This is a genomic window from Ruegeria sp. A4, assembly GCF_056543025.1.
This window is the reverse complement of the sequence record NZ_JBQGAW010000003.1, coordinates 112794-223345: the sequence shown is the minus strand read 5'-3', so window position 1 is coordinate 223345 and position 110552 is coordinate 112794. Positions and strand designations below refer to the sequence as shown.

General features: G+C 55.5%; 115 protein-coding genes, 3 tRNA genes, 3 pseudogenes and 2 riboswitches (2 of these 123 cut by a window edge). Of the genes and pseudogenes, 67 read left to right on the top strand and 54 right to left on the bottom strand.

The genetic code is table 11. The annotated features are described in order from the left end of the window. The 3 genes in view from ACR0E2_RS12465 to ACR0E2_RS12455 are tightly spaced (each overlapping or abutting the next) and all read left to right on the top strand, a layout consistent with a single transcriptional unit that may run on beyond the window. Window positions 1-666, top strand: partial view of an MFS transporter gene (locus ACR0E2_RS12465; protein ID WP_480446619.1) — the 3' portion only. 558 nt of this gene lie to the left of the window's left edge; 666 of the gene's 1224 nt are visible here — the last part of the coding sequence; its start codon lies beyond the left edge, outside the window; its stop codon occupies window positions 664-666. Further along, window positions 663-1280 carry a DUF3833 domain-containing protein gene (locus ACR0E2_RS12460; protein ID WP_480446618.1) on the top strand — a complete coding sequence of 206 codons (618 nt, stop codon included), beginning with the start codon at window positions 663-665 and terminating at the stop codon, window positions 1278-1280. Before ACR0E2_RS12465 ends, ACR0E2_RS12460 begins: the two co-directional genes overlap by 4 nt. After that, a complete protein-coding gene (locus tag ACR0E2_RS12455; RefSeq protein WP_480446617.1) occupies window positions 1277-1819 on the top strand; it encodes a DUF3833 family protein in 543 nt (180 codons plus the stop codon). The genes ACR0E2_RS12460 and ACR0E2_RS12455 overlap by 4 nt, the downstream gene beginning before the upstream one ends. A gap of 29 nt (window positions 1820-1848) precedes the next feature. Here the strand turns inward: ACR0E2_RS12455 and ACR0E2_RS12450 are convergent, their stop codons facing one another. From ACR0E2_RS12450 to ACR0E2_RS12440, 3 genes are all read right to left on the bottom strand, one after another. Continuing rightward, window positions 1849-2022 (bottom strand): hypothetical protein, encoded by a 174-nt coding sequence (locus tag ACR0E2_RS12450; RefSeq protein ID WP_480446616.1) that lies wholly within the window; start codon window positions 2020-2022, stop codon window positions 1849-1851. A gap of 59 nt (window positions 2023-2081) precedes the next feature. Next, window positions 2082-2333, bottom strand: coding sequence for a hypothetical protein (locus ACR0E2_RS12445; protein ID WP_480446615.1), 252 nt, complete (start codon window positions 2331-2333; stop codon window positions 2082-2084). Between the two features lie 71 nt (window positions 2334-2404). Further along, window positions 2405-2545 carry a hypothetical protein gene (locus ACR0E2_RS12440; RefSeq protein WP_480446614.1) on the bottom strand — a complete coding sequence of 47 codons (141 nt, stop codon included), beginning with the start codon at window positions 2543-2545 and terminating at the stop codon, window positions 2405-2407. A gap of 54 nt (window positions 2546-2599) precedes the next feature. After that, a riboswitch (cobalamin riboswitch) is annotated at window positions 2600-2803 on the top strand. Between the two features lie 121 nt (window positions 2804-2924). On the opposite strand from ACR0E2_RS12440, the gene ACR0E2_RS12435 reads away from it, so the two are divergent. From ACR0E2_RS12435 to ACR0E2_RS12425, 3 genes and pseudogenes are all read left to right on the top strand, one after another. Continuing rightward, window positions 2925-4139: an aromatic ring-hydroxylating oxygenase subunit alpha gene (locus tag ACR0E2_RS12435; RefSeq protein WP_480446715.1), complete on the top strand. Its 1215-nt coding sequence runs from the start codon at window positions 2925-2927 to the stop codon at window positions 4137-4139. A 5-nt stretch (window positions 4140-4144) separates the two neighbouring features. Continuing rightward, complete coding sequence (locus ACR0E2_RS12430) at window positions 4145-5227, top strand: FAD-binding oxidoreductase (RefSeq protein ID WP_480446613.1); 1083 nt, start codon at window positions 4145-4147, stop codon at window positions 5225-5227. 518 nt (window positions 5228-5745) lie between these two features. Then, window positions 5746-5877, top strand: a pseudogene (locus tag ACR0E2_RS12425) (integrase); the annotation flags it as partial. A gap of 37 nt (window positions 5878-5914) precedes the next feature. Here ACR0E2_RS12425 and ACR0E2_RS12420 read toward each other — a convergent pair. Next, the gene (locus ACR0E2_RS12420; protein ID WP_152459490.1) at window positions 5915-6925 is read right to left on the bottom strand and encodes a LacI family DNA-binding transcriptional regulator; all 1011 of its coding nucleotides are present in this window, start codon (window positions 6923-6925) and stop codon (window positions 5915-5917) included. A gap of 212 nt (window positions 6926-7137) precedes the next feature. On the opposite strand from ACR0E2_RS12420, the gene ACR0E2_RS12415 reads away from it, so the two are divergent. The 10 genes from ACR0E2_RS12415 (at window position 7138) to ACR0E2_RS12370 (ending at window position 17401) form a co-directional block, all read left to right on the top strand. Next, window positions 7138-8406: an ABC transporter substrate-binding protein gene (locus tag ACR0E2_RS12415; protein ID WP_480446612.1), complete on the top strand. Its 1269-nt coding sequence runs from the start codon at window positions 7138-7140 to the stop codon at window positions 8404-8406. A gap of 74 nt (window positions 8407-8480) precedes the next feature. After that, window positions 8481-9326, top strand: a complete 846-nt coding sequence (locus ACR0E2_RS12410) for a carbohydrate ABC transporter permease (RefSeq protein WP_152459492.1) — start codon at window positions 8481-8483, stop codon at window positions 9324-9326. Beyond that, window positions 9323-10159 (top strand): carbohydrate ABC transporter permease, encoded by an 837-nt coding sequence (locus tag ACR0E2_RS12405; protein WP_152459493.1) that lies wholly within the window; start codon window positions 9323-9325, stop codon window positions 10157-10159. The genes ACR0E2_RS12410 and ACR0E2_RS12405 overlap by 4 nt, the downstream gene beginning before the upstream one ends. A 23-nt stretch (window positions 10160-10182) precedes the next feature. Further along, window positions 10183-11223, top strand: a complete 1041-nt coding sequence (locus tag ACR0E2_RS12400; RefSeq protein WP_480446611.1) for an ABC transporter ATP-binding protein — start codon at window positions 10183-10185, stop codon at window positions 11221-11223. Window positions 11224-11235: 12 nt separating this feature from the next. Further along, window positions 11236-12513 carry an amylo-alpha-1,6-glucosidase gene (locus ACR0E2_RS12395; protein WP_480446610.1) on the top strand — a complete coding sequence of 426 codons (1278 nt, stop codon included), beginning with the start codon at window positions 11236-11238 and terminating at the stop codon, window positions 12511-12513. Continuing rightward, window positions 12510-13196 carry a D-lyxose/D-mannose family sugar isomerase gene (locus ACR0E2_RS12390; RefSeq protein WP_480446609.1) on the top strand — a complete coding sequence of 229 codons (687 nt, stop codon included), beginning with the start codon at window positions 12510-12512 and terminating at the stop codon, window positions 13194-13196. The genes ACR0E2_RS12395 and ACR0E2_RS12390 overlap by 4 nt, the downstream gene beginning before the upstream one ends. A gap of 280 nt (window positions 13197-13476) precedes the next feature. Then, entirely contained in the window at window positions 13477-14895 is a 1419-nt protein-coding gene (locus ACR0E2_RS12385; RefSeq protein ID WP_480446608.1) for a circularly permuted type 2 ATP-grasp protein, read from the top strand. Window positions 14896-14897: 2 nt separating this feature from the next. Beyond that, entirely contained in the window at window positions 14898-15839 is a 942-nt protein-coding gene (locus ACR0E2_RS12380) for an alpha-E domain-containing protein (protein ID WP_171230007.1), read from the top strand. Window positions 15840-15842: 3 nt separating this feature from the next. Next, the gene (locus ACR0E2_RS12375; protein WP_480446607.1) at window positions 15843-16640 is read left to right on the top strand and encodes a transglutaminase family protein; all 798 of its coding nucleotides are present in this window, start codon (window positions 15843-15845) and stop codon (window positions 16638-16640) included. An 11-nt stretch (window positions 16641-16651) separates the two neighbouring features. Then, entirely contained in the window at window positions 16652-17401 is a 750-nt protein-coding gene (locus ACR0E2_RS12370) for a proteasome-type protease (protein ID WP_480446606.1), read from the top strand. Between the two features lie 266 nt (window positions 17402-17667). Here the strand turns inward: ACR0E2_RS12370 and ACR0E2_RS12365 are convergent, their stop codons facing one another. The 6 genes from ACR0E2_RS12365 to ACR0E2_RS12340 form a co-directional block, all read right to left on the bottom strand. Then, window positions 17668-18675 carry a DUF2955 domain-containing protein gene (locus tag ACR0E2_RS12365; RefSeq protein ID WP_171640269.1) on the bottom strand — a complete coding sequence of 336 codons (1008 nt, stop codon included), beginning with the start codon at window positions 18673-18675 and terminating at the stop codon, window positions 17668-17670. Next, complete coding sequence (locus tag ACR0E2_RS12360; RefSeq protein ID WP_171640271.1) at window positions 18665-19729, bottom strand: HlyD family secretion protein; 1065 nt, start codon at window positions 19727-19729, stop codon at window positions 18665-18667. Before ACR0E2_RS12360 ends, ACR0E2_RS12365 begins: the two co-directional genes overlap by 11 nt. After that, the gene (locus ACR0E2_RS12355; RefSeq protein ID WP_171230012.1) at window positions 19726-20805 is read right to left on the bottom strand and encodes an AI-2E family transporter; all 1080 of its coding nucleotides are present in this window, start codon (window positions 20803-20805) and stop codon (window positions 19726-19728) included. Before ACR0E2_RS12355 ends, ACR0E2_RS12360 begins: the two co-directional genes overlap by 4 nt. Before the next feature lie 176 nt (window positions 20806-20981). Next, window positions 20982-21308 carry a potassium channel family protein gene (locus tag ACR0E2_RS12350; RefSeq protein ID WP_171230013.1) on the bottom strand — a complete coding sequence of 109 codons (327 nt, stop codon included), beginning with the start codon at window positions 21306-21308 and terminating at the stop codon, window positions 20982-20984. Between the two features lie 354 nt (window positions 21309-21662). After that, window positions 21663-23210: an arylsulfatase gene (locus ACR0E2_RS12345; RefSeq protein ID WP_480446605.1), complete on the bottom strand. Its 1548-nt coding sequence runs from the start codon at window positions 23208-23210 to the stop codon at window positions 21663-21665. Window positions 23211-23656: 446 nt separating this feature from the next. Then, window positions 23657-24394: a class I SAM-dependent methyltransferase gene (locus ACR0E2_RS12340; protein WP_480446604.1), complete on the bottom strand. Its 738-nt coding sequence runs from the start codon at window positions 24392-24394 to the stop codon at window positions 23657-23659. A 6-nt stretch (window positions 24395-24400) separates the two neighbouring features. Here ACR0E2_RS12340 and ACR0E2_RS12335 point away from each other — a divergent pair, with 6 nt between their 5' ends. Both ACR0E2_RS12335 and ACR0E2_RS12330 read left to right on the top strand, forming a co-directional pair. Further along, on the top strand, window positions 24401-25300 hold the full coding sequence (locus ACR0E2_RS12335; protein ID WP_480446603.1) for a LysR family transcriptional regulator: 900 nt from the start codon (window positions 24401-24403) through the stop codon (window positions 25298-25300). A gap of 16 nt (window positions 25301-25316) precedes the next feature. After that, on the top strand, window positions 25317-25808 hold the full coding sequence (locus ACR0E2_RS12330; protein ID WP_480446602.1) for a P-loop nucleotide/nucleoside kinase family protein: 492 nt from the start codon (window positions 25317-25319) through the stop codon (window positions 25806-25808). 465 nt (window positions 25809-26273) lie between these two features. On the opposite strand, the gene ACR0E2_RS12325 is transcribed toward ACR0E2_RS12330, so the two are convergent. Next, a complete protein-coding gene (locus tag ACR0E2_RS12325) occupies window positions 26274-26432 on the bottom strand; it encodes a hypothetical protein (RefSeq protein WP_254430193.1) in 159 nt (52 codons plus the stop codon). 19 nt (window positions 26433-26451) lie between these two features. Between ACR0E2_RS12325 and ACR0E2_RS12320 the strand changes: the two genes are divergently transcribed. Both ACR0E2_RS12320 and ACR0E2_RS12315 read left to right on the top strand, forming a co-directional pair. After that, window positions 26452-28302, top strand: a complete 1851-nt coding sequence (locus tag ACR0E2_RS12320) for a bifunctional 2',3'-cyclic-nucleotide 2'-phosphodiesterase/3'-nucleotidase (protein ID WP_254705289.1) — start codon at window positions 26452-26454, stop codon at window positions 28300-28302. Between the two features lie 350 nt (window positions 28303-28652). Then, window positions 28653-30596, top strand: a complete 1944-nt coding sequence (locus ACR0E2_RS12315) for a DUF3604 domain-containing protein (RefSeq protein ID WP_480446601.1) — start codon at window positions 28653-28655, stop codon at window positions 30594-30596. 165 nt (window positions 30597-30761) lie between these two features. Here ACR0E2_RS12315 and gntH (ACR0E2_RS12310) read toward each other — a convergent pair whose 3' ends face one another. Continuing rightward, entirely contained in the window at window positions 30762-31985 is a 1224-nt protein-coding gene (gene gntH / locus ACR0E2_RS12310) for a guanitoxin biosynthesis MBL fold metallo-hydrolase GntH (protein ID WP_480446600.1), read from the bottom strand. 108 nt (window positions 31986-32093) lie between these two features. Further along, complete coding sequence (locus ACR0E2_RS12305) at window positions 32094-32894, bottom strand: outer membrane protein (RefSeq protein WP_480446599.1); 801 nt, start codon at window positions 32892-32894, stop codon at window positions 32094-32096. A 215-nt stretch (window positions 32895-33109) separates the two neighbouring features. Here ACR0E2_RS12305 and ACR0E2_RS12300 point away from each other — a divergent pair, with 215 nt between their 5' ends. Next, window positions 33110-33670 carry a TetR/AcrR family transcriptional regulator gene (locus ACR0E2_RS12300; RefSeq protein WP_480446598.1) on the top strand — a complete coding sequence of 187 codons (561 nt, stop codon included), beginning with the start codon at window positions 33110-33112 and terminating at the stop codon, window positions 33668-33670. Between the two features lie 158 nt (window positions 33671-33828). Here ACR0E2_RS12300 and ACR0E2_RS12295 read toward each other — a convergent pair whose 3' ends face one another. From ACR0E2_RS12295 to ACR0E2_RS12270, 6 genes and pseudogenes are all read right to left on the bottom strand, one after another. After that, window positions 33829-34728 carry a hypothetical protein gene (locus ACR0E2_RS12295; protein WP_480446597.1) on the bottom strand — a complete coding sequence of 300 codons (900 nt, stop codon included), beginning with the start codon at window positions 34726-34728 and terminating at the stop codon, window positions 33829-33831. A gap of 135 nt (window positions 34729-34863) precedes the next feature. Continuing rightward, the gene (locus ACR0E2_RS12290; RefSeq protein WP_254705291.1) at window positions 34864-35691 is read right to left on the bottom strand and encodes a class I SAM-dependent methyltransferase; all 828 of its coding nucleotides are present in this window, start codon (window positions 35689-35691) and stop codon (window positions 34864-34866) included. A 180-nt stretch (window positions 35692-35871) separates the two neighbouring features. Beyond that, window positions 35872-36330, bottom strand: a complete 459-nt coding sequence (locus ACR0E2_RS12285) for a GFA family protein (RefSeq protein ID WP_152456702.1) — start codon at window positions 36328-36330, stop codon at window positions 35872-35874. Window positions 36331-36371: 41 nt separating this feature from the next. Next, entirely contained in the window at window positions 36372-36665 is a 294-nt protein-coding gene (locus ACR0E2_RS12280) for a putative quinol monooxygenase (protein ID WP_152456701.1), read from the bottom strand. 1288 nt (window positions 36666-37953) lie between these two features. Further along, the gene (locus tag ACR0E2_RS12275; protein WP_480446596.1) at window positions 37954-38949 is read right to left on the bottom strand and encodes a thermonuclease family protein; all 996 of its coding nucleotides are present in this window, start codon (window positions 38947-38949) and stop codon (window positions 37954-37956) included. 21 nt (window positions 38950-38970) lie between these two features. Further along, window positions 38971-39309 (bottom strand): annotated as a pseudogene (locus ACR0E2_RS12270) (integrase core domain-containing protein); the annotation flags it as partial. A 39-nt stretch (window positions 39310-39348) separates the two neighbouring features. Here ACR0E2_RS12270 and ACR0E2_RS12265 point away from each other — a divergent pair. The 4 genes from ACR0E2_RS12265 to ACR0E2_RS12250 all read left to right on the top strand — a co-directional run bounded on the left by ACR0E2_RS12265 (window position 39349) and on the right by ACR0E2_RS12250 (window position 40987). After that, window positions 39349-39555, top strand: coding sequence for a transcriptional coactivator p15/PC4 family protein (locus tag ACR0E2_RS12265; RefSeq protein WP_480446595.1), 207 nt, complete (start codon window positions 39349-39351; stop codon window positions 39553-39555). Next, entirely contained in the window at window positions 39556-40080 is a 525-nt protein-coding gene (locus ACR0E2_RS12260) for a hypothetical protein (protein ID WP_480446594.1), read from the top strand. A 149-nt stretch (window positions 40081-40229) separates the two neighbouring features. Beyond that, window positions 40230-40676, top strand: coding sequence for a DUF5681 domain-containing protein (locus ACR0E2_RS12255; RefSeq protein WP_480446593.1), 447 nt, complete (start codon window positions 40230-40232; stop codon window positions 40674-40676). Further along, window positions 40673-40987, top strand: coding sequence for a hypothetical protein (locus tag ACR0E2_RS12250; RefSeq protein WP_480446592.1), 315 nt, complete (start codon window positions 40673-40675; stop codon window positions 40985-40987). The genes ACR0E2_RS12255 and ACR0E2_RS12250 overlap by 4 nt, the downstream gene beginning before the upstream one ends. Window positions 40988-41342: 355 nt before the next feature. Here ACR0E2_RS12250 and ACR0E2_RS12245 read toward each other — a convergent pair whose 3' ends face one another. Then, window positions 41343-42278: a mechanosensitive ion channel family protein gene (locus ACR0E2_RS12245; protein WP_171725980.1), complete on the bottom strand. Its 936-nt coding sequence runs from the start codon at window positions 42276-42278 to the stop codon at window positions 41343-41345. A gap of 61 nt (window positions 42279-42339) precedes the next feature. Continuing rightward, the gene (locus ACR0E2_RS12240; RefSeq protein WP_480446591.1) at window positions 42340-43155 is read right to left on the bottom strand and encodes a response regulator; all 816 of its coding nucleotides are present in this window, start codon (window positions 43153-43155) and stop codon (window positions 42340-42342) included. Window positions 43156-43249: 94 nt separating this feature from the next. Between ACR0E2_RS12240 and ACR0E2_RS12235 the strand changes: the two genes are divergently transcribed. From ACR0E2_RS12235 to ACR0E2_RS12220, 4 genes are read left to right on the top strand one after another with little or no spacing between them, the layout of a single operon-like run. Continuing rightward, window positions 43250-43438 carry a NepR family anti-sigma factor gene (locus ACR0E2_RS12235; protein WP_170452416.1) on the top strand — a complete coding sequence of 63 codons (189 nt, stop codon included), beginning with the start codon at window positions 43250-43252 and terminating at the stop codon, window positions 43436-43438. Beyond that, a complete protein-coding gene (locus ACR0E2_RS12230; RefSeq protein WP_480446590.1) occupies window positions 43431-43976 on the top strand; it encodes an RNA polymerase sigma factor in 546 nt (181 codons plus the stop codon). Before ACR0E2_RS12235 ends, ACR0E2_RS12230 begins: the two co-directional genes overlap by 8 nt. Before the next feature lie 6 nt (window positions 43977-43982). Beyond that, complete coding sequence (locus ACR0E2_RS12225) at window positions 43983-45743, top strand: sensor histidine kinase (RefSeq protein ID WP_480446589.1); 1761 nt, start codon at window positions 43983-43985, stop codon at window positions 45741-45743. Next, complete coding sequence (locus ACR0E2_RS12220; RefSeq protein WP_480446588.1) at window positions 45721-47217, top strand: phospholipase D family protein; 1497 nt, start codon at window positions 45721-45723, stop codon at window positions 47215-47217. Before ACR0E2_RS12225 ends, ACR0E2_RS12220 begins: the two co-directional genes overlap by 23 nt. On the opposite strand, the gene ACR0E2_RS12215 is transcribed toward ACR0E2_RS12220, so the two are convergent. The 4 genes from ACR0E2_RS12215 to ACR0E2_RS12200 are packed head-to-tail and all read right to left on the bottom strand — an operon-like array spanning window position 47214 to window position 49879. Then, on the bottom strand, window positions 47214-48215 hold the full coding sequence (locus tag ACR0E2_RS12215; protein ID WP_480446587.1) for an AI-2E family transporter: 1002 nt from the start codon (window positions 48213-48215) through the stop codon (window positions 47214-47216). The two genes, ACR0E2_RS12220 and ACR0E2_RS12215, sit on opposite strands and share 4 nt — an antisense overlap. Before the next feature lie 9 nt (window positions 48216-48224). Then, window positions 48225-48986, bottom strand: coding sequence for a hypothetical protein (locus ACR0E2_RS12210; protein ID WP_480446586.1), 762 nt, complete (start codon window positions 48984-48986; stop codon window positions 48225-48227). Beyond that, entirely contained in the window at window positions 48979-49377 is a 399-nt protein-coding gene (locus ACR0E2_RS12205; RefSeq protein WP_171116901.1) for a phage holin family protein, read from the bottom strand. The genes ACR0E2_RS12210 and ACR0E2_RS12205 overlap by 8 nt, the downstream gene beginning before the upstream one ends. Continuing rightward, the gene (locus tag ACR0E2_RS12200; protein ID WP_480446585.1) at window positions 49370-49879 is read right to left on the bottom strand and encodes a hypothetical protein; all 510 of its coding nucleotides are present in this window, start codon (window positions 49877-49879) and stop codon (window positions 49370-49372) included. The genes ACR0E2_RS12205 and ACR0E2_RS12200 overlap by 8 nt, the downstream gene beginning before the upstream one ends. Before the next feature lie 212 nt (window positions 49880-50091). Here ACR0E2_RS12200 and ACR0E2_RS12195 point away from each other — a divergent pair, with 212 nt between their 5' ends. The 3 genes from ACR0E2_RS12195 to ACR0E2_RS12185 all read left to right on the top strand — a co-directional run bounded on the left by ACR0E2_RS12195 (window position 50092) and on the right by ACR0E2_RS12185 (window position 51729). After that, complete coding sequence (locus ACR0E2_RS12195) at window positions 50092-50289, top strand: CsbD family protein (RefSeq protein WP_093961665.1); 198 nt, start codon at window positions 50092-50094, stop codon at window positions 50287-50289. 95 nt (window positions 50290-50384) lie between these two features. Beyond that, on the top strand, window positions 50385-51005 hold the full coding sequence (locus ACR0E2_RS12190; protein ID WP_480446584.1) for a PRC-barrel domain-containing protein: 621 nt from the start codon (window positions 50385-50387) through the stop codon (window positions 51003-51005). A 154-nt stretch (window positions 51006-51159) separates the two neighbouring features. Then, window positions 51160-51729 (top strand): PRC-barrel domain-containing protein, encoded by a 570-nt coding sequence (locus ACR0E2_RS12185; protein ID WP_480446583.1) that lies wholly within the window; start codon window positions 51160-51162, stop codon window positions 51727-51729. A gap of 87 nt (window positions 51730-51816) precedes the next feature. On the opposite strand, the gene ACR0E2_RS12180 is transcribed toward ACR0E2_RS12185, so the two are convergent. Beyond that, window positions 51817-52566 (bottom strand): Crp/Fnr family transcriptional regulator, encoded by a 750-nt coding sequence (locus ACR0E2_RS12180; RefSeq protein WP_171172678.1) that lies wholly within the window; start codon window positions 52564-52566, stop codon window positions 51817-51819. 63 nt (window positions 52567-52629) lie between these two features. Between ACR0E2_RS12180 and ACR0E2_RS12175 the strand changes: the two genes are divergently transcribed. Beyond that, entirely contained in the window at window positions 52630-53028 is a 399-nt protein-coding gene (locus ACR0E2_RS12175) for a hypothetical protein (RefSeq protein WP_480446582.1), read from the top strand. 93 nt (window positions 53029-53121) lie between these two features. Here ACR0E2_RS12175 and ACR0E2_RS12170 read toward each other — a convergent pair whose 3' ends face one another. Beyond that, entirely contained in the window at window positions 53122-53313 is a 192-nt protein-coding gene (locus tag ACR0E2_RS12170; RefSeq protein ID WP_171172676.1) for a PLDc N-terminal domain-containing protein, read from the bottom strand. 188 nt (window positions 53314-53501) lie between these two features. On the opposite strand from ACR0E2_RS12170, the gene ACR0E2_RS12165 reads away from it, so the two are divergent. Further along, window positions 53502-54356, top strand: coding sequence for a formate/nitrite transporter family protein (locus ACR0E2_RS12165; protein WP_480446581.1), 855 nt, complete (start codon window positions 53502-53504; stop codon window positions 54354-54356). Window positions 54357-54522: 166 nt separating this feature from the next. On the opposite strand, the gene ACR0E2_RS12160 is transcribed toward ACR0E2_RS12165, so the two are convergent. Then, window positions 54523-54807 (bottom strand): hypothetical protein, encoded by a 285-nt coding sequence (locus ACR0E2_RS12160; protein ID WP_480446580.1) that lies wholly within the window; start codon window positions 54805-54807, stop codon window positions 54523-54525. A 123-nt stretch (window positions 54808-54930) separates the two neighbouring features. Here ACR0E2_RS12160 and ACR0E2_RS12155 point away from each other — a divergent pair, with 123 nt between their 5' ends. The 10 genes from ACR0E2_RS12155 (at window position 54931) to ACR0E2_RS12110 (ending at window position 63281) form a co-directional block, all read left to right on the top strand. Next, window positions 54931-55092, top strand: coding sequence for a DUF1328 domain-containing protein (locus ACR0E2_RS12155; RefSeq protein ID WP_093961673.1), 162 nt, complete (start codon window positions 54931-54933; stop codon window positions 55090-55092). Between the two features lie 51 nt (window positions 55093-55143). Continuing rightward, on the top strand, window positions 55144-56769 hold the full coding sequence (locus ACR0E2_RS12150; RefSeq protein WP_480446579.1) for an acetolactate synthase large subunit: 1626 nt from the start codon (window positions 55144-55146) through the stop codon (window positions 56767-56769). Between the two features lie 69 nt (window positions 56770-56838). Beyond that, on the top strand, window positions 56839-57339 hold the full coding sequence (locus tag ACR0E2_RS12145; protein WP_480446578.1) for a Dps family protein: 501 nt from the start codon (window positions 56839-56841) through the stop codon (window positions 57337-57339). 124 nt (window positions 57340-57463) lie between these two features. Then, complete coding sequence (locus ACR0E2_RS12140) at window positions 57464-57838, top strand: YidH family protein (RefSeq protein WP_480446577.1); 375 nt, start codon at window positions 57464-57466, stop codon at window positions 57836-57838. A 649-nt stretch (window positions 57839-58487) separates the two neighbouring features. Then, entirely contained in the window at window positions 58488-59672 is a 1185-nt protein-coding gene (locus tag ACR0E2_RS12135; RefSeq protein WP_480446576.1) for a tyrosine-type recombinase/integrase, read from the top strand. A gap of 113 nt (window positions 59673-59785) precedes the next feature. After that, a complete protein-coding gene (locus tag ACR0E2_RS12130) occupies window positions 59786-60454 on the top strand; it encodes a hypothetical protein (protein ID WP_480446575.1) in 669 nt (222 codons plus the stop codon). A 103-nt stretch (window positions 60455-60557) separates the two neighbouring features. Further along, window positions 60558-60782 (top strand): helix-turn-helix transcriptional regulator, encoded by a 225-nt coding sequence (locus ACR0E2_RS12125; protein WP_171616510.1) that lies wholly within the window; start codon window positions 60558-60560, stop codon window positions 60780-60782. Between the two features lie 132 nt (window positions 60783-60914). Beyond that, window positions 60915-61139 (top strand): hypothetical protein, encoded by a 225-nt coding sequence (locus tag ACR0E2_RS12120; protein WP_480446574.1) that lies wholly within the window; start codon window positions 60915-60917, stop codon window positions 61137-61139. 182 nt (window positions 61140-61321) lie between these two features. Further along, entirely contained in the window at window positions 61322-62473 is a 1152-nt protein-coding gene (locus ACR0E2_RS12115; protein ID WP_480446573.1) for a hypothetical protein, read from the top strand. Between the two features lie 256 nt (window positions 62474-62729). Beyond that, window positions 62730-63281, top strand: coding sequence for a lysozyme inhibitor LprI family protein (locus ACR0E2_RS12110; RefSeq protein WP_480446572.1), 552 nt, complete (start codon window positions 62730-62732; stop codon window positions 63279-63281). Window positions 63282-63528: 247 nt separating this feature from the next. Here the strand turns inward: ACR0E2_RS12110 and ACR0E2_RS12105 are convergent, their stop codons facing one another. Continuing rightward, window positions 63529-65991: a DUF4062 domain-containing protein gene (locus ACR0E2_RS12105; protein WP_480446571.1), complete on the bottom strand. Its 2463-nt coding sequence runs from the start codon at window positions 65989-65991 to the stop codon at window positions 63529-63531. A 405-nt stretch (window positions 65992-66396) separates the two neighbouring features. Next, window positions 66397-66472: transfer RNA gene (locus tag ACR0E2_RS12100), tRNA-Lys, on the bottom strand. A 210-nt stretch (window positions 66473-66682) separates the two neighbouring features. On the opposite strand from ACR0E2_RS12100, the gene dapF reads away from it, so the two are divergent. Together dapF and mtaB are read left to right on the top strand one after the other, a co-directional pair. After that, on the top strand, window positions 66683-67525 hold the full coding sequence (gene dapF, locus ACR0E2_RS12095; protein WP_480446570.1) for a diaminopimelate epimerase: 843 nt from the start codon (window positions 66683-66685) through the stop codon (window positions 67523-67525). Next, complete coding sequence (gene mtaB, locus ACR0E2_RS12090; RefSeq protein ID WP_480446569.1) at window positions 67522-68778, top strand: tRNA (N(6)-L-threonylcarbamoyladenosine(37)-C(2))-methylthiotransferase MtaB; 1257 nt, start codon at window positions 67522-67524, stop codon at window positions 68776-68778. The genes dapF and mtaB overlap by 4 nt, the downstream gene beginning before the upstream one ends. A 145-nt stretch (window positions 68779-68923) precedes the next feature. Here mtaB and ACR0E2_RS12085 read toward each other — a convergent pair whose 3' ends face one another. The 3 genes from ACR0E2_RS12085 to petA are packed head-to-tail and all read right to left on the bottom strand — an operon-like array spanning window position 68924 to window position 71664. Beyond that, complete coding sequence (locus ACR0E2_RS12085; protein WP_152459511.1) at window positions 68924-69715, bottom strand: cytochrome c1; 792 nt, start codon at window positions 69713-69715, stop codon at window positions 68924-68926. A 17-nt stretch (window positions 69716-69732) separates the two neighbouring features. Beyond that, a complete protein-coding gene (gene petB, locus ACR0E2_RS12080) occupies window positions 69733-71064 on the bottom strand; it encodes a cytochrome b (RefSeq protein ID WP_480446568.1) in 1332 nt (443 codons plus the stop codon). 15 nt (window positions 71065-71079) lie between these two features. After that, window positions 71080-71664 (bottom strand): ubiquinol-cytochrome c reductase iron-sulfur subunit, encoded by a 585-nt coding sequence (gene petA / locus ACR0E2_RS12075; RefSeq protein WP_152459513.1) that lies wholly within the window; start codon window positions 71662-71664, stop codon window positions 71080-71082. A 461-nt stretch (window positions 71665-72125) separates the two neighbouring features. Between petA and ACR0E2_RS12070 the strand changes: the two genes are divergently transcribed. Further along, entirely contained in the window at window positions 72126-72572 is a 447-nt protein-coding gene (locus ACR0E2_RS12070) for a c-type cytochrome (RefSeq protein ID WP_480446567.1), read from the top strand. Window positions 72573-72591: 19 nt separating this feature from the next. Here ACR0E2_RS12070 and ACR0E2_RS12065 read toward each other — a convergent pair whose 3' ends face one another. Further along, window positions 72592-73203, bottom strand: coding sequence for an FMN-binding negative transcriptional regulator (locus ACR0E2_RS12065; protein ID WP_224858081.1), 612 nt, complete (start codon window positions 73201-73203; stop codon window positions 72592-72594). Window positions 73204-73257: 54 nt separating this feature from the next. Further along, window positions 73258-73457: riboswitch (FMN riboswitch) on the top strand. A gap of 119 nt (window positions 73458-73576) precedes the next feature. Here ACR0E2_RS12065 and ACR0E2_RS12060 point away from each other — a divergent pair. The 5 genes from ACR0E2_RS12060 (at window position 73577) to cobO (ending at window position 77520) form a co-directional block, all read left to right on the top strand. Further along, a complete protein-coding gene (locus tag ACR0E2_RS12060; RefSeq protein ID WP_480446566.1) occupies window positions 73577-74017 on the top strand; it encodes a 6,7-dimethyl-8-ribityllumazine synthase in 441 nt (146 codons plus the stop codon). A 119-nt stretch (window positions 74018-74136) separates the two neighbouring features. Further along, window positions 74137-75237 (top strand): chorismate synthase, encoded by a 1101-nt coding sequence (gene aroC, locus ACR0E2_RS12055; protein ID WP_480446565.1) that lies wholly within the window; start codon window positions 74137-74139, stop codon window positions 75235-75237. Then, window positions 75221-75883 carry an HD domain-containing protein gene (locus ACR0E2_RS12050; protein WP_371814431.1) on the top strand — a complete coding sequence of 221 codons (663 nt, stop codon included), beginning with the start codon at window positions 75221-75223 and terminating at the stop codon, window positions 75881-75883. The genes aroC and ACR0E2_RS12050 overlap by 17 nt, the downstream gene beginning before the upstream one ends. A gap of 45 nt (window positions 75884-75928) precedes the next feature. After that, complete coding sequence (locus ACR0E2_RS12045; RefSeq protein WP_171364143.1) at window positions 75929-76864, top strand: DMT family transporter; 936 nt, start codon at window positions 75929-75931, stop codon at window positions 76862-76864. 56 nt (window positions 76865-76920) lie between these two features. Next, the gene (gene cobO / locus ACR0E2_RS12040; RefSeq protein ID WP_480446564.1) at window positions 76921-77520 is read left to right on the top strand and encodes a cob(I)yrinic acid a,c-diamide adenosyltransferase; all 600 of its coding nucleotides are present in this window, start codon (window positions 76921-76923) and stop codon (window positions 77518-77520) included. A gap of 71 nt (window positions 77521-77591) precedes the next feature. Here cobO and arsB read toward each other — a convergent pair whose 3' ends face one another. The 4 genes from arsB to ACR0E2_RS12020 are packed head-to-tail and all read right to left on the bottom strand — an operon-like array spanning window position 77592 to window position 81695. After that, the gene (gene arsB / locus ACR0E2_RS12035) at window positions 77592-78614 is read right to left on the bottom strand and encodes an ACR3 family arsenite efflux transporter (protein ID WP_480446563.1); all 1023 of its coding nucleotides are present in this window, start codon (window positions 78612-78614) and stop codon (window positions 77592-77594) included. Next, window positions 78611-79876 (bottom strand): organoarsenical effux MFS transporter ArsJ, encoded by a 1266-nt coding sequence (arsJ, locus tag ACR0E2_RS12030; protein WP_480446562.1) that lies wholly within the window; start codon window positions 79874-79876, stop codon window positions 78611-78613. Before arsJ ends, arsB begins: the two co-directional genes overlap by 4 nt. Further along, the gene (locus ACR0E2_RS12025; protein ID WP_480446561.1) at window positions 79873-80871 is read right to left on the bottom strand and encodes an ArsJ-associated glyceraldehyde-3-phosphate dehydrogenase; all 999 of its coding nucleotides are present in this window, start codon (window positions 80869-80871) and stop codon (window positions 79873-79875) included. Before ACR0E2_RS12025 ends, arsJ begins: the two co-directional genes overlap by 4 nt. Next, entirely contained in the window at window positions 80868-81695 is an 828-nt protein-coding gene (locus tag ACR0E2_RS12020; protein ID WP_480446560.1) for an arsenate reductase/protein-tyrosine-phosphatase family protein, read from the bottom strand. Before ACR0E2_RS12020 ends, ACR0E2_RS12025 begins: the two co-directional genes overlap by 4 nt. Before the next feature lie 235 nt (window positions 81696-81930). On the opposite strand from ACR0E2_RS12020, the gene ACR0E2_RS12015 reads away from it, so the two are divergent. Next, a tRNA-Thr gene (locus tag ACR0E2_RS12015) sits at window positions 81931-82006 on the top strand. Between the two features lie 231 nt (window positions 82007-82237). Next, on the top strand, window positions 82238-83911 hold the full coding sequence (locus tag ACR0E2_RS12010) for an alkaline phosphatase family protein (RefSeq protein ID WP_480446559.1): 1674 nt from the start codon (window positions 82238-82240) through the stop codon (window positions 83909-83911). Window positions 83912-84163: 252 nt separating this feature from the next. On the opposite strand, the gene ACR0E2_RS12005 is transcribed toward ACR0E2_RS12010, so the two are convergent. The 3 genes from ACR0E2_RS12005 to gntH (ACR0E2_RS11995) all read right to left on the bottom strand — a co-directional run bounded on the left by ACR0E2_RS12005 (window position 84164) and on the right by gntH (ACR0E2_RS11995) (window position 88442). Continuing rightward, window positions 84164-85279, bottom strand: coding sequence for a HupE/UreJ family protein (locus ACR0E2_RS12005; protein ID WP_480446558.1), 1116 nt, complete (start codon window positions 85277-85279; stop codon window positions 84164-84166). Window positions 85280-85439: 160 nt separating this feature from the next. Further along, window positions 85440-87206 carry a hypothetical protein gene (locus tag ACR0E2_RS12000; RefSeq protein WP_480446557.1) on the bottom strand — a complete coding sequence of 589 codons (1767 nt, stop codon included), beginning with the start codon at window positions 87204-87206 and terminating at the stop codon, window positions 85440-85442. A gap of 54 nt (window positions 87207-87260) precedes the next feature. After that, on the bottom strand, window positions 87261-88442 hold the full coding sequence (gntH, locus tag ACR0E2_RS11995) for a guanitoxin biosynthesis MBL fold metallo-hydrolase GntH (protein ID WP_480446556.1): 1182 nt from the start codon (window positions 88440-88442) through the stop codon (window positions 87261-87263). A gap of 199 nt (window positions 88443-88641) precedes the next feature. On the opposite strand from gntH (ACR0E2_RS11995), the gene ACR0E2_RS11990 reads away from it, so the two are divergent. Beyond that, window positions 88642-89151, top strand: coding sequence for a TetR/AcrR family transcriptional regulator (locus ACR0E2_RS11990; protein ID WP_171230081.1), 510 nt, complete (start codon window positions 88642-88644; stop codon window positions 89149-89151). A 144-nt stretch (window positions 89152-89295) separates the two neighbouring features. Further along, a pseudogene (locus ACR0E2_RS11985) lies at window positions 89296-89925 on the top strand (IS5 family transposase); the annotation flags it as partial. On the opposite strand, the gene ACR0E2_RS11980 reads toward ACR0E2_RS11985, so the two are convergent. From ACR0E2_RS11980 to ACR0E2_RS11960, 5 genes are all read right to left on the bottom strand, one after another. After that, window positions 89860-90507: a hypothetical protein gene (locus tag ACR0E2_RS11980; RefSeq protein WP_480446719.1), complete on the bottom strand. Its 648-nt coding sequence runs from the start codon at window positions 90505-90507 to the stop codon at window positions 89860-89862. The pseudogene ACR0E2_RS11985 and the gene ACR0E2_RS11980 overlap by 66 nt on opposite strands. Before the next feature lie 240 nt (window positions 90508-90747). Further along, the gene (locus ACR0E2_RS11975; RefSeq protein WP_480446555.1) at window positions 90748-91299 is read right to left on the bottom strand and encodes a recombinase family protein; all 552 of its coding nucleotides are present in this window, start codon (window positions 91297-91299) and stop codon (window positions 90748-90750) included. Window positions 91300-91442: 143 nt separating this feature from the next. Continuing rightward, window positions 91443-91601: a hypothetical protein gene (locus tag ACR0E2_RS11970; RefSeq protein WP_480446554.1), complete on the bottom strand. Its 159-nt coding sequence runs from the start codon at window positions 91599-91601 to the stop codon at window positions 91443-91445. A gap of 243 nt (window positions 91602-91844) precedes the next feature. After that, a complete protein-coding gene (locus tag ACR0E2_RS11965; RefSeq protein ID WP_480446553.1) occupies window positions 91845-93167 on the bottom strand; it encodes a tyrosine-type recombinase/integrase in 1323 nt (440 codons plus the stop codon). 156 nt (window positions 93168-93323) lie between these two features. Next, window positions 93324-93400, bottom strand: a tRNA-Arg gene (locus ACR0E2_RS11960). Window positions 93401-93514: 114 nt separating this feature from the next. On the opposite strand from ACR0E2_RS11960, the gene ACR0E2_RS11955 reads away from it, so the two are divergent. Together ACR0E2_RS11955 and ACR0E2_RS11950 are read left to right on the top strand one after the other, a co-directional pair. After that, window positions 93515-94540, top strand: a complete 1026-nt coding sequence (locus tag ACR0E2_RS11955; RefSeq protein WP_480446552.1) for a LacI family DNA-binding transcriptional regulator — start codon at window positions 93515-93517, stop codon at window positions 94538-94540. After that, window positions 94537-95757, top strand: a complete 1221-nt coding sequence (locus ACR0E2_RS11950) for a winged helix-turn-helix domain-containing protein (protein WP_480446551.1) — start codon at window positions 94537-94539, stop codon at window positions 95755-95757. Before ACR0E2_RS11955 ends, ACR0E2_RS11950 begins: the two co-directional genes overlap by 4 nt. Window positions 95758-95760: 3 nt before the next feature. On the opposite strand, the gene ACR0E2_RS11945 is transcribed toward ACR0E2_RS11950, so the two are convergent. Beyond that, complete coding sequence (locus ACR0E2_RS11945; protein WP_480446550.1) at window positions 95761-96459, bottom strand: fumarylacetoacetate hydrolase family protein; 699 nt, start codon at window positions 96457-96459, stop codon at window positions 95761-95763. Between the two features lie 608 nt (window positions 96460-97067). Continuing rightward, a complete protein-coding gene (gene hpaR / locus ACR0E2_RS11940; protein ID WP_170345758.1) occupies window positions 97068-97502 on the bottom strand; it encodes a homoprotocatechuate degradation operon regulator HpaR in 435 nt (144 codons plus the stop codon). Window positions 97503-97734: 232 nt separating this feature from the next. Here hpaR and ACR0E2_RS11935 point away from each other — a divergent pair, with 232 nt between their 5' ends. Continuing rightward, complete coding sequence (locus ACR0E2_RS11935; protein ID WP_480446549.1) at window positions 97735-98505, top strand: HpcH/HpaI aldolase family protein; 771 nt, start codon at window positions 97735-97737, stop codon at window positions 98503-98505. Window positions 98506-98509: 4 nt separating this feature from the next. On the opposite strand, the gene ACR0E2_RS11930 is transcribed toward ACR0E2_RS11935, so the two are convergent. Then, on the bottom strand, window positions 98510-99652 hold the full coding sequence (locus ACR0E2_RS11930) for a DUF3095 domain-containing protein (protein WP_480446548.1): 1143 nt from the start codon (window positions 99650-99652) through the stop codon (window positions 98510-98512). A gap of 141 nt (window positions 99653-99793) precedes the next feature. Here ACR0E2_RS11930 and ACR0E2_RS11925 point away from each other — a divergent pair, with 141 nt between their 5' ends. From ACR0E2_RS11925 to ACR0E2_RS11910, 4 genes are all read left to right on the top strand, one after another. After that, window positions 99794-100966: an MFS transporter gene (locus ACR0E2_RS11925; protein ID WP_480446547.1), complete on the top strand. Its 1173-nt coding sequence runs from the start codon at window positions 99794-99796 to the stop codon at window positions 100964-100966. A gap of 19 nt (window positions 100967-100985) precedes the next feature. Beyond that, entirely contained in the window at window positions 100986-102041 is a 1056-nt protein-coding gene (locus tag ACR0E2_RS11920) for a glycosyltransferase family 4 protein (RefSeq protein WP_480446546.1), read from the top strand. A 95-nt stretch (window positions 102042-102136) separates the two neighbouring features. Continuing rightward, entirely contained in the window at window positions 102137-103159 is a 1023-nt protein-coding gene (locus tag ACR0E2_RS11915; protein WP_480446545.1) for an aspartate-semialdehyde dehydrogenase, read from the top strand. 150 nt (window positions 103160-103309) lie between these two features. Further along, on the top strand, window positions 103310-104236 hold the full coding sequence (locus ACR0E2_RS11910) for a DMT family transporter (RefSeq protein ID WP_480446544.1): 927 nt from the start codon (window positions 103310-103312) through the stop codon (window positions 104234-104236). Window positions 104237-104292: 56 nt separating this feature from the next. Here the strand turns inward: ACR0E2_RS11910 and ACR0E2_RS11905 are convergent, their stop codons facing one another. After that, a complete protein-coding gene (locus ACR0E2_RS11905; protein WP_480446543.1) occupies window positions 104293-104544 on the bottom strand; it encodes a hypothetical protein in 252 nt (83 codons plus the stop codon). Between the two features lie 136 nt (window positions 104545-104680). On the opposite strand from ACR0E2_RS11905, the gene ACR0E2_RS11900 reads away from it, so the two are divergent. Further along, entirely contained in the window at window positions 104681-105418 is a 738-nt protein-coding gene (locus tag ACR0E2_RS11900; protein ID WP_480446542.1) for an endonuclease/exonuclease/phosphatase family protein, read from the top strand. A gap of 47 nt (window positions 105419-105465) precedes the next feature. On the opposite strand, the gene ACR0E2_RS11895 is transcribed toward ACR0E2_RS11900, so the two are convergent. Together ACR0E2_RS11895 and ACR0E2_RS11890 are read right to left on the bottom strand one after the other, a co-directional pair. Continuing rightward, window positions 105466-106002, bottom strand: a complete 537-nt coding sequence (locus ACR0E2_RS11895; protein WP_171116813.1) for an SRPBCC family protein — start codon at window positions 106000-106002, stop codon at window positions 105466-105468. Between the two features lie 98 nt (window positions 106003-106100). Continuing rightward, window positions 106101-106751 (bottom strand): carbonic anhydrase, encoded by a 651-nt coding sequence (locus tag ACR0E2_RS11890; RefSeq protein WP_152459543.1) that lies wholly within the window; start codon window positions 106749-106751, stop codon window positions 106101-106103. Between the two features lie 144 nt (window positions 106752-106895). On the opposite strand from ACR0E2_RS11890, the gene ACR0E2_RS11885 reads away from it, so the two are divergent. From ACR0E2_RS11885 to ACR0E2_RS11875, 3 genes are all read left to right on the top strand, one after another. Next, entirely contained in the window at window positions 106896-107285 is a 390-nt protein-coding gene (locus ACR0E2_RS11885) for a hypothetical protein (RefSeq protein WP_171230088.1), read from the top strand. A 63-nt stretch (window positions 107286-107348) separates the two neighbouring features. Next, the gene (locus ACR0E2_RS11880; protein ID WP_480446541.1) at window positions 107349-108731 is read left to right on the top strand and encodes a leucyl aminopeptidase family protein; all 1383 of its coding nucleotides are present in this window, start codon (window positions 107349-107351) and stop codon (window positions 108729-108731) included. Next, complete coding sequence (locus ACR0E2_RS11875) at window positions 108728-109465, top strand: C40 family peptidase (RefSeq protein WP_480446540.1); 738 nt, start codon at window positions 108728-108730, stop codon at window positions 109463-109465. Before ACR0E2_RS11880 ends, ACR0E2_RS11875 begins: the two co-directional genes overlap by 4 nt. On the opposite strand, the gene ACR0E2_RS11870 is transcribed toward ACR0E2_RS11875, so the two are convergent. Together ACR0E2_RS11870 and ACR0E2_RS11865 are read right to left on the bottom strand one after the other, a co-directional pair. Beyond that, window positions 109462-109812 (bottom strand): DUF2794 domain-containing protein, encoded by a 351-nt coding sequence (locus tag ACR0E2_RS11870; RefSeq protein WP_224858629.1) that lies wholly within the window; start codon window positions 109810-109812, stop codon window positions 109462-109464. The two genes, ACR0E2_RS11875 and ACR0E2_RS11870, sit on opposite strands and share 4 nt — an antisense overlap. Window positions 109813-109885: 73 nt before the next feature. After that, a protein-coding gene (locus ACR0E2_RS11865; protein WP_480446539.1) for an ABC transporter permease crosses the window boundary here: on the bottom strand, window positions 109886-110552 show its final stretch. 998 nt of this gene lie beyond the right edge of the window; only the last 667 of its 1665 coding nucleotides appear in the window; the start codon falls outside the window, past its right edge — the gene reads right to left on this strand; it ends in the stop codon at window positions 109886-109888.

The window sequence follows — 110552 nt, the reverse complement described above, 5'->3', positions numbered from 1 at the left end:
CCGATCTGGCGTCGCAGACCGATCACCGGCTCAGGCCTGTCCTTTGCAGGTCTGGGTCAGGCCGGTGGCTTGCGCCTTCTTGCGCTGGCTTTGGTCAACAGCCTCCCGGTTGCCATAACCTCCACCCTGTTTCTGTTTTTTGTGGAAGACCGGCTGCAACTGCCGGGCAAGGCAGGTCCTTTGTTGATCCTGTTCTTCCTGAGCGCAGGCGCGAGCGTCCCGCTCTGGGCAAAGCTCAGTAACAGAATTGGCCCGAAACAGACTCTGATCATCGCCATGCCCCTCTCAATCGCCGGCTTTATTGGCGCTGCCACACTGAGTGCAGGAAACCTTGCGGGGTTTGCAATGATCTGTCTCGCCTCGGGCGCGGCGCTGGGCGCGGATATGGTCGTATTGCCGGCCATGTTCTCGGTCGTGCTTACACGGGCCGGGCTGAACGCATCAGCCGCGTTTGGCATCTGGTCCTTCGCTGGCAAACTGGGCCTCGCCCTGGCTGCCTTTTTCACTCTGCCGCTGCTGGAACGCAGCGGTTTCACCCCCGGTCAAACCAATTCCGCACAGGCACTGGAAACACTCAATCTTGCCTACGCGGTGCTGCCCTGCATCCTGAAAGTCGGAGCGTTCGGGATGGTGTTGACCCTGCCCACCGAGGTCACAAGCAAATGAACGCTTTCACAATCATCCTTCTGGTCCTTCTGACCGCTGTCTTCATCCGTGCAAGGCTGCTGAGCTTTCGCGCGCAATCGCCGTCCGATTACAGTGGCACTGGGCCAGATTTTTCCCTGAAAAAGCACCTGAACGGAGAGATCTTGTCCGAGGGCCTGATCTATGGCCCCAACGGCAAAATGTCGAACAGCTTTGTCGCGCGCATGTCCGGCGAATGGCAAGGCAACTCGGGCACGCTGACCGAATACTTCACCTATTCCAACGGAAAACAGATGACCCGCAAATGGTACCTGACGCTGGGAACCGGCAACACGTTCACGGCAATAGCGGATGATATCGTGGGCGAAGGTCGGGGCATCATCTCGGGGTCCACGGTGAAACTGACCTATCGTATCATTCTGCCAGATGACGCTGGTGGACACACACTGGATGTCACCGATTGGATGTATCTGACAGAAACCGGCGTCATCATGAATCGGTCCGAGATGCGCAAGTTTGGCGTCAAGGTCGCGGAACTGATCGCCACAATGCGTCCAAGCCCCAGTTCGAAACCGATTCATCCAAGTGGGTCAAACGGGTATGACGCGACTTCGGAAAGGAAGCCGTTGCAATGATCACCTTTCGCTCTTTCATCGCCTGCGTCGCCATCGCAAGCCTTGCACTTCTGGCGGCCTGCTCCAGCAAACCGAAGGTACCCAAAACGTTTCTGTCGGACCGACAGTTGAACCTCGAGGAATTTTTCGAAGGCAAAACAGTGGCCTACGGTCAGTTTCAGGATGTTTTGGGAAATATCCCCCGCAGATTCACGGTTGATATCGACGGGACATGGGACGGCGAAACCCTGACACTGGTCGAAGACTTCGTCTACGACGATGGCGCGACGGAACAACGCATCTGGACATTGACCAAAACCGGAGAGGATGCGTGGACCGGTACGGCTCCTGGCGTACTGGGTACCGCCAGCGGGATTGAACGCGGGGATACGTTCAACTGGAAATACAAGATCGACCTGCCGATCAAGGACGGGACCATGCGTGTCAAATTCGACGACTGGATGTGGCTGCTGGATGACGACCGTCTGCTGAACCGCGCCTATGTCTCACGCTATGGCGTCCGTCTGGGTGAAGTCATCCTGTTCTTCGAGAAGAAATAGGGCTGCCAGGCCCGGTTTCATCACAAAAGTCAGTAGAAAATAAACTCGTCCACCAATGCTGTCGTCGATCCCTTGACCTCACCGGCCGTGTTCGCCCTTGGCCCGTCCGGGGCTGCACCCTCGGCGCGTTCGCAGCCGTCGACCTTCAAGCGCGCGCGTTCTATCTGCCCCCAGAGGAAAAACAGGCCATCTCGTTTTCCCATGAGGCGCGAAGGAACTGTTGTCCGCAAAACACCTGTTTTCGGTTTTGGCATCTGCTCTCTTACTGCCTCCGGTGTTTTCCACCATTTTCGGAAAACGTAATGGTTTTTCCCGAAAAAGACAATTTTTTATGGACAAAATGAGGTTTTCTACCGGCCGTTGACAGGATGGACTGGCAACTCTCGCATGACGGATATTGGCCTTTTTCACCTGCCCCATTGAAAGCCAGCACTATCCCGAACGGATCAACTTCACCTAAAAGGGTTTGCTGCAAACCTCCTTCATTTGGCCTGACACTCTCTTTTCCAGCCATGCTCAGGCGACGCCCAGCGTTTCGTTTCTGATCAGAGCAGCCGGGCCTTCGCCGTCGCGGTTGGGGGACAATTAGGCGGCGCCGATGTCAGACGTGGCCGCATCCATCGCAAGGCCATCGGCCACCGCAAAACGCCATGCCGGCGGGCCTGCCACGCCCCTGTGCCAAGGACTGTGATCCCGGCGCCGTCCACGCTGCCGGAAAATTTCCATGTCTGTTTTGAAACCGGAAATGTCGCAAGCATTTCAGCGCCCAAGCGGGTAAAAAGTAGGCTGCCATCGTGAGGTGCCGCTGTTTGATTCTCAGACAGCGGAGAATTGGGAAGCCGGTGGAATTCCGGCACTGCCCCCGCAACGGTAAGGAAGGTCAGGTTCGACAATCAACCACTGGGACGAGGATCCCGGGAAGGTGTCGCAACCGGGTGCAAGCCCCTTTCAAGTCCGGAAACCAGCCTCTCAGATATGTCAAACCGCGGGTGGCGGTGGGGGCACGGATTTCGGACGTGGTGCTCGCGCGCCTCCGGACGGTTCCTCCCTGTCACCTGCCCAAGCAATGCCGCGGGGCGCGGCAGGAGAGCCAGAAGTGAACAACATGCAAAGCCTGTTGGCGCGTCGAAACCCGGGTTACGCTCTGGAGCAGGCGTTTTACACCGATCCCGAGATTTTTCAGACCGACCTTGAAACCATCCACTACCGCGACTGGCTATTTGCCATTCCGGCGTGTGAGCTGGTGAAGTCGGGCGATTATGTCACCTATAATGTAGGCGCCTACCGCGTGATCATCGTACGGGGTGCAGACAATCAGATCCGCGCCTTTCACAATACTTGTCGCCACCGTGGATCGATCATTTGCAAGGCCGCAAAGGGTAATGCGCCCAAGCTGGTATGCCCCTATCACCAATGGACCTATGAGCTGGACGGCTCTTTGCTGTGGGCCCGCGACATGGGGCCGGACTTTGATCCCAAACAGCATGGTCTGAAGACTGTCCATTGCCGCGAGCTTGCCGGGTTGGTCTATATCTGTCTGGCGGATGAGGCTCCGGATTTCGACGTGTTCGCCAATATCGCCCGCCCGTATCTTGAGCCGCATGATCTGGGGAATGCCAAGGTCGCCTTTGAAAGCTCGATCATCGAGAACGGCAACTGGAAACTGGTCTGGGAAAACAATCGCGAATGCTATCACTGCGGCGGAAACCACCCTGCGCTGTGCCGGACCTTCCCTGATGATCCGGGTGTGACGGGGATCGAAGGTGGCGAAACCCCAGCCTATATGCAAGCCCATTTCGACAGGTGCCAGGCTGCGGGTATGCCATCGCAGTTCTATCTGCACGAGGACGGCCAATATAGACTGGCGCGGATGCCACTGAAAGAAGGGGCCGAGAGCTATACGATGGACGGGAAATCCGCCGTGCGCCGTTGGTTGGGCCGGTCGCCCTTTGCGGATGCGGGATCGCTTTTGAAGTTCCACTATCCGACCACGTGGAACCACTTTCTTGCCGATCACTCGATTGTTTTCCGCGTCACGCCGATCGGCCCGACAGAGACCGAGGTCACGACCAAATGGCTGGTCAACAAGGATGCGGTTGAAGGCGTTGACTATGACGTGAAACGCCTGACCGAAGTCTGGGTCGCCACGAATGACGAAGATCGACAGGTGGTCGAGGACAACCAGCAGGGCATCAACAGCCCGGCCTATGTGCCCGGCCCATATTCAGCCATTCAGGAATCCGGTGTGCTGCAATTCGTGGATTGGTATTGCAACACAGTGTCGGCCCGCCTGGCCCCTGACTCAATGGCGGCGGAGTAAGTCTGATGAAAGACCTGAACACGCTTTCATCAGCCGTCTGGCAGGATGGAGAGATGCTGGAATGTGTCTCGGTCGTGCCCGAGATGCCGAACACTGCCAGCTTTTCGTTCCGTGCCCCCTCGGGGGCGCAGTTCGCCTATCACCCCGGTCAGTTCCTGACGCTCGAGATTCCGGCGCCCGACCAGCCCGGAGGCGTTGTGCATCGCACCTACACGATCTCATCGTCGCCGTCGCGGCCGCGGTCGATCACCATCACCGCCAAAGCGCAACCCGACAGTATCGGCACGCGCTGGATGCTTGACAATCTTCAACCCGGCATGCGGATCAAGGCCATTGGGCCTGCGGGCCTGTTCACCAACGCGTTGAGCGATGCGCGCAAGTTCCTGTTTATCTCGGCTGGCTCAGGCATCACACCGATGATGTCGATGACCACCTGCATGTGGGACGAAGGCCGCGATCTGGACGTTGTCTTCATCAACTGCGCCAAAAGGCCATCCGAGATCATCTTCCGCCAGCGCTTGGAACAGATGGCCAGCCGCACGGATGGTTTGGACCTGAAATTCGTGGTGGAAGAGCCGGACCGCTACCGCCCATGGACGGGATATCAGGGTCAGTTCAACCAATTGATGCTGGGGCTGATGGCGCCGGATTACCTTGAGCGCGAAGTCTATTGCTGCGGTCCTGAGCCCTTCATGCAAGCGGTACGCGACGCGCTGGCCGGTCTTGGTTTTGATATGAACAACTACCATCAGGAAAGCTTCGGCGCGCCGGTGGAAACCGAGGCGGATCAGCCCGAGTTGGATGACGTTGTTCTGGACGACGACAGCAGCGCCGAGATCCTGTTCGCGACCTCGGGCGTGACGGCCAAGGTTGCCGAGACCGACACGGTGCTTGCCGCCGCCCGCTCGGTTGGCCTGAACATTCCGTCAGGCTGTACCTTCGGCGTGTGCGGGACCTGCAAGGTCAAGAAAACTGCCGGAGAGGTCCATATGGTCCACAACGGAGGGATCTCGGAAGACGACATCGACGCGGGGTACATTCTGGCCTGCTGCTCGAACCCGATCGGCAAGGTTAAAGTCGAGGTTTAGGTGCTTCGCATCCCGATCAAAGCCGCAGCGTGGCTGACACCCGCTGCGGTTTTCGGCGCGGTTTTTCTGCCCGTTGCAGAACGCGGGCCAGATCGGGTCGCCGGATGTCCGGCGCTTTCGGGGCTTTCCCGCCATCTCACAGACGCGGCGCGAGCATCTGCCTTTGTCTTCGCCGGCCATTATGCTGTTATCGAAAACGCGAGAAGAGAGAGCCCCACAATGCCCGTGGTTGTTCCCCGCGGCCGTTCCTGAGCACCCTTACAAGGGTTTGAAGAAGTTCTGGCGGTCAGTCAAATGACCGCACATCTGGAAAAACAACGAAAACATGATCACAGGCACGCGCCTCGCAGACGACCCCTTGCGGCAATAAGCTCAAGCTGACGACTTCATCGTCCGCAGACCGGTTGATCAATCATGGCAGTGGATAATGTGTTCGTCGGCGCGGTGTCGAAGCTTGGGCCCGGAGCCAATACGCTAAGCTTGTCCGAGAGTAGGTTTAAGCGATTGGATGAGCGTCATCAAGCCAGAGAACCCATTCACCCAGACGCACCAAAGCGGCGTTGGTTCAGTTGATCTATCAGAAAACGGGTACTTTGCGTGTTGTCCAACTGTTGCTTGGCCATAGCAAGACGGACAGTACAGTGCGTTACCCGGAATGGACGCGCAACAGCAGCCAAGACGTCCATTTTATTGGTCAGAGGCTGCCCCTGATGTTCCTCGAATTGTCAGGGTTGCAGAATACTCGAAATGACGAACTGGCATTTCAGGTGTTCGCATGCGGTCCAGAAGGATCTCGGCCAATCGCGTACCCAATTTTTTTGGGTTGATCGCCATTGTTGTGAGGCCAGGCGTCGAGACGGCGGCATCTTCGATATCGTCGAAGCCTACTACTGAAAAGTCACGCCCGGGTTTCAAGTTGGATTGGATCAAGCCAAAGCATGCCCCAAGTGCAACAACATCGCCATTGCAAACAACGCCTGTTACCTCAGGGTGTCGCTGACGAAGTGCGGTGATTGCTTCAACACCAGAGCGTTTGGTTTCTTCGCATGGCCAGATAACCGGATGCACGCCGCCCAATTTCTCCAAGGCACTCAGGTAACCGGCGATGCGCTCTTCGCGCACAGACGTTTGTTCGGTTCCGCCTAAGTAGGCGATGTGCCTGTGCCCCAAGTCAATCAAGTGTTGTGTGGCCTGCACGAGGGCCTCTTTGTTTAGAACACCAACGTGATCCAGAGACTGAGACACCTTTCGCATGAATGTGACAGCAGGAACACCGTGAGCATCCAGAAGCCCCATGGCGTCCCCGCTGGTGTTGAGTGCCGGAACCCAGATCAGACCACGTCGACCAAATCTGATGCAGGCTTCCAGAAGGCGGTCCTGGCGTTGAAGGTCTCCTTGAGCATCGAGGACCGAAACCATAAAGCCCTCGGCCTCCAGCAGGTTAACAGCGCCGCTAACGACCTCTGCGTTGAACGGGTTTGCCAACTTGTTAAGGATAAAGCCGATTTCGCGATTGTCGCCCGATCGCATTGTGGCCGCAGCGTGATTTGGAACGTATCGAAGCCGCTTAGCCGCGCTCAAAACTTTTTGACGCGTTTTTTCTGAAATTCGACCTGTGTCGCGCAAGACCTGACTAACAGTTGGAACTGACACGCCAGCTTCTTTGGCAACGCTGGATAGGGTGGGTTTCTTCGCCATGGATGAGTTTTTTCAGGTATAACGTTTTGTCTATTTTGCAGTCGAAATCGAATACTTCAAGTAAAATATGGAAAAATAAACGGGCTATCCGACTTGACTCATGATAAAACGATATATCATAGTGCCAACATTCGCCATAGACTGATCCAAGATTGTCGGCGAGGGAGGGAGGTTGCCAGATTTTGGCCAGCCTCAGACAAACGGAGGAAAACATGTCCATTCAATCGAAACTTGCGGGTGCCGTATCAGGTTTGGCTATTCTTGTTGGCGCAGCTGCCGTACAAGCCGAAACTCTGTTCTGGTCGACCCAAGCCCGTCCTGCTGAAGAGGCGCAAGCCATGCGGGCCGAGGTGCTTGGTGGATTTGATGGCGAAGTTGATTACCAGCCAAACGAAGATGGCCCTTGGTTGACCCGGCTCCAAGCCGAGTTGCAGGCGGGCTCGGGTAGTATTGATCTGCTGGGGTCTTTGCACGGCAACTTCTCGGCAATGAACCCTGATGATCTGATGGATCTCAGCGATCTGGGTGTGATGTCGGCGTCGGACACTTTCAACGATCTGGCTAAGCTGGGAACGGACAGCCTGCAATACATGCCGTGGATGCAAGCGAGCTATATCATGGCCGCCAACAAGGAAGCGCTGCAATACCTGCCAGAAGGTGCAGACATTAACGCGCTGACCTATGACCAGTTGATCGCATGGACAGCCAATGTCGAACAAGCGACTGGTCAGAAGAAATTCGGTTTTCCGGCTGGGCCCAAAGGGTTGAAACACCGTTTTTTCCAAGGCTATCTTTACCCCTCCTACACTAACGGTGTCGTGCGAACGTTTGCTTCGCCCGAGGCTGTGACCGCATGGGAGAAGTTCAAAGAGCTTTGGAGCCATACGAACCCTGCATCAACCAACTTCTCGTTTATGCAGGAACAGCTATTGAACGGAGATGCGTGGATCGTCTTCGATCACACCTCACGCCTGGCGCAGGCATTCAATGAACGCCCCGATGATTTCGTCGCCTTACCGGCGCCCGCAGGTCCGACCGGCCGTGGCTTCATGCCTGTTCTGGCAGGTGTTGCCATCCCGCGCACCGCGCCGGATGCAGAAGGTGCCAAAGCTCTAGTAACTTATCTGATGCAGCCAGAGACGCAGATCGCAACTCTGAGAGCCACTAACTTCTTCCCTGTAGTTGACGTCGAGTTGCCAGACGATTTGCCGCCTTCGGTAAAAGCTGCCGGTGAAGCCGTTGCCAAGATGAGCGGTTCGGCAGATGCCAATCCTGGATTGTTGCCCGCAGGTCTGGGCAGCATGGGTGGTGATTTCAATCGTGTCTACGTAGATACGTTTGAACGCATTGTTCTGGCTGGCCAGCCCATCGAGCAAGTCTTGAATGATCAGAAGAAACAGCTTGAAAAAATCATGACCGAAACCGGCGCGCCCTGCTGGGCACCTGATGCGCCTTCGGAAGGCGCGTGCCCGGTCGAGTAAGACCTTCCAACGGTCGGGCCACTGAAATAGCGGCCCGGCTCCCCAGCATTTTCCCAACTTGAAGGAGCGGTCCGATGGAAGCGCGGCTATTGCCATACCTTCTGATCCTCCCGGTGACTCTGTTTCTCTGCCTGTTCTTTCTTTACCCGTTTGCGTTGGTGGCGCAGCAGGCTTTTGGAACCGAGAGCGGTTTCTCACTGGATAATTTTCGCGAGGTTGTGAACTACTGGAAGTTCCCGATTTCAATGAAGAACACTTTTCTTCTGGCAGCGGCTGTGGTGCCGATCCAGTTGGCCCTTTCGCTTCTGATGGCCACAATGGTCACGAAGATGCAAAGGGGTCGCGATCTGGTTCTGTACATTTGGACCATCCCGCTGGGCATTTCGGACCTTGCAGCTGGTATCATCTGGTTGGCTATCTTCGAGCAGTCAGGCTTCCTGAATTCGATGATGGTGGGATTGGGTGTCACTGACCAACCTGTGAGTTTGCTGAGCTATCAGACCCCCTGGATTGTATTCCTTGCGATTATGCTGGCCGAGATTTGGCGCGCGACCGCGATTATGCTTGTGATCCTTGTGGCGGGCATCGGTCTGATCCCCAAGGAATACTACGAGGCTGCGGATGTGTTTGGAGCCTCGCGCTGGAAGCAATTCACGCGGATCACCCTGCCCCTTTTGCGCCCGTCCCTGCAAACGGCACTGGTCCTGCGCGTCATCCTTGCCTTTGAGGTTTTTGCCGTGGTCGCCGCCCTTGGGGGCACGATTTTCCCGGTGCTTATGGGCGAGATCTACGCCTATCAGTTTGATCTGCAAAATGGCGGTGCAGCAGCAGCACTCGCGATCATCGTTCTGATTATCTCGATCGTCTTCACTCTGATCATTATGCGCGCCTTGCGCGTCCCGAAAGGAGCCACGATATGACGGCTGTTGCAGACGTAGTTGCCCCCGACGCGCGTAAGGCGGGCAAAGGGCTTTACCGGGCCGGGGTTATCCTGCTGTGCGCCTGGGTGATCGTCCCGCTCTACCTATTGTTTGTGAACACGATGTCCTCACCGGATACTGTGAACAGCTTCCCCAAGAGCTTCCTCCCGGAATTTGACATGGGATCCTTGGAATTCTTTGCGGGGTTCCAGGGAATGCTGGCGGCACTGTGGAATTCAGTTGTGGTTGCTTTGATGACGATGGTGATGTCCATCGCGATCGGAGCCCCGGCTGGGTATGCCCTGTCACGGTTCGACTTCCGGGGGAAGGAACTGTTCCGCCTGTTGATCCTGCTGACACGGGCTTTCCCACTGCCACTGCTGGCGTTGCCTCTGGCGGTTCTCTTTATCCGCACGGGTCTGGATGACACAGCCTTCGGTCTGGCCCTTGTCCACACCACACTGGCAATCCCCTTTGCGGTGCTCATAACCTTTTCGCTATTCTCAGGTATTCCGCTTGAGCTGGAAGAAGCGGCCTGGACATTGGGCTGCACGCGTCTGACCGCCTTTACCAAGGTGATCCTGCCGTTGGTCCTCCCGGGGATCACGGCCTCGGCTATCTTTGCCTTCGTGATCTCGTGGAACGAGGTTTTCGCGGCCGCCGTTCTGACCATCGAAAACCGGACGCTTCCCGCGTTCCTGTTGCAGACCCTGGGCGAAGCACCGCTGCATCTGAAATTTGCAGGCGGGTTCATTCTCGTGGTGCCTGCACTGATATTCATCTTCGCCGTGCGCAAATATCTCTTTGCCATGTGGGGTATTGCCAACCGCTGAGCGGTGGCTGAAAGGAAACTGTTATGGCTGAAATACAGATCAAAAACATCGCCAAGAACTTTGGGTCCTACCAGGCTCTGTACGACATCAACCTGACCATCTCGGATCAGGAATTCATGGTGCTTTTGGGTGCTTCGGGCTGCGGCAAGTCCACGCTTTTGCGTATCATTGCCGGGCTCGAGACAGCGACCACCGGCGAGGTCTGGATCGGTGGTCGCCGGGTGGATCACCTGTCGCCAAAGGATCGCGGTATCTCGATGGTGTTCCAGAATTACGCGGTGTTCCCGCATCTGACGGTGTTCGAAAATATCGGCTTTGGTCTGCGGATGCAGAAACTGCCCGATGAGGAAGTCAAACGTCGGGTCGAACGCACCGCTGGGTTGATGCATATCGAGCAGCTTCTGAAGCGCTATTCGGGCGAGCTTTCGGGGGGTCAGCGCCAACGGGTCGCCGTTGCCCGTGCGTTGGCGATGGAACCGGATGTGATCCTGATGGACGAGCCGCTGTCTAACCTTGACGCATTGTTGCGGATGGAGATGCGGGCCGAGCTGAAGGGTGTTCTGGCTGAAAGTAAAACCACAGCAATCTACGTGACCCACGATCAGGTCGAAGCTATGTCCATGGCTGACCGGATCAGCGTCATGCATCAGGGCAAAATAGTTCAGGCCGCCTCGCCTATCGAGGTGTACCGGGATCCTGCGGCCGAGTTTGTGGCCGGCTTTATCGGCAATCCGCCAATGAACTTCCTTCCTGCCGAAGCAGCGGGTTCCGGGCGTTGGAATGTGGCAGGGCAAAACATTGACGGGCCGGCAAACGGCAAAGAGCTGAAATGGGCGATTCGACCGGAAGATCTGCGCATTGCAGATCAGGGTTTCGGAGCGCGGGCCAAAGTTGTGGAGCCTCTGGGCGCGCACTTGCTGGTGACTTGCGATGTGGACGGGCACCAATTCCGCGCTGTGCTGGATAGTGAGCTCGACGTGAAACCCGGTGACGTACTCACCTTGGCGCCGCAAGAGGGTCGCGGACGCTGGTTTGACCCCAAAACAACTCTGGCCGTTGCGTAAAGGAGAACCACGATGAGCCAAGTGCTGATCGATCAGGCCTGCAAAGTAATGGAAGGCAACGACCGTGGCAGTTATACCGTGCCTACCCACGGTCTCTATCCCTTTCAGTGGAACTGGGATAGCGCATTGTCTGCGTTAGGCTTTTCGCATTTCGACATGGACAGGGCTTGGGTCGAGGTCGAGACCCTAATGGCCCATCAGTGGGAAGACGGTATGGTGCCCCATATCGTATTTCACGAACCCGATGATGGGTATTTCCCCGGTCCTGACGTCTGGCAAACCGGCCAAGCTGTGCCGACGACCGGTATCACCCAGCCGGCGGTTGCGGGTCTTGCCCTGCGCAAACTCTATAATCGCGCCGAAGACAAAGCCGCCGCCCGGACGCGGCTTGCTGAACTTCTGCCCAAGGTCCACGCATGGCATCAGTGGTTTTACCGCAACCGCGATCCAGAAAACACCGGGCTGGTGGCAATCATTCACCCGTGGGAATCCGGGCGAGACAACTCGGTGGACTGGGACGAAGGGCTGGATGCTGTACCGACTGAGGGCATAGCACCGTTCACGCGACGCGATACAACACATGCCAATCCCGATCATCGCCCGACAGATGATCAGTACCAAAGGTATATCTGGTTGGTGGAACACTTCCGCGGATTGCGATGGGATAACACAAAACTACATGACGCCTCGCCTTTCCGATTGGTTGACCCGGGGTTCAATGCCATCCTTATTCGGTCTTGCGACGATGTTGCGGAATTAGCGGAGATTTTGGGTATTCCTGCCATGGCCTCTGAAGCGCGCGAAATGGCCACCAAGGGCCGTGAAGCGTTGGAAAGCTTATGGAATGCAAATCTTGGACAATACACGTGTTACAACCGCGCTGCCGGGATTCTGCAAGACACGCCAACGGTCGGCGGGTTACTTGCGGCAATTGCTCAGGTGCCTCCCGAGCGTGCCGAAGCCCTGGTGCGAAGGATCGCCTTGCTGTCCGAGCGATGCGATTATCTGGTGCCAAGCCACGACCCGGCGGATGACGCCTTTGACAGTAAACGCTATTGGCGTGGACCGACATGGCTGGTCGTGAACTATATGATTGCCGAAGGGCTGATCCAATCAGGACAGCAAGCAATGGCACAACGTATCCTTGCTGGCAGCTTGCGCCTCATTGAGAAAAGCGGCTTTGCGGAATACTATGATCCCATCAGCGGTGAACCGTGTGGGGGTGGAGATTTCACTTGGACAGCGGCAATGGTGATTGAAATTCTCAAGATTCAAAAAGTGCCCGCATGAAACGTTCGCGCATCAACGAGATTATGGCGCAAGCAAATGAGCTAATTCGCTCTCACGGTTTCACATTGCCGCCGTTTGCCTATTGGACGCCAGAAGAATTTAAGGCTCGTGAAAGCGATGCCCGTCACGTGATCGACGCGCGTTGCGGTTGGGATATCACTGATTACGGCGACGGCGATTTTGATCGGATGGGCCTGTTTCTTTTCACCCTGCGCAACGGTCTGCAGAGCGACTTGGCAAAAGGCGGCGGCATGTGTTACGCTGAGAAGCTGTTGATTTCACGGCAGGATCAGCTTTCGCCGATGCACACGCATGTTCTGAAGGCAGAAGATATCATCAACCGTGGTGGCGCGACCCTAGTGATCGAGCTTTTCGGCTCGGATGATACCGGTGGTTTTGCAGAGGATCGCGGCGGCGTAGTCTGGCTGGATGGTATCCGCCGCGATTACGGCCCGGGCGAGAAACTGCGCCTGGCCCCTGGTGAAAGCGTCACCCTTCGCCCTGGTGATTGGCACGCGTTTTGGGGCGAAGGTGGCGATGTGCTGATCGGCGAGGTCTCGACCGTCAATGACGACGAGACCGACAATGTTTTTCGCGACCCAATTGGCCGATTTGCCGAGGTTCAGGAGGACGTCGCGCCAACACATCTTCTGGTCAGCGATTACTCAAAATGGCTAGGCTGATTGATGAAGCCATTGGAGGAGTTCGTGGCGTCTTGGCGCGAACTTAACGCTCTCTATCCGAGTTTGGCCGGTCACCCTTTACCGAAAATTGGCAATATCTATCGGCTTCATTTGCCCGTTCGCTGCGTTGTGCTTCAACAGCTGGAAACGCGAACAACGCCACGGTTTTAGGATCACCACGATATTCAATTCGCCTGAAAATTAGACGTTACTTACGACGACAGTATCAAATCGAGCCTGAACGACTTGAAAATTCTGATTTGAGCGTGAAACTTAACACATGAGTGAGTATTTTGATGAAATGTTCAACGGCGATGGATCACTCAGAGGTCCATATGAAGAGATCGGCCGCTGGTTCAATGCTGAAGACGTATCACGGCTGAGGGCGAAACAGCGTGAAGCCGAAGAAGTTTTTAGGCTGACGGGCATCACCTTTAATGTTTACGGCAAAGCAGAGGCAGAAGAACGACTGATACCGTTTGATATCGTGCCACGTGTCATTTCGGCACGAGAGTGGCAGCGGCTGGAACGAGGTATCGAACAGCGAGTTCGGGCAATCAACGCGTTTCTTCATGACATATACCACCGTCAGGAAATTGTTCGCGCTGGCCGTGTGCCAGCTGAGATGATCGCCGCAAACGAAGCGTTCCTGCCGCAGATGTTGGGCATCACGCCACCTGGTAAGGTCTATACGCACATAGTCGGTGTTGATTTGGTGCGAACCGGGCCGGACGAGTTTTTTGTGCTGGAAGACAATGCGCGTACGCCGTCCGGTGTGAGCTATATGCTCGAGAACCGGGAAACGATGCTCAAAATGTTCCCGGAACTGTTTAGCGCCACAAATGTCCGGAATGTTTCCGATTACCCGCGTAGTTTAAGACGGTCCTTGGCTGCATGCGCGCCAGCTTGCGCCGAGGGAGAGGCCACTGTCGCCGTGTTGACGCCTGGCATCTACAATTCAGCCTACTACGAGCACGCCTTCTTGGCAGATCAGATGGCCGTGGAATTGGTCGAAGGTCACGACCTGCGGGTTGTAAACGGGCGTGTCTGCATGCGCACCACCAGAGGTTATAAACCCATTGACGTTCTCTATCGCAGAGTGGATGACGACTTTCTGGACCCGTTGAATTTCAACCCCGAAAGCGCATTGGGCGTGCCGGGTATTCTGGACGTTTATCGCGCTGGCGGTATCACGATTGCGAACGCCCCGGGAACAGGCATAGCCGATGACAAGGCGATCTATTCATACATGCCTGAAATCGTTGAATTCTACACGGGTGAAAAGCCCCTGCTTCAAAATGTTCCCACGTGGCGTTGCAGCGATCCCGAATCTCTGTCCTACGTACTGGACAATCTTTCCGACCTTGTTGTGAAAGAAGTGCACGGGTCTGGCGGCTACGGGATGTTGATCGGCCCGACCGCCAGCAAGAAAGAGATTTCAGCTTTCCGCGACAAGCTCAAAGCGCGGCCAGCGAACTATATTGCTCAGCCGACACTGTCGCTTTCAACCGTTCCGATCTTCGCGCGCTCGGGGCTGGCCCCCAGACATGTCGATCTGCGGCCTTTCGTATTAGTGTCGCCTGAGGGGATCAAGATCACTCCCGGCGGCCTGACCCGCGTGGCACTTAAAAAGGGGTCATTGGTCGTAAACTCGAGTCAGGGCGGTGGAACCAAAGACACCTGGGTTCTGGAGGACTGACCATGCTGGGAAAAACTGCTGGTGGGTTGTTTTGGATGTCCCGCTACCTGGAACGAGCGGAAAACACGGCCAGGCTGCTTGAAACAGGTCAGCGGATGGCGTTGACCCGCACCAAGAATTCGACCGAAGAATGGGGTTCTGTTCTGAAAACGGCCGGCGTTCTGGATGGGTACCACGCCAAATACGATGATGTTTCGAAAGACAACGCGGTGGATTGGATGATGCGTGATGCGGATAATCCATCCTCGATCAAATCAGTCATCAAGCAGGCAAGAGACAATGCGCGTCTTGTTCGAACCGCACTGACACACGATGTTTGGAGCGCAGTAAACTCTACCTGGATGCAGATTGATGATGTCATGAAGCGCCGCGTGAATGAGCGGGACCTGCCTGCGACGCTGGAGCTTATTCGCCAACAGGCGGCCCTGGTTCGTGGCGCTACATTGGGCACGATGCTACGCAATGACATTTTCGACTTCACCCGCATTGGTACGTTCGTCGAACGAGCCGACAATACCGGACGCATTCTGGACGTGAAATACTACGTTCTTCTGCCCACAGCTTTCTCAGTTGGCTCATCACTGGACAACATCCAATGGGAAAGCATTCTCCGTTCCGTCGGCGCTGGCGGAGGATATCGAATGACCCACGGTGAGAAAACCCAGCCGTCTGATATCGCACAGTTTTTGATCTTGGATCAGCGAATGCCGCGCAGCCTTCACTTTTGCTGCAGAAAAATTCAAGAAAACCTTTCTTACCTAAAGAAAGACTATGGCTTTGCCGGGCCTTCCTGCGAGGCCTCGAATGGCCTCTACGAGAAATACCTGGATCAAAAAATCTCTGAAATCTTCGAAATCGGTCTGCATGAGTACATTCAGGATTTTCTGACAGATCTCGGCAGCTTAAGTCGACAGATCGAGGTTGATTACAGGTTCTACGAGTAGCCAATGAAACTGCACATTCGACACGAGACACGATACGATTTCGATGCACCCGTTCCCTTCGGGCTGCAACAGCTGAGAAAGACACCAAAGTCATTTCGCAACCAGAACATTGTAAGTTGGAGCACCCAAATCACTGGCGGGCGCAAAGAACTGACTTTTGAAGACTACCACCGCAACACCGTGGAATTGATCAGTTTCGACGTAAACACCCAAAGCATCTTGTTGATTTCAGAAGGCGTTGTAGAAGTGGAAGACACACATGGCGTCCTCGGGCGTCACGAAGGGTCGACTCCATTGTGGCTATTCAAAAGGAGCACCCCGCAGACAACGCCGGGGAAAGGGGTTGCCGAAGTGATAGGCGCGTTGCCCAAAGGCGAACCGCTGGAAAAGATGCATGCCCTTTCCGAAAGCATTCGCACTCAGGTCGTGTACGAGATTGGAAGTTCGCACCCGGGCTGGAGCGCAGAAGACGCGCTCGAATCCGGGTGCGGCGTGTGTCAGGACCACGCGCATATTTTCATTGCCTGCGCGCGACAGATTGGAGTTCCTGCACGCTATGTATCGGGTTACCTGATGATGAACGAAACGGAACTACAGGACGCGACCCATGCCTGGGCCGAGGTGCACTTGGACGGGCTTGGGTGGGTTGGGTTCGACGTTTCAAACGGGATTTCACCTGACGATCGATACGTACGCGTCGCGACCGGTCTGGACTATTCCCAAGCTGCCCCAGTAATAGGGAACAGAATTGGGGCAGCGGGTGAGCAATTGACAGTGCAGTTGCAGGTCGCACAGCAATAACGGAGAATTTGATGACCTATGCTGTGGGTATGCGGCTGAATCGCGGGTTGGTGTTCATGTCCGACACGCGCACGAATGCAGGCGTCGATAATGTTTCGACCTTCAACAAGATGTTAAATTGGACAGTTGATGGCGATCGGTCGATCACTATCCTAACGGCCGGAAACCTTGCGACTACTCAGGCCACCATAAGCCTTCTGGAAGAGCGGACCAAAGCGCCAGAAGATCGCTCGCCGTCCATACTGGAAGCACCGACAATGTTCCAAGTCGCGCAACTGGTCGCGGCTACGTTGAATGACGTCATACAGGAGCATTCCCAATCCGGTCAGCAAGCCGACAGCGCCTTTCATGCGACACTCATCTTAGGTGGCCAGATCAAAGGCGGCCCGTCTCGCCTGTTTCTGATCTACCCCGAAGGCAACTTTATCGAGGCTGGCGCTGACACTCCGTTCTTTCAGATTGGAGAGACGAAATACGGTCGTCCAATTCTGGTGCGCGCTTATGATCCGGAGATGAGCTTTGCGGAAACTGTGAAACTCCTGCTTGTCAGCTTCGACTCCACGATCAAGGCCAATCTATCTGTCGGAGCTCCGCTTGACCTTCTTCTTTACGATGAAGACAGTCTTGAAGGCGGCACACGGTCCAGATTCGAACCCGACGATCAGTACTTTCGCACCATTTCCGAGGTGTGGGGCGACGCGTTGAAATCGGCCTTGTCCAAGCTTCCAGAATACAAACCAGAGCGAAAGCCAAACGATTGAGCGTCCGCTTTGTCCGCATCGCCGACTTTCGCTGAGCTTTGCTTGAGTGTCTACTTGGCGGGCTAGGCAGACGATGGTTTATTCGATCGCACCCGTGTTTCTGCCCGCAATAAAAGCGCGCCGTGTTTGCCAAATTCGGAAGAACAGCGTTGAATCTGAAAGGGATTAACCTGAGTTGTCGACGCGCGCTTGGATAGTAACACTGATTTCGAAGCACATTGTTCTTGTTGCTGGAGTGGACGCCTGAAAGCTTTACTTCAGGCAACTCATGAAGCTTGCATTTCCCTCTCCGGCCAGAACTCGTCCACTATGACATAAGCGACAATCACGAAGAAAGCGGCCCCTGCAACTTGCAAAACGCGCGTGATACTTTTGACGTCAGCTTCATCCGAAAACGGTGCAACCGACCCACCGTAAACAATCAGAACCGTTGTCAACGCCGAACCGGCTGCTGCCGCGAGTGCGGCCTGAGACTTCCCAAGCGCTCCCAGGGTGAAGCAGAAAAACAGACATAATAAAATGGGCGTCAGAATAACCGGTGCGATCACGTTCACCTCGTAACAAATGATCGACACCGCTGCCCCAAGCAGGTTTGCCGTAAGCATAGCTTTGGCGACGGCTTTTCCCATCGACGGCATGGCGGCCAGTTGCTGGCTCAAAAGAGCGACAAAGAACAGAACCAGCAAAGCAGATGCCCCGGACACAAAAAACACCATGGCAAATGGAAGCGTCACAAGCGACATTCTGACGATCCGCCGGTACCGGTCAAAATCTGGTGGCGCGTCGGCTTTCTTTTGGGCGACTGTTTGAGGTTCCGCTGGGATCATCACAAACATCAGCGTGGATACGAAACCTGCAAATAGCAGGTTAATCGGTATCCAAAATACAAGCACAAGCGCCAGATCCTGCGATTGCAAAACGAGGTTCGGGATCATCAACGCCCCCATGAGTGCTATGACACCGGGTAGAACTCCGGCCCCTGAAACTGACCACATGAAGGACAGGATGATCCCGATGGCAACCAGAATAAGGAATACCACGGGATAGGGAGCGAAAACGGACGACAACAGGAATGAGATGAACATCAATCCTATAGAGAAAACAAACAGCTTTGCGAATGCCGCCAACGGCAGCGCGGTGGGCGCTTGTAGGAACAGCGCGGTGAAAACTGCTCCCACAACCGCCAAAGGCCACCCAAGAAACAAGCCCAAGGCGAAAACGCCGGTCACACCCAGCGCAAGCCGGATAACGGATTTTCGATCCTCAATAGGCATAGGATAGTATTGAGACCAAACGGATATAGGTCCGGCCGACCACATTCAGCAGGGAATTGTCGCTCAAATACATGATCACGTCGGCCTGCCCGTTGAGTTGGAAGCGCAGTTCGTCTTCGGCGTTTCCGGCCTCGTATCCCGGCAGCACGATCCGAACGGGAAACCGTTCTGGTTCGCGCAGAAACCCCTTGGTACTTGGCGGGCTGGCCAACTGGCCAGGTTCATCGCCACCGCTCAAGGATACAGCCGCGCTGAAGCTCTCAATGACACCCGGGATAATTTGACCGGGGTGCATATCCAACACGACATCAACAGGAGAACCCACCCCAGCCCGGCCTAGGTTGTTTTCCGTAAAATACGCCTCTATCCATATGTCGGTTGCATCCAGGAACGTCAAAAGGTCCTGACCGGACCGTGCATACGTACCCGGGGCGATCAACAGATTGGATATGACACCCGTCGCCGGAGCACGCAGTTCAGTCCATTCCAGGTTTAGCTCTGCATCCGCCAAGGCAGCTAACGCGCGCTGAATTTTTGGATTTTCGATCCCGTCGTCACCCAGCCTCTGCTTTGCTTTTTCAAGATCCGCTTTGGCGTTCTCGTAATTTGCCTCGGACTCTGCCAGTTGACCTCGGGCATCGTCGGCTTTTGAGACGGCGATCAATCCCTTTCTTTCCAGCGCAAAAACACGCTCTGTTTGAATGCGTATTGTGTCCAGATCGCTCTGGGCCCGCGCCAGTTTGGCTTGCGCGGCTCTTACCTCTGCCGAGGATGCACCCACCTCCTGCGTTGCCGCTTCCAGATCAGCTTCCGCCTTGTTGCGTTGAATTTCGTAGGGCCTGGGGTCGATCCGAACCAGAATATCACCTGCCGAGACGATCTGTCCGTTTTCGACAAGAACTTCGGTCACTGTACCCGTGACCTGTGGAACGATCTGGGTCGCAATGGCCTTTACTCTGGCATTCCCGGTAAACGGCGTTTTTCGGTCAGCGACAAGATACCAGACAAGAAAAACAAGAATGACGGCCAAAGTGGTCCAAATCGTCTTTCTCATTTCGTGGCTCCTTCAGCCGCGCTTTCAGCTTCTGCAGGGGCGTCGATCCAGACCTTGAAAAGCTCATAAAACACGGCAAACAGAACAGGTCCCATAAAAATGCCGATCAAGCCATAGGCCATCATGCCGCCAAGAACACCAATGAGTATGACCAGCATTGGTGTTTCGAGGCCTTTTGAGATGAATACAGGCCTTAGGAAGCTGTCCATTATCGCAACGGGAATAGCCAGTATTGTGAAGATCAACGCGGCACCGCCGGACATGGTGCTCCAAGCGTAAATAATCACTGGCAAAAGAACCAAGCCGGGCCCGATCTGGATAATCGAGAGGATCAAACAGATAAACGCCAGCGTGGCGGCCGAGCCAATTCCGAACAGCGCCAACAATATCCAAACCACGACCGCCTGAATCGCAGCCACGCCAATCACACCTTTTGTCACGTTGCGGATCGTAGCGCCGGCAAGTGTAACGAACTCACCGCCACGGGGCGCAAAGACACGGTTGGCAAAGCGCTGCAGGCCTTGCACCAGACTTGGACCAGGGCTGAACAAAGCCCCCATGATCAAGACGGACAGGGCCAACGCCAAGAGCCCAAGCCCGATGCTTAGCACCTTTCCGAACAGTGATTTGGTGATCTCAAGAATCTGCGCGCCGTATTTGGCAAGCGCGCCGTCAAGGTTTCGTTCAAACAAGCCCCAGACTTCAGCAATTTTGTTTCCGACCAGCGGCAGCTCCTTTAAGCCATCGGGTGCCGGTGGGACTTTTAGCTCGCCGTTGTCAGCTTGTTCTGCAAATCCAGACCCAAGTTCGGCTGCTCCGGATACCGCTGTCGCGACCGGCCCCAAGGTCAGAACGAGGCCCAACAACACCAGTATCGTCGTCGCAAGCTTCTTTCTTCCGCCCAACCTGGACTGCAGCCAATCGAAAACCGGATAGAGTGCGACGCACAGGATCGTCGCCCAGATGACCACGCTTGCCAGCGGGGCGACCATTACCAAAGCGCTGTAAAGGAATAGCCCGAGAAACAGCAATCTAATCGCGAGATCGACAATCTTCGCGTCCTGAGTCTTTTCCATACCATCCCTCCAACATTTGTTTGTTCAAACTTTACACTCAAAAAAATTAATATGTATATTTAAAATACCAAAAAACCTGCAACCATTTGAAGTATATCGCAAATCCGGATTTCAGAGGGGCTGTTCGGTCGACGAATTGCCTGCGTATGAAATCGCAGTGGCTCGGCGGGGCAAAACTAGTTGTCCTCTTGCTTGTCGTCCTGGGACAGGATTGTATCTGCCACCGTAGTCGCTGCGGTCACGAAGATACCGAGCCCAACGATGATGTAAAAAATTGTAAATATTTTCCCTGCCGCTGTTTCAGGAGAAAAGTCACCGAACCCAACGGTCGAAATTGTCACAACAGAAAAATAGATAGAGTCAAGCCAGCTCCAACCTTCGACATAACGGTAAAACACCGACGCCCACAGGATCATGCCAGCTGTGAATGCTAGAAGGCCCTTCACCCTGCCGTCTTTAAAGGCGACGCCTATACCTCGCGTAATTCTCGTTAGTGAATTCATAACGTAAGAATACCAAGGGATTTATACATACATAGAATTTTTTGAATTTTCTTGCATTTTTCCAAAACCCTGTTGCGCTCCCACCGTGGGTGTCGGGCAGGAATGTTAACCAATTTCTCGCTCAATCGCTTTGGGATTACTCAAGTCAATTCTGTTTTTAATCACCCGGCAAAGTCGGCAATGGGCTCGGCAGAGTCATGCGGTGCACTCGGCGTGAACGACTGCTTCGCGGACAAAGCCGCCGTTCATTCTCTCCCTTGGACTGCGCCAATTTTCAGTCCAAGGGGATGATTTGCGCGTTTAAATTCGACAGAACGTTGTCTTTGAATTCAAGCTCACTGGCTTTCGTCAGAGCTATTGATTGCCGGCACGACTGGTGAGTTCCTCCATAACGTTGTCGAGGTTAAAGCTGCCGGGTTTTTGCCTTGGCGGAAACTCCTCGAAGCTTTGCAACCACTGCCCAACGTAGGCGGCAGCAGGAGCTATCGCGAACATATGTTCAAGGAACCAGCGCTGGTAACCCATAGCGTTCTCTTCCTCGGCTCTCTCGAACGGATCACTCCGTAAGTTTGAAAGCATCGGTGCGCGCAACACCTCGAAAGGTGAGAGCCAAACATCAAGTCCATGTGCGTTCTGTTTTAGGAATGTCACCTTGTACTGTTCATAGCGCAAGGCGGCTACGCTGCCATCGTCAGTCCAATAAATGAATTCACTGCGTGGCCAATCATCAGTTTCACCTGAGAGCGACGGAAGTAGATTGTAGCCGTCCAGATGTGCCTTGTATTGGCGACCGATCGCTTCAACGCCACCATCAAGTAGCCTTTCTTTGATGTCTGGCTCGCCGACAGAAGCCATAATGGTTGGCAACATGTCCGCATGTGAAGCTACGCCATTGATCTTCGATCCCGGCTCGATGACGCCCGGCCACTTGATGACAGTCGGGACACGATAGCCACCTTCCCATTGCGTGTTTTTCTCGCCGCGGAAAGGGGTAGTACCACCGTCCGGCCACGTGAAGGTCTCGGCTCCGTTGTCTGTTGAATACATTACGACAGTGTTTTCGGTGATCCCAAGCTCCTCAAGTTTATCAAGTAGTACACCGACGTGCCCATCATGCTCGACCATGCCGTCAGGATAAACACCAAGTCCCGTCACTCCGTCGGAGTCTTCCTTAAGATGCGTAAAAATGTGCATGCGAGTGGAATTCCACCAAAGGAAGAAAGGCTTGTCCTGTTCAACAGCTCTATCCATGAAGTCCAACGCACTTGCCGTGACTTCTTCGTCAACGGTTTCCATGCGTTTTTTTGTAAGCGGCCCGGTATCCTCGATCGAGCCATCTGCGGTCGATTTGATCACCCCGCGCGGGCCGAAATTCTCCCTAAAGGATTCATCCTTGGGATAATCTGGATTTTCAGGCTCTTCTTCTGCGTTGAGGTGGTAGAGATTCCCGAAAAATTCATCGAAACCGTGATTGGTGGGGAGGTGCTCGTCACGGTCACCTAGATGGTTTTTGCCAAACTGGCCTGTCATATACCCGTGGTTTTTGAGTAGTCCAGCGATGGTGGGGTCTTCCACGGGCATGCCCTCAGGTGCGCCAGGAAGGCCGACCTTCGTCAAACCCGTACGAATGGGAGATTGTCCAGTTATGAAAGCCGCTCGTCCTGCAGTACAGGACTGCTCTCCGTACCAGTCAGTAAATAGCGCGCCTTCTTTGGCTATACGGTCGATGTTGGGTGTCTGATAACCCATCATGCCATGGTTGTAGGCACTAATATTCCAAAACCCAATGTCATCTCCCCAAATAATCAGGAAGTTCATAGGAGGTTCATCTTGTGCGTAAACGGCCGTAGCGGTTGCGGCAAATAATGCCGCTACTATGGTGGATTTTGTTTTGTACTTCATATTCGTCCTCCCAAAATTTCTTGTTATCACCGAATAACCTACCACAAGTTCGAAGTTTTTTGTTGGGACCCTTGTGGTTTCCAGGATTTCAGGCGGAAATGCGCAAGTTAATTAAAAAAATCCTGTCGACTTAAATGGCTTTACTAAACGAACTGACCGATACCTTTTTCCAGCGCTTCAAACACGTAATTGGTCACGACTGAATTCGCCGCATTTCGGAACCACGCCAAAGCGTTTGCTGGACCACTTTTTCTTCTGCTTCGGAATCGATGCTGACATTCGCCTGAATATCGCGAGCGATCGCTATGCGGACAATGCTGCCACTCGCAGTCGCATTATTAAATCGGAAACAGACCTTTGTAACATCCGATCACTTGTGAACAGTTTATATAAAACACTGGGATGCAAAGATCATTTCAAAGGACGAAGCTGTACGAACTGGAGCTTCATGATTTTTGCGCGACAATATAACGACTCTGGAGCATCGAGGCTTGATCAGAAGTATAAAGAACTTTAAAGCCTGCGGACGCAATTTTCCTCGTAAGTACCGATCCAGACACGAAGTTCACAAATGGGGCTTTCCCAAAAGCCTGCATGATTGGGATTGCGATCCGACTGATCATCGCAAACTTGAAACCACCGCTCTCAGGCGCGCAGACGGTTTTGGATATGAAAAGCCCACCCGGTTTTGTCAGCGCAGCAATGTGCTCGAGCGCTTGGTCCAAATCGGGCAGAAGATGAAGCAAGTTATGCGCCAAGACGGCATCGTAAGAGCCTTCGTCAAGACTGTGCTCAAGAACGTCGGCCACCTTGAAAGTGACATTCTCCAGCCCTTCTTTATCAAGCTTCTCATCGGCAATTTCGATCATGCCCGGAGCGAGATCCGTGGCAGTGACATGGGCGACATTCGGTGCAAGCAGCAGCGCAGTTGAACCCGTCCCGCACCCGATTTCGAGTACGCTGTCCTCCGCTTTCAGGTACGACTTGGTACGTTCCAGTGTTTTCAGGTACCCTTCCATGTTGCGGATTGGGTCTGCCGCATATTTTCGCGAGATTTTGCTCCAGAACGCGGCATCCTTAGACAAAGCAGCCATTTCAATACTCTCTAACAAGGTTGTCGCCGTATCCTGTAATACCAAACATTCATTTATGGAATTGCCCCAATTTGCAGAAGTGTTATGCATAAATGCATGAACTGGAAAGCCATCAATTTCGACTGGAATCAGGTGCGGTCCTTTCTTGCCACCGCCGAAGAAGGCTCGTTTTCAGCAGCGGCGCGCGTTCTTGAGCAAACTCAACCCACTGTCGGCCGTCAAGTTGCTGCGCTGGAAACGGCGCTTGGCATCACCTTGTTTGAAAGAGTCGGAAAGTCGCTTAATTTGACGACCGCTGGCGCCGAGCTTTTGTTGCATGTCAGAGAAATGGCGGATGTGGCAAACAGGATTTCTCTTACCGCAACAAGTCAGTCGCAAGCTGTTGAAGGGCAAGTCAGGATTACTGCGTCCGATGTGATGTCTGCCTATCAACTGCCGCCTATCCTGAAAAAGATCCGACTTGCGGCACCGCGACTGGAGATAGACATCGTTGCTGCAAATGACATACGCGACATACAGCGACGTGAGGCTGATATTGCCATCCGACATGTACGTCCGACGCAGCCGGATCTGACGGCAAAGCTTGTCGCCGAGGCCACGGCACATTTCTACGCGGCACCTTCGTACCTTGATCAGGTTGGACGGCCAAAAAATGAATGCGAACTCGCTAAGTTGGACTTTGTCGGATTTGGTGACATTGACACGATGATCGGCTTTCTCGATCCGGCGGGCATAAATGTCACCCGAAAAAGCTTCAGGATTGGCTCACAAAGCGGGATTGTATCCTGGGAACTGGTGCGCCAAGGTTTTGGCATAAGTGTAATGTCGGATGATGTGGCTGCCTTAACACCAGGAGTGGAGCGCGTGCTTCCCGACCGCGAGCCGTTTAAGTTCCCGATTTGGCTGGCGACGCACTCCGAGCTACATACCGCTCGAAGGATCAGGTTGGTGTTTGATCAACTGGCAGACCAACTTAGCGCAGGGACCATCAGGTAATCCGGGAGTTCGCTCTATGTCACAGGCTATTCCAACGCTCCACTTGTTATGCGGCAAAGTTGCTTCTGGAAAATCAACTCTGGCAGCGAGACTTGCAAAAAGAGACGGGGCCGTGCTCATTTCAGAAGATGAATGGCTTAGCGCGCTGTTTGGGGATCAAATGAAGTCCTTGCAGGATTATGTAGACTGCGCTTTGAAACTGCGACTGGTCATGGGTCCTCACGTGGCTGCTCTGCTGAAGGCTGGCGTTTCGGTCGTTCTCGATTTTCCAGCGAACACAATTGAAAACAGGGCCTGGATGCGCGACCTGCTGGAAGACACTGCTGCGCAGCACCACCTTCACTTTTTGGATGTGTCAGATGAGGTTTGTCTGCACCGGCTGCACAAGCGCAACAGAGAAGGCGCGCATGCATTTGCAGCGACGGAAGATCAATATCGGCGTATTGCGCGGTATTTCGTGCCACCATCACCCGAAGAGGGTTTTAGCATCATAACTCACCGTCAGTAGCACCAGACTTTCGAAATATCGCGGCGGAGCTAAGTGTTTTTCGGCCGCCTGCTCCGAGTCGACGATTGGCCAGATGTTTACAGTCAGCTTTCACTGGGCCTCAGGTACGGAGATTGCGTGACAACAAAAGATGTATCCCGTTGCGTCCTTCTTTAGTCATGGCGACGGCAACGCGGGCAGCGTCGTTCACGTCGATTATCGGTAGTGTACGTCGCTGGCGGGCATGGGCAACACATCGGCAAATGCCGGCTCCAACAACCATCTCCAGAATAGTTTTGCGCCGACAATACAGCACGGGTGATGGGAAAAGGCACTGATTATTCTTCACATACGTTGTCAAACCAGTCCCGGCTTGGTTTCACCTGATCCAATCATTCAGCGACTTCACGGATCTGGCGCATGGCCTCGTCCATACCCCCTGAAATAAGTCTGCAAAATGTGTTAGAAGACACTGTCATAAGATCGTTATGCAATACCGGCAACTATTCTCATTGCCAGCCAACTCGAAAGGTGACCCATGTCTTTTTCCAACCGCTCGTCAATTTCGCGTCGCCAATTTCTTGCAACAACAGCCGGTGCAGCGGCCATCACCTTGCATCCTTTTTCAGTTTTGGCATCCAACATTCAAGCGCATCTGCGCATCATGGAAACAACGGACATCCATGTTCATGTGTTCCCCTATGACTACTATGCCGACAAACCCCGTGACACAGTGGGCTTGTCCCGTACGGCCTCAATCATCAACGAAATTCGTGCTGAGGCGACAAATTCGATCTTGGTCGACAACGGTGACTTTCTTCAAGGGAACCCAATGGGCGACTACATCGCCTATGAGCGTGGCATGAAAGAAGGGGACGCGCACCCCATCATCAACGCTTTCAACACGGTTGGCTATGATGCTGCAACTCTGGGCAATCACGAATTCAACTACGGGCTGGATTTCCTGGAAAAATCACTCGCGGGCGCAGAGTTCCCGGTCGTTTTGGCCAATGTTGCAAAGGCACAAGGCGCAACTCCGCGCGACGACAAAACGCTGATTAAACCATATACAATTATCGACCGTGAAATCGAAATGGGTGATGGGACCAAGCACTCAATCAAAATCGGTGTCATAGGTTTTACGCCGCCGCAGATCATGAACTGGGACCGAAAGCATCTGGAAGGCAATGTTCAGGCCCGCGATATTGTTGAAACCGCGCGGGCATACGTGCCAGAGATGAAGGAACAAGGATGTGACCTAATCATCGCCCTTTCACATTCTGGGATCGGCGACGCCAATCATGTGGACGGTATGGAAAACGCCTCAGTCGTTTTGGCGGGTGTTGACGGAATCGACGCTCTGGTCACGGGGCACAATCACCTTGTCTTTCCCTCGCCGACATTTGCGGACCGACCCGGCATTGACGTCGAAAAGGGCACCCTGATGGGTAAACCTGCTGTTATGGGCGGCTTCTGGGGCTCACATCTTGGGTTGTTGGACCTGCTGCTGGAACGGGAAGGAAATGAGTGGCGCGTGGTTACTACCACGTCCGAGGCCCGCGCGATTTCCAAACGCAATGAAGACCGCTCAATCACCGCTTTGGTCGGAGACGATCAGAAGGTTCTCGACTCGGTTGCGAAGGATCACGACGAAACGCTCGCCTATGTCCGTCGAGCCGTTGGCAAAACATCTGCCCCGTTGCACAGCTATTTTGCATTGGTTGCTGATGATCCGTCTGTACAGATCGTTTCGATCGCACAGAAATGGTATGTCGAAGAAATGCTGAAAGGCACCGAGCACGAAGGATTGCCGATCCTGTCAGCGGCGGCGCCGTTCAAGGCGGGTGGTCGCGGGGGCCCGGACTATTACACCGACGTCCCGGTCGGGGATGTTGCTATCAAAAATGTGGCTGATCTGTATCTCTATCCCAACACAGTGCGCGCGGTGCGAGTGAACGGTGTTCAACTGCGTGGTTGGCTGGAGCGTTCGGCCGGTATGTTCAACCAGATCGAGCGAGGCTCAGAGGATGCGGTTCTTCTGAATCCAGAGTTTCCATCCTACAATTTCGATGTGATGGATGGCGTAACATACCAGATCGACCTGTCGCAGCCGTCGCGCTTTGGGCCAAAGGGGGAAGAGGTGAATCCCGATGCGGCCCGAATTGTGAACTTGTCCTTCCAAGGCGAACCGGTCACCGATGACATGGAGTTCATCATCGCCACAAACAATTATCGTGCATCGGGTGGCGGTTCATTCCCCGGCGCATTGGGTGATACAATCGTGTTCGAAGCCCCGGACACTAATCGCGACGTTATCGTGCGCTATATTGTCGAACAGGGAACGATCAACCCAAAAGCGGACGGCAACTGGTCATTTGCTCCTTTAGAGAACACGACCGTGCTATTCGAGACCGGCCCTAAGGCCCGAGACTACATCGCCGATGTCAAAGGCGTTTTAATCGAAGACGCCGGAGATGGTGCAGATGGCTTCGCGGCATTCCGCATCAAGCTCTAGTGCAATCGCATGTGCGTACTTTGAGGAAGTCGGAAGTCAACGAAAGCAGCTACCATCAGGCTTAAGCTGAACGCCCGCATGCGACTTTCAAAGGCTATCAGCAGTTAGAAATGAACGTTTGATCTGGGCTCGGAGCAGTCCTCGTTGCGCAGTGCATCAGTGAAGGATCTGCGGACAAAGCCGCTGTTTGTTTCCGCAGTAAACGAGACTAAGACGCGGCGAGGGATTTGGGTAGTTACACACCAATTCAACCAAGTACAGACGCTCTTCGCGGAAACAAAAACGAGGTTGACAGCAAGCATATGAGAATGGTCGCATGAGCTATAATCTGATTTGCAGGGAATATAGCCATGAAAGTTCCTTTCAGTGCGACCTTATTCTTTTGTCTCTGTTTGTCCTCGACCTCTGCTTGGGCACAGGAAACCGCCGAGGGTGGACAAGTTGGTGAAATGACCATCTCGGGGGCCGACATGCATGCCCCTGCATCAGATGCGTTTTCGCCTTATGCAGGACGCGACTTTCCAACTAGACCTCTTTGGGGCGACACCCACTTGCATACATCGCTCTCACTCGACGCGCGTGCGTTTGGTGTACTTCTTTCGCCTTCAGACGCGTTTCGGTTTGCGCGTGGAGAAGAAGTAACTACTTCTCACGGCCTGCGGGCGAAGCTGTCTCGCCCGCTGGATTGGCTCGTTGTTTCAGACCATTCAGACGCGATGGGCGCGATGAACGAGATCGTCGCGGGGAACGCAACTTTGATGGGCGACCCAACGTTACGTGACTGGAACGACAGGTTGAACCAAGGAGGGAATGTTGCCCTTGGAGCGACAATGGAGGTTATCGAGACTTTCGCTGGAATTACCGGTGAAGCTTTGCCGGAGGCGATTGCTGACCGTCGTTTCGTACAGTCAGTTTGGGATGACTTTACGGAAACTGCGGATGCTTATGATCAACCGGGATCGTTTACCGCGTTTATCGGCTACGAATGGACCTCGACGGAAGGTGGCAACAACTTGCACCGCAATGTCATCTATAGGGACGACAGGATTCGGGCGCGGCAAATGTTGCCGTTTACGACTGCCGAGACATTCAATCCGGAAGATCTGTGGGATTGGATGGAAAGATACGAAGAAACGACAGGCGGGCGCGTCCTTGCATTGGCGCACAACGGAAATGTTTCCAATGGCTTGATGTTTCCTGTCGAGACAAACCCCGATACCGGCGAACCGCTCACAGGAGATTACGCGGAAAGACGCGCCAAATGGGAGCCACTGTACGAGATCACTCAGATCAAAGGCGACGGCGAGGCCCACCCGTTTCTGAGCCCAAATGACGAGTTTGCAGATTACGAAACATGGGACGTCGCAAACCTTGGCCCTGTCCCAAAAGAAGACTGGATGTTGCAGTACGAGTATGCTCGCGAGGCTTTAAAAAATGGCCTGAAGCTCGAGGCGCAGCTTGGGACCAACCCTTACAAGTTCGGTGTCGTGGGATCCACAGACAGTCACACGGCTTTGGCGACGGCCCAGGAAGATAACTTTTTTGGTAAGCACTCGGGCGTGGAACCTGAGCCTGGGCGCTGGCAGCATGTTGTCGGCGAGTTTGAAGCGACCAAAATTCTGGGCTGGCAGATGGCTGCCTCTGGTTATGCGGCCGTTTGGGCCGAGGAAAACACACGAGCATCTATTTTCGACGCGATGGAACGCAAGGAAGTATATGGTACAACAGGTAGTCGGATCACGGTACGTTTCTTCGGGGGATGGGATTTCCAAGAAAACGACGCTCAATCGCGGCTTCCTGCGAAGATTGGTTATGACAAAGGCGTACCCATGGGGGCAGATCTACCGGAAGCGCCCGGTGATGCCTTAGCGCCAAATTTTCTCGTCGCTGCACTCAAGGATCCGTACTCGGGTAATCTGGATCGTATTCAGATAGTCAAGGGCTGGGTAACAGAAGACGGTGAGACACAAGAAAAGGTTTTTGATGTCGTCTGGTCCGGCGATCGGGATATCGGTGCGGAAGGCAAGCTGCCGCCTGTCGGCAACACCGTGGACGTCGAAACCGGTACGTTCACGAACTCAATCGGATCGCCAGAATTGATAACCGTCTGGTCTGATCCCGAATTTGATCCGGAACAAAAGGCTTTTTACTACGCGCGCGTGCTGGAAATCCCCACGCCGCGATGGACGGTTTACGAAGCTATTAGGTTCGGCGACGAACTACCCGAAGAAGTACCGACATCCACACAAGAACGGGCTTATACTTCGCCCATTTGGTACACTCCGGAGGGATAGCACCTCACCAAAAACGCGCTCATGTTTCAGGGCGAAAATGGGTTCATTGTAGTCGTTCGCCCAAATTCATTGAACGTCTACTTTACGGACAAAGCAGACGTTAAATTTGAATTCAGAGCCTGTTTTGGATGATGCACTCGAGCCGACAACGGGATACACTATCGACTATTCTCCACCGATGCCATTCGGCGGAAGCACAGCATTGCTACCATAGATTGAATTAGTTTCATCCCAAATCTGCTTAAGCAAGTCTTCCATAAAAAGGTCACCCGACTTGGTAAACTCTGAAAGCTTTTCTCGGGGTTCATCCTCAGCGACTTTGGGTCGAGTTGGCGGTGAAGGCCAGATCTCCTCATCAACGACCGCCATTCGTACTTTAATGTCGTCCTTCGTAACGTTGAAGACCATATAATCTTGCGCCAAAGCGAGCGGCCCATCGTAGACTTTGCGGATTTCTTCGATTTGTTCTGGTAGAGTGTCGTGGTCGTTAAAGAAATGATACGCAACTGCAATACGCGGCTCTGTCATTGCCATGAGCTTGCCAAATTGACTTGGTGAAGTGTGCAGCAGTGTCCCAAGCAAAAGCGCAAACTCCGGGCCGTAGTTTTGCTTTTCAATTAATGTCTTTGGTGGCGCAAAACTTTCATGCACTGAAATATCGACATCCTTGGTATATTCAACCCACCAAGTAGTTGGGGAGGTATCGCTAGAATATGCGAACTTCATGTCGTTCCACTCAAGTATAAAACTTACGGCACCATCAATCGCATGGACCGCGGGTATCGTACGGATAACGACGTCGTTTTCGTCGTAAATTACCTCGTTGACCCCTTTATAGTCGAACTCGTTGACCTCAATCTGAAGTCCTCGATCATCAAGTTTTCCAATGACCGACGCAACCTCCCATGCATACATTTTCTGCATGTGTTCCATCGATGCCTTCGTGCCAAGTTCTGGCGTTCTACCGCTTGGCCCCCAAACTCTTAAGGGAAAGGTTCGGTTAGCTTTAAGTCCACTGATCCAGAGTGAGGGCAAGTCAGCCATATGGTCCAGATGGAGGTGTCCGAGAAATACTTTATCGAGGTAGTCATAGGGAATCTTCATCGCCGATATCCTACTCATCGATTGCGCACCGATATCGAATAGAAATTTGTCACCATTTCCAAGCTCGACTAACCAGCAGGCTGCCGCCTGCTTTGGTCGAACTGTCGGCATCCCTGTGCCGCAGGCAGTAACACGCATTTCATCCGGCGCTAGTGCCTCTGTTCCCGGGTAATAAACGTCGTGTTCTGGCAGCGGCTCGGTGGGCGACACCTGCGCCCAACCCGAAACACTCCCGGCCAAAAGAACAAGCACAGAAATAGTGGTTCCAATGAATCCTTCTCTCATTTCTAGACCCTCCCCTAAAAGTTATCGATGTTCGTTCGGTTTGAACGCAATGCCCTGTGTTTGGAAACATCCATCTACATGTTCCCGAATTGGGTACGCATCCACAGCTCAGAATCTGAACTTGACGCCAAGAACCGGCCCGTGCTGTTCGACGTCATATTCGAACGCCCCTGTTGAAAGCGTGTCGCTGTAGTCCATGCTGAAGTAACGCCATCCAATGAACAGCGAAGTTGTCTCCCATGGACGCCAATCTACACCAACATTGGCTCCGACTTGCAGGTCGTTACCGCCTGCGCCAAAGCCGCCAAGTTCCAGGGATGCAATTGCGGTCCACCGCTCGTTAAGCACCCAAGTGCCGCGTGCGCCGACTACGGGTTCCCACCAGCCTTCATCGCCGCCCAATACCGGTATTGGTGCCGGAGATGTCACCGTTATCTCTTGGCGCAAAGAGTTGTAACGCACACCTGCTTGCAGATCGATAGCGTAGCGCTGCCCGTTACCCCCGATAGCGTCAACGGCCTTGTACGCCGCAAGTAAACCCAGCCATTCCTGTCGAATATCAGCGCTGAACGGAGCGCTTCCAGGCGTGGGCAAACTGCCGTCGGCTTCAAGTGACACATAGTTGGCATCTATTATGAAACCCCAATCGCCGCGCCAGGCTTCGTATCGACCGGCGGCGGCGAAATCGAGGAGCTCCAGCGCGTCGCCAAAATCCAGGTCAAGTGGGACTGTCACTCCTGCAACCGTCGAGTCCCCGCTGGTTCTTGCTGGTAGGAACGCATAGACCGAAAGTGTATGGCGCCATTCTGTTTCGCTTTGTCCGGCAAGCGGAATTGGTTCTGCGAGAGCAGTCGCCGGTACTAGGCCTAGCGCAATAGTTGCTATCAAGCTTGAAAGATCATTTTTCATGGTCCACTGCTTCCTTTCGCTTCGCGTATCCTGCACCCGTAGATCTTATTTGGCCCACGAGAGCCCTTTCGCTGGTTATTTCGAATTGCGCGCGAACCAGCCGCTCCCACGACGTTCAAATAGCAGAGGCTACGTGCTTTTGTACGCTGACGTCTATACAAACTAAACGGTGCCGTATAGTTGTTCTGTATAACACCATGCGTTACGTGTTGTACATGACCCAGATCAAAAGAGAACGTCGCGTTAGCAAAGAAGACTGGTTACGTGCCGCGTTGGACTTGTTGAAACGCAGTGGGATCGAAGCTGTTCGCGTAGAAAAGCTTGCCGCGGAGCTTAATGTATCGAAGAGCGGCTTCTACTATCACTTTGGTAGCAGGGACGGTTTGCACAATGCTTTGCTTAACTACTGGCTAGAGCTTGACCAAGAACCCATTGAAGATACCAAAACGCTAGTTGAGCAATCACCGGAAAGTCGACTTGCGTTTGTTTATGAACATGTAGACCGAGCTCAACTCGTCCAATTGGATACAGCTATCAGGCAATGGGCATATCAAAGCCCTAAGGTTCGTCGAGTTTGGCGCCGGCAGATGAAACACAGGCTAGCTGTCATTCGTCAGCTTTTTTCTGAGATAGGGTTTGCTGGTGACGAACTCGAAATGAGAACTCGTCTGTTTCTCGGCTACCAAGTCAGTGAGCGAGAGCTGTTCCCCGATCTGACCGCAATAAACCGAAAGAAACTCCGTGATCTGCGGCTAAAGCTCCTATCGAAGCCATGAAAGCTGCTTCCTCCAAGCAGTCTTGAACGACCGCTCAGGGCTCGTTGCAGCCGTTCGCTGCACTTGGGATGAACGCCCACTATGCGAACAAAGTAGACGCGTGAACTCAGCCGCGAGAAAACTCCGCACACAACTGGCAAACTGGCTCAATGCTGTGGTCAGAACCTGACTCTGAACGCCAGCCCAACCAATGGCGCTGTTTCATAGCTCTGACGACTAATTTCCAATCCATTCGCATCATCTAGCGTCAGGCGGCCGTCAAATTCTGCGCCAGCAAAGACACTTAATGAAACCCCAGGGTTCGGGTTATACCCAACAGAAAGAACTACAGGGATACTTTTATCCTCACCCACCCCATTCGGGGCAAGGCCATCCCCATCCAACCTGAATCGAATTTTTTCCGATCGCGCGGTCAACGAAATGTCCAAGGCGTCATTCAACGCGTAACTCAGTGTCAGTCCGGGACCTTGCGTCGCTCCGACACCAGAGCCAGTATTCAAGTTCCAGCGATCGTTTATGTCCCAGTCGATCAGCAGGGCTGGAAAAAAATCTGTACCGCTTTCGTCAAATTGAGAAAACGCGCCAAAGGCCGGACCTATCGTCAAGCGCTCGCTCAGTTGCCAAGCAATTCCTGCAAAAATACCATGGGTTCTTCCTTCAGATGAGGAGGCCCCGCTTTGATAGTCCCATCTGATCTGTGGCGACACAAAAACTGTTGCTGTATCACTCACTCGAAGCCGCACAGGAACAGCGACGCGGAGGTCACGGATGTTTTCCCATGGCTGGTTGTTCGATTGGCTGAAGCGATAATCCAGTTTGCCAAAGCTGGTGGAAAGCCCAACTGAATTTCCTCCGTCCAGATTGTATAGTGCGGTCGCACGAAGAAATGTTCGACTTGCAGAGAACTCGCCACCGCCGCTCAAATCCGCATCCCCTTGAAATGCGGCAAGCCCATCAACTTGATACGCCCAACCTAGCCGCGGCTGTGCAGCCAACGGAAACGCTGTGAAACATAGGGAAATAGTTCCAAAGCAACACGTTAGAATAAGGTTTTTCATATGACGTTTCCTGAGTGACGCTGGTTCCCTTTCGGGTTGCCACTCCTGAACCAGCGGTTCAAGTGCTTTCAAGTCTGTTATGCGGACAAAGCTGCTGATCGAAGAGCGTGCGTAATCGTCAAAGGTTCGAAAAAGTTAGCGGCGAACGGCTGATATGATGACAGACGGGGCCGGGACAAGAAAACCGCCATTGTGCATGTTGCCTAAAGAGCGAGTGCGTTCCGCCAGATCAGAGCGAATTGAATCTCGTTTCATAGCAGGTTGCGATCTTAATAGTGACGCCGCGCGAACGGCACCCTGGTCAAATGCATCAAACAAGTCCTCAGGGTGTTGTACGTGCAATTCAGAAGGCACATCGAACAACTGAAACTCTGCAAATCCCGCTTGAGTGACCATAGGCTCAGCAGAAGAACGGTCGGCAAGCATATGGGCATCCGGTCCTAAAGGCAGTTCTACAGACGGATCGCCCAGTCGCCCAACCGCATCGAACAACCAACCGAAAGCACCATCTGATCCTTTCCCCTTCCAGATTGAAAACGCGATTCGCCCTCCTGGTCTCAAAACCCTTGCCGCCTCCGCCAAACCGCGTTCAGGATCGGGAAAGTGCGGGACACCAAAACCAATAGTGACGGCGTCAAAGCTGCTATCAGCAAAGTCCATTGACATCGCATCTCCTTGAATGAAGGAAGCGTCTGGCACAGCTGATTGAGCAAGAGATATCATAACTCCCGAGAAGTCGAGCCCCGTTACGGATGCCCCTCTTGCCGACAGTTCTGCAGCAACAACACCATGCCCGGTGCATAAATCAAGAACCGTTGACTTGGGTCCTGCGGAAACCGCATCCGAGAGCCTCTGCGCAACAAGGCGCGTGGCTTGGTGAAATCCATCTGCATAACCTTTGGCGATAGCTGGATTGGCCCAGCCTTCGCGCTCCATCTTTTCAAAATCACTTAGGCCGTTCATGCACCCTCCAAGCCGGGCCAGAGTAGCATCAACGTTTTTTTACACCAACAGAAGCGTTCTTTGCGCCAAATGGTAGCCTCGCTAAAGCGTCCGCACTGATCTCGATGGCTGCGTTCGCCATAGTTTTGCGAACGACCGAAATACGGACAAAGCTGCCATTCGGCTCGAGCGACTGGCCCGTCAGGATAGAGCTATCTCCAAACGGTCCAACGCATTGGGCGGCCACACCTCATCGAATTTGTAAAATTCCTCAAAGATAGGAATGTCTTTGCTGAGTGGCACCCAGGCCTGCTTGCTGTTGGTGAAAATCTGTACATCCGGAGGACATTGATCCGGGTTGTTCAATGTTCCGACGCGCACGTACCTTAGCTTGCCAAGGCGGATCATGTAGCTGCTAAAAACGGCGACGCCACAATCTCTACAGCGCGTAATGATCTGACCTTTCCCGCTTGGAGTAGAGAGCTCATGTTCAGTGATTGGCCCCTCAAACTGCACGCGATCTGCCTCAATGATGGCGTTCAAGACGTAGGCCGCTCCGGTTTGTCGCTGACATTCGCCGCAGTGGCAGCAATGCACGAACATGGGTGGTGACGTCATTTGATACGTTACGGCTCCGCAACCGCATTTCCCCTTGATCATTGTTTCCCCCTAATTGCTTCTTTGCATTCAAGCCATCGCTCTTATTGAACCAGTTCATAATGCTTGATCGAACGCGACTCGACCAATTCGGCTTCCGCCGGATCGATATGCGGGCTCTGGTAGTTATCGCCGACAAAAGCCTTTAGTGACTCCAGGTTTTCCCAAATCATCACAAAGCTGAACTCTCGCGGTGTGTCAGCACGTGCGGCACCAGGAAACACTTGAACGATGCCCTTGGTACCTCTCATCAAGGGGATAGCTGTTTCATGGAAGAACTTGCTGAACTCTTCCTCTTTGCCCGGCCGTGTCACGACCTGAAAAATACGCATGATCATTCATCCGACCTCCGTAAAGTACGGTTCCTGAATGTATGAGCGCCTCTGGTTCCGCGACCATATCATTTCGTTCCGAGATTGTCTGCTTTGGGCTCGTTGTAGTCATCTGACCAATTCTGTTGGATGATTTCTTTCTGCCAAATTGCCGTCGTCGCGTGACCGCAACCACGCCGGTGATTCAGTCGGCGAATCTATTCTCAAAGACCAGATCACGCATTGTCACGACCCTTCGGTCACAACTACCCTATACCACTTCCTGATTTTCAATGACTTAACAACCATGAGAGTCACGTCTTCCCAGTGTCCGACTAGATGCTTTTGGTCTTCTGACACTCAGATTAATCGCCGGAAGCGGGACAGAGTGCCGGCACTCTTGCTACTGATTTACACTGGATGTCGCCTCAGCGATATTTTGACGCTGCGCTGGGGCTATGTAACGTCGCACCATCTGGAACTGCAGGGCAGCAAGACCGGAAGCCGCGGCATTCCTCTACCGAGGGAAGCCTATGACATCCTGATGGAATTGCCTCGTCAACCGGGGAATCCATGTATAAAATTAAGCGCTTCTGACAGTGGACTGCGAAATGACCTGTAGAAATCGTGGCGGCACATACGCAAGACGGCGGGCTTGGAACATTTCCGCATTTACACCCCCATTTGAACCTTCTGATACGTCTCAGAGCCGCGTGTGACGTGTTGAGTTACGAGCGCTCAAAGATCGTTGGCAGATCAGGACGTGGTCCCAGTTCGATGCCTTGTTCGGCGATGCCATTGCCGAGGCTTTAAAGAAGGTACGATACTGCGAGCCTGATCTTGACGATGGAAACCACGCGCGGTGGTCTAACCATACAATGTAGGGCTTGGTTGCTGGATCATCCGAGGATGACCTACTGGAAATGCGCAGCCACATCGACACCACAAGCGTAAAGCGCGCGCATCGCTATCAGCATATTAGGTTGATAACGACGCAATTGGCAGGTCTTGGAGTTACATTGGCCGCACTTGAAGGCATTCAGGAAAATGAGCTTAGTGATTCTATCGACAGTGTTAGAGCCAAGCTCGCAGAGAGCATTAAGGCGGATCCTCAGCAAGCCGCAAAGAAACTGCATGAAGCCAAGAGTAGGTATCGGTTTACTGCGTAAACCACTGACGGTCGGCCGCATTCGTTTGTGCCGTGTCCATTTGGGCAGTTTGAGTCCTATGCAGCGGTCGCCAAGACAACAGGATGCTGCGAGTGCATTCGACAGCATCGAGCCCAATTTCCGACTAAGAATCCGAGTCGTTTCGTTCACCGCTTCTTCGGATTTCGTTGATCGTATTCAAACTGTTCCCAGAGATACATCTTCCCTGTCTGACGCGCATTAGCCAGCCACAGCCTTTTGCGCACACCCGGAACCTCCAAATGCTTGTATTTACCTTCAGAAAATTTAGGCCAATCGATTGCCAATCCCATTTTTACAAGTTCAGCTGATAAATCTCGACCATCAGGTAAAGTACAACGCGCAACGGTACGGCCGTAATGATCCACGTCGGTTACTACCGCCTTTACATCGTGACCTTTGCAAAGTTTCACCATCGCCCACTTTGCCTTCTGCCCAAAAGGATGATCGATTTCGGGTGCATCAATACCGAACAATCGTATCTGCGTTTTTTTGATGACGATTGTATCGCCATCCGTAACCCATGCTTTCCCTTGCAAAACTATTCTTACCGGTAAATGATCTGCAGTTTTTACATCAAATGGTGTGGGTTGCCGTCTTGAAGACTGCGTAAAAACCTTTGGCTTTTCGGGAGTTTGGCGACACTGAGCGGAGTTCCCGAATTTAGCCCTGCTATTTGAGCGAGGCGCAAAGCGAAATGCCAAAAAAACGAGGCCAAAAAGGATTAAAGGGGCCAATACTGCCACGTCTTCCAATTCGGTTGTACTGAACAGAAAATCAAATTGATGCGTAGCTATTTCCGATGTTGCTTGATCGGCGCGCAATTTGGGCCGCAAAGAGCTGGTGAGAGGTGGAAGGGAATTGGACATGTCGGTCACGATGAAACTCAAGCAAAAAGGCTTTGGGCTAAAATAGAGAGTATGACCGACGAGCACTTTTGATTTTATGCCATTTTTCTTCGTGTATTTGACTTTATTGGCGAGTGGGTTGTGCCGAGGCTTGACAACGCCCCAATGAGCAACACCCAAGCTGCCGGACAGCAGAAACGTTCGGAACTTAAAATGGGCGCTCAGCACAAACAGCAGTTCCGTTGGATAAGTTGTGGATAGCCTGAGCAGCCTCATCTGACTGGTCCAAATTGATTGTTAGTGCATCGTCGGCCTGCGATCCATTGGTATGATGGTTTCGGGCGCTGGCGGGCGATAGCCCAGTGCACTGTGGGGCCGCTTTGTGTTGTAGTATCTCCTCCATTGTTCGATCAGAATTTGAGCTTCGCGCAGGCTGTAGAAGATCTCACCGTTGAGCAACTCGTCCCTTAACCTGCCGTTGAAGCTTTCACAGTGTCCGTTCTCCCAAGGGCTGCCAGGTTCGATGTAAGCCGTCTTGGCGCCAACGGCGGCGATCCAGCCTTGGACAGCCTGGGCGACAAATTCCGGTCCATTGTCAGAACGTATGAAACTCGGCGCACCGCGAAGTATGAACAGACCCGTCGTCGCAACGCTGTACTCCGGGGAGGGCCGCTAATGGCCCTCATCACCCAGATCCCCAAGAACAGCCACGAGGAATACCGTGTCAGCCGGAATGACTTTCAGGGGCATGACCTCATCAATATCCGCGTGTTCTTCACCTCAAAAGACGGAGAGATGCTACCGGGCAAGCAAGGCGTCGCCTTCAAGGCGGAGTTGCTGCCGGAGTTCATAGACGCGCTCAACAAGGCGGAGGCGGCTTAGATGGGGCGCGACAAGAGAAACGAAAAGCGCGTCGAGCATTGGACCAAGCTTGTTCGCAACATGATGGAGGAGCCCGCCTGGCGGGCCCTCTCGTCCACCGCGCAGGCCTTGTATCCATGGCTTAGGCTGGAATGGCACGGAGCGGCCAACAATAACAACGGCAGGATTTGCTTGAGCGTCAGACAAGCCGCTGACCGGTTAGGCGTGTCGTACAACACAGCCGCCAAAGGGTTTCGTGAATTACAGGCGAAGGGCTTCATCGCCGTGACGCGTCCGCCCAAACTCGGCACCAGTGGCGTCGCATCATCTCCGCTGTTTGAACTGACCGAAATTTCGCTACCGACCGCACACAGGGAGGCAGGTCGCAGATTGTACAAGCAGTGGTCTGAAGGGGCAGATTTCCCGGTCGTAAAAGCTCCAGTTCACAATCCGACTGGCAAGGGCGGAAAAACAAAACCCTGTCTTAATAACTGCGACGAGACCGTCGTAGATTTTGCGACGAGAATGACGGAGGCGACGCAATAAATGCGACGGGCCGTATCAATATTTGCGACGAAAACGCCCGATTTCGGCAAGTCCCCCGTCGCAATATTTAAGACATCCTTAATCTACCAGGGGGTCTGGGGGAAACGGACACCTTCAACACTAACAATCTAACAAGCGAGGCATGAGCAATGACGGATGAACCCGACCGAAAAAACGGAACCAATACGGACGAACGAAACCCGGATGGGACCTTTGCGACTGGTAATCCCGGCAAGCCCAGAGGAACCCGAAACCGGGTCACTCGGGCAGTAGAGGAACTGCTTGAGGGGCAATCGGAGGCAATCACGCAAAAAGCGGTTGAGTTGGCGCTTGAGGGTGACAGCACGGCCCTCCGTCTTTGTCTGGAGCGGATTGCGCCCACCAGAAAGGACGCACCGGTCAGTTTTGACCTTCCCCCCATCAGATCCGCTGCCGACGCCTCAGAGGCCGCACAGGCGGTGCTACAAGCCGTTTCTCAGGGTGACGTGACACCTTTGGAGGGAGCGACGGTCATGGGGCTTATTGAGCAATACAGGCGGGTTCTGGAAACGACGGAACTAGAGAAACGAATAGCAGCTTTGGAGGCTTCAAAATGAGTGTTCGTAGCAGGGTGGAAAAACTGGAAAAGGACGCAGGAAACCAGTTCAAAGTCGTCGTCACTCAGGGCGAGTTCTTTGACAAGCACGGGAACCCAATTTCGACCGAAAATGGCTGGCCCCCCAGTCTAAGAGAGGACGTTCATCGTGCCATAGTGAGCGTTTCGGATTCAGAGGAAACTGTCACTTTGCAACGGAGACAAGACGAGTCGGGCGCTGAGTTTATGCGTCGCTTCGACCAGACAGGCATCGAGATAGGTAAGAAGGTTGGCGCGACCGTTAGCCTGCCCTGGGATGCCAAGTGGACTTAATTGCATGTTTGAGCTTCGAGCCAGCCGGAGTCTGAGCGTGAAAAGACTGATTAGGATCATATTGACCAGCTCTTGGCCTACCAAGACAGGTACTGCCGCTCAGGTTCTAGCCCAAGGATTACTATTCGTGACAATCTCCTCTGGCTTGTGTCTCTTCGTTGCCATGCTGATCTTCGGTTTTCCCAAGCATAATGGCGGACCACTTCATTGGGGGAGGATCAGGCCAACTCATTTTGGCGTTTCAGTCGCGGCAATCATTTTGGCGACTCAGGCCGATGACCGCACCTCCGTTGCTCAAACCCCTAATTTTGCCTGAAGAGTGCTGGCTTCAGGCACCTGGGGTCAACAGTCAAGGTTACTCTGCCGCGATCGCTTTTTCTCGCTGAGTCTTTTCGCCTTCAATCAACAGAGTGCGGGTCGGAAACGGAATATTGATATCGGCTTCGTCCAACGCCTCTTTGACTTTGCGCTTCATGTCCGCCTGGTATTGGAAGTAGTCCGAAGACTTGCACCACACGCGGACAAGAAAATCGACGCTGCTGCTGCCTAGATTGTTCACCTGGATGAACGGTTCGGGGTCAGCCAACGAACGGGCGTCCGACATGATCGTCTCGCGAATGACGCGCTCGGCCTCCGCCAAGTTGACGCCGTATCCAACGCCGAACGTCCACTCGGCACGACGGGTCTCGTAAACGGAATAGTTCTTGATGGTGTTTCCCCACACCTCGGCGTTGGGAACGATAACCTTGACGTTTCCCATATCGGCAATTTCGGTGTAGTTCAGAGTGATGTCTTTAACGGTTCCGAGCACGCCATTCACGTCGACGAAATCGCCGATCTTGAGCGGCCTGAACAGGATGATCATCACGCCGGCTGCAACGTTGGACAATGTGCCTTGCAACGCAAGACCAATGGCCAAACCGGCGGCACCGATCAGCGCAATGATCGACGTCGTCTGCACCCCGAACGTGTTCAGAATGAACAGCCCGGTAAACGCCAGGATCGTATAGCGCGCCAGATTGCCAAGAAAGTTGAACAACGTATCGTCCAGGCGTTCCGATTTTTCACCGACGCCCCGGATCTTCCGGCTGACATATCTTGAAATCACAAGCCCGAGAACAAGAAGGATCAGCGCGGCAATCGTGTTCGCGACGAGGCCAAGAAGGGCCTCGAGCGTCAACAGGTCGCTCAGCGATTTCCCGTCATACAGCTCGGCATTCAGAACTTGCGACAGTTCGGCCCAAACGGTGTTCGTCACGGTCTCTGCGGTCTGTGCAATCTCGTTTTCCATGGGGTTCCTCGTCGTGTCTAATCGCCTGAGTTTTCGTGTCTTGCAGCGCGGCCCTGCCGCGTCAGACCTCGATCACGGCGCTAGAGGCAAAGAACATGGCCTGGCTGACGGCCGATTTGACCTGTTCTTCGGTGTAGGGTTTGGAAATCAAAAAGGCCGGTTCGGGCCCTTTGCCCGTCAGAAGGCGCTCGGGGAATGCGGTAATGAAAATGACGGGACAATCGCCGTGCTGGGCAATGATGCGGTTCACTGCATCGATTCCACTGGATTTGTCCGCCAGTTGGATGTCCGACAGGATCAGGTCGAACGGCTCGCGCTCGGCCAGTTCGATGGCGGCCGTCTCGGTGCGTGCGACCCCTGTGACCCGGTGGCCCTGGTCGGTCACCATAGTTTCAAGATCCATCGCGATGATTGCCTCGTCTTCGATGATCAAAATGCGCCCAGAAGTGTGGCGGGCCATTTCCTCGTAGGCGATATCGATTAGCTTCTGAGCCTCGGCGGGTTCTATCTGCATGATTGTGGCGATATCGCTGACCGAGAACTCTTCGACCGTGCGCAGCAGCAAGGCCTCGCGCGTGTTCGGCGTAAGGCGTGCCAGCTGGGCGTGGGCGCGCGTTTGGATGTCAGAGCTGTGGCCATCTGCGTCAACAGGCATTCCCGATGTTGACCAGATGCTGTGAAACACACGAAACAGCGCGACCCGCGGCGCGAGATCGGCATCGAACTGGGCGGGATCTGCAAGGATCGCTTCAAGCGATGCTGCGGCGTAGGCGTCGCCACTGTCCTGTGAGCCGGTGAGGGCACGGGCATAACGGCGCAGAAACGGCAAGAGCGGGCCAATTTGATCTGCGACGGAAACTCCGGTCAGCTCGGTCATCTATGTTTTCCTCATTTTTTTCTCTAAACTCGGGAACCAAACGCATACTGGGGCGTTATGGTTCCAGCAAAAGTAAAAAATTTTTGATGATGCCATGACAAAACCACAGCCCAGCCGAAGCCATCGGCAAGAAATAGAGCAAAGGATCGACGAAAACCTCAAGCGGGCTTTCGATGAGGTAGCCAACGAACCGGTTCCGGATCGGTTCGTCGATCTTCTTGAAAAACTGCGCAATCAGACCAGTGTTCCCAAAAGCGGTGACACGGGAGGCTCGGATGGTTGATCCCCGAGAAGAGCTTGTCGAACATATTGGCGCGATGCGTGCCTTTGCGATCAGCTTGTGCCGAAACGGGGCCACGGCCGATGACATCGTGCAGGACGCATTGATAAAGGCATGGAGCAATATCGACTCGTTTCAGGAAGGCACCAACATGCGGGCTTGGTTGTTCACCATCGTCCGGAACACCTATTTTTCGCTGCACCGCAAGCGCAAGCGCGAGGTCGAGGATGTGGATGGCGCGATGGCCGAAAGCCTGTCGCAAAAGCCCGACCATGACGGACGGCTGGCGTTGAAGGATTTTGCTGTTGCATTTGACCAACTGACGGATGAACAGCGCGAAGCATTGGTGCTGGTCGGTGCACAGGGATTTTCCTATGAGGAAGCAGCCGAGATGTGCGGCGTCGCTCTTGGTACGATCAAAAGCCGGGTGAACCGTGCCCGCGCGCAACTGGCCGAACTGATGGATTTGGAAGATGACGAACCCATCGAATTGACCGATGCGGTGACGGTGGCGATCGTTCAGACGCAACCGGCGGCCTGACGATCGATGGATGCGGAACCGCGCAGCCTGACCGTCTATCTTGCCGCGCTGGTCACCTTGGCGCTTTTGCCTTTGGGGCTGATTGCGGTATTGCAGACACGCGCTGTGATTACCGAGGCCGACGAAAGATCTCGGGCCTCGGTTTTGGCGCGCACCATCGAAGCTGCCACCCGGGAACGGGAGCTTCTGCAGAAAGCTGTTGGTGCCAGTTCGGGACTTACCGCCGCGCTTTCGGCTGGAGGTATGGACAAAGCCGCTTGCTCGGGCCTTATGCGCAGGTTCGTCGAACGACAGCCCGAGTTTGTATTTGCCGGGTTTATACAGCCGAACGGTGTTATGGCTTGCTCAACCGTCGAACGGACCATCGAATTGTCGGACGCGCCCGGTTTCGGGCAGATCTCGGAAAATCCGCAGCTTACTTTTTCTGTCAGTCGTGCCGGGGCGGCGACAGGGCAATCAGTGATCATCGTAACCCAGCCGGTCATGAACAAGACCGAGCTTATGGGGTTCGTCTCCATCTCGATACCTCATGCGCTGGCGCGCACGCCCTTGGATGTTGGCAACATTGGTAGTGACGTGGTCATCGCCCTGTTCGACGCGACCGGAGAAGTGCTGTCATCAAATGTGGGCTTGGATGAGGTCAAACCATTCCTACCGCCCGCGAAAGAAAACCTGTTGGTTCTGTCCAGTTCCGGTAAAACATTTTCGGCTAAAACGGCCGACGGAGAGGATCGGGTTTTTGCAGTTGCCAGCATCATTCCGGGCGAAGTCGCCGTGATTGGCAGTTGGCCACGCGAGGCGGCGCTGGCCTCAGTCGGTGCAGGCAGCACTGCTTTGACCATTGCTTTTCCGATCCTGATGTGGGTGACCGGTCTGGGAGTTGCCTTGTGGGGCCTGCATCGATTGGTGATCCGGCATCTCGACAGCTTGCGTTCGGCCGTGCGTCGTTTCGCGTTGGGCGAGCGCGACCCAATTGAAAGCCTCGCAGGCGCCCCGCAGGAGTTTCAGCAAATACAGACTGCATTCAACCGCATGGTCTTGTTGATCCGCGAGGCTGAGGCGCAGCACGAACGCGACCTTGTCGAAAAAACGCTGTTGTTGCGCGAGGTACACCATCGCGTCAAAAACAATCTTCAACTGATCGCTTCGATCATGAACATGCATTTGCGCAAGGCCGAAACCACCGAGGCCCGGCGCTTGCTGGAACAGTTGCAGCGTCGGGTTCGCGGCCTGGCCATGGTGCACCAGAGCTTGAACCAGAACTCGCAGATGACGACGATCAACACCGAGGCACTGATCGGACATTTGGTCGCCGAACTGGCGCATCGACCGCCAATTCTGGGTCAGGTGGTCGAGGTTGACTGCCGGATCGCGCCTGTCGAACTGGGGCAGGATCAGGCAGTCACGCTGTCGATGCTGGTGGCCGAGGCGCTGACGAACGCGGTCAAATACGTAGGCGTTCCGCAGGACGGACCGCCGACAATTTCGGTGGAATTGACCCGACCCGAGGAGAGCAACCTGCATCTGAAAATCTCCAACACGCGCGGGCAGACGGACGACGGTGCGGATCTGTTTCACAGCGGCGGGATCGGTCAGCGGCTGATGCAGGCCTTCCTCCGCCAATTGGACGGTTCCGAAACCATAACCGAGACATCATCGCATTATGTGTATGAGGTGACGTTCGAAATCGCTGAATTAGAAGGGGATAGCGAACCACAGACCATTGCGGATGAGAGAGGCGGTGATGCCCGTGCCGCAGCAGAATGACTTTGAGGTCCTGATCACGGCCGAGCAAGCCTGGCCCGCCTTGGAAAAAGCGGTTCTGAAGGCCCGGCACCAGATCAAGGCAAGTTTTCGGATATTCGATTTCATGACACGGCTGCGCAGCGACGAGGCGCGCCAGATTGGGGAAACCTGGTTTGACCTGATCGAGCATGTCATTCGCAAGGGTGTAACGTTTCATTTGGTCATCAGCGATTTCGATCCGATCTTCGCGACCGAGTTGCACGAGCTGAGCTGGCGCACGAAACGGCAGGCGGTTGCGCTGGCGGAAATCCTGGGTCCAGAAATCGCCTCGCGCTTGACCGTTCGCGTGTCCATGCACCCGGCGCAGGCTGGCGCATTGCCGTGGGCCGCGCTGTTGCCGGCGGTTCTTCGGAAAAAGGCGCAGCGGATTCAGGAGCTGTCCCGCGAACGACGCGAACGGCAGGCAGTACGGCTGGGGTCGGACACGTTACCCCGGCTTCACACCGTGTCGCACCATCAGAAAGTCGCAGTGATCGACAATGAGATCTGCTACCTCGGCGGATTGGACTTGAACGAAAGGCGCTTTGACACACCGGATCACGATCGTCTGGCCAAAAACACCTGGTCAGACGTTCAATTGCTGGTCCGCGGACCCGAGGCCGCCGAGGCCGCGCGCCATATCGACCGGTTCGAACATGAAATCGCAACCGGACAACCGGTCCCACAGGCAACCCACCTGCGCCGCACCCTGTCCAGCCCGCGCCGGTTTGCATTCTGGCGGCTGTCGCCAAAGACCATCGCGCATGAGATCGAGGATGCGCACATAGCCGCCTTTCAAGCCGCGCGGCAACTTCTGCACATCGAGACCCAGTATTTCAGATCAACCCGGCTGGCCGAGGCCTTGGCTGACGCGGGCCATTCCAAGCAGGATCTGAAACTGGTACTTGTTTTACCAGCCTTGCCCGAGGAAGTGGCCTTTGGCGGCCATGACGGATTGGACGCGCAATACGGGTTGGACCTGCAGGCCAAATGCTTGGAGATCATTCAGCAGGGGTTCCAAGACCGGGTTTCGGTGTCGACCCCGGTCCAACCGATTCCGGCCAGTGGGGCCGATGCCAGCGCTGAAGTTCTGAGCGGGTCTCCGATCATTCACGTTCACAACAAAGTTCTGGTGGTGGATGACCATCATGCTTTGGTCGGGTCCGCCAACCTGAACGGACGGTCTTTGCGGTGGGACACAGAAGTCGCCCTTCGGGTCACCGACCGGCAGCGGGTCGCAGTTCTGCGGCAGGCCCTGGTGGATCATTGGTGGTTCTCGGATGATCTGAGCAAACCGATCGAGCCCGATGCCATGTTCGCGTGGTGGGGGCGAGAGGTACAGGCCAACGGCGTGCGGCGCCCCGAAGCGCGCAGCGGCTTCCTGGTTCCGCATGACGCCGACGTTGCGCGCGACATGCGGCAACCGCTTCCGGGGGTAACTGAAAACATCGTTTAGGTGGGCGCGACCGGGCTCATGACCTTGGGGTGCAACAATACGCCGAACCACAGCAGGATCGGGAGTGCGACGATGGCGCCGACCGGCCCCCACAGCCAAAGCCCAAAGATGATGGCAATGAACACGACCAACGGGTTCACCTGCAGACGTTGGCCGACGAAGGCGGGTGTTACGAATTGTGCTTCAGAAAGATTGATCGCCAGGAAAACCAGGGGGGGCAACAGGGCCGCGGCTCCACCGAACTGGGTTAAACCGGCGATCAGAAGGCCGGTCAGGATCATCAGCGGACCGAGATACAGCACATAGTTCAGAAGGCCGGCGGCCAGCCCCCAGATCACGGCGTCATTGATGCCGATCAGCCCCAAGGCCACAGCCGTTACCGTCCCGAGGCCGATATTGACCAACGTCACGGCAGCGAAATAGCGATAGACCGCGCGGTCGGCCAGATACAGCCGCTCCGTCAACGGGCCGGCTGCGGCATAGAGCTCGGGTCGGGTCAAAACGAAAAAGAACAGCGTGCCGATGAAAATCAGGATCTTTGATCCGAAATTGGGCGCCAGCCACAAGGCATCCATCACTGACGGAAGGGCGGACTCCGTTTCCGCTGCCCCATCGGCGCCGACGGTTTCTTCGATCTCGCGCCCAAGCGTTTCGATACCCCGAATGAACTCGGACATTGCGGCGACCCAAGAGCGCAACTCGCGTTTGATGGCGGGCAACTGTTCGACCAGCGTGGACAGCAACGGTTCAAGCAGAAGGAACGCCGCGACGATGACGGTGCTGGTCACGAACAGCAGTGCCGAAGCGGATATCACACGCGGGCAACCAACCCCCTCAAGCTTGTCGGCGAGTGGGGCGACCACGACCCCCAGAACCAACGCGAAGGTGATCGGCGCGACGATCGACCGGGCTAGGTACAAAGCGGTGATGATGGCGATCCCGGTCAGGATCGCCAGCATCGCACGCAAGGCCGATGGAGAGCTGAAAGCAGTGGGCATGGGCGCGCTTCACTGACTGCGCAAAGCGTCGGAGGCCCGATCAGCGGCCTCATCCAGCCGTGCGTTGGCCGCGGCATGCAGCTTGTCCAGTTCTTCGTTCAAAACCCGTTGGGCCTGTCGCATCAGCTGATCGCGCCGATGGCCCAGCAACTCGTCCTCTTTGCGGGTGTTGGGCAGCAGAGCGCCAGCCAGAATACCTACGCCCAGCGCTAATGCTCCGGCCGCCAGCGGCTGATCATGAACGAAGGTTTGCGAGGCCTTCGCCGCCTTCCGCGCACGCTTCTCGACCGCTTGCTGCGCACCGATTGCGGCCTTGCGCGCTTCGATCACACGGGCACGGGCCTGGGGTGAGAGCTTGTCCAGACCACGATCCAAGGCGGCGGACAGCACGCTGGCAGATTGGCTGTGTTCAGTCATTCCGGTCATCTCCTGTTTCATGCGGCTGTCGGCGTCGGCGACACGCCGATCAAAGCCGTCGAAGGCCTGCTGCGGAGGTACGGCCTGGCGCGGGGATTGGGTGCTTTTTGAGCCAGACCCTGGACCCGCAACCCAAAGGGCTGCTCCTGCACCGAGCAGAGCAAAGGCGGCCGGGTTTTTTTGAGCCGCGGACCAGAGTTGCGCACCGATCTGCCCGCCATAGGCTTCGAGCGTCGATTTCGCCTCGTCTGCCAGGCGCGGCGGTGCCAGCGTATCCGACAGAGCATTAAGCGAGCGTGCAAGAGCGCTGCGTTCGTATGCGATCTGCGTTTCAAGAGGTGTCAGGTCAGACATGGGTCGACTCCTTCATCGCTTCGATGTCGCGCTGCAGGTTTTTCATGGCTTGCTCGGGGACCAGCGCGGTGGCGGACAAGCGGGACCGGCCAAAAAGCGCCAGGCACCCAGCAACCAGTGCCAAGCCCGCGCCAACGAGCAACGAGGCCATACCCACCGAAAAACCATTGGCGGCGATATACGCGACCAAGGATGTCGCCATGAGGTTCAGTGCGATCATCAAAAGGATCAGAGCAACGCCAAGGCAGGCCAGCCCTAAGCCCGCTCGCGTCAGGTTTCGGGACAACTCCTCTTTGGCAAGCTTTACCTCAGCCTGAAGCAAACCCGACAGATGTTTGAGCGCGTTTGCCAAAAGCCCCGGTGCAGATCGCAGATCGTTGGGGTTATGCATCGCGGCCACCATTCATTCGCGCCAACGCGCTGGTGTGGCCCGAGGTATCGACCGAGGTACCATGCAGCAGCGACGGATCAATATCCCAAGGATCTGCACGAAAAGATGCGGATTGGGCCGCGCCCGTATTGCGCGCGCTCAGGAAACGGGCTGCAGCAAACCCGGCCAAGGCAGCCGATCCGACGAACAACAGCGGGTTTTCGCGGGCGAAATCAGACACCTTTCGGCTCATACTGGCCAAGTCGGCAGAGCGGACTTGCCCAGCCACAGCTTCCATGTTGTCCGCAATCCTCGACAAGACCTGATGCTGTACCGATTGGTCGGGAAATGCATCGGCAGCTGCGTCGGCTGCATGAGCGGCGCTCTCAACCTCCTGCGCTGCGCTGTCCTTCAGGGATTCGGCCCGGGCCGAGACCTCGGCGGTCACGGTGTCCTTGACCTTGCCGGTCAGATCCTGGGCATGGGCTTTTGCTTTCTCCGTGGTCTCGGTTCGACGTGGCATGGTTCGATCTCCTGTGTTGAGGTCTCGGTCCTTCAACGCATGGAAGACGAGATTGTTCCCAAGACCAGTTCGAACGCCACGGTGGACCCAGTTCGGTATCTGTTCGATCCCCCCTTTTTGCCGACCAATGAAGAAATATCGCCGGTGCCCGGAACCAGTTCGAGTTTGGTGCGTTTCACTGACAGCGACGAAGCAATCGAAAGGAATTTACGATGAACTGGGACCAAATTCTTGGACGCTGGACCGAATTCAAAGGCAAGCTGATCGAGCGTTTCGGCGATTTGACCGATGATGAGATCGAGCAAGCCCGCGGCGATCGCGAGCAACTGGAAGGCATCATCCAAAAGAAATACGGAGATTCGAAAGAAGACGTTCGGGAAATCGTGGATCGCCTGATGAAGGACATGTAGCCCAAAGGTGGATGCGCACATCGCGTGGGGTGGCATCAAATCGATGGCGCCCCACAGACTCTCAAGACCGATCCCAACAGGTAATCTCCGAGACTATGAAACTGTCTGACCTCATCAACACGCCCGTTGTCCCATCTGGAACCGACCACGCAATTGGTCGCGTTTCCGATATCGCCATTCGCGCTGGGCAGACCGAGTTGGAGTACGTCTTAGTCAATCTGAGCGTGGCCGGAGGGAATGACCCGGTGGCGTTCACCGCCGATTCGCTCGAATTTGGTGCAAGCGAGGTAGTGTGCACGTTATCCCATCACCAAGTGAATCATCTTCGACAGAGCGAAGGAGGCGAAGACCCCCTCGCAGTAGACATTAAAGGCCTGCCGCCCCTGGTCGTAGGGCCGTTCGGCAACGCGATTGCGCCGGTTGTGATGGGGGCGATCCTGAATGACGCTCTCCGCCAACGCCCCCAGCCCACGCCACCCGGAAGCAACTTCCGATGGTTTGCGAAGTTGCAGGGCAACCCCGTGTTTGACGCGACTGGTGAGTTGGGAAGGTTTATGGATATTGAGCTAGACCCAAACACCAAGGCTCTGCGATTTCTCTTGATCGACGGGCGACCAGATATCCTGAGTTTTCCGTTCGCTGAGTTACGCAATATTCCCGACGATGAACACTACATGGTTCTGTCCAGATCTTCCGATCCGCTGCACCCGGTCTGAGGGTCTGGCCACGGCTTGTCATACCGCGCAGATGCGCGGTTTTTTGTTTTAAAAACAGATATTTTTGCATTTTTCTGGGAACAAGTTCCGGCGTCATTCGTTTGTTCAACAAGACCGCGGGAAACGCGGTCAGAACAGACCAAAGGAGTGAGCTATGAAACGTTTTCTGACCACAACTTCGATCGTTCTGGTGATGTCGGCATCGGCCTATGCAGAGAGCTCGAATGTCGAAGAAGTCGGCAAGAACCTGGAAGAGGCAGCCGAGGCAGCCGGTGATGCGCTGTCCAATACCGCGCAGGATATCAAGAACGCTGCGCAGAACACGGCGGAAGACGTCGACCAGGCAGCCGAAGCAACCGGTGAGTACATCAGCGAAAAAGCCGGACAGATGGCTGATGCGGTTGATCCAACCACCATCGACATCGAGGGTTATGTCCCCGTTGCCCAGGGCACTATCCCGGCCGAAGATCTGACCGGCATGCGCGTCTATGACGTCTCGCAAGAGTGGATCGGCGAGATCGAAGAGGTCGTCGTCGACATGGACGGATCGGTCGATGGGGCCGTGATCGGCGTTGGCGGGTTCCTCGGCTTGGGGGAAAAGGATGTTCTGATCGATTTCTCGCGCGTGTCGCTGATGCGTGAAGTCAATGGTGACAACACCTATGCCTTCGTTCACGCTGACAAAGAGATGCTGAAGGGTATGCCGGCCTACGAAGGGTCGTAAAACGGCTCCTCAGTCGCAAAGCATGTGATCAAGCCGCCGGCCGATTTTTCGGTCGGCGGTTCTTTAATTCCTGTCCATCCGCCACGTTTAGATCAGCGGGCGCGGAACGGCTTCGGTGATTTCGACCAAGCCAAGCTCGGCTAGACCCTCAAGATCGTTAATCTGCAGCACATTGTTGGACCACTCGGCCAGACCGAGATCCTTCAGCCGACGCAGGGTCTTGTTCGTGTGAACCAGCGACAAGCCCAACGCATCCGCAAGATCCTGCTGCCGGTAGGGCAGCGGACACTGCAAGCCTTTGGCCAATCCGACAGCCTGCGACCTTGTGTAGAAGCGGTGCAGGCTCCACGCGATCTTCTCGATCGCGCCGCGCTGGCCGACGGTTGTCAGGGCGTCGCCCAGAAAATGCTCTTCGACCGCGGCCAGGAATGTCAGGTCAAAGGCGCGATCAGGCTGGTTCTGATATAACTCGAACAGCCGCGAGCGATTGAAAACGCACAGCCGCATCGCGGTTGTCGCTTCGACCGAGTGCCGCATCTCGCCCATGACGCCAGCCTGCAGCCCGACGAGATCGCCTGGAAGCACAAAGCCTATGACCTGCCTACGACCGTTTTCCAGCGTTTTGTAGCGAACGCCCATCCCGCTCAGGACCGTGAACAGATGCGCGGATTTCGCGCCCTCGATGAACAGTTGTGTTCCGGGTTCGGCCTGCATCTCGCCGGTTTTGAAACCCTGCATGAATCGCAGGTCGTCTTCCGAAAACGGCAGGAAGACGTCCATCTGCCTCAGCGGACAGTCAGCACATGCGATCAGAGAAATTTTTCGTTGCTGTGTCATAGTTTATTGCGGCGCTGCGGGATTGCCCTACGGTGGCATCGAACAGATTTTAGGATGGTATTTATGGAAGCCTCTTCCCGCAGCGTAGCAGATGTTTTGATTGTTACGGAAAACTTTATCGAAGCAGCGGACATCAGTGACGCCATCCCCGGAGTTTCGACCGATCGCATTGTCCATATCCGCGAGCTGCACGCGGGTGGGCATTTCTGGCAGGACCCCGAATTCGCCCCGGCCTTGAGCGTTCTGAGCTATCGCAGAAGTGAGACGTCATTTGACGCCGTCGCGCGGCTGTTGGCCGAGCGCGGCAGTGCACTGTTGCTGTTGGACCCGTCCCCCGAGGTGCAAGCGCAATTTGAATGTGCGGCACTGATACGGCCTTTTACTGCCGCAGATCTTGCCCGCAAGATCGCAGCCATTGATTTCAGTGGGAACGGCTTGAAGATCGGCGCTGATCCTGGGTGAACTGGCACAAGGCCCATTTCACCATCTATACAATTGACTCAAAAAAAGCGCGGCCGATGCCGCGCTTTTTTGTACCGACAATTTCCGCGCTGATCAGATCGCGCTGCGCGCTGCCTTCGGGCCAAAGATCAGCCAGCAGATGAAGCCGACGACCGGAAGCAACAGAACGAAAAGGACCCACAGGATTTTTGCACCGGTCGTCGCAGACGAGCCGATGATCGAAATAATGGCCCAGATCGACAAAACCAGGACGATCAGACCGCCAATGCCATATACTTCCACCATACCGAAGTTCCTTTCGAATTACTTGTCGTTGTTCCTACAAGGTCACAACGCGATAGGTGGCTAAAAGTTCCCGACAAAGATCTGGGTGTGATCCCAGTTCTCGCACGAGGCTTGAGGATTTTTTACGCCTGATGGAACCAAAACGACCGGCAGAACGTTGGGCTTGAAGGTCGATACAAGGGGTCAAAATGTTCAATACACACAACGCGCCGCGAGACGATCTTGTCGAGAAAGAGAGTGAGCGCGAAGCGGTCGAAGAAGCGTCCGGGCTGTCTCCGCGCCTGATATTCGAGACCATCCGCCAAAACGGTGAGGAGGAACTGGACCGCCCGACCAAAGCGTTGTTCTGGTCCGGGATTGCCGCTGGAGTGCTGATCAGCTTTTCGGTGCTGGGCGAAGCGATATTGCGGGCACATCTGCCCGAAACCAGCGGGCGCTTTCTGATCGAGAACCTGGGCTATTCCCTCGGCTTTGTCCTGGTCATCTTGGGGCGGATGCAGTTGTTTACCGAAAACACGATTACGACTGTCGTTCCAGCCATGATAAATCCGTCCGTTGCCTGCTTCACCAATACCGCCAGGCTGTGGGCAATCGTACTGGGTGCTAATGTGCTGGGGGCGTTTGCGATATCTGCCTTCCTGATCCACACGCCAGTGTTGTCACCTCAGCTCGTCTCGGTCATCAACGACCTGAGTCATCACGCCACCGGCATGGGCGCCTGGGATGGCTTTTTGCGCGGAATACCGGCGGGAATCCTGATTGCGGCGATCGTTTGGATGCTGCCATCGGCGCAGAACAACGAGGTGCTGGTCATCGTAATCTTCACTTGGATGATTGCGGCCGGTGACTTTACCCACGTCGTTGCCGGTTCGGTAGAAATGGCGGTTCTGATGCTTCAGGTGCAGTTGCCAGTAGGCGCAGCCGTTTTCAGCTTTTTCCTGCCCGTCCTCGCCGGCAACATCATCGGAGGAACTGCTGTCTTCACGATGCTGGCATACGCCCAGATCAAACCCGAAATAGAAGAAGACCCAAAGCGCGGTTGAGGCGCTTTGGGTCTTTGGGATGGCAGGTTGGCTGGCGTGGCAGTGACGAATAGAGGTGTCAGCGATTCCTGATGAAAAACCAGATCAGTAGACCGGCCAAACCCAAGCCGAGCATGGCCGGCAATACGTATTCGATACCCATATCGGTCGCGGTGTACCGCGTGTTCTAACCGCGGTCCGCCTTGCGCAACGCGAGGCCCAGCAGGACACCCACGCCCAACGCTCCGACCATAGCCAGACCCGGGTTCTCGCGCACAAATGCGGCACTTTTCTCGGATGTCTGTGTCAGCTGCTTTTGCGCCTCGTCGCGCGCCGTTTTCAACGTGTCGCGCGTTGCGGTTACGCCATCTTCCAAGGCTGATTTGGCCTCCTTGGCCACTTCGTCGATCCGCGCCGCCATTTCCGCATGCGGAGTGTCCTGAGGGGCCTTTTTCGCCGTTTTCTGTGTCATGTCAGATCTCCTTTCATCGACCCAACGCGGGCGCTCGCCAAAGGTTCCACCAAAATGATCCGGAACCAATCTGGGGTTCCAAGCGTTGACCCGCCAGTAGTCACAGAAATGAAAGGAAATCCCATGTTGTCCTGGGCGCTGATCTTTTTCGCACTTGCAATCGTTGCTGGCATCTTCGGGTTTGGCGGCATCGCGTCGGCCTCGGCCGGTATCGCACAGATCCTTTTCGTGATCTTTCTGGTCCTGTTCATCGGTTCGCTAATCTTGCGGCTGATCCGTGGGTAAGCCCCCGCGCATCCGCACTCCCTGAAACAGTACCCCGAGGTTCAAAGCCCTATGAAAGATGCCGTCCATACCCAAACCGCTGCCGAATTGCTGATTGCCTGCCTGGAAGCCAACGGCGTGACCTGTGCATTCGGTGTTCCGGGTGAGGAAACAACCGATCTGATCGCCGCATTCGACAAGTCGAGCATCGACTTCGTCCTGTGCCGGCACGAGCAGTCGGCGGCGTTCATGGCATCGGTTCACGGTCGATTGACGGGGAACCCGGCGGTATGCCTCTCGACACTTGGACCTGGAGCGACCAATCTTGTCACCGGTGTGGCGGATGCCACGCTTGACCATGTGCCGCTGATCGCCCTCACGGGGCAGGGTGCGCGGTCCAGGCTGGGCCGCGAAAGCCATCAGATCATCGATCTCGAAGCGCTTTTCGCGCCAGTCACCAAGTTGAGCCGAACGCTGATGGTCGCGGATGAAATCCCCCAAGTCGTGGCCGAGGCCGTGCGATTGAGCAAGCTCGACAAACCCGGAGCCGTCCATCTTTCCCTGCCCGAGGATCTGGCCGAGGTCCCGATTCTGGCCGAACCTTTCGTGGCGCCGCCGCCAGCCGAGGTGCGACCGGCGGCAGATGCGGTCATCCGTTCCGCGCGCCTGCTGGCTGATGCGAAAAAGCCCTTGATCCTTGCAGGACACGGGGTGATCCGATCCGGCACCGCAAGCGACGTTCGGGAACTTGCGGAAAGCCTGTCGGCCCCGGTCGTCACGACGTTCATGGCCAAAGGCGTTCTGCCTCCGGGACACCCGCTCTCGCTGCATTCGATCGGTCAGCCGGGCAAAGAATTGGCATCAGAAGCCTTCGACCTGTGCGACCTGATCATTGCCATCGGGTTTGACCCGGTTGAATATCCACCCTCGAACATCTCGATCGGCGGTAAGAAGCCGGTTCTCGAGATCTCGGATGTGGCCTCGACTGTTGATGTGGACTGGCCGGTAAAGGCCGCTCTGACCGGGGACCTTCCGCACTGCATTGACGTTCTGGCCAAGGCCTCGGCCGAACGTCCCGCGCAAAGCTGGTTCAAAGGTCTCCAGCGGAGGATTGACGCCTCGCTGGAAGGTGTAGCAACAGCTTCCGATGCCGCCTGTGTCGCGCCGTCGAACATTTGTCAGGCGATTTCCGAAACGCTTCGCGAAAGCGACGTTCTGTTGTCTGGCGTGGGCCTGCACAAACTTTGGGTCGCCAGCAAGGTTCAAGCACGCCGAGCGGGGCAAATCATCATTCCGAACGGCTTGGCCGGTATGGGCCTTGCGCTGCCTGGAGCGATCGAGGCTGCCCGTCTGTTGGACGAGGGTCGGGTGATCGCCGTTTGCGGTGATGGGGACTTCCTGATGAATGTTCAGGAGATGGAGACGGCGGCCCGGTTGTGCGTGCCCGTGACTGTTCTGGTCTGGGAAGACAACGGCTATGGTCTGATCGACGAAAAACAGCCTGGTGCGCGCGAGTTTTGCTTCGGCAACCCCGATTGGGAGTCTCTGGCCCGATCCTTTGGCTGGATCTACCAAGATATCGAAAGTCTCGGCAATCTTGCTCCTGCGCTGCAGGCGGCGGCTGACGTCGCCATTCCAACCCTGCTGCGGGTGTCGGTCGACTATTCGGCTGATGGCGGGATGCCCACCGTCAACTGATTTTTCCGCCGAAAGTGGAACCAAATCCGGTTTTGGGCGTTTCTTCCCCAGTAGAAAAAAGGAGTTGTCATGACCGACGCATTGAACGTTGTCCCGAACGAAAACCCCGTTTCCACTGGCGTGCGCGACACCGCGCCTTTGGCCAAAGGTCTGGCTGATGTTCTGGCCGACACCTACCGGCTGACCTTCAAGACACATGCGTATCACTGGAACGTGGAAGGCCCTCTGTTCTATTCGATCCACAAGCTGACCGAAGAACAGTACGAAAACATGTTCGCCGCCGCTGATGAGATCGCGGAACGCATCCGCGCGCTGGGACACCTGGCGCCCTCGCGCATGTCCGACATCCTGGATTTCTCGGCCATCAAGGATCGCGAAGGGGACCTGTCCGCCGCCGACATGATCGAAGATCTGGCTGCTGATCACGAGCGGGTGGCGCACCGCCTGCACACCCTGACCGAGCTTGCAGGAAGCCGCAAAGACGTCGTGACTGAAGATCTGGCGACCGAACGTTCGGCATTTCATGAGCAGGCAGCTTGGATGCTGCGGGCGATCTCGAAATCAAGCTGACGCGGTGACCGGGCGCGTGTGTCGTTTTGCGACCCAACTGTGCGCGTTTAAGGTCTTGGGCAGGCTTGCCGAAAAACCGGCAAGCCTGCACATTCCGATCTGGTGACTAGTCCAAAGGGCGGCAATGTCTGAAAAAAACACGAAAAGCCAAAACTTGGCCGAGGAGCGGACCGACTGGGCCGAAGACCGCACCATTTTGGCAAATGAGCGCACATTTGCGGGATGGATGAGAACCGGAATGGCATGCGTGGCCATCGCCCTTGGCCTTAAGGCCGTATTTTCCGCCGTCGAACCCGAGTGGCTGGCGAAGGCTGCAGCCACCCTTTTTGTGTTGATCTCGCTGCTAATCTACTGTGGAGCGTGGATGAACGCCCGCCGCGTGTATTCCCGATTGGAAGCGCACAGCGCCCAACCGGCATCTCGCTTCCACTTGCAATTGGTTGTTGGAAGCCTGTCCCTCGGATCAATCGCATGTTGCCTTGTGTTGTGGCTTGTCTAAGCGGGCTTGCGCCGACATCGCCTTCCAGCCAGTCAAGACCGGACTCCTGAATCTCGTGTCGATCGCGGACTAGGCGTCGTACAGGGCTCTGAGCTGACATTCCAACGACATGACGCATGTTGACTTGTGTGTCGAGGCCCGGAACGAGGCCATCATTGCACATAGCCCGCCCGCGCAAATCAATAAACACTCGCCGATGAAAGCTGGTCAGCGTTTTTGACGAAAGATGATGCAGACGCACCTCCTTTGAAGAAATGCTTAAAAAACCTGACATCAGCTAGGCTGGCTACGGGTTTGAACTAGGGTTAGAAATCAGCGGAATTTGTCCCCCATAAGTCCCCCATTCAAAGCAGATGTTCTTGCTGAGCAAGTAGCAACACAATCGCTACAGCGCATAACACATTATTTTAACTTAGAAAAAAGTGGTAAGCCGTGCAGGATTCGAACCTGCGACCCACTGATTAAAAGAACGGCCAGAGCCATTTCGCTGTATTTCTCCGGATTTCGCCACATTGACAAAAATGAAGCGAAAACAATTATTTACGTTGACCTTCGTTGCGCCTTGAATTCATGAATTACTCCAGAATTCGCCGCCAATTGCTTCCGTATAGCTTCCGGAAGCAGGCCGGAAGCAAGGAGTGTTCTGGATATGTTCAAATTGACCAAACGCGCAGTTGAGGGGCTTGCCGTTGAGGCAAAGGACTACCTTGTCTGGGATCGGGTCATGCGCGGTTTTGGGCTGCGGGTCTATCCGTCCGGCAAAAAGACCTATCTGGTTCAGTACCGAGCCGGTCGCCGGACGCGACGGATCACTATCGGCCAGCATGGCGTTCTGACGGCTGAGGAAGCACGGACACATGCCAAGCAGCTTCTGGGCGACGTTGCGCGCGGATCAGACCCATCTGCCGAAAAGCAGGCCAAGCGGCGCGCACCGACCGTTGCCGGGCTGTGTGACCGGTTCCTTGAGGAATATGTCGACCAGCATTGTAAGCCGACCACAGCCCGCGATTATCACAGCGTCATTCGCCGATTCATCCGGCCCAAACTTGGACCTATCCCAATTGCCGAAGTAACCCGTGCCGACGTGGTGGCTTTTCATCACGGTTTGCGCGAGACACCGTATCAAGCCAACCGGGCGGCGGCGATGTTGTCGAAGCTGTTTAATCTGGCCGAGGATTGGGGATTGCGGCAACCCGGATCGAACCCCGCCCGTCGGATCAAGAAATTCCGCGAAGAAGAAAAGAAACGCTATCTGTCAGACGCGGAACAGATACGGCTTGGCGAAGTGCTGGCCGAGGCGCTGGAAGACGGCACAGAGACCGTCTACGTGGTGTCGGCCCTGCTACTGCTGATTTACACCGGATGCCGCCTCAGCGAGATTCTGACCCTGCGCTGGGACTATGTAACGTCGCACCATCTGGAATTGCCGGACAGCAAGACCGGACGCCGCCGCATTCCCCTGCCAAGGGAAGCCTATGACATCCTGATGGAATTGCCCCGGCAACCGGGGAACCCCTATGTAATATTAGGGGAGTCAGATGATGGCCCATTGAACAACCTGCAAAAGCCGTGGCGGCGCATACGTAAGACGGCAGGGTTGGAGGATGTCCGCATTCACGACCTGCGACATACATATGCCTCGGTCGCCATGAAAGACGGGATCGATCCGTTCACTCTCAAAGAGATTATGGGTCACAAGAACCTGACCACAACACTGCGCTATGCTCACCTAGCGGATGATGCTGTTCAGCGCGCTGCTGGGTCTGTCGCCGCAAGATTGGCACGCGCGGTTCGCAAGGATGTACGGGCCGCCCCTCTGAGGGTTGTTCAATAACGTTACCTTACATAGGGACAATGGCAAAGAATTGGGCGCCCTACATATAGGTTACGTTACATAGGGCACCACACAGCAACCATAAGATTGATATCAATACAGGCTCCGGACAAATGCTGGATAACCAGAACAAAAAACTTGAATTAGACTTCGAACACATGTGGAGCCAGATGCAACTCCCTTTGCCTGTCGCGGAAGGGTTTGCTGCCGACATTGAATGGATTGCACAGCACTACCGCCCCAACGATCGTCGGATGTCACAACTTCCTGCGAAAGAGCGTAAGGCGATTTACAGCAAGCTCGACAAGACCATCGGCTCTCTGCTGGCTCAGCTTTCAAACCTGCCTCCGTCCATTCAATGGGAAATTGAAGAGGTAGGAATGGCGAATGAGCCGGAAGACTATTTTGAGAACGCCATTGGTGCTGACCACGAAGGGCTGGACTACGGAGAGTATTTGATTGACGTCCTGAAAGGGAAACTCCCCGAGATAGCGTTCCTGATCCAAGAAGGGCTGGACCATCACAAACGCCCACGCGCCCGCCCTAAACAAAACGAAAGCTTGGAAGATACAATCCAACAGCTTGCAAAAGTGTTCCAACACTACACCGGACGCAATCCAGTGAAGACCTATCGCTATGACGAACTGGACGAAGAACAACCTTACAAGAGCGACTTCTTTAGTTTCATGTATGCGTTTTTCTGGATCGATCAGAATCACAAATTCCCGACGTCCCACACCCTCGGAAACGCGACGTTGCGCGTGTTTGGCCTTAAAAAATAGGGGATGTCATAAATGGACAAATTTTGAGCCATATATGACATTAGATTGAGACGGACCTACGCTGCATATTGGCTGCAATGAAACGATATGCAGCGAGGCTACAATGCAAGCACAGATTGACCCTGACTACTTCGACCGGCTCATCGACGAGAAAGAAGCCGCCAACTATCTCTGTTATTCCGTACGCGCATTACAGAATTGGCGCGTTCGAGGCGGTGGGCCTATGTTTGTAAAGGTCTCTGGTCGGTCTGTCCGTTACACGCGCAGTGACTTGCAAAAATGGATCGCTGAAAAGCGCGTCGCCAATACCAGCGCCGCACCTTCCTGACATTTGAGTTTTGCCCGTTCAGAGTTGGCAGCGCTGAGCGGGATTTGGGGCCGGATGGCTCTCAGGGGCGCGGGGTGTCGCCACCCCGCGCCTTTTCTGTATCTGCCAAATGGTTCAAACTAGGAGCTCACCATGACACAGCAACCAGCCTTCAAATTCAAAATCGGACTTATTACCGCAACGATCTGGGACAACGACGGTTTCTTTTCCGTCGATGTTTCCCGGTCCTACAAGAACGGGGAAGGTGACTGGCGCACCACCAGCGCGTTTTCTCACAATGACCTTCTGAACGTCGCCAAATGCGTTGAACGTGCAGAGAACTGGATTTCGCGCAAGCAGGCAGCAGCCAGCCAATGATTTCCGCCGGGCGTCCAGCCCGGCCCCAAAACAATAGCTGCCCCGCCGGAGGCACTATCGAAGGGCGCTTTAGCGCCCGCCCCTTTTCCCAACCTCAACCAAATCGCGCGGCATTCGCCGAAGGAGGGGGGTGATTGTAGCACCCCCCTCTGGAAATACCGGAACCCAAGGAGAGCCCAAAAATGCAAGTTGTTCATCGTGGATTCGACACTATCGCACTTTCGATTCAGGCGAATATCTCTCAAGATTTGTTCGACTTGCTGAACACTGAACGGGAAAGAGCCGAAGAAGAGCGGCACCCCGTTCCTTTCAGCTACGGCGGCGCAGACTTTGACTTGTTGCCCCATGGTGGCAACGGGTATCGCTTTATCCTCAAAGGTGGGCCTTTGGATGTGCATTGGTCCTTTAAGAAACCAAATGCGCGCGACCCTTGGGGTATTCGGATATCGGTCGGTTCAACTCTTCTAGCGACACAAGGGCTCGGATATGCTCGATCCTACATAGACAAGACCCTAACTAGACTAGGAATCCGCTTTGAGTCGCATCAGGTCAGTATCAGCCGTGCGGATTTCTGCGTCGATATCCTCGCGCCGGAGTTCGAACTTGTTCCCGAAAACTTCGTCATTCACAGCCACACCAACCGCGCTGACTATCTTACCGCTCAAGATGACATGCGCAGCAACGGTAAATCTGGTCACTTCACATCTGTCACGGTTGGCAAAATGCCGGGACGGCAGGTCATCATCTATGACAAACGTCGCGAAGTGATTCATAAGAAAAAGCCGATCTGGTGGGATATCTGGAACACCAACCTTGATCGGGAAGGTTTACCCCCATTAGACTCTTCTGATGCGTCTCAGAGCCGTGTTTGGCGGATTGAGATACGCGCGGGGAAAGACTTGCTCAAGGATCGTTGGCAGATCAGGACGTGGCCTCAGTTCGACGCTATGTTCGGTGATGTCATTTCCGAGGCCTTGCAGAAGATACGCTACTGTGAGCCTGATCCTGATGACAGCAATCGCGCCCGGTGGTCCAATCATGAAATTTGGGACTTGGTTTCCGGATCGTCGGAGGACGACTTGCAGGAAATGCGCAGCCACATCGATGCGACCAACATTAAGCACGTACACCGAAACGAGCAGATACGTCTGATAATGACACAGATTACGGGCCTTGGAATCACGCTGGCCGCGCTGGAAAATACTCAAGAAAGTGATTTGAGTGATTTCATGGAAAAAGTTGGAGGCAGGCTCGCAGACAACATAAATACTGATCCTGAGCGCGCCGCAAACAAGCTGAATGAAGCCAAGAACCGTTACCGGTTTTTTGCGTAAACCACTGACAAATATTCACCTCTTTTGTGACGTATCCATTTGGGCAGTTTGAACCCCCTAACGGAACCTTCGCCTCCACGTTTTACTTTTCTTACGCAGAGAGCCGTGATGCGGGTGGAGCGGGTACGCGCCTCGCATCGATCAACCACAAGAAGTGCTTGACGGCAGAGTCCCGTCCGACCATTTTCCCATCAAACAGCAACCCACGTGGGGAATGCTGGGTCAATCTCAAGCGACAAATTGTAAGGAAACACATATGCTTAAACGGATACTGGCTATTGGGTTTACGATTATGGGAACCGGTGCGCATGCCTATGACTCGGAGGCAGCCGTCGCCGAATACGACAAATCCTATCTTAAGGTTGAGGAGTGTTTTGAAAGCGATTCAATTAATCGCGAAGCATGTGTCATATCGGGCATTCAAGAGTGCGTGAAAGACTTGGAGGAAGTTCTCGAAAGCAAAGGTCTCTACATACCTGGAGGAGCCGCAGTGTCCCCTCACGAGTATTGTAACTACATCGGTTTGGAACGAGCGGACGAACATCTGAACGCTGTTTATCAACGCATAATGAATCAAGGACCACTGGGTTCTCAGGACGAAGCGGGGATAGACGAGGAAGGGGTAGCCGATCTGCGCGCTGCTCAGCGCCTCTGGCTTCAGTTCGCGAATAAAATGTGTTCCGAAGACAATATTGTCGGTTGGCATAAGGGGGGCTCGGGCTGGAGCGCGGTATTGGCTGAATGCACCACGCGCCTTTCAATCCAGCAAGCTGAAAACTTGGATCGCTTCTTTACCATTGGTAACTAAGGTTGGCGGTCCATGAGTGGGTTTAATTAGATCCCGAACACTGAGGCTTATTCCTTAGGCATGTAGCGAAGAACTAGCCGCCGAATGTGCCTGCAGCATCGGCGGCAGCTTCGAGCCCATAGCGGCCGTTAGTCATGCCGACTATCTCGTTCTTGCAACAGGCCACGAAACGCGTAAACCGGACGTTTGAATGGAGTTTCAAAGATCGCGGTTATCTTGCTCGAAACGCTTGAAACGCTTACCTAAATTAGCGGCGAGCTAACTCCTGTGACGCAATAGACTTGACTGTATCGCGAGGCATGCTTGCACCTAAGTCCAGCCAATGAATACTATTGTAGTATCGATAGCCATCATGTTCGGTGTAGAGTTTAAGGAGGGATTTAAGGCGTGCCTTTGAAAGGAATTGTGCGCACTTTAGCGCCACAACGGCACGACATTCATCGTCGTCGTGGTCAAGCAACTTAAGAAGAAAATCATCGTTCATTGAGGTTATGTCTTTCTTCTTAAGTTGCTTCAACAACTCTCGACGTAACAACAGCTCCATATCCTCCGCTAGAAGATCCGCAAGGCGATCCTTTCCAATCGAAAGCATCGCAGCTGCTTTACGTGGGATTGCTTTTGGGGAACCAATGGAGAAAAGGCTAAGGGTTGGCGGTTGATACTCATTAATTGCCTTAACACGGGCCAGGTCAGACCAGTCGCCGAATTTGCCTAAGAACTCTATTGCGGACTCCGACATATTTACTTCGTGAACGTCCAAAACACGCCGAACTAGCTCTAGGTCTTGTTTTTGCTTGATGCCGCACAGAGCCTCCAACGCAGCTGTCACAAGGCGCTTACGAAGGAAAGGGATAAGCTTTTTTGATCCTTTGAAAGTTTCATTTTCGCCGCCTAGAATTTCTTCAAGCTTGCTTAGGCGCGCATCAAAGTAGTGCTCATACCCATCTTGCAAATCCTGGCGCATCGCTTGTTTCATCTTGGTTGGGTGTTCGCGAAACAGAACCAAGGCGACTTCGTCGTCGAATATTCCGCTTTCATCGTAGTTCTTCCGCAGTTCTCGGAAGTCCTTGTTTGCGAGAATAGCTAGTTTGTACCGGTCCAGATGCTCGTTGTCCGTTTCTGTGTCTAAGAAGAGCGATCCAAGCCCTTGTTTCTTTTTCGTTATTGAGAGAGCTTTCTTTGCCAAACTATCTTCTAATGGGAAGCCTGCATCATGCAGCGCAAGTGCTGCGTAGTACCTGACGGTGTAGTCCGGATCGCTTAGGAGTGTTCCCGCTAGCTCCTTTTGTAGAGCATTACGATCATGCAGTGTGGCTGTTGCTCGCTGACGTATGGTTCCCGAGGGTGATCCCGCGCACTGAATCAAAAATTCCGTGGTCAAAGAGGTGGGATTTTTGAACAACTCGTCCGCCGTTTTTTCATCGACTTCGTCTACGGCTAATTCGAGTGCCCGAGATAATGCCTTGTTGACACCGGATCTAGCTTCAAGCTTGATAATGAAGTCACCAAGCTTTGCTTGATGCTGAAACGTGCTGTTGTGATACAGTTCTTCAAGCAACGGGATGTCGTCTCGTGTGGCATGGTTTTCTAGGTACCCGAGCGCTTCTGCAAATACGTCGTGATTAGCATCTTCGCTCAGCCAACGTTTGATGACAGCTTTTCGACCAAAGGCTTTCCCAGTTTCAGGAAGCTCCACGCCCAATAGAGAAATCAACCGAATCGTATTCGCTTGTTTTGCCTCGTCGGCGATTGTTGCCCTGAAAACTAAGGTGTCTCGACCATTGAACTCTTCAAAATAGCGCGCAACCCAATACCACAACGGTATGTTTTGGCTGCTAAATCCCGCGATCCCGCAGTCTAGTAAGCCTCGGACCTCCTCTGGACCGAGCTTTAGGCTACTTCGATACCTAAAGAGGAGGTTCGCATCGTGGGCACCCAATATTATCTCGTCGTTGCCGGTCCGGTGAAGTGTTGACGCCACAAGCCGCAAGCGCGCAGCTTCGACCGCACTGGTTTCTTCCCAACCAGCATGCCGTTGCGCGATGTTTTCAAGGAAGAGTCTGGCGGGTTCCGAAAAAAGGTGGTTTTTTTGGCTATCTTCCTCAGGCATAGACTTAGCTGGGGCCTGTGGTGTTTCCGTTTTGGCTTTGCGTGTTGATTTGGCTTGTCGTTTTTCGAACTCCGCCCATCCGATTGAGCTCAGTCTTGCTCGAATTAACGTTTCAAACGCAGCCTCATCGGGATATTCTTTGTAGAGTGCATCTTTTTTTGAGAAGCAATCTTCCTTGAACTCTAAGACACGCTGTAACGAGACGCCTGGATCGCGCAACCTATCAGGCGGTATCGCTTTGAAGTACACCGTCATATTTTGCATTTTGCCGGACTTCACATGCTCCTTGGCCCGCTCAAACTCTTCTTCAAATCCCGAAGTGAAGCGAGAGTCGCCGGTTGCTGTTGGCGAGCCCCAATGATCGAACATTACGCCGATAAAGTACTCACACCGATCCAAATCTTGGTTGATCAGAGTCTGGGGGCGACCGCGCCCAGGTAGTGTTTCTTCCCATCCAACTGGATCTATCATGCAGCCCCAGTGACGAGAATGATCTCTATTTAACTCGTCAACAACATCGCGAAATGTTGAGCGCTCCCTTTCAAGACCACTTGGGGAACCGATGAAAACTGGTATTAATTGGATATTGCCGTCCGACACGTCAACTCTGCTCTGAAATTTGGGTTATCGCTAAGAATATTATGTGTTTCCAAAGGTTAAGGTGCAAAGCGATGTTTGCAAAGATCAGTTTTAGGCTTTTGACCGCATTTCCAACGTAGTCATACCATTACAGAGGCTGGTCTCGGCGCATTACTGCAATTGATGATAACCAGTGCCGTAGCTGCAGCGAAAGTCCGCAAGGTGGCCGACCTGCTCAAGTCCTGCTTGAGTTTGTCCGGGGCATTGCACACCCGTGTCCAAAAGCTTCCGCCGCGCGATACCATTGTGATCCAATAAGCACACTTCAGTCTTTGTCACAGTGCTTCCGTATTGCTTCCGGTAGGCCGCACGTCACGAAGCGCACTCTGCACGGCCTCGTGTAAGTAATTATTTTTACTGAAAAAGTGGTGAGCCGTGCAGGATTCGAACCTGCGACCCACTGATTAAAAGTCAGTTGCTCTACCAACTGAGCTAACGGCCCACTCTTTTGTTGGATCTGTTGATCCGTGGCGCTCTTTACGGCAATTCCCCGACCGGGTTCAAGCCCTTATTTTGCGCCTCGTTTCGCCGTGACAACTTGTGTTTCCGGCAACCCGATAGGCGGCCTAATTAGGCAGGTGGCGCTGGAGGGTCAACCCCTTTTTTGAGGAATCTTCGCGACAGGGTGGATTCATGTTCGGACCGACGTTATATGCCCGCCATGCAACAGAGACTCGACACCGGACTGCCCTTCATAAAGATGCACGGGCTGGGCAATGACTTTGTCATTGTTGACGCACGCGCGCAGGATGCCCCGATCACGCCGGCGCTGGCCCGGGGAATCGGGCATCGGCAATTTGGTGTGGGATTCGATCAGTTGGCCGTTATCGAAAAAGGTGAAGCCGACGCGCATCTGGTGTTCTACAATTCCGATGGATCAACCTCGGCCGCCTGCGGCAACGCCACCCGCTGTATTGCACGATTGCTTATGGATGAGACGGGTCGCTCTGCCCTGAAGCTCACCACGGAACGTGGAACCCTTCATGCGCGGGATGCCGGCGATGGGCTTACCTCAGTCAACATGGGGCACCCGCAGCTGGACTGGCGCGAAGTTCCTCTGGCAGAAGAGATGGACACGCTGGAATTGCCAATCGAAGGCACCCCGACGGCAACGGGAATGGGAAACCCGCATTGCACATTCTTCGTTGAAAACGCCGAAGCGATCCCGTTGGCAGAATTCGGCGCGCGTTACGAATACCACCCGCTTTATCCCGAACGCACTAATGTCCAGGTGGCCCAGGTCATTGGCCCGGATCACATCCGTATGCGCGTCTGGGAGCGCGGAGTAGGCATCACTTTGGCATCTGGGTCTTCATCCTGTGCAACAACCGTGGCTGCCGCGCGACGGGGGCTGACCGGGCGCAAGGTGCGGATTGATTTGGATGGTGGCACGCTTTGGGTCGACTGGCGCGACGATGGTGTCTGGATGACCGGCCCGACATGTCACGTTTTCTCTGGCACTCTGACGCCTGAATTTCTGAGGTCGCTGGGATGAACCCGCCCAAGTTCACCACGTTGGGCTGCCGCCTGAACGCCTATGAAACCGAGGCGATGAAAGAGCTGTCGCAACAGGCCGGTCTGACAGACGCTGTGGTGGTGAATACATGCGCAGTGACGGCTGAGGCCGTGCGCAAGGCCCGGCAGGAAATCCGCAAGCTACGGCGCGAGAATCCGAATGCCCGTCTGATCGTCACAGGCTGTGCCGCCCAGACCGAGCCCGAAACCTTTGCCCGGATGGACGAGGTCGATGCGGTCATCGGCAACACTGAAAAGATGCGCCCCGAGACCTGGCAAGGCATGGCTGCCGATTTCATCGGCCAGACCGAGGCGGTGCAGGTGGATGACATCATGTCGGTCACCGAAACGGCCGGCCATCTGATCGACGGGTTCGGCACCCGCTCGCGCGCCTATGTGCAGGTTCAGAACGGCTGTGACCACCGCTGTACCTTCTGCATCATTCCCTATGGCCGGGGCAACTCACGCAGCGTCCCGGCCGGTGTGGTGGTGGATCAGATCAAGCGGCTTGTCGACAAGGGGTATAACGAGGTCGTGCTGACCGGGGTCGATCTGACATCCTGGGGTGCCGACCTGCCCGCAAGCCCCAAGCTGGGCGATCTTGTGATGCGCATCCTCAAGCTGGTGCCGGATTTGCCACGCCTGCGCATCAGTTCGATCGATTCGATCGAGGTTGATGAGAATCTGATGCAGGCCATCGCAACCGAACCGCGCCTGATGCCGCACCTGCACCTGTCGCTTCAGCACGGCGACGATCTGATTCTAAAGCGCATGAAACGCCGCCATCTACGCGACGACGCCATCCGCTTTACCCAAGAGGCACGCAAGCTGCGCCCTGAGATCACTTTTGGCGCGGATATCATCGCAGGCTTCCCGACCGAGTCCGAAGCGCATTTCGAAAACTCGCTGAAGCTGATCACCGACTGCGACCTGACCTGGCTGCATGTCTTCCCCTATTCCAAGCGAGAAGGAACACCGGCAGCCCGCATACCGCAGCAGGTGAATGGAACGGTCATCAAGGATCGCGCCGCCCGCCTGCGCGCGGTAGGCGACGCTCAGGTCACAAAGCACTTGTCGCAGCAAATCGGCAAGACCCATCACATCCTGATGGAAAACGCCCATATGGGCCGGACCGAACAGTTCACCGAGGTTTCGTTCAAAGCACCTCAACCCGAAGGCCAGATCGTACGCGCTGCTATAACCGGGCAGACCGTGACCCAACTCACGGCCTGATTACCTTCATCAGGCAAGAAAGACCCCGGTGAAGAACTGGCTAATGGCCAAGAAGGGGGGCAAGGGCCCGTGACCCGTTCTGGTAACAAAAACCCCCGCAACCGGATGGCGCGGGGGTTTCAATTTATGCTTACTGAAAAGGGTCTCAGTCTTCTTTACGAAGTTTACCCTTATGCGGAGCCCACAGGCGCTTGTTGACCAGATAGAGAAGCACCGACAGAACGGTCAGGAAAATCACGCCAACAAAGCCAGCGTTCTTGCGCTCCATCATCTTCGGCTCGGCTGCCCACATCAGGAACGCCGAGACGTCCTCTGACATGTGTTCGACAGAGTTCGAGTGCCCGTCAGCAAACTCGACCTGTTCATCCGCCAGCGGCGGTGCCATCGAAATCCAGCCACCGGGGAAGGCCTTGTTTTCGTAAAGGACAGTTCCTGCCTCTTCCTTCTCTTCACCAGTATAGCCGTCCAGCAGTGAGGCGATGTACTCGGCTCCGCCCATGCCTTTGACCAGCTGATTGATGCCCAAACCGTAAGGTCCGTGGAAGCCCGCGCGGGCCTTGGCCATCAGGCTCAGGTCCGGTGCGCCGACACCGTTGTTGGCCGGGAAGTGGTCAGTCGGAATCGCCGGGCGGAAATCGTCCAGCTCGGGATCGAACACTTCGAAGTTGTCAGCCGCATAGGCGATGACTTCTTCTTCCGAATAGCCCAGCGCTTCCAGATCGCGCAGAGGCACGTATTGCAGACCGTGGCAGGCTGCGCAGACCTCGGTATAGATCTGAAGGCCGCGCTGCAGCTGATGCTGGTCCCAGGTACCGAAGGGTCCTTCGAACGAGAAGTCAAAGTCTTCGATATGCTGCTCACCCCCACCTGCTGCAATGGATGCAACAGGGGTCAGGGCCAAGGCAAACGCGGCGCCGATTGCAAGTTTCTTGAACATGTTTCCGGTCCCTCTTCTTACTCGGCCGGCGTGGCTTTGGCGTCAGCCTTGCCATAATGCGCGTTGAAGTCTTCTTCGATGGTCTCGGGCTGTGCCAGAGGCTTCTCGATCACTCCGAGGATCGGCAGGATCACGAAGAAATAGGCGAACCAGTAGGCGGACGCGATCAGCGAGAAGGTCGCATAGGGCTCTTCCGCGGGCATCGCACCCAGCCACATCAGGGCAAAGAAGTCGATGACCAGCAGGTAGAACCACCATTTGAACATCGGACGGTACTTACCCGAACGCACGTTAGACGTGTCCAGCCAGGGCGCCAGCGCCATGGCCAGGATCGCGCCGAACATCGCAAGAACACCGAAGAACTTGGCATCGATGATACCGCCGGTGATGAAGCTTGCGAATTGAACGACCCAGACCTCACCGGTGAACGCACGCAGGATCGCGTAGAACGGCAGGAAGTACCATTCGGGAACGATGTGTGCAGGTGTCACCAGAGGGTTGGCTTCGATGTAGTTGTCCGGGTGGCCCAGATAGTTCGGCATAAAGCCCACGACGGCCCAGAACACGACCAGGATCACGGCCAGCGCGAAGAGATCCTTGATCACGAAATACGGCCAGAACGGCAGCGTGTCTTTCTCGGCCTCGGCTTTCGAACCGCGACGCACTTCAACACCTGTCGGGTTGTTGTTGCCGGTGGTGTGGAAGGCCCAGATATGCACCACAACCAATGCCGCAATGATAAACGGCAGCAGATAGTGCAACGAGAAGAATCGGTTCAGCGTGGCGTTGTCCACGGCGGGCCCGCCCAGCAACCAAGTCTGAAGCGCGTCACCAACAAACGGGATCGCACCAAACAGGCCGGTGATCACGGTCGCACCCCAGAAGGACATCTGACCCCAGGGCAGAACATAGCCCATGAAGGCGGTGCCCATCATCATCAGGTAGATCAGCATACCAATGATCCACGTGATTTCACGCGGGGCTTTGTACGAGCCATAATACAGGCCACGGAACATGTGGATGTAAACCGCCACAAAGAACAGCGATGCGCCATTCATGTGCAGATAGCGGATAAAGTAACCGCCATTCACGTTGCGCATGATGTGCTCGATGCTGGCAAAGGCCAGATCAACATGCGGGGTATAGTGCATCACCAAAACGATACCGGTGATGATTTGCAGCGCCAGGCAGAATGCCAGAACGATGCCCCAGATCCACCACCAGTTCAGGTTCTTGGGGGTCGGGATCATAAGGGTATCGTACAGCAGGCCAACAATCGGCAGACGGCTGTTCAGCCACTTCTCACCGTTTGTCTTCGGCTCGTAATGATCGTGGGGAATTCCGGACATAAGTTTGGGTCTCCCTTAGCCGAGTTTGATTGTGCTGTTGTCCACCCATTCTGCGGGCGGGACAGGCAGGTTCTCAGGCGCGGGGCCTTTACGGATACGACCGGCGAGGTCGTAGTGCGAACCGTGGCACGGGCAAAACCAGCCACCGAAGTCGCCGGCATCCCCCAAAGGCACACAGCCGAGGTGCGTACAAACGCCCATCTGAACGATCCAGGCACCCGGCGCTTCGCCTTCCGGTGACGGCATGACGCGGTTTGCGTCAGTCGCAGGCGCATCTGCGCTCAGGTTGAAATTGCGCGCAAGCGGATCTGGCAGCGCATCAACACCTTCGGCGTCCTGTTCCTGTGCTTCCTGAATCTCGGCACCGGTGCGGTGACGGACAAAAACGGGTTTTCCCAGCCATTTTACCGTCAGTTGCGTGCCCGGCTCGACGCCGCTCACATCCACACGGATCGAGGACAGCGCCTGAACGTCTGCCGACGGGTTCATTTGGTTGATCAGTGGCCATACGGCTGCACCCGTTGCAACGACACCTGCGCCGCCAGCGACGTAGTACAGGAAATCTCTGCGGGTGCCTTCGTGGTCTTCTGCGTGGGACACGAGGTTATCTCCGATTATCTGGCGCCCGAGGACGGGCAAATAGCTCGCGCACCGCACGAATGCGGTGTCTTAACCGCGCTTACTATCGGGGAGAATAGTGTTCGTCCAGCGTTCATAAACGCGCAATACGCCGCATGTGTCCCTTCGTGCACGTGACGAGGGGCTTTTTTTGGTGATTCTCGTCCGCAACTTTGCCTGCGGCTTCGAATCAAGTGGGGTTGATTCGAACCTCGAACTCCGTTTTGCAGGCGAAATCCAGCCCGATTCTGACCATCAGTCGGCCAGTCATTTGAGAGCCTATTCTTGACAATCAGCATCACGAAGCAACGATTGTCTGCTGAGTAAATCATATTCGCCAAATAGATGAATTAAATCGAAAATTGAGCGCAATTACACAGTTGCACTTTTTTCGTGAATACCGGACAGCGCAAAAACGCGCGAACTCCTGCAAGGAGAACCCTATGTCAAAAATCACCTTGGCCACTGCGATATTCACATTGGCCCTGTCCTCGCAAACACTTTCGGCAGGTGATCCAGCGAAAGGCGAGGCGATGTACAACCGCTGTTCATCGTGTCATGCGATCATCAAGGACGGCGAAGTACTGGTCAAAGGCGGAATCACCGGCCCGAATCTCTATGGCGTCGTCGGACGTGTCGCCGGGTCCGAAAAAGACTATCGCTATGGCAGCGAGCGCCTGCCGGTCGGCATGTTCACCGATGACATGATCCGCGCCGGCGAAGAGGGTCTGATCTGGACCGAAGAAAACATCGCCGCCTATTCCAAAGACCCCATCGGTTTCATCAAAGAGTATCTGGATGACGAAACCGCCCGCCCGAACATGAGCGTCAAGCTCAGGAAAGGCGCGGAAGATATCGCCGCCTATCTGGCAACTTTCAGTTCCGAGTAATCCTTTTTCCCGGTGCTGGTTACGCCTTGTGCATCAAGGCGGCCAGCTGACCGGTTTCACTGCCAAATCCGCCGGGCACTTTGTCGGCGGCAGCGATTCTTGCCTCCTCCGGCTTGTTCTGGCCCAGTTTCCAGGTGCCCTGGATATCCTCTACCTGCATCCGGCATGGTACGATCATCCGCATCATTCTGGCCAACGCGTCATCAGACATTTTCCCGGTGACCCATGGCGCCTTGGGCAGCAGTCGATCTTCAAAGAATGCGGTTTGTCGGTCCAGCAAATCACGCAGCTCGTCCTGCGGGCGCAGTTCAAGCCGTCCGGTCAGGTGCACGGCGACATAGTTCCACGTCGGAACCTGATCGGCGACACCGTACCAGTCGGGCGAGACATAGCCATCAGGCCCCTGCACCGCGATCCTGACCTCTTTCGGCCCGTGCAGCATACGGACAATGGGGTTTGATCGCACCAGATGAAGATCGACCACCGCACCGTCCTCTGACAGCAGAAAGGGCACGTGACTGATCAATGGCGCGCCGTCGCCGGAAATCGCCAGAACGCCAAAAGCCCGGTCACGGGCGAATTCAATATGACGCGCACGATCCTCGGCGCGGAAGGCTGGATTTGGGTGCATGGGCGACCTCCTGCCAAATCTCTTGCAGATGGGGTTGGTTCTTGGCAAGGTCTGCCTCGTTCTCAGGGCGGGGTGGAATTCCCCACCGGCGGTATGCGGGCCATGACCCGCAAGCCCGCGAGCGGCTCTGCCGTGTCCACGATCCGAACGGCAGAGGCCGGTATTCGGACAAAGTGTGGAACCACGAAAGAGTGTCAGCAGATCTGGTGAGAGGCCAGAGCCGACGGTCAAAGTCCGGATGGAAGAGAACGTGCAAGCCGTGCCGGTGAACCGGCGCGCCTGCTCGTGATCGCCTTGGGTGACGTGTCATGCCGGGCTGGCAGCGAAGGTTTTCGCAACCGCCAGCAGGCCACCGAACTGAAAGGAGATCACGATGACACACACCCGCTATGCTTTTGTCAAAGCCAACTGGCATTCCGACATCGTCGACCGCGCGCTGGACGGATTTCTTGAACTGATCCCGGCCGATCAGGTCGATGTTTTCGATGTTCCCGGCGCGTTCGAGATGCCGCTGCTGGCCCGCGATCTGGCCCAAACCGGCCGCTACGTCGCTGTCGCCTGCGCCGCATTTGTCGTGGATGGCGGTATTTACCGGCACGATTTCGTGGCGCAGGCCGTTGTCGATGGGTTGATGCGCGCGGGCATGGATACCGGCGTACCGGTCCTGTCCGTTTCCCTGACGCCGCACCAGTATCAGGAAACCGATCACCACAACGCCATCTACCGCGCGCATTTTGTTGATAAAGGCCGCGAAGCCGCACAAGCTGCGCTGAAAATCACAGCGACCCGAACGGCGCTGATGCAGGCCGCCTGATCTTCATCTTTTCAAAAATACTCATTCGCGCCACCGCAAGGTGGCGCCCACCAATTCGCAAATCCCCTTGAGGCTCAAGGCGCTCCCCGCTAATCACGACGCTCAAAGGAGCACGCCCCATGTCGATGAACAGTTTTGGCCATCTATTCCGCGTCACCACCTGGGGTGAAAGCCATGGACCCGCCTTGGGTGCCACCGTTGACGGCTGTCCGCCGGGTGTCACCATCGACGAGACCATGATCCAGCACTGGCTGGACAAGCGCAAACCGGGGCAGAACAAGTTCACCACCCAGCGGCGCGAACCCGATCAGGTGAAAATCCTGTCCGGTGTGTTCGAAGGGCAAACCACCGGAACGCCTGTGCAGCTGATGATCGAAAACACCGATCAGCGCTCGAAAGACTATGGCGATATCATGGACAAGTTCCGCCCGGGCCATGCCGATATCACATATTGGCAGAAATACGGGATCCGGGATTATCGCGGCGGCGGGCGGAGTTCTGCACGCGAAACAGCCGCGCGTGTGGCTGCGGGTGGATTGGCGCGTGAGGCGATCAAACAGATCGCACCCAACGTGCAGATCACCGGGTACATGACCCAGATCGGGCCGCACAAGATCGAGCGCGACAATTTCGACTGGTCCCAGATCGAACAGAACCCGTTCTGGACACCGGATGCGCAAGCCGCCGAGACGTGGGCCACCTATCTGGACGATCTGCGCAAGTCCGGCAACTCGGTTGGCGCAATTGTCGAAGTTGTGGCGCGCGGCGTGCCCGCAGGGCTTGGCGCGCCGGTTTACGCCAAGTTAGACACTGATCTAGCTGCTGCGATGATGTCGATCAACGCGGTCAAAGGCGTCGAAATCGGCGAAGGCATGGCCGCGGCTGAACTGACGGGCGAGGCCAATGCCGACGAAATATTCATGGGGCAGAACGGACCTCAATACAGCTCGAACCATGCGGGCGGGATTCTGGGCGGCATTTCTACCGGGCAGGACATCGTCGTGCGCTTTGCGGTCAAGCCGACCTCGTCGATTCTGACCACACGCAAAACCATCACCAAATCAGGCGAAGAGACCGAGATCATCACCAAGGGCCGTCACGACCCTTGTGTTGGTATTCGCGCGGTCCCGGTAGGAGAGGCGATGATGGCCTGCGTGATCCTCGACCACCTGCTGTTGCATCGCGGCCAGATCGGAGAGAACCGTGGACGGATCGGCTGATCTACGCACCCGCCTGCGGGCTGTGGTCGCACATCGCATGGAAACGGATCCGGCCCATGATTTGGCCCATCTGGATCGTGTTTGGACCAACGCCCGGGCCATCGCTGATGATCAAACCGATATGTCCGTGCTGCTGGCCGCAAGTTATCTGCACGATCTTGTGAATCTGCCCAAGGACGATCCCGACCGGCATCTTGCCTCGCGCAGATCCGCAGCTGAATCAGAGCCTATTCTTAAAGAAATCGGGTTTGAGGCCGATCAGGTCCGTGCGATTCAGCACGCGATCGAAGCCCATAGTTTTTCGGCCGATATCCCCCCTGAGACGATCGAGGCACGCATTCTGCGTGATGCGGACCGCCTTGACGCCCTGGGCGCCATCGGTATCGCCCGCAACTTTTCCGTTTCCGGAGCCTTGGGGCGTACTCTTTACCATCCTGCGGACCCTTTTGCCCAAGCCCGGCCACTGGATGACCTTCATTTCTCGCTCGACCACTGGAAGGTGAAACTGCTGCGCCTGCCAGGTGACATGTTGACCGAGACCGGAAGGCGGATTGCAGAACAACGCACCGCGCGCATGATCCGCTTTCTTGAAGAATTCGCCGAAGAGATCGGCTGTTCCTTGCCGCAATCCTGGGCGAATTGCTGAATCCTCCCGTTGATCTTTGCCCGTCAAAGACGCAGGTTCGCGCCGATGACAAAACCCTTAACTTCGCATCGACCTCTGCTTGCCGTAACGCTGAAGCTGTGCGCCTTGTTCCTGTTCACGTCGATGTCCGCGCTGGTCAAAGCACTTTCAGATGAATTCCCGCCGGGCCAATTGGTGTTTTTTCGGTCCCTGTTCGCAATCCCCGTGATCATTCTTTGGCTCATCGCGCGGGGGGAGTTGTCGAAAGGCTTTGTGGTCAAGAAACCCATGGGCCATTTCTGGCGCGGTGTTCTGGGAACAAGCGCCATGGGTCTTACCTTTACCGGCCTCAGCCTGTTGCCCCTGCCGGAAGTCACTGCCATCGGCTATGCGACACCGATCTTCACCCTGATTCTGGCCGCCGTCATGCTGGGCGAACGGATTCGGCTTATCCGTATCGGCGCTGTGGCTTTGGGTCTGCTGGGCGTCCTGATCATGATCTGGCCACGTCTTGGCACCACCGAGATGGAGGTCGCCGCCACCATCGGCGCGGTTTGCGTGCTGGGCGCAACCCTCGCCCGTGCCTTCGTTCAGATCCATATCCGGCAATTGGTCAAGGTCGATCACCCCGCGGCCATCGTGTTCTATTTCTCGATGACCGCGACGCTTCTGTCCGCTCTGACAGCATTCTGGGGATGGACGATGCCCACCTGGAATCAGGCTCTGATCATGGTCATGATGGGCCTGATCGGCGGCGTCGCGCAGATTTTGGTCACATCTTCCTATCGGTTTGGCCAGGCCTCGATGCTGGCACCTTATGATTACGCGACCATGCTGTTTGCGATTGTGATTGGCTATGTCTGGTTCGACGAACTGCCAACGCTTGCAATCCTGATTGGGGCCGCTTTGGTCATCGCAGGCAATGTCGTTGTGATCTGGCGCGAACACCAGTTGGGGCTCGAGCGGGGCAAGGCCCGGTCGGTCACAGACCCCAAAGCGTGACTTTACCTTTTGTAATCTTCCCCTAGGTTGGGCCGGACAATCAAAGAGGTTCTCCCATGAGCGACGCGCAGGATCACAAGGAAAAGATGCAGCAGGTGCAAGCCAAGCACCGCAAGAAAGTGTCCGAGGCAGTGGATCCCGGCCGCGGTCTGGTTCTGATCAACACAGGCAAGGGCAAGGGCAAGTCATCCGCCGCTTTTGGCGTGGTTATCCGCGCGCTGGGCTGGGGCCAGAAGGTCGCCGTGGTGCAGTTCATCAAGGGTAAGTGGAAAACAGGCGAACGCCGCTTCTTTGAGGAACGCGATCTGGTGACATGGCACACGATGGGCGAAGGTTTCACCTGGGACACGCAGGATCGCGAACGCGATATTGCAGCTGCCAATGCCGCCTTCGACAAGGCCTGCGCCCTGATGTCCAGCGGCGAATACGATCTGGTTGTGCTGGACGAGATCAACATCGCCCTGCGTTACGAATACCTGTCGGTCGAACAGGTCATCGAAGGTTTGAACGCGCGCTCGGAAAAGACCAGCGTATTCCTGACTGGCCGCGACGCGCCGAACGGGCTGCGTGACTATGCTGATCTGGTCACGGAAATGACCGAGGAGAAACACCCGTTCCAAGCGGGCATCAAAGCACAGCGCGGTGTGGATTTCTGAAGCAGCGTTGCTGCAAGGCTGGCGGTGCATGGCCGCCAGTTCCGATTATCGCCCTGCCGCGTTGACCGATTCTATAATGTCGCAGGTTCCGGGAAACGCTGGCGTGTTCGGTTGGCGAAAGCCACAAGCGACAGCATTACCGGTACTTCGACCAGGACCCCCACAACCGTCGCCAGCGCCGCGCCGGAATGAAGACCGAACAAGCTGATTGCGACGGCAACGGCCAGCTCGAAAAAGTTCGATGTCCCGATCATGGCACAGGGCGCTGCGATCCGGTGGGGAACCTTCAGCGCATAAGCGGCGCCATAGGCAATGGCAAAAATACCATAGCTTTGGATCAGAATGGGAACGGCGATCAGAACGATGACCGTCGGTTTCGCCAGAATGGTCTGACCTTGCAGGCCGAACAGGATGACCACGGTTGCAATCAATCCCATGACGGACCACGGTTTCACCCGCGAAGAAAAGGCTTCTATCGCCTGTTTAGAGCCTAATCTGCGGCGGGTGATCAACCCGGCGACAAGCGGCAGCGCCACATAAAGGACCGTGGCCAAAACCAAAGTCTGCCACGGCACTTCGATGTCGGCAACACCCAGCAAAAAGGCCACGATCGGCGCGAATGCCACGACCATGATCAGATCATTGACGGAAACCTGAACCAGCGTGTACGTCGCGTCGCCTCTGGTTAGCTGCGACCACACGAACACCATGGCGGTGCAAGGGGCGGCCCCCAGCAGGATCAGACCGGCAGTGTATTGCGCCGCATCTTCGGGCGCGATCCAGGGTGCGAAGACATAGTCGAAAAACAGGACGGCCAGCAGTGCCATGGTGAAAGGCTTTATCAGCCAGTTCACCACCAGCGTCACAATCAGACCACGTGGCTGGCGGGCGACTCCGGCGACTGCACCGAAATCGACGTTGACCATCATCGGGTAAACCATTGCCCAGATCAGCACCGCTACCACCAGATTGACGCTGGCGACTTCGGCGCTTGCCAACAGCTGCACCAGCCCCGGCGCGGCCAGCCCGATCAGGACGCCACCGATCATCGCAAGTGCAACCCAGATCGTGAGATATCGTTCAAAAATGCTCATGACAGCGCCTCAGCCGTTTGACCCGTAAGTTTGCCAGAGGTCAGCGCGGCAAGCCCGACCATCACGGCCGCTGTGCCCAGCACCATGGGCAGCCCCCCGACCTGATAGGTCAGGCCAGACAAGACGGTGCCGGCCAACCGCCCCGTCGCGTTTGCCATGTAATAAAAGCCGACATCCATCGTCACACGCTCGGACCGGGTGAAGGCAAGAATCAGATAGGAATGCAGCGATGAGTTGACCGCGAAGATCGCACCAAAGACCAAAAGCCCGGCGACCAGCGTCAGGGTCAGCCAGGTCTCGGGCCCATTTGACAGCAAAACTGCCAGTGTCAGAGCCGCAGGAACACAGAACAGGATCGCCGCCCAGTTGCGTGCGGCACGGATCAGATCACCTTCGGTTCGATCTGACGCACGAAGAATCCTTGGCGCGTTGGCTTGCACGGCGCCATAGAGGATGATCCACACCGCCATGAATGTTCCGATCATGAAGAACGCGGCCCGCTTGCCCTCTTCGGTGCCATCTGAAAGAACAGCATAGAAATAGATCGGGATGCCGACCACGAACCAGACGTCCCGCGCGCCGAACAGGAAGACACGCGCCGCGGACAACCAGTTCACATTCGCGGATTTTGAAAAAACCTCAGAGAACTTTGCGCCCTTGCGCCCCTTCGGCAGGCCCGCTGGCATGAACAGCATCACTGCGACCAGGATCACCGCCAGAGCGGCGGCCATGGCAAGCACTGCCGGAATGAAGCCCAGTGTTGCAAGCGTGGCGGCACCCAACAGGAATCCCAGCCCTTTGACCGCGTTTTTCGAACCCGTCAGAACCGCAACCCATCGAAACAACGCACCTCCTTCGGAGGGAGCCAGCAATTTGACCGCCGATTTCGAAGACATCTTGGCCAGATCCTTGGCCACTCCGCTGGCCCCTTGCACGATCATGACAAAAGTGACCGAAGCCGCGACCGTCCAGTTTGGGTCAAGCTGCGTCATGGCGAGCAACGCGACAATCTGCACCCCCAGTCCTGCATAGAGGGTCGAGGTCAACCCGAACCGTGCGGCGATCCAACCGGCGGACAGGTTGGTGACAATCCCGGCGATTTCATAGAGCACAAACAGATAGGCAAGCTGCACCGGCGAGAAGCCCAGGGTGTGAAAGTGCAACAGCACCAACATCCTGAGCGCCCCGTCAGTCAGCATGAAGGCCCAATAGGCAGCCGTGACCGCGACATAGGCCGACAGTCCTTCGGGGCGTTGCGTCACAATGATGCCCCGACCATCAGCGCGACATCCACCAGCCGATGCGCATAGCCCATCTCGTTGTCGTACCACGCATAGATTTTCACCTGCGTCCCGTTCACAACCATGGTCGAGGGCGCATCGACGATCGAAGAGCGTTCGTCATTGGTGTAATCGGTGGACACCAGCGGGCGCGTCTCATAGCCCAGAATGCCCTTCAGTTCGCCCTCGGCAGCGGCTTTGAAGAAGGCGTTGACCTCTTCAACCGTGGTTTCACGCTCAACCTCGAACACGCAATCGGTCAGCGAGGCGTTCAGCAACGGCACCCGAACCGCATGGCCGTTCAGACGACCTTTGAGTTCCGGATAGATCAGAGTGATGGCCGTGGCCGACCCGGTCGTGGTCGGGATCAAAGAGTTCAGGGCCGAGCGTGCGCGCCTGAGATCCTTGGCAGGCCGATCCACGATTGTCTGCGTATTGGTTACGTCGTGAATCGTCGTCATCGATCCATGGCGGATGCCCAGGTTTTCGTGAATGACCTTCACGACAGGCGCAAGACAGTTTGTCGTGCACGAGGCCGCCGTCACGATCTTATGCGCCGCGGGGTCGTAGGTTCCGTCATTCACACCCATGACGATATTGGCCGTCGACCCGTCCTTGACCGGAGCAGAGACAACAACCTTCTTCACCCCAGCGTCAAAATACGGTGCCAGCTTCGCTTCGGTCTTGAACACGCCGGTGCAGTCGATCACCACATCAACACCATCCAGCGGCAACGCGCTCAGGTCTTTTGTGCCAACGAACGGCAGGCGGGTACCGTTGACCGTGATGCTGTCTGCATCATGGTCGAATTCCGCGTCCCAGCGCCCATGGACTGTGTCGAACTCCAGCAGATGCGCATGCATCTCGGGATCACCGACGGCATCGTTGATCCAGGCTATCTTTGCGCCTTTTTCAAGCAAGGGCTTCAGGGCCAGTTTTCCCATACGGCCAAGGCCGTTCAGTGCGTAGGTGGTCATTTCGTTTCCTCGGTAGGCGTGCGCCCGATTTCATCAACGGCGGATTGCAATGCGATCCGGTCAAGGCTTTCGACCGGCAATGACCAAAAGGCCTGAATCCGACGCTTCAGTGCGCCGTAGGCGGTTTGAAAGGCCAGGCTTTTCTCGGCGTCGGTACCTTCGGCCTTGACCGGATCTTCCACGCCCCAATGGCCACTTATCGGTTGACCCTCCCAAGCCGGGCATTCCTCGTTGGCGGCCTGATTGCAGACAGTAAAGACAAAATCCATGACGGGCGCGTCCGGCGCCGAAAACTCGGACAGATTCTTCGGCCGCAGGACCGAGATATCGTGCCCCTTGTCGCGCAGAACCTGCACAGCAAAGGGATTGAGTTCTGAACTGGGCCGCGTCCCGGCTGAATAAACGTTGAACCGGTCGCCGCCGATTTGTCGCAGCAAGGATTCGGCAAAAATCGAACGGGCTGAGTTGCCGGAACAAATGAACAGCACATTGAACTTTCGGTTCGTCGCGGTGTCTTTGGGAAAGGGCATGCAGATATCCGGGCGGCCACGGCAGCAATCCAAGATCAGGAAATCGAGCATTTGCTGCACAGTTTTCATTTCAATCGAATAGAGCAGAGACGTCCCGGATCGTTCCTGTTTCACCAGTCCCGACCGCTGCAAAGCATTCAAGTAGTTCGACATGGTACTGGGTTTGATATCCAGCTCCGCCGCCAGCTCGCCCGCGGGAACCCTGTCAGGAAACCGTCGCATCAACATGCGAAACACGGTGATGCGCTGCGGGTGGCCAAGGATGGTCAATTGATCGGTTATATGTTCTATCATATTTCATGAATTATTGAAATATAGACGGTGAGTCAATTTCATTCCACGTCGTCACAAAAAATTCACGGATCAGAGCGCCAATTTGAAAGATTGGCCGCAGGCTTTCGGTTCACAACTCAAGGCCCGGCCGTGCTGAGCAACGCCAAAACGGTGGCAACCGGGCTTGCAGGCGCCAGGCTGACAGTTTAAACGAAGCTTCGCATTAGGTCATAATGTGTTCGGTATGACCTACGGTGCCGCTGTAGCTCAGCTGGTAGAGCACGTCATTCGTAATGATGGGGTCGGGGGTTCGAGTCCCTTCAGCGGCACCAGATTTCATCGAAATCGTAAGGGAAATACTTCTGCTAAGAAAGAATTGTTCTTACTATGTTCTTGTGCCGGGATATGTTTTACGCGGTTAAAACGGACATCCGCACGCTCTATAGCGAATGATCGCTTCGAGCCCATAGCGGATGTTTGAAAGGGCATCTTAATTGCCCCTCAGTGGCCGGTGGATGCAGATTCTGGTATTCAGAGCACTAGTTTGTCCTAGGAGGTCATAAATGCAGCGATCACTGGCGTTAGTCTCAACTCTCCTTCTATCAATTTCCACGACGGCAGCCAGTGCGACGGAAGACATCAGGCTTGTTGTACAAATTACAGTTGATGGACTACGCGGAGACTTGATCTCTCGCTATCAGGCCGCCTTCGGGGGATCAGGCTTCAATAGACTGATTGAAAACGGCGTCTGGTACACCGATGCTCATCATCGTCACGCCAACACCGAAACCATCGTTGGTCACGCGACCCTCGCTACTGGCGCCCATCCTTCCGAACATGGAATGATTGGTAATGCCTGGTTCAACAGGGCTGAAGAGCGATTGGGTTACAATATTGAAGATCCGGACTACCCGATGTTGCCAGTCCCTGGCTTCGGTGGAAACGTTGATCAAGTCGACCCGACGCAAGCCGCCGCTGCGACGTCGGGACGTTCTCCCGTTAACTTGTTGGCGACGACTTTCGGAGATGAACTGGTAAAAGCCAATGTTGGGCGATCAAAAGTTTTTTCCGTATCTGGTAAAGACCGTTCAGCGGTTGCAATGGCGGGACACTCTGGAAAGGCTTTTTGGTTGTCGACGGCCACAGGAGCGTTTGAAACAAGTGAATTTTACTACGACGCGTATCCTGATTGGGTTCTCGATTGGAACTCTAAGCGCCCCGCAGATGCGAAGATCGAAAGTGAGTGGTGGCCGGAGTGTTCAGACGCACCTTACATAATGGAAAGAATTGAACGCTCCTTCGTAACGAACCTTGGCACGTTCGGTCGCACTTTCCCGCATTTCTATGGGAAGCCGGACGACGGTCTATACTACACACAGGTCTTGTTGTCGCCGCATGGCGACCGGATCACGGCTGACTTTGCAAAAACTATAGTCAAAGAGGAAGGGCTTGGTGATGACGAATGGCCAGACTACCTCAGCGTCAGTTTTTCTGGCGTTGACGCAACCAACCATTTCTTTGGACCATCCAGTCTGGAGAATGAAGAAATGGTACGCTGTTTGGATGAGACACTGGCCGATTTCATTGAGTTCATGGATCGAGAGGTAGGACGCGCGAATGTGCTTTACGTGCTTTCCGCCGATCATGGCATGCCGGAGGCGCCAGAGGAGATGGCCGAAGCTGGTCTTTCTACATTCCGAAACTCAACCGAAGCATTGATGATGGACGTGAATTCGGTGATCGCCGATGAGTTTGGAGTCGAAGCCGCAATACAGTTTTTTTTCCGCCCTTACGTTTATCTGAACAATGGCGCGATAGAAGCGTCAGGTGTTGACCGGCGTGCAATCGAACGACGCATCGTCAATATCCTGATGGCTGCATCTGGCATTGAGCTGGCAATGCCGACCGAACCACTAGCTGAACAGCGAGGGCATACTCTTCAAGAGCAGATACGGCGGAACTATCATCCAACACGCTCTGGCGATATTTATGTTGTACAGACACCCTATTCATTTCTCTTTGAGGATGGTCCAATTGCCGTGATGCACGGATCGCCGTGGCGCTATGACACACATGTTCCAATCATTTTTGCTGGTCCAGGTATCAAGCCAACTCGTGTAAACCGTCCTGTTTCCACGGTAGACGTGGCCGTCACTCTGACCACTATTCTAGGTATCAGCCAACCGAGCAGTGCTGCGGGTCAAGCATTGAGCGAGATTGGCGTTACGAGTCCATAAGCGGTCTTGTCTTTTTGTCGGATGCCGGACCGTTAAGCGTGTTGCTATGGTTAGCTGCGACTTTTGGCTTAACCTCCCGAGTTTGAAGAAATTTGGAGAACGACCTCAATAAACGTTAGATTTGTCCGGAGAGCGGCCATTGATGCTCTGCGCAGCAAACGACTGCATTGAGCCTAATCTGCCTTATTCTTCGGAACAGCCGAAGTCCGCATGTCTTAGGCGACCATCACGGACCGCGCCTTCGCAATGACCCTAAGCCAACGTGGAATAAACCTCGGCAACTCGCTGAAAGGTCCAAAAGCAGGCGATAGCCGCGCATCCACCGGCTAAGCCCACTCGTAGGGACATCCACAAACTGGAGTTCACGCGCCGACACATTATCAAGGCAGGCCAGAGCGCAAGAATAATGGCGACTTGGCCAAGCTCGACGCCAAGATTGAAGGCAAGCAGGCTTTGCCAGATGTTTGGGGATGCAACCTGCAATATCTTGTGCAACACAAAACTGAATCCAAGACCATGCAGGAGGCCAATCAGTGTCGTCAGAAGCACCATCGTGACCTCAGAACGCGCGTTGTCCTTGAAACTCATAAACGCTGCTGCGGCTGCAAAAATAATAGAAATCGCGATCCCGGTTTCGACGGCAGGAACAAACCACGCGCCCGATGGCACAAAGCCGAAGAACCCCAGAGACAGCGTCACGCTATGCCCAACGGTAAAACCGGTTGCACGCAGCAATAGTGCCCTGAGTGTCTGCGCTCCGATGACCAAACACACAACAAACAAAACATGATCCAACCCTTCGAGGATATGTCGTATGCCTTCCCAGACGAAACTGAGGAATCCTCCATACCCCTTCTTCTGAACCACCAATGGTTCAGTCATCAGACCCCGAGATCGGAATATCTGAGGTGTGTCTGACGCGTAGTCGAGAATGAGGTTGGCCGTTTGGTCCTGATCCGGCAAGCCTGGGTCCAGCACGTTGGTGATGCTGTAAGATTGGACTGGGCCGTCAGTGTCATAGTGCAGGACGAGATCGACAATTGTGTCACCAACAAAAAGCGGTGGCGTTAAGGCCGTTTCGGTGTCCACGGCCTGTCGAGCTTCGGCCAAAGTTGCAAATCCGGGCTCATTTCCAACGCGATGCAAGCGAACGGACTCAACTGTTCCTCTTAAGCGCTGATTGTCGACCGACAGATGCAACCCACCTTCGGCGAATTGCCCCAGCCCATTGGGATCGCTCATGACAGCCTGCAAGTCGACAAAGTGCACCAACTGACCGTCGCTCAAGGCATTGGTCGTGAATGGTGCAGCTTCCGGCAAGGCATCACCATTTTGATCACCGACCTTATCTGCCACCAGATAAGGCATGGGGATGCGCATATAGACACGCAGACCGCCCTCGGAATGCTCGACATGCGAAATTCGAACGTTGAGGTTAAGCAAAAAATGCGCCGAGGCTGACAGCGTCAGTGACAAAAGCACACCGACAAACAGAGCGCCAGAAGCAAAAACCTTTGATCTTAAACACTTATACATTTGGATCGCGAGCCTCGATTACGGTTAATCCATCCAGCTTCCATTGCCCTGACTCTGGCACGACCTCGGCCAGCACCCGAAACGTAACGGCGCGCATGTGGGCGTGCCCCCAATGACCTCCTTGTGCTTTCACTGTCCATTTGGCCAGAGTGCTAAATCCACCCGGTTTGAGGGTTGGGTTAATGCGCTCTAATTCCAGTTCGCTGATATCAGTAACCGCAGCAAGACTGCCTCCTGGCGTTCGGATCGCGAGACCACGTTCAACCTCTGTTGCGATGTCACCAAGAGACGCTTCCGTCACAATATGTGCCAGCTCTGACTTTCTTGCGGCCGGAGAAATTTCCAGAGTCACCGTGCTCAAGTTTTCGACCATTGAGCGCAGTATTTCTTCGGCAACCTGCTGCTCTGGGGGCTCAAGCTTTTTCCAAGGTAAATCCAGCAAATAACCCGAGAATACGACGGTTGCCGATGTTGCGGCAATCATGGTTGCGCAACTGGCGCGCTTTGCATTTTTGCCTCTGGTTAGCAGGAGAAAACCGAGTGAGACGGCGCTGATAATCCCGGCGATCAACGCCAAAGCCGGGTTCTGCCGTTTCTGCTGCTCAAATGGAATCTGAGTAACAGTTGCTCCTTGGTATTGGAGCAAGTGGTTCTGCCAGTGAAACTGAGGGTCCGCAGGTGTCACAGCTCCAAAGAATGGCCCAGCGATATCGTTTGAAATCGTTGCGACGCGGGAAATTTCCTCGTCAAACATATCCCATGTGACTGTCACCTGATCGGGAAGTTCTACCGATGAGAAGGACAGGATAGCTCCGATAAACGCATTGTTCACGGACACTTCCTTTCCCGGTTCTACAACTTGAAAACCCTGCGATGTCAGCTCCAGGAGCTTTGCAGTAGCGTTTGATGGTTGCACTAATTTGCCGTCAATTGTCACCGGGTTCCGTGAAGCCAGGAAGGACGCCGCTTGGTTTACGATCATGGCGCTACGCTGTGGCGAAAGTGTTTGACCGACTTCGGTAGTTTCACCAATCCAAGGCGCCAGTTCACGCAAGCGGATCAGCGTCTCATGCCGAACTTCACGAGGTTCGATGTAGAGAAAGGTGGATGTCCCGTCCTGCGCTTTTCGATTTAGGCTGTCAGCAGAAAAACGGCTATCCCACGGATCAGGCCAGTGAATCTTTAACTCTGCCGGCTTTGACAAGAAGCTAAAATCGGTGACCGGAACCTCTCGGTCAAAAACCTGCATCCCGATAGTCGCCAGTGGTTCACCATCCCGCGATGGAGGCACTATAGTCAGCTCGTTGGGAACTGTGTTTTGAAACGCAAAGAACACTTTGACGAACAGAACACGCGGATCTTTTGGCGGGCTGGGAACAACTTGACCCGAGAATGGATTCCGCTGACCTGCAAGTGGCGAGGCCCGGTCGATGCGTGTTCGGTATTCTAAATTTCCGATTTCAGCGTTTAGGGGCTGATTGTCCCTTCCAACAATCGATAACGCCCGACTTTCGGCTTGGGCAAAACCTTGTTTGGTCTCTTGTTTAGCCTCCGGCTCACCCTCGACGAAATCCGATGACCAACCGATTGGCAACATATCAGTAAACAACGGAATATCTTCGACATAGATCTCAAGGTCGACGTAGACCCCATCGTCTTTGATATGAAGGACAGCGATGTTGGGGGCGACTTCTGATCCGTTAGTCAGAACGACATCCGCCGAAACGGCGCGCGCACCTGAGGCCATCAGGCTCAGCATCAGACATAGTCGGCACAGATACTGCCAAATTGGAATTTTGTTCACCCCTGAACTTTAATTTTCCGGCATTGGCGGTGGCGTGTAACCATCCCATTTGCCCGCTTTGACTTTGTCGGACGGCTCTTTTTCTTTTGAACGCGGGGCATTGATATACTCGTCGCTCACAGCTGGTGGCAGTGCATAGTCATCAACACTCGCTTCCCGAACAACGATCTGGTCCTTGGTGACGTTGATCACCTGAAGATCTCGCGCGAGTGTGAGCGGTCCATCGTAAGTCGAACGGACACCTTCCAAAATCGCCTGATAATTCTCGGGTGAAAGAACAGAGTGATACCCCAGCGCCATACGCGGTTCGACCGCAGACATCACTTTGCCAAAGGCCGCAGGTTCGGTATGAACGCGCGTGGCCACATAGGTCGCCTGTTTCATGTCCCAGCCAAAGTACGGGGCCAGCGCATCCGGTGGTAGAAACGCCTCGTGAGAAGCGATGTCCGCACCTTTGGCATATTCTACATACCATTTGTTCGGGTACGTATCTCCGCCAAAGACGTATTTCAGCCCATTCCATTCCAGAGAATAACTCACCGAGCCATCTAAGCTGTGGATGGCAGGCCAGGACCGGATAGTTACGTCGTTCTCCTGATAAACGATCTCGTTTTCCTGCATGTAATCGAATTCGGTAACTTCAAGCTTGGCACCATCATCCGGCAGCGCCCCTGTACGTGTGGCCAGATCCCAAGCATAGGCTTTTGACATGCCTTCTACATAGGCTTTGGTGCCCAGTTCATCCTCTGATCCGGACGGGCCGAAGACGCGGAGCGGAGTATATCTGCCCGAAAGCCAACCCCCAACATGAAGACCCATGAAGTCTCCAACGTGGTCGACATGCAAATGACTGAAAAAGACCTTATCGACCTTCGCAAAATCCGGTCTCAATGAAAACAAGTTTCCAGTTGCACCCGTGCCCACGTCAAACAGGAAAACGTCTCCATTTCCTAGTTCAACATAAAATGAAATCGAAACGGCAGCTTTGGTTTGGTTGGGCATCCCCGTCCCCAATGCAGTGATACGCATCTCATCCGCGCCAAGGATTTCAGTGTTGGGAAAGTATGACGCGGGATAAACACCATTTTCAATTGCAGAAGCAGTTCGACCAGTCGGCAGCGCGTTTTGCGCTGAAGCGGTGCCAGCCAACGACAAACCCAATGCCAATAGTGCGCCAGTCGTGGAATTCATAATGCTATTCATTGATCCCCCCCCCTTTTCTGCATGTTGCTTAGGAGAGCACGATGTCGTGAACTCCCAGTCAACCATAGACTTCTCTACGGTAAGTCCATAGACTGCTCTATGTCAAACAAAGAATGCTGTAATCTGAATGTCAGAAACTATCACCCGAGCCTCACCCAAAAACGCCGCGACCAAAGAAGACTGGATATTGCTGGCCTACAAAGTCCTGAACGAGGGCGGCGTTTCCGCGATAAAAGTCGTACCAATGGCAAAGCGACTGAACCTGACAAGCGGTAGCTTTTATTGGCATTTCAAAAACGTCCGTGAGCTTTTGGATGAGGTTCTCAGATATTGGGAGCAGGAACTGACTGACAAAGTGATCGCACAGGCAAAGACATTTGGCGGCCCCCCGGAAGACCGAATTCTTCTTCTTATGAAAAAGGTCATTGAAGAGGACGCCGCATTGCCAGATCACGCTGTCTCAGTCTGGGCGAATACCGATGAGAAGGTGAAAGAATCGTATCAAAGAACCATCGGCAAACGCTTCCAATTTGCCGCCTGGATGTTTGAACAGGCCGGTTTCTCGAATGAGGAAGCGAAAGCGCGTGGAAGACTCATGGTCACGTCGCTAATGGGAGACTCTTCGACTGGTCTGAAGGCGCAAGGCGATTGGGAAAAGGTCATCGAACGGGAACACGCAATTCTTGTCGGAAAGTAGAAAAAAAGTCAGGATACTAGCCAGATTAGGATGCTTGCTGGAAACGGAACACTAGTTTTACCAGCCTCATGACCCATTGGGTTAAGTTATGCGGCGTGATTCACGGTTCGAAAACGAGCGATTAACATGTCTGATCACTTCTGACTAACGGACACGCAGATGGCGCGTCTTGAGCCTTTCTTCTCGCAGTCCCACGGGAAACCTCGCGTCGATGACAAGCGTGTTTTGAGTGGGATTATATTCATTAATCGTAACGGGTTAAGATGGCGTGATGCACCCAAGGAATACGAGCCACACAAAACCTTGTACAACTGTTGGAAGCGGTGGAGTGATAAGGGCATCTTCGCGGAAATGATGATGGGCCTGTCCGCCGATCACGGCGAAGAAAAGACCGTGGTGATTGATGCGACCTATCTGAAGGCGCACCGCATGGCATCCAGCCTCGGGGTTAAAAAAGGGGGCGATGACGACTGATACACTGCCTGGCAGGCGCATCTACAGGATGCTGCCGAGAGGGGACGCACCAAAGGCGGCATGAACACGAAGCTAGATGCCATCTGTGACAGCCAGGGGCACCCGTTGAACTTCTTTATGACCGCCGGTCAGGTCAGTGATGATACCGGTGCAAAGGCCCAGCTAAACGGTCTGCCGGACGTGGATTGGCTGCCTGGAGATCGTGGATATGATGCCGATTGGTTCAGAGAAGCGTTACAAGACAAAGGGATAAAGGCCTGCACACCTGGTCGAAGACAGCGAAAGAAGCCCATCCGATATCCCTGCCTCGTAGCAAGCGTACAGCACGTCTTCCTGAGCGAATACGTCCATACGCTCTGCGAATCTGTCGGCCAGTTCGTCAAGCGACGTAGTGTCGTTTGTGGTCATCAACTCACGTGCTGCCTGCTGTGCCAGTTCCGAACCCTCAGCGCTGCCCACGAACGCCTCAAAGGCATCGACATCCAAGGTGCCAATGCGCTCACCAATGCGGTCGAGTGCGGCCTCTTGAACGCCTAGCGCCATGGTCTCGACGTGTGCTTGTACATCCTCAGGCTCAACGCTCATCTCCGACGCCGCCCGCTGCAAAATGTAGTCAGGCACTTCGCCAAGGTTGATCAGCCCATCGACGATTTGTGTTTGCGTCCCCGGCGCTGCTGTAGCGATAGCATCAAAGGCCTGCTCAGTTGCTTCATCAGCAACGAATGCACTCTCTGATGCACCTTTTGCCTCACCTTCAGTTGCGCCTTCTTGTGCCCCTCTCAGGGCCTCTGAAGGTTGTCCTTGAGGTGCTGCTTGTGGGTTCGTTGAGACTGCGAAACCCGCCGCATCAGTAACACACCTGAGGTGTTCGTTAGGTTCCAAACAAGGGCAACCCAAGGGGCACATCAGGGGATATGCTAGGGTGAGACATCCAGCACACAGGACGCCCCACCACAGATGGTCTGCTATCAGCCTTCCTCGACGGTCGGTGATAACGCCATGCTGACATCACCTCGCACTTCCATGAAGCGAGGCAATTCCGAAATTTGTTTACGGCTATAGTGTGGGTGAATGTTCATGGTATGTTCTTTTCTTGTGTGGGGGTGAATTGCATGCAGCCTTTCAAGCCGCATCTTTCACCAGCCTGTAGACGGTCGCTCTGCTGACCTCGAAGTCTTTCGCTATCTGGGTTGGCTTATCGCCTCTTTGGAACGCTTCACGAATAGCTGCTGCTTTGTCCTTATCCATGGCAGGGCGTCCTTTGAACTTGCCATCGGCCTTGGCCTTAGCAATCCCTTCACGTTGCCTCTCAAGCATCACCTCTCGTTCAAACTGAGCAACAGCTCCAAGGATGGTCTCAAGCATCTGCGCGGTGGCACTGTCGTTCATCATGGGCATGTTCATGATATGCAGACCAACGCCCTTGTCAGAAAGCCGCTTGCGGATGTCGATGAGGTCAGGGACCGAACGCGCCAGACGGTCCAGCTTAGTGACGACCAGAGTGTCCCCTTCACGGGCAAAGTCTATGGCTGACTCAAGCTGGTCTCGCTGCTTAACGCTGCTCACCTGCTCAGCAAACACCTTCTCACATCCATGGTCTTTCAACTCGCGCTGCTGAGCCTCAAAGCCTGCGATCTGGTCTGCTGTGGACGTCCGTGCGTAGCCTATGAGCATGTGTCTGTCTCCGAGAGTGTATCATTTACCTCATAGAGTTAAGTAAGAAATTGTGCTTTAAGTGTCAACCCCACTTAAATGAGACAGTATCTGAGGGGTTGGAACTTGTCTTGTTACCCTCTGGTCAAATGAGACACGGATGTTCAGGCTGCCTTACGGTGGTTCGTGAAGGTCAGGGCATAGAATCCAAGGTCAAGGAACACTTCGCCCGGTCCCTCTCGTGTCACCTGAAAGGGAACTGAGCGGACCTCACGTTCGATGAGCAAGTCAAAAGGACCAAAGCGAAAATCAAAGATGATCATGGGTCGTTACCTCATAAATGATATGCATCAGGAGCGATGTGCGCTCAACTTGGCTCCACGTCGGTAGCAATTCAACCTATTGAAAAATATACACTAAAGGGACTTTCCCTCAGGTGGAAGGAGGTGACCCTGAGGTGGCCCCACCGGGGGGCCTGCGCGGCATTTTCTTTAATCTCTGGTACTCAAATTTTTTTGCCAAATTATTTGGACCACATCAAATGCGTATCGCGTTTCGTATTTCGCTCACAGCCCCTTAAGGTACCCGTCAGCCCGCATCCTATCGACGATCTTACGCTGCACCTGCCGCAACTCATCCCGGCCTAACCCATGGTTGTAAATCTCACTTGCCCTGCGCTCGTCTTTGGACAAGCCGCCGAGCTGCACAGCGTCCTTGTCGTCAACGCCTGCCCTATGAGCGATGGCCCTCCATGTATGTCTGAATGAATGAAAGTCCAACATCACGTTGCTTTCAGGTCTCCCCAAAACAACATCCCTAAGGCGGCTATATGACTGACTAGCCTGCTTGCTTTTGCCTGATTTGGGGTCCAGACTGAAGGCCCCTAGAAGCCTGCCCTTGGGTCCATCTCTACTCTCTACTTCTTTTCGCAACTTCAATACCGTCGCTTGAAGCTCAGTGGGTACGGGGGTCCACCGTTTCGCGTTTTCGTTTTTGCCAACAATGATCTTCAGCCCAGCGCCGTCAGTATCTACATCCTCAACTGTAACCCTAACCAATTCGGAAATGCGTGTTCCGAGTGTCACGCCCAGACGCATCAATACTCCCAACGGTGTTTCCTGTGAACGCGCGACGAACAAAGCACTGGTCTGCTCTGGTCGGTACATCAGCCTTTCTTTCTTCGGCGTGGCGGCTTCCCTAGTGACCCCCTTAGGTAGTGTGAAGGGTTCCACTGAGGGATTGCTTGTGGCCTTGGTTTCTACAACCCACGCCCAAAACGTGCGCAGCTGCGTCATGAGTTTCTGGATGGTCGCTCCTGCTAGCGGCTCCCCTGTCCGCTCCGACACTATGCCACCTAGGTATTCCCTGAAGGCCACCGCCTCAACGTCTGCCATATCGTCCACAAAAAGGCTGGACATATCACCGCCCAGAAAGTCGACCAGATAGCGAACCGAAGTCCGAAAATCATTGATGGTCGAACTTCGCAGCGGTTTATAACCTGAAGCGTTCCCCGGCGCTCTGGCCTCAATATACGCCGCAACCATCTCAGCCAGTGGTCTGGATGTAGCCATGCCCCTTTTACCGAACGCATCTCGCACCGCGCTGGGCGCATTCTCAACCTCTTCATAGAACACATCACGCACCAGCATCGCGGCTTCAGGGTCGGGGTCTGCCATGGCTTCAGCCCATCGGTCTGCCGCAGCAATGCTATAGCGCTTTCTGCCCAGCGCTTGTAATTCCAACTCTCGAACCTTGCTAAGTTCCACGTCGCGTAGCTTACGTGCCGTGGCTTTGTGCTTAACACCTCCAAGGCTTCTTATGATGTTTCGACCAAAAGGTTTGCCCGTCTCTGGATCAGTGGTGCCCTTTAAAAATTTGGGCGTAGACATCCTAACCCGCCAAGCTGTACCGGGTCCGCTTGGTTGCTCAAGGTTCCTATCATTACTCATGGCCTACTTTTCGTGTTTTAAATTCGTCGTGTAAGTCCACCACCCCCGTTACACCACGCACGCCAAATGATCACTAAAATAAAGACTTACAAAAACTGGCGACCCCGGCAGGATTCGAACCTGCAACCTGCCCCTTAGGAGGGGGCTGCTCTATCCAGTTGAGCCACGGGGCCGCGCCCGCCTTCTGTAACCGGGAATTTCCGTGTTGTCATCGCCTTTGCACAATTGTTGTACACACCGACCTGTTCGCGCTAGCATCGGACAAAACAACTACGCAGGTGCCTCCCGTGAACAGTGAAACCAAACGCCCGCTTACCCTTCGTGATGTGTCCGAGGCTTCCGGTGTCTCAGAGATGACGGTGAGCCGGGTTCTGCGTAACCGGGGGGATGTGTCCGACGCCACCCGCACCCGCGTTCTGGCGGCCGCGAAAGAGCTGGGATATGTCCCCAACAAGATCGCGGGCGCGCTGGCATCCAGCCGGGTCAACCTGGTCGCGGTAATCATCCCCTCGCTTTCGAACATGGTATTTCCCGAGGTGATGACCGGCATCAATCAGGTGCTGGAAGATACCGAACTGCAACCCGTGGTTGGCGTGACAGATTACCTGCCCGAGAAAGAGGAAAAAGTGCTGTACGAGATGCTCTCGTGGCGACCCTCGGGCGTGATCATCGCGGGGCTGGAACACACCGACGCGGCCCGCGCCATGCTGGATTCGGCGGGCATTCCGGTGGTCGAGATCATGGATACCGACGGCAAACCTGTCGACGCGATGGTGGGCATCTCGCATCGCCGCGCCGGGCGCGAGATGGCGCAGGCGATTCTGAAGGCCGGGTATCAGCATATCGGCTTCATGGGTACCAAGATGCCATTGGATCACCGCGCCCGAAAACGCTTTGAAGGGTTTACCGAAGTGCTGGGCAAACACGGGATCGAGATCGAAGATCGCGAGTTCTATTCCGGTGGCTCTGCCCTGGCCAAGGGGCGCGAGATGACACAGACCATGCTTGACCGGTCGCCCGATCTGGATTTCCTGTATTATTCCAACGACATGATCGGCGCCGGTGGTCTGTTGTACCTGCTGGAACAAGGCGTGGAAATTCCGGGGCAGATCGGTCTGGCCGGGTTCAACAACGTGGAACTTTTGCAGGGTCTTCCGCGCAAATTGGCGACGATGGATGCCTGTCGTCTGGACATAGGACGTCAGGCCGCGCAGATCATCGCTGAACGCCTGAAGGACCCGGAGTCCGAAATCGAGACACGGGTCACGCTGACCCCCAAGATCAGCTATGGCGACACTCTGAAACGACGATGAACGCCCCCCTGAAGCGGCTCGACAACCGGACGGCCCGCGCCATTTTTCTGGATCGCCATGCTTTGGCCGAACAGCCCGCGGGCGCGGCCAAGGGCGCCGGGCTTCTGGACCTTGTCCAGCGGTTGGGGTTCGTGCAGCTCGACAGCATCAACACGGTTGCCCGCGCTCATGACATGATCCTGTTTTCCCGACGACCTGCGTATCGCAGCGCCAACCTGAAAAGGCTCTATGAAAGGGAAAAAGCGCTGTTCGAACACTGGACACATGATGCGGCCGTGATCCCGATGTCGTTCTATCCGCACTGGCATCTGCGCTTTCAGCGTGATGCGGATCTGTTGAAGGCCCGTTGGAAGAACTGGCGGCGGGATGGGTTCGAGCAACAGTTCGAGACTGTCTTGCAACACATCCGCGACCACGGGCCCGTGTGTTCGTCAGACGTTGGCAGGGATGAAAAGAAAGGCTCGGGCGGTTGGTGGGACTGGCACCCGTCAAAAACCGCATTGGAGTTTCTGTGGCGTTCCGGGGCCCTGACCGTTGTGGGCCGCGACGGGTTTCAGAAACGGTATGATCTGACCGAACGTGTGATCGAAACCCACCTGTGTCCCGGGAACATGGCCTGTGATGCGACGGCGACCGTGGATTGGCTGTGCAACGCAGCGCTGGACCGGTTGGGGTTTGCCACGTCCGGAGAGCTGGCCGCGTTCTGGGGCACGGTTACCGCCGCCGAAGCCAAAGACTGGTGTGCCACGGCGTTGGCTCAAGGAAATATCGAAGAGATCGAGATCACCTGCGCCGATGGACGCCTGCGCAAAACCTTTGCCCGCCCCGATTTGAAGGATCGGGCAACCGACTTGCCGCAACCGCCCGGTCGGATCCGCGTGCTCAGCCCATTTGATCCCATGCTTCGGGACAGAAACCGGGCCGAGCGGCTGTTTGGCTTTCACTATCGCATCGAAGTTTTCGTTCCCGAAGCCAGGCGCACATATGGGTATTACATCTTCCCCTTGCTTGAAGGCGATCGATTGATCGGCCGGATCGACATGAAGGCGCATCGGGATCGCGACCTGCTGCATGTCAAAGCGCTCTGGCCCGAACGCGGGGTGCGCTGGTCTAACGCCCGCAGCCGACGCCTGAACGCCGAGCTGGACCGGGTGCGCCGGCTGGCAGGCGTAACCCAAGTGGAATTTGCAAGGGGCTGGCTGAAAGACCCTAAATAGGGGCTATTCCGCGTCCGTCAGGATCAGTTTGATCGGCTCCAGCCCGTCAATCTCTCCTGTTATGATGTCGCCGGCCACAACCGGGCCTACGCCGGCCGGTGTACCTGTCAGGATCAGATCGCCTGGGCGCAGATGGTAGAAACCGGACAGATGGCTGACGATTTCATCGATCTTCCAGATAAGCTCTTCCAGGGTAGCGTCCTGACGCAATTCGCCGTTCACGCTCAACCGGATGCGTTTGCCATCGTCCGGCGACCAGTCCGCGGCAGGGGTCAGCGGCGCGAAGACTGCTCCGTTTTCGACATCTTTACCCAGATCCCAAGGCCGCTGTTTGTCCCGCTCGCGGAGTTGTAGATCGCGACGTGTCATGTCGAGCGCACAGCCATAGGCATAAACCGCATCCCAAGCCTGCGCACTCGAGGCACGAAACACCGGTTTTCCGATTGCCAGCGCCAGCTCCATTTCGTGATGGTAATTCTTCGTCCCCGCCGGGTACGGAACCGTCGCGCCGGACAGGATCGCGTTTGGCGCGGATTTGGTGAAATAGAAGGGCGCATCGCGATCCACCTCATTGCCCATCTCTGCTGCATGCGCGGCATAGTTTCGCCCGACGCAGAAAATGCGTCCGACAGGGTACCCGGCCGTCTCGCCAACGACAGGAATGGTTATGGGATCGGGAAGGGAAAACAGGCTGTTTGACATCGTGGTTCCTGAATTTTTCATCGCTGCCATCTTACGCCTGCCAGAGCTGCCAGCAAGCCGGGAATGCACGCTGGATTTCGCCAATATCCAAGAGTTGTTTCAGCGCGAACCTGCTCAATTCTGACCTGAACGCCCAGTGCCGTTCCAATGCTGTTTCACATCCGTCTTTATTGATGCACCGGAACTTGGGCAGATCGGAAATTAACTTGGCTCTGGCACAAGTCGGGCTAGGTCTTGAATAGGAATTGCGGTGCGCATCCAGCTTGAGGGGTGCGATGGCAGCAAATCACCGCGCATGTGGAAACATTCGGCCAGAATGACGCCAAGTCATCCCTTGCGGGCCAGGTTTTCCTTAGGCAATTGCCCAAGACTGTTTCGGAGAGCAAAGGTGCACGGCCTTTCCCCCAAAGGCCAAAAGGCCCTAATCAGAGCCACATTTCCGGCTCGCCATATACTCCGATGCGCAGGCCGGACCGTCAGGCAAGGCGTGACGCAACCGGCCTCAGGCCAGGCCTAACCCAAATCCAAGTCTGGCCACCCCGTCGGAGATCGCCCCTAAAATCTCCGGCGGGGTCCTTGCAAATGACACCCATGTTCTGCCCCCGGCATCAGGTATCCAGGTCGTTCAACTCGTTCAGAAGATCCAGCAACAATTCGTGTTTTTCCGGCCCCAGGCGGGAACGAATGCGTTCCGCCTGCGCCATGCTGGCGGGCTGATTGGCGTGAATGATCTGAACGCCACGCTCGCCGATCTCGACAATCTGGCGACGCCGGTCAGCCGGGTGGCATCGTCGGGAGATCAGGCCGCGATGCTCCAGTTTCTGCAGTATCCGTGTCAGGCTTGGCAACAACAGACAGGCGCGTTCGGCAATATGCGTCGGTTCCTGCGGGCCTTCTTCGTTCAATACGCGCAACACGCGCCACTGCTGTTCGGTGACACCGGCGTCGGCCAGCATTGCTCGGATGGGTCCCATAACCTTTTCCCGCGCCCGCAAAAGCGCAATGGGCAAAGATCGCGACGTCAGAGGGAGGTCGTCGGTCATGCCAAAATTATCGCCGAAATCCGTGATTTACGCAAGGGAACCCTCGGCTTTCGGTTTGAAGCACAAGAACCGCCGGGACGCCGCCGCCCTTGCGTGACGCGCCTTTGCCGCCGTCGATCCGATGACGCCAAATTGCATTAAAACTGGACAATTTCGCACCACGTAAGAAGATGTGGAAACGGCCGCTTTCGCGACCACGTGGCGCTGAAGGTTTTGCAACAAAGGAAACAGTATGGCTGCGCAGCAGAACGCGTTCAAACAGGCTCTGAAAAAGGGAAAAATGCAGATCGGGTGCTGGATGAGCTTTGCGGAGCCTACAGCGGCCGAGATGATGGGAACCGCCGGTTTTGATTGGCTGGTAATCGATGGAGAGCATGCCGCAAACGATATCCGGTCGATCCGGGACCAGCTTCTGGCGCTTGCGGCAAGCGACTCTCATGCGGTTGTGCGGGTTCCCGTGGGTGAGACCTGGCTGATCAAGATGGTTCTGGATGCGGGTGCTCAGACCATTCTGGTTCCGATCGTGGAAAGCGCCGAGCAGGCGCAAGAGCTGGTTCGGGCCTGCCGTTATCCCCCTGCCGGTGTCCGCGGCGTGGGCGCGATGGCATCGCGGGCGACGATGTACGGATCGGTCGGAGATTATATTCAGACCGCAGATCAGGAGATTTGCCTGTTGTTGCAGGTGGAAACCCGCGCCGGAATTGCTGCTCTGGACGACATTCTGGATGTTGAAGGCGTGGATGGCGTATTCATAGGCCCTGCTGATCTGTCGACCGATATGGGCCATCAGGGCAACAGCGCGGCACCCGAGGTGCGAGCGATTATCCGGGATGCACTGGCCCGGATCAAGGCCGCAGGCAAAGCGCCGGGCATTCTGGCCACAAATGACGAGGCCCGTCAGGCATATCTGGATATGGGCGCACAGTTCTTGGCGGTTGGCATTGATGTGATGCTGCTGACGCAAACGGCACGTGATCTCGCCGCACGATGGAAAGCCAACTAACCGCTCAACGGACCATGGCCGCTGCGGCCTGGGCGTATCCGCCCGAGGCACCGTCAACGAAATGCACATGATCGTCCCGTGTGGCCGACGGGACGAAACAGGTCATCATCGCCTCGTCCTGCACGTGGAGACCGTATCGGATTTTGCCGCGCCCGCGTGCTTCTTTCAGCAAGTGTTCGATCTGTCGCAAAGTGGCCGGGTCACAATCCAACGTCATCTTCAGGCCGTCATCGAACTTGCGGAAATCGGCATTGCTGCTGACCATCGTCCTGTAGTGTTCGGGTTCAAACTGCCCCAGCTTCTTGCTTGTTTTGAACAATATCGCGATCAGCAGGTTCTGAAACAGAAGAACGAGCTTGTGCAGAAACAAATTCCGCCCATTGCGCGAAACATGCGCGTCAATGTCGAGGCCGGGGGGCGGCCAACTCATGGGCGGACCATTCATCGGCACCGGATGACCTGCGCGCTCCAGCTCTTCTGACGCGGACAGAACCGATTGCGCAAGGTCGGCAAAGTCGCGTTCAGTTGCCGACGCAGTGGGTTCAACAACCAGTGACACGATCTGACCGTGCCGCGCCGGGCTGTTGGACCATCTGCATGACAGGCCTGTCAGGTCCGGTTGCGCACCCGGTTCGGCAGGCGCAATCATATGATGACCCGCTTTCATCTCTGCCTCGGCCCAGGCCAAGCCTCCGCCAGAGAACATGGCATAATCCACCCCGGAAGAGGGCGCAAAACGAGCGACGCGCAAGTCCCTGCCGGCTTTTCGGATATCCGCCACCGACACCAGCGCCGCACGCAACGGCATGGAAAACTCTTCTTCCGCCCAGCGCCGCATGGCTGACAGAGTATCCCGCGCTGCTTCAACTTCGCTGGGGGGGATCGCAAACGCCGCCCCGTCGCCGCCAAAGACATAGGGAAACAACTTGCCGTCCATCGCGTTTATCATCGCCGAGATAACGGCAGCCCCCACGGTGTTGACGGTTTTGTATCGTCCGCGTGCGATCTCGCCGGTTGAATCGACGATGTCGGCAACCCCCAGAAACCAGTCGTCGGGCACCGGCGAAAACTGCGCCGGGTCCGCCAGACGGGTGAAATCCCTCAACAGGGGCAGGTTTTCGTAAAATGCGGAATGGAGGTCTTTCATTTTCCCCCTCGAAATCAAACTTCTGGCAATGATAGCCGGAATGCGGCCCGAGTCCTCGTTTTGAAACATAGTACACATGCTTGTGCGTTGCATCATTGCGTGCCAAGCATTCCTTTCGGATGAGCGGAAAAGAGGCGGGATATGCAGGCGGGTTTGGTGGTTTTGTGCCTGGGCTATGTGCTCAGCCAGTTTTTCCGTGCATTTCTGGCTGTGCTCAGCCTGGATCTTGAACGCGATATCGGTGCTACACCCGAAGATCTGGCCTTTGCATCCGGCCTTTGGTTTCTGGTGTTCGCTGCAATGCAAATCCCGGTCGGCTGGGCGCTGGACAAGGTTGGGCCCAGGCTGACCGCAGCCGCGCTTCTTCTGGTTGGCGGTGCAGGAGGATCCGCAATTTTTGCGGTCGCGACCTCACCGTTGCATGTCAGTGTTGCCATGGGCCTGATCGGGGTTGGGTGCTCTCCGGTTCTGATGGCTTCCTATTTCATCTTTGCCCGCGAATACCCGCCTGCGAAATTCGCGACGCTGGCCGCCGTCATGCTGGGTGTTGGCTCGGTGGGCAATCTCGTCGCCTCTTATCCGACTGCGCTTGCGGTCGAATGGATGGGATGGCGCGCCACCATGGTTGGGCTGGCCGTGATATCTGCTGCGATCGCTATGGGTATTTGGCTGAGCCTGCGTGACCCAGCGAAGGTTGAAACGGAACACAAAGGTTCACTTCTGGACCTGTTGAAAGAGCCTGCACTGTGGCTGATCATGCCCTTGATGCTGGTGGCCTATGCGCCCTCTGCCGCGCTGCGCGGGCTGTGGGCCGGGCCGTATCTGAACGATGTCTTCGGGCTCAGCACCACCCAGATCGGCACCGCGACTCTGGTCATGGGTTCTGCGATGATCGTCGGTACCTTTGTCTACGGACCGCTGGATCGTGTCTTCGGCACTCGGAAATGGGTTATCTTCACGGGCAACGCGCTGGGTGTCGTGGCACTGACCCTGCTTTGCGTTTGGATCGACCATGCCACATGGCTGTCCGTTCTGCTGTTGGCCATCATAGGGTTCACCGGGGCCAGTTTTCCGGTCATCATGGCCCATGGTCGGGCCTTCGTTCCCCCCCATCTGGTGGGCCGAGGCGTAACCCTGTTGAACCTTTTCGGAATCGGAGGGGTCGGCATCGCCCAATTTGTAACCGGGCGCATTCATGCCGCCACGGCCCAGGCCGGAACGACCGCGCCCTACACCGCGATTTTCGGGTTTTTTGCCGTAACCCTTGCCTTCGGTTGCGTGATATATCTATTCAGCCGGGATAATGTGGATTGAAGCAATTGCGGAGCAAGCCGTGCAGGATATCGAGGTTATAGCGCCGAACCTGAAACACAGCCTCTCCGGCGTCACCACAACCGTCATCCGCCTGTTGCCGATTCAAAAGCATATGATCAGGATCGTCGCCACGGGACCCGGACTGCCGGGTGATCTGCCCCATATCCGGTTGATCAAAATTCCGTTCCTTTCGAACCGAACGCTCCGGGTGTGGCATGCACGGCGCAACACCGAGATGCTGATGGGTTTGTTTCTGAAACATGTGCTGCGACGCAATCTGAAACTTCTGTTCACCTCGGCTGCGCAACGAAATCATTCGGGGTTCACTAAATGGCTGATTTCGAAAATGGATGCGCTGATCGCCACAACGCCGCAAGCGGCGTCGTTTCTGGAACATCCCGCAACCGTCATCATGCACGGTGTGAACACCGAACTGTTTCACCCGGCCGAGGACAAAACCGCCCTGCGGCAGAAACTGGGGCTGCCAGAAGGGACCTTGATCGGGTGTTTCGGGCGCATTCGACCTCAGAAAGGCGTCGATCTGCTGGTGGATGCGGCGATCGAGGTTCTGCCGAACCATCCCGACGCCAGCATCGTGTTCACCGGGCGCGCCACCAAAGAATTTGAAGCGTTCCAACAGGAACAGGAGGCCAAGCTCAAAGCTGCCGGGCTGTCGGAACGGGTGCACTTCCTGGGCGAGCGTCCCTGGGAGGAAATCGTTGAAACCTACCGCGCTCTGGACCTGTTCGTGGCCCCGGCCCGTCACGAAGGGTTCGGCCTTACACCGCTTGAGGCGATGGCCTCCGGCGTGCCTGCAATCGCCTGCCACGGGGTCGGAGCCTTCAGCGCCCAGATCGAGGACGGGAAAACCGGCCGCTTGATCGAAAAGGACAACGCCGGGGCGCTGGCCGAAGCACTGGAACAGATGTTGAGCGATCCGGACAAGCTGGTGCAATCCGGTCAGGCCGCAAGACAGCGTGTCGAGCAGCATTTTCGAATCGAAGGTGAGGCCGAGGCCATCGTGCAGGTCTATCGGTCTTTGCTGAACACGGGTGAAAACGCGCATTCGGGTTAAAATCGACGTCAATTCGGCCAAATCACCCGTGATAGCCCTTTTTTCTTTGCTGCAACGCGGCTATGAACGCGCGTCCTTAACTTTGGAGACATGAAATGGGCTATCGCGTCGTTGTCGCCGGCGCCACGGGTAACGTGGGCCGCGAAATGCTGAACATTCTGGCGGAACGCCAGTTCCCCGTCGATGAACTTGCCGTGCTGGCAAGCCGTCGTTCGCTGGGTACGGAAGTAAGCTTTGACGACAAGACACTGACTACCCAGGACATCGACGCCTTCGATTTCACCGGCTGGGACATGGCCCTGTTCGCCATCGGCTCGGACGCAACCAAGACCTATGCCCCCAAGGCGGCTGCGGCTGGCTGTGTGGTGATCGACAACTCGTCGCTGTATCGCTATGACCCCGAGATCCCTCTGATCGTGCCGGAATGTAACCCGCAGGCGATCCACGACTACAAGAACAAGAACATCATCGCCAACCCGAACTGTTCGACCGCGCAGATGGTGGTGGCACTCAAGCCGCTGCATGATCGCGCCAGGATCAAGCGCGTCGTGGTGTCGACCTATCAGTCGGTGTCGGGCGCGGGCAAAGAAGGCATGGATGAACTTTGGGATCAGACCAAGGCGGTTTACAACCCCACCACGGACGTGCCGCCGAAGAAATTCCAAAAGCAGATCGCCTTCAACGTCATCCCACAGATCGACGTCTTCATGGAAGACGGCTCGACCAAGGAAGAATGGAAGATGGTTGTTGAGACCAAGAAGATCGTCGACCCGTCGATCAAGGTCACCGCGACCTGTGTCCGCGTGCCGGTTTTCGTCGGCCATTCCGAGGCTGTGAACATCGAGTTCGAGGAATTCCTGGACGAAGACGAAGCCCGCGACATCCTGCGCGAAGCACCTGGCATCATGGTGATCGACAAGCGCGAAGCGGGTGGCTACGTCTCGCCGGTCGAATGCGCGGGCGATTTCGCCACGTTCATCAGCCGTATCCGCCAGGATTCGACCATTGAGAACGGTCTGAACCTGTGGTGCGTCAGCGACAACCTGCGCAAGGGCGCCGCCCTGAACGCGGTGCAGATCGCGGAACTTCTGGGCCGCGAGGTTCTGAAAAAGGGCTGACATCCCGATTTTCGTCAAAGCTTGAAAACCAGGAAACCCGCTGATCGTTCGGCGGGTTTTTTGCGTTTCCCAATAGCCGGTTTACAGACGACGTGACGGTTCGTTCAGGTTGCTGATGCCAACGGAAATACTGCATGGTAGGTGTCAAAGATGGGCCGACCAACATCAAGCAAGCACGATCCAATACCCTACGCCCTTGCCGGGGCGGGAGTGTTCTTTGCATCCATCTGTTTTGGCTTTGTACCCTATTTCAGCCGAGGTCTCACTGACCAGGGACTCGCGCCCTACGCAGTTGCGTTTTATCGGTACATTTTGACGGCGATCCTATTGTTGCCCGCCCTTTTGAAGCAACGTTCAAACCGGCGGGAATTAGTCTGGGGTATGGCTGCGGGGGCAGTCATGGGGCTTGGGTGGGTCGGATATGTTACCGCACTTGAAACAGTGCCGGCATCAACGGTGGGTGTTCTTTACATGACCTACCCGGTGTTTACGATCATCATCGCCTGGGCGATATTCGCCGATCCGCCGACGCGGCGCAGCCTTGTTGCGGCCGGTTTGATTGTTCTTGCGGCAGGCATTGCAGGGTCTCCGGCATCCGTACCGATTGACCAAATTCCAACGCTGCTTGTCTCTTTGGCTGCACCTTTCGGATTTGGCTTCGGCATATGCGTGCTTGTACACCGCCTTTCGCGAATTGCTCCCTTGTCCAGGATAGCGTCGGTTTCGTTGGGGTCGGTCGTCGGGCTAACCCCTTTGATTATCTCGTCGGAAATTGGCGAAGTCCTGCCAGCAGGCGGAAGTGACTGGTTTCTGATCGTCGGGATCGGTCTTATGACGGCACTGGTTCCCCAGCTGATTTACACCGTCTGTTCCCCTGTCATCGGGGCATCGCGCACTGCCGTTATCGGCAGCATTGAACTGCCGACAATGTTTGCCGTGGGCGTTTTTGCCTTCGGTGAAACAATCACAGGTGCGCAAGCAGTGGCCTGCGTCTTGGTTTTGAGCGCCATTGCACTTGCACAAAGTCGCGCAACACGAACCGTAACCACCGTGATCAGCAGTCAACGTCACAGGTGAGTCCGCGCCCGAGTTGGCCCGTCAATGCGCTCAGCAGAACCGGCTCGGATCACCTCTTACACCAAATCGGCACTTTCCGGTCCATCACCCGCATCCATCATGGCTGCGCTATGAACCTCGGTTAGGGTACAGTCTTGCGCGCGGTGAAAATCGCCAACCTGTTGACAAAACCAGACACGCTTGCCACCTAAAACTGAACCTTGTTCGTGGCGGATGCCGGAAGTCCGGAAAAAAACCGCCGGTGCAGGGTAAAAGAGGCAGGGCATGCACATTTCGACCAGACGCAGGATTGCCAGAACCCTGACCATCGGATGCACATGCATTCTGATGATACTGGTCGTCATTGGCTTTACGGGGCAGGTTTTTGCTGTAGGAGATTCAATCGCTCTGCTCCGGCCTCAGGCTGGTGTTTTGCTTCTCCCCTGCTCCGTAATTCTTCTTTTCATGCGCGCCAGATATCTTGCATTGGCCACCTTGCTCTTTTCCGGGGTGGCCATCGGGTCCATCGCGGCCAGCGTTGCCGCGCCCTCGGACGATTGCGATGATTCCTGCCTGACGCTGTACCAGAAGAACCTCATGAGCAAAGCCTGGCCCCGGTATTCGCTGGCAGATGATATCCTTGAATCAGGCGCGCAGATCGTGACCTTGCAGGAAGTCTCCAGCCACAATCGCAAGTACATGAGCAATCTGTTCGAGCATTACCCCGAACAGGCGATCTGTGAATTCCGTCCTGAACAAAACGTCGCCATCCTGACGACCTTGCCGATTGTCGAGAATTCCAAGTTCTGTCTGCAAGGTTACGGGCTTGTGGGGTTTCAGGTCAAAGCGCCCAGCGGTGACTTGGTCTGGGTTGTTTCAGTTCATCTGAACTGGCCATTTCCTTACGACCAGTCCAGGCAAAGCCAGGTGATTGCCGACCGCATCAGCCAACTTGAAGGACCGGTTCTGATTGCCGGGGATTTCAATATGGTGCCCTGGGGCGAAAGCGTCAGACGGATCGGAGCGGCCGCAAATAACCAGAGCTTTGGAACCATCCTGAACACCCACAACCTCGGCAGTTGGAAAATCCCATTGCCGATAGACAACCTTTTGTTCCCCAAAGGCACAACCGGAACGGTTGAGCTGCGCCCCTTCATGGGATCCGATCACCTGGGAAAGCTTGCCCGGTTTCGACTGGGCTAGGACTTCGGTCAAGCACGCCGACGCATGCTTCCATACAAACAAGCGGCCTAGCTTTGGTTTTCAACCAGTGCTTTCAGATTGGTCAGACCACGGTCATAATCCTCGCCCACCCATGTATCCATCATCAAACCCATCCAGCGGGACATGGGGTTGAGACCCAGATCCGAGTCAAACCCCCAGGTCACTCTGGTTCCCGCCCCGTCAGGCTCAAGGATGAAGGACGCCGTGGCAGTACCCATCGGGCCGAAATCCAGCGCCGTTTTGACCCGTTGGTTTTCCACGCTTTCGACGATTTCCTGTGATCCCGTGCCGACCTGCGGGTGATCCGACGCCCAGTTCAGAGTGTTCCCGACCCCGGCGGCAGGGCCGGAATAAGTCAATTTGGTTTCGGGGTCCCGGTGGAGCCACGGAGACCACTTTTCGGTTTCCTGCATCGAATTCACGTAAGGAAAGATGGCGCTTGGCGGCGCGTCGATCGCGATGCTACGCGAAACTTCCGCCTTTCCCGGCAACAGATAGGAAACCGCGACCAGAACCAGAATACAAACGACCAATCCTGCGAAGATGCGCTTGATGACTTTCATGGCGGGCTCCGATCTTCAGGTGTAATGGGTGGAGTATACCAAAAACGGCCCTGAATCAGAGCCGCCATAGTTGTTTCGGATCTCCAGCTCTGTCGCTGTCAGACCGGGACGAACTTTTTTTGGTAAGGATCATAGCTTTCAAGCCCCCCTGCGCCGATATCCGTCCACAAGCCGTGCAAGCTCAGCGCGCCTTGATCAACGGCGGACGAGACAAAGGGGAAGGTCATCAGGTTTTCCAGCGAAGCGACAACCGATTGACGTTCGAACTGCCGGGCCTGTTCGACACCGTCCTCGATATCCGCGACCAGTTCGAATTTCGGCTTCAGAATATCCATCCAACGCCCGACAAAGCTGTCCTTGGCATCCAGCTGCGGTGCCTGCCCCTTGCACATGTCGATGCAGCCCTGCACGCCGCCGCATTGCGAATGCCCCAGCACGATCAAATGAGCGACCTTGAGCGCCGTTACAGCATATTCGATGGCGGCGCTGGTGCCGTGGTGGTCCCCGTCCGGCGCATAGGGCGGCACCAGGTTGGCGATATTGCGGTGAATAAAGAAATCGCCCTGGTCAGCGCCGAACATGGACGTGACGTGAACCCGGCTGTCGCAGCAGGATATGACCATGGCGCGGGGGCGTTGCCCTTCATCGGCGAGACGGCGATACCAAACCTGGTTTTCCGAATATGTTGTGGCCTTCCATCCGTGATACCGTTTTACAAGGTAGCTCGGCAGAGGTTTGGCAAATTCCATTTCAATGTCCCCGTTCTTGTCGCTGACGGATGATCTAAACCGAATTCAAAGAAAATTCGAGCCATTATCCAGTTTCCCTGCAAGGTTTTGCAAAGGAATTTTCTGCCAGGATCAACACCGCGCCGTGGGGGCGTTTGAACTAGGGTGAATGTGGTGGAAAAGATTATCACGCTTGAACACAAGGAATCCGTCCGTCTGGACTCGGATCAACTGAGCGGACTGTACCGGCAACTTGGCGACAAGAATGCGCTGGATGTTCTGTGTCGCACGGTCGAAGAGCTTGCCGTGCGCCTGTCAAACTGCGAACGCTACTGGCGTCAGCGCGAATGGGCGGACCTGCGCAAATGCGCCAGGTCACTGGTCGCTATATCCGAACAGATCGGGATGACGGCCCTGGCCCAGGTGGCGGGTGACGTGGCCCACACCGTCGATGCCGGTGACGCCGTTGCGGCGGGCGCGACGCTTGGGCGTTTGATCCGCGTGGGCGAACGATCGCTGACCGCCGTCTGGGACCAGCAGGACCTTTCCGTCTGAAAGGGGTTGCGGGCAGATCATGCGCGGCTAGTCTGTGCGCAGAAACCATCAGCCGAGACGCCCATGACCCTGTCCTTCGCCCCATCCTCTGACCCGTCCATACCGCTTCATGTGATTGCGCAGCCGGATTTGGACAGTTGGTTGCAGGACCAGCCGGATACCGTCCGGGCCTGGGTTGCCGCAAACGGGTTTACAGGTGCGATGGGGCAGACCCTGCTGGCGCCAGGCGCGCATGGTGCGGTTGATTTTGTGCTGGCCGGGTATGGAACAGAAGACAAGCGCGCGCGAAAAAGGTTCCCATTGGCCGCCGCAGCCATAGCATTGCCCGAAGGAACCTATCATATCGCGTCCGGCATTCCCGCTGATCGTCTGGAGATGGAGTGTTTGGGCTGGTTGATGACAGGCTACGCCTTCGACCGCTACGCGTCTCAATCCGCTGGAACTGCGGCGCTGGTTGCGCCCGAAGGTGTCGACGCCAACCGTATCGAAGCGATGGCCAATGCCGAAGTTCTGACCCGCGATCTGGTGAATACGCCAGCCTCGGATATGGGTCCTGAGCAGTTGCAGCAGGCGGCCGAGGCTCTGGCCGGCGAATTCGGTGCCGCGTGCAGCGTGATCAGCGGCGCGGCCTTGCTGGAACAGAATTTTCCCATGATCCACACCGTAGGGCGCGCCGCCGAACAGGCCCCCCGGCTGATCGAGCTGAATTGGGGCAGCAGCGGCCCCAAGCTGACTCTGGTCGGCAAGGGGGTGTGTTTCGATACGGGCGGACTGAACCTGAAACCGGGCGCATCCATGGGTCTCATGAAGAAAGACATGGGTGGCGCGGCCAATGTGCTGGGGCTGGCGCGGATGATCATGCAGCTGGGTTTTCCCCTGCAATTGAGGGTCCTGATACCGGCGGTCGAAAACGCGCTTGCGGGAAATGCCTTCCGCCCAGGGGACATCCTGACCTCTCGCAAGGGGCTGACGGTCGAGATCAACAATACGGATGCCGAAGGGCGTCTGGTGCTTGCTGATGCGTTGGCGCTTGCTGAAGAAGGAGAACCCGATCTGGTGATCTCGATGGCGACGCTGACCGGGGCCGCCCGTGTAGCTGTGGGCCCAGATCTGGCACCGTTCTACACCGATGATCAGCGCTGCGCGTCTGCCCTGTTGCATGCCGCTGAGGCTTCGGCTGATCCGGTCTGGCGCATGCCGTTCCACACGCCCTATGAAGCGATGATTGAACCCGGCATCGCCGATCTGGACAACGCGCCGTCGGGCGGGTTTGCAGGGTCGATCACAGCCGCCCTGTTTCTGCGCAGATTCGTGGGCGCATGCCGCTACATCCATTTCGACATCTATTCCTGGCAGCCCAGCAAAGAACCGGGGCGCACCAAGGGCGGTCTGGGTCAGGGGCCTCGTGCCGTGCTGACGGCGTTGCCGGAGATATTGGGACTGTGACACGCCATCGAGTTTCCGCACCCGTTGTCGATTTGCTGCGCAGCCCAGACGGACCGCGCGACCGGCAATTGTTGTTCGGTGATACGGTTCGGATCGAGGAAACAAAGAGCGGGTGGAACAGGGTCATCGCAGACAAAGACGGGTATACCGGCTGGTTGCGAACAGAGCAGCTGACGGCGGATGCGCCTGCGACGCATTGGATCACGGCGCCTGCAACGCATGCCTACCAGGAAGCGGATTTCAAAAGCCGCGATCTGGTGTCGCTGAGTTTCGGAAGCAAAATCCAAGCCAGGACCGAGACGGACCGGTTTGTTGAAACCGAACTGGGTTATATCCCAAAAGTACACACGGCGCCGATAACCGAAAAGCCTGACGACCCGGTCGAAGTGGCCCAGCTGTTTCTGGGCACACCCTATTTGTGGGGTGGCAACAGCCGGTTCGGCATCGATTGTTCCGGGTTGGTGCAGGTGGCGCTTTTGGCTTGTGGCCTGCCGTGCCCCGGCGACAGCGGCGATCAGGAACGCGCTTTGGGCAAAACCGTGATCGAAGGGGCCCCTGCGCAACGGGGTGATCTGTTGTTCTGGAAAGGGCACGTGGCCTGGGTTTCGGGCCAAAACATGCTTTTGCATGCGAACGCCAGCCATATGGCGGTGGTACTTGAACCAATGGATCAGGCGATCCACCGCATAATGAATCAGGGTGACGGGCCCGTCACGGCCCACAAAAGGCTCTAATCCGGGTTTACGGACCGGATCAGCTTGCGTTCCAGCACCCGCAGGACTGCCCGCAGATCGTGGCCGCGTTTCAGGATGCGGCCATCCATACCTATGACGGAATACATTCCCTGCCGGGACCTCAGGCGCGGGTGTTTTTCGACGCGGTAGATCGGATGTTCCGCGGTGCGCCGAAAAATCGAGAACACCGCCATGTCGCGCAGGTTGGAAATACCGTAGTCGCGCCATTCTCCGGCGGCGACCATCCGTCCATAAACGGATAGGATTTGAGACATCTCATGCCGGTCGAAAGCCACGGGCATCTGCGCTGCGCTTGCCGAGAACCGGCTGGGAGGCTGCATATTCATACCTCCAGCCTTGCCGGAAATCGTGTTTGAATCAAGCCTGATGCGCAGTTGTCCTACAATTGCGACACAAGTGTTACCGTCGGCCGACCTGACGACAGATCAGGATTACGGGCAACAGACCTACCGCCAGAATAACCAGCGAAGGCACGGCGGCGCCCTCCAGCCTCTCGTCCGAGGCCAGCCGATACGCCTGCACCGCCAATGTGTCGAAATTGAACGGGCGCATGATCAGCGTGGCGGGAAGCTCTTTCATCACGTCTACGAACACGATCAGCAGGGCCGTCAGCAGAGAGGGGGTCAGAATCGGCAGGTGAACCCGTCGCAATGTTCCCAACGGCGTCTGACCCAGTGAACGGGCTGCGGCATCCATATTCGCATGCACAGTGCTTTGCCCCCCCTCATAGGCGCTGAGCGCGGCAGCCAGGAAGCGCACCATGTAGGCAGCGACCAGCAGCCAGATCGAACCTGTTACCAACAGCCCAGTGGATACGTCGAAGGTCTGTCGCATCCAGACGTCCAGCGCGTTGTCAAAACTCGCAAAGGGGACGATCAAACCAACCGCAATGACGCCACCGGGAACGGCATATCCCAGACGCGCCATATATGCGGTCGCAGACGAGGCGCGCCCGGGCCTCAGGCGTTGAAAGAACCCGACACTGATCGCCGCGAAGACGGTGATGACCGCCGCCGTACCAGCAAGAATCAACGAGTTCTGGATGAAGCCGATATAACGCTGCGAC

Coding starts and splice junctions, on each gene's coding strand:
- ACR0E2_RS12435 (WP_480446715.1), top strand. CDS start 2,925: ATGCAAAGCCTGTTGGCGCGTCGAAACCCGGGTTACGCTCTGGAGCAG.
- ACR0E2_RS12045 (WP_171364143.1), top strand. CDS start 75,929: ATGACAAAACCCTTAACTTCGCATCGACCTCTGCTTGCCGTAACGCTG.
- ACR0E2_RS12275 (WP_480446596.1), bottom strand. CDS start 38,949: ATGAGGCTGCTCAGGCTATCCACAACTTATCCAACGGAACTGCTGTTT.
- ACR0E2_RS12085 (WP_152459511.1), bottom strand. CDS start 69,715: ATGTTCAAGAAACTTGCAATCGGCGCCGCGTTTGCCTTGGCCCTGACC.
- ACR0E2_RS12315 (WP_480446601.1), top strand. CDS start 28,653: ATGAAAGTTCCTTTCAGTGCGACCTTATTCTTTTGTCTCTGTTTGTCC.
- ACR0E2_RS12360 (WP_171640271.1), bottom strand. CDS start 19,729: ATGAGAAAGACGATTTGGACCACTTTGGCCGTCATTCTTGTTTTTCTT.
- ACR0E2_RS12300 (WP_480446598.1), top strand. CDS start 33,110: ATGACCCAGATCAAAAGAGAACGTCGCGTTAGCAAAGAAGACTGGTTA.
- ACR0E2_RS12355 (WP_171230012.1), bottom strand. CDS start 20,805: ATGGAAAAGACTCAGGACGCGAAGATTGTCGATCTCGCGATTAGATTG.
- ACR0E2_RS12185 (WP_480446583.1), top strand. CDS start 51,160: ATGAAACGTTTTCTGACCACAACTTCGATCGTTCTGGTGATGTCGGCA.
- ACR0E2_RS11890 (WP_152459543.1), bottom strand. CDS start 106,751: ATGGAATTTGCCAAACCTCTGCCGAGCTACCTTGTAAAACGGTATCAC.
- ACR0E2_RS11910 (WP_480446544.1), top strand. CDS start 103,310: ATGGGCCGACCAACATCAAGCAAGCACGATCCAATACCCTACGCCCTT.
- ACR0E2_RS12235 (WP_170452416.1), top strand. CDS start 43,250: ATGACAAAACCACAGCCCAGCCGAAGCCATCGGCAAGAAATAGAGCAA.
- ACR0E2_RS11905 (WP_480446543.1), bottom strand. CDS start 104,544: ATGGTCAGGGTTCTGGCAATCCTGCGTCTGGTCGAAATGTGCATGCCC.
- ACR0E2_RS11930 (WP_480446548.1), bottom strand. CDS start 99,652: ATGAAAGACCTCCATTCCGCATTTTACGAAAACCTGCCCCTGTTGAGG.
- ACR0E2_RS12125 (WP_171616510.1), top strand. CDS start 60,558: ATGCAAGCACAGATTGACCCTGACTACTTCGACCGGCTCATCGACGAG.
- ACR0E2_RS12150 (WP_480446579.1), top strand. CDS start 55,144: ATGAAAGATGCCGTCCATACCCAAACCGCTGCCGAATTGCTGATTGCC.
- ACR0E2_RS12200 (WP_480446585.1), bottom strand. CDS start 49,879: ATGCCACGTCGAACCGAGACCACGGAGAAAGCAAAAGCCCATGCCCAG.
- ACR0E2_RS12265 (WP_480446595.1), top strand. CDS start 39,349: ATGGCCCTCATCACCCAGATCCCCAAGAACAGCCACGAGGAATACCGT.
- ACR0E2_RS12240 (WP_480446591.1), bottom strand. CDS start 43,155: ATGACCGAGCTGACCGGAGTTTCCGTCGCAGATCAAATTGGCCCGCTC.
- ACR0E2_RS12460 (WP_480446618.1), top strand. CDS start 663: ATGAACGCTTTCACAATCATCCTTCTGGTCCTTCTGACCGCTGTCTTC.
- ACR0E2_RS12065 (WP_224858081.1), bottom strand. CDS start 73,203: ATGCACCCAAATCCAGCCTTCCGCGCCGAGGATCGTGCGCGTCATATT.
- ACR0E2_RS12160 (WP_480446580.1), bottom strand. CDS start 54,807: ATGACACAGAAAACGGCGAAAAAGGCCCCTCAGGACACTCCGCATGCG.
- ACR0E2_RS12145 (WP_480446578.1), top strand. CDS start 56,839: ATGACCGACGCATTGAACGTTGTCCCGAACGAAAACCCCGTTTCCACT.
- ACR0E2_RS12345 (WP_480446605.1), bottom strand. CDS start 23,210: ATGAAGTACAAAACAAAATCCACCATAGTAGCGGCATTATTTGCCGCA.
- arsB (WP_480446563.1), bottom strand. CDS start 78,614: ATGAGCATTTTTGAACGATATCTCACGATCTGGGTTGCACTTGCGATG.
- ACR0E2_RS11880 (WP_480446541.1), top strand. CDS start 107,349: ATGACCCTGTCCTTCGCCCCATCCTCTGACCCGTCCATACCGCTTCAT.
- ACR0E2_RS12250 (WP_480446592.1), top strand. CDS start 40,673: ATGAGTGTTCGTAGCAGGGTGGAAAAACTGGAAAAGGACGCAGGAAAC.
- ACR0E2_RS11925 (WP_480446547.1), top strand. CDS start 99,794: ATGCAGGCGGGTTTGGTGGTTTTGTGCCTGGGCTATGTGCTCAGCCAG.
- ACR0E2_RS11975 (WP_480446555.1), bottom strand. CDS start 91,299: ATGCTCATAGGCTACGCACGGACGTCCACAGCAGACCAGATCGCAGGC.
- ACR0E2_RS12205 (WP_171116901.1), bottom strand. CDS start 49,377: ATGCATAACCCCAACGATCTGCGATCTGCACCGGGGCTTTTGGCAAAC.
- ACR0E2_RS12410 (WP_152459492.1), top strand. CDS start 8,481: ATGGAAGCGCGGCTATTGCCATACCTTCTGATCCTCCCGGTGACTCTG.
- ACR0E2_RS12320 (WP_254705289.1), top strand. CDS start 26,452: ATGGAAACAACGGACATCCATGTTCATGTGTTCCCCTATGACTACTAT.
- ACR0E2_RS12290 (WP_254705291.1), bottom strand. CDS start 35,691: ATGAACGGCCTAAGTGATTTTGAAAAGATGGAGCGCGAAGGCTGGGCC.
- ACR0E2_RS12120 (WP_480446574.1), top strand. CDS start 60,915: ATGACACAGCAACCAGCCTTCAAATTCAAAATCGGACTTATTACCGCA.
- ACR0E2_RS12010 (WP_480446559.1), top strand. CDS start 82,238: ATGCAGCGATCACTGGCGTTAGTCTCAACTCTCCTTCTATCAATTTCC.
- ACR0E2_RS11945 (WP_480446550.1), bottom strand. CDS start 96,459: ATGTCAAACAGCCTGTTTTCCCTTCCCGATCCCATAACCATTCCTGTC.
- ACR0E2_RS12350 (WP_171230013.1), bottom strand. CDS start 21,308: ATGAATTCACTAACGAGAATTACGCGAGGTATAGGCGTCGCCTTTAAA.
- ACR0E2_RS12140 (WP_480446577.1), top strand. CDS start 57,464: ATGTCTGAAAAAAACACGAAAAGCCAAAACTTGGCCGAGGAGCGGACC.
- ACR0E2_RS12390 (WP_480446609.1), top strand. CDS start 12,510: ATGAAACGTTCGCGCATCAACGAGATTATGGCGCAAGCAAATGAGCTA.
- ACR0E2_RS12330 (WP_480446602.1), top strand. CDS start 25,317: ATGTCACAGGCTATTCCAACGCTCCACTTGTTATGCGGCAAAGTTGCT.
- ACR0E2_RS12370 (WP_480446606.1), top strand. CDS start 16,652: ATGACCTATGCTGTGGGTATGCGGCTGAATCGCGGGTTGGTGTTCATG.
- ACR0E2_RS12415 (WP_480446612.1), top strand. CDS start 7,138: ATGTCCATTCAATCGAAACTTGCGGGTGCCGTATCAGGTTTGGCTATT.
- ACR0E2_RS12430 (WP_480446613.1), top strand. CDS start 4,145: ATGAAAGACCTGAACACGCTTTCATCAGCCGTCTGGCAGGATGGAGAG.
- ACR0E2_RS11935 (WP_480446549.1), top strand. CDS start 97,735: ATGGCTGCGCAGCAGAACGCGTTCAAACAGGCTCTGAAAAAGGGAAAA.
- ACR0E2_RS11870 (WP_224858629.1), bottom strand. CDS start 109,812: ATGAATATGCAGCCTCCCAGCCGGTTCTCGGCAAGCGCAGCGCAGATG.
- gntH (WP_480446556.1), bottom strand. CDS start 88,442: ATGAATTCCACGACTGGCGCACTATTGGCATTGGGTTTGTCGTTGGCT.
- ACR0E2_RS12060 (WP_480446566.1), top strand. CDS start 73,577: ATGACACACACCCGCTATGCTTTTGTCAAAGCCAACTGGCATTCCGAC.
- ACR0E2_RS12285 (WP_152456702.1), bottom strand. CDS start 36,330: ATGATCAAGGGGAAATGCGGTTGCGGAGCCGTAACGTATCAAATGACG.
- ACR0E2_RS12395 (WP_480446610.1), top strand. CDS start 11,236: ATGAGCCAAGTGCTGATCGATCAGGCCTGCAAAGTAATGGAAGGCAAC.
- ACR0E2_RS12170 (WP_171172676.1), bottom strand. CDS start 53,313: ATGGTGGAAGTATATGGCATTGGCGGTCTGATCGTCCTGGTTTTGTCG.
- ACR0E2_RS12380 (WP_171230007.1), top strand. CDS start 14,898: ATGCTGGGAAAAACTGCTGGTGGGTTGTTTTGGATGTCCCGCTACCTG.
- ACR0E2_RS12455 (WP_480446617.1), top strand. CDS start 1,277: ATGATCACCTTTCGCTCTTTCATCGCCTGCGTCGCCATCGCAAGCCTT.
- ACR0E2_RS12245 (WP_171725980.1), bottom strand. CDS start 42,278: ATGGAAAACGAGATTGCACAGACCGCAGAGACCGTGACGAACACCGTT.
- ACR0E2_RS12385 (WP_480446608.1), top strand. CDS start 13,477: ATGAGTGAGTATTTTGATGAAATGTTCAACGGCGATGGATCACTCAGA.
- ACR0E2_RS11895 (WP_171116813.1), bottom strand. CDS start 106,002: ATGAAAGTCATCAAGCGCATCTTCGCAGGATTGGTCGTTTGTATTCTG.
- ACR0E2_RS12450 (WP_480446616.1), bottom strand. CDS start 2,022: ATGGGAAAACGAGATGGCCTGTTTTTCCTCTGGGGGCAGATAGAACGC.
- ACR0E2_RS12340 (WP_480446604.1), bottom strand. CDS start 24,394: ATGCATAACACTTCTGCAAATTGGGGCAATTCCATAAATGAATGTTTG.
- ACR0E2_RS12215 (WP_480446587.1), bottom strand. CDS start 48,215: ATGCCCACTGCTTTCAGCTCTCCATCGGCCTTGCGTGCGATGCTGGCG.
- dapF (WP_480446570.1), top strand. CDS start 66,683: ATGCCCGCCATGCAACAGAGACTCGACACCGGACTGCCCTTCATAAAG.
- ACR0E2_RS12180 (WP_171172678.1), bottom strand. CDS start 52,566: ATGACACAGCAACGAAAAATTTCTCTGATCGCATGTGCTGACTGTCCG.
- ACR0E2_RS12115 (WP_480446573.1), top strand. CDS start 61,322: ATGCAAGTTGTTCATCGTGGATTCGACACTATCGCACTTTCGATTCAG.
- gntH (WP_480446600.1), bottom strand. CDS start 31,985: ATGAGAGAAGGATTCATTGGAACCACTATTTCTGTGCTTGTTCTTTTG.
- hpaR (WP_170345758.1), bottom strand. CDS start 97,502: ATGACCGACGACCTCCCTCTGACGTCGCGATCTTTGCCCATTGCGCTT.
- ACR0E2_RS12155 (WP_093961673.1), top strand. CDS start 54,931: ATGTTGTCCTGGGCGCTGATCTTTTTCGCACTTGCAATCGTTGCTGGC.
- ACR0E2_RS12195 (WP_093961665.1), top strand. CDS start 50,092: ATGAACTGGGACCAAATTCTTGGACGCTGGACCGAATTCAAAGGCAAG.
- ACR0E2_RS11900 (WP_480446542.1), top strand. CDS start 104,681: ATGCGCGCCAGATATCTTGCATTGGCCACCTTGCTCTTTTCCGGGGTG.
- ACR0E2_RS12255 (WP_480446593.1), top strand. CDS start 40,230: ATGACGGATGAACCCGACCGAAAAAACGGAACCAATACGGACGAACGA.
- ACR0E2_RS11915 (WP_480446545.1), top strand. CDS start 102,137: ATGGGCTATCGCGTCGTTGTCGCCGGCGCCACGGGTAACGTGGGCCGC.
- ACR0E2_RS12260 (WP_480446594.1), top strand. CDS start 39,556: ATGGGGCGCGACAAGAGAAACGAAAAGCGCGTCGAGCATTGGACCAAG.
- ACR0E2_RS12335 (WP_480446603.1), top strand. CDS start 24,401: ATGAACTGGAAAGCCATCAATTTCGACTGGAATCAGGTGCGGTCCTTT.
- ACR0E2_RS12305 (WP_480446599.1), bottom strand. CDS start 32,894: ATGAAAAATGATCTTTCAAGCTTGATAGCAACTATTGCGCTAGGCCTA.
- ACR0E2_RS12400 (WP_480446611.1), top strand. CDS start 10,183: ATGGCTGAAATACAGATCAAAAACATCGCCAAGAACTTTGGGTCCTAC.
- aroC (WP_480446565.1), top strand. CDS start 74,137: ATGTCGATGAACAGTTTTGGCCATCTATTCCGCGTCACCACCTGGGGT.
- ACR0E2_RS12070 (WP_480446567.1), top strand. CDS start 72,126: ATGTCAAAAATCACCTTGGCCACTGCGATATTCACATTGGCCCTGTCC.
- petB (WP_480446568.1), bottom strand. CDS start 71,064: ATGTCCGGAATTCCCCACGATCATTACGAGCCGAAGACAAACGGTGAG.
- ACR0E2_RS12325 (WP_254430193.1), bottom strand. CDS start 26,432: ATGTTGGATGCCAAAACTGAAAAAGGATGCAAGGTGATGGCCGCTGCA.
- ACR0E2_RS12210 (WP_480446586.1), bottom strand. CDS start 48,986: ATGTCTGACCTGACACCTCTTGAAACGCAGATCGCATACGAACGCAGC.
- ACR0E2_RS12175 (WP_480446582.1), top strand. CDS start 52,630: ATGGAAGCCTCTTCCCGCAGCGTAGCAGATGTTTTGATTGTTACGGAA.
- ACR0E2_RS12130 (WP_480446575.1), top strand. CDS start 59,786: ATGCTGGATAACCAGAACAAAAAACTTGAATTAGACTTCGAACACATG.
- ACR0E2_RS12135 (WP_480446576.1), top strand. CDS start 58,488: ATGTTCAAATTGACCAAACGCGCAGTTGAGGGGCTTGCCGTTGAGGCA.
- ACR0E2_RS11965 (WP_480446553.1), bottom strand. CDS start 93,167: ATGTCTACGCCCAAATTTTTAAAGGGCACCACTGATCCAGAGACGGGC.
- ACR0E2_RS12005 (WP_480446558.1), bottom strand. CDS start 85,279: ATGCCTTATCTGGTGGCAGATAAGGTCGGTGATCAAAATGGTGATGCC.
- mtaB (WP_480446569.1), top strand. CDS start 67,522: ATGAACCCGCCCAAGTTCACCACGTTGGGCTGCCGCCTGAACGCCTAT.
- ACR0E2_RS12190 (WP_480446584.1), top strand. CDS start 50,385: ATGAAACTGTCTGACCTCATCAACACGCCCGTTGTCCCATCTGGAACC.
- ACR0E2_RS12025 (WP_480446561.1), bottom strand. CDS start 80,871: ATGACCACCTACGCACTGAACGGCCTTGGCCGTATGGGAAAACTGGCC.
- ACR0E2_RS12280 (WP_152456701.1), bottom strand. CDS start 36,665: ATGATCATGCGTATTTTTCAGGTCGTGACACGGCCGGGCAAAGAGGAA.
- ACR0E2_RS12230 (WP_480446590.1), top strand. CDS start 43,431: ATGGTTGATCCCCGAGAAGAGCTTGTCGAACATATTGGCGCGATGCGT.
- ACR0E2_RS12000 (WP_480446557.1), bottom strand. CDS start 87,206: ATGCTGAGCCTGATGGCCTCAGGTGCGCGCGCCGTTTCGGCGGATGTC.
- ACR0E2_RS12225 (WP_480446589.1), top strand. CDS start 43,983: ATGGATGCGGAACCGCGCAGCCTGACCGTCTATCTTGCCGCGCTGGTC.
- ACR0E2_RS12020 (WP_480446560.1), bottom strand. CDS start 81,695: ATGATAGAACATATAACCGATCAATTGACCATCCTTGGCCACCCGCAG.
- ACR0E2_RS12165 (WP_480446581.1), top strand. CDS start 53,502: ATGTTCAATACACACAACGCGCCGCGAGACGATCTTGTCGAGAAAGAG.
- ACR0E2_RS12295 (WP_480446597.1), bottom strand. CDS start 34,728: ATGAAAAACCTTATTCTAACGTGTTGCTTTGGAACTATTTCCCTATGT.
- ACR0E2_RS12220 (WP_480446588.1), top strand. CDS start 45,721: ATGCCCGTGCCGCAGCAGAATGACTTTGAGGTCCTGATCACGGCCGAG.
- ACR0E2_RS12365 (WP_171640269.1), bottom strand. CDS start 18,675: ATGCCTATTGAGGATCGAAAATCCGTTATCCGGCTTGCGCTGGGTGTG.
- ACR0E2_RS12440 (WP_480446614.1), bottom strand. CDS start 2,545: ATGGAAATTTTCCGGCAGCGTGGACGGCGCCGGGATCACAGTCCTTGG.
- ACR0E2_RS12375 (WP_480446607.1), top strand. CDS start 15,843: ATGAAACTGCACATTCGACACGAGACACGATACGATTTCGATGCACCC.
- cobO (WP_480446564.1), top strand. CDS start 76,921: ATGAGCGACGCGCAGGATCACAAGGAAAAGATGCAGCAGGTGCAAGCC.
- ACR0E2_RS12405 (WP_152459493.1), top strand. CDS start 9,323: ATGACGGCTGTTGCAGACGTAGTTGCCCCCGACGCGCGTAAGGCGGGC.
- ACR0E2_RS12110 (WP_480446572.1), top strand. CDS start 62,730: ATGCTTAAACGGATACTGGCTATTGGGTTTACGATTATGGGAACCGGT.
- ACR0E2_RS12420 (WP_152459490.1), bottom strand. CDS start 6,925: ATGGCGAAGAAACCCACCCTATCCAGCGTTGCCAAAGAAGCTGGCGTG.
- ACR0E2_RS12445 (WP_480446615.1), bottom strand. CDS start 2,333: ATGGCTGGAAAAGAGAGTGTCAGGCCAAATGAAGGAGGTTTGCAGCAA.
- ACR0E2_RS11970 (WP_480446554.1), bottom strand. CDS start 91,601: ATGATCATCTTTGATTTTCGCTTTGGTCCTTTTGACTTGCTCATCGAA.
- ACR0E2_RS11950 (WP_480446551.1), top strand. CDS start 94,537: ATGAACGCCCCCCTGAAGCGGCTCGACAACCGGACGGCCCGCGCCATT.